Here is a 110,331-nt window from a genome sequence, read left to right on the forward strand (position 1 = left end):
AGTCGCTTCATCAGGGCGGCGGTCGCCTCGTGGGTGGCCTTGTGGTCGATACGGCCGAGGGCGCGTCGGGGCTGGCGGCCCATGAAGATGTTCTCCGCGATCGACAGGTCGGGGAAGAGGGTGGGCTCCTGATAGATCACCGCGATGCCCGCGTCGCGGGCGTCGGCGGGACCGTGGAAGACGGTGGGCTCACCGTCCAGCAGCACCCGACCGGCGTCCGGTCGGTGCACGCCGGCGAGCGTCTTGATGAGGGTCGACTTGCCCGCGCCGTTCTCACCGGCGAGAGCGTGCACCTCGCCGGGGAACAGTTCCAGGGACACGTCCCGCAGGGCGCGTACCGCGCCGAAGGACTTGGAAATGTCCTCCAGCGCCAGTACGGGGGCCGGACCCGCGTCGGACCGGTGGGTCATGTGAGCTCCTCAACGACGCGGGCGGCGAGGCCTCACGACGTCGTGAAAGGTTTCAACTAGGTTGCCGGGACGTTAGGCAGGTAGCCCAGGTCACGTCAATGGGTGCGGGTCGAAATTTTCGATAGCCGATGGTCACAACCGAGTCACGAAGGGCGGTCTTCATCCAGGGGCTTGACACGACTTCGGACGGCTCATAGCTTCGGCGTTCTGAATCGTTTCAGATCGTTTCAGGCGGAAGAGCTGTTCCGATCAGGCAGAAGTGCAGTTCGGACCCGACTCCACAAGTCGTTCGAAACCGAAGCCACACCCGAAGTCACAGGAGCCCCGAAGTGACCGAACTTGCCGCGGTGAAGACCGCCCTCAAGACCCAGGCAGTAGAGACGCCCTCGTGGGCGTACGGGAACTCGGGAACCCGCTTCAAGGTGTTCGCGCAGCCCGGAGTCCCGCGCAATCCGCGCGAGAAACTGGACGACGCCGCCCAGGTGCACGCCTTCACGGGGGCCGCGCCGACCGTCGCGCTGCACATCCCCTGGGACAAGGTCGACGATTATGGGGCGCTGGCGAAGTACGCGCAGGAGCGCGGCCTGAAGTTGGGCGCGATCAACTCCAACACCTTCCAGGACGACGACTACAGGCTCGGTTCGATCTGCCACCCGGACGCCGCCGTCCGCCGGAAGGCCCTCGATCACCTGCTCGAGTGCGTGGACATCATGGACGCGACGGGTTCGAAGGACCTGAAACTCTGGTTCGCCGACGGTACGAACTATCCCGGTCAGGACGACATCCGTGAGCGCCAGGACCGGCTGGCCGAGGGCCTGGCCCAGGTCTACGAGCGACTCGGGGACGACCAGCGGATGCTGCTGGAGTACAAGTTCTTCGAGCCCGCCTTCTACATGACGGACGTCCCGGACTGGGGCACGGCGTACGCGCACTGCCTCAAGCTCGGCCCGAAGGCGCAGGTCGTCGTCGACACCGGGCACCACGCGCCCGGCACCAACATCGAGTTCATCGTCGCGACGCTGCTGCGCGAGGGGAAGCTCGGCGCGTTCGACTTCAACTCGCGGTTCTACGCCGACGACGACCTGATGGTCGGTGCGGCCGATCCCTTCCAGCTGTTCCGGATCATGTACGAGGTGATCCGCGGCGGTGGCTTCACGCCGGACGTCGCCTTCATGCTCGACCAGTGCCACAACATCGAGGCGAAGATCCCCGCGATCATTCGTTCCGTGATGAACGTGCAGGAGGCGACGGCGAAGGCGCTGCTCGTGGACGGTGCGGCGCTGGCCGACACGCAGCGTACCGGGGATGTGCTCGCGGCCAACGCGGTGATCATGGACGCGTACAACACCGATGTGCGGCCGTTGCTGGGTGAGGTGCGCGAGGAGCTGGGGTTGGATGCGGATCCCGTCTCGGCGTACCGCCGATCCGGGTGGGGGGAGAAGATCGCGGTGGAGCGGGTGGGTGGGCAGCAGGCGGGGTGGGGGGCGTGAGGGGCTGAATCTCGTCTGCCTGGTTCGGTTTGTCGCAGGCTGCGGGCCGTATGTGGCTGGTCGCGCAGTTCCCCGCGCCCCTGAGGGGCGCGCCGCAGCACAGGTACGTCACTCTCTTCACTCTTCTTTCTCTAAGGACCAAGAACATGGCATCCCATCCCGAAGCCGCCGCTCTGTTGGCACGGTCGCACCGGCTCGGTGCTGATCCTCGTAATACCAACTACGCGGGCGGCAATGCCTCCGCGAAAGGCACCGACACCGACCCGGTGACCGGCGGTGATGTCGAGCTGATGTGGGTGAAGGGGTCGGGTGGGGATCTCGGGACGCTGACCGAGTCGGGGCTCGCCGTGCTGCGGCTGGACCGGCTGCGGGCGATGACGGAGGTCTACCCGGGAGTGGAGCGCGAGGACGAGATGGTCGCCGCGTTCGACTACTGCCTGCACGGCAAGGGCGGCGCGGCCCCGTCCATCGACACGGCGATGCACGGGCTGGTGGACGCGGCCCACGTCGACCATCTGCACCCCGACTCCGGGATCGCGCTGGCCTGCGCGGCGGACGGCGAGAAGCTGACCGCCGAGTGTTTCGGCGACAGTGTGGTGTGGGTGCCGTGGCGCCGGCCCGGCTTCCAGCTGGGTCTGGACATCGCGGCGGTCAAGGAGGCCAACCCGGGGGCGATCGGCTGCGTCCTGGGCGGGCACGGCATCACCGCGTGGGGCGACACGGCGCAGGAGTGCGAGCGGAACTCGCTGCACATCATCCGCACCGCCGAGGCGTTCCTCGTCGAGCGCGGCAAGGCGGAGCCCTTCGGGCCCGTCGTCGAGGGGTACACGGCCCTGGAGGCGTCCCGGCGCCGGGAGCGGGCCGCGGCGCTGGCGCCGTACGTCCGGGCCCTCGCCTCGCAGGACAAGCCGCAGGTCGGTCACTTCACCGACTCCGACGTCGTCCTCGACTTCCTCGCGAGCGCCGAGCACCCGCGCCTCGCCGCGCTCGGCACCTCCTGCCCCGACCACTTCCTGCGGACCAAGGTCCGGCCGCTCGTCCTCGATCTGCCGCCGACCGTGGAACTGGACGCGGCGATCGCGCGGCTGACGGAGCTGCACGGTGAGTACCGCGAGGAGTACGCGGCCTACTACCAGCGGCACGCGGACGCCGACTCCCCCGCGATGCGGGGCGCGGACCCGGCGATCGTACTGATCCCCGGTGTCGGCATGTTCTCCTTCGGCAAGGACAAGCAGACCGCGCGCGTGGCCGGCGAGTTCTACGTCAACGCGATCAACGTGATGCGGGGCGCCGAGGCGGTCTCGGCGTACGCGCCGATCGAGGAGTCGGAGAAGTTCCGCATCGAGTACTGGGCGCTGGAGGAGGCCAAGCTCCAGCGGATGCCGAGGCCGAAGCCGCTCGCCACCCGGGTGGCGCTGGTGACGGGGGCGGGCAGCGGGATCGGCAAGGCGATCGCCGAGCGGCTCGTCGCCGAGGGCGCGTGCGTGGTGATCGCCGATCTCCACGCGGAGAACGCCGCCGAGGTCGCCTCCTCGCTGGGCGGCCCCGACAAGGCCGTCGCCGTCACCGTCGACGTGACCTCCGAGGAGCAGATCGCCGAAGCCTTCAAGGCGGCGGTGCTCGCCTTCGGCGGCGTCGACCTGGTGGTGAACAACGCCGGTATCTCCATCTCCAAGCCGCTGCTCGAGACCACCGCGAAGGACTGGGACCTGCAGCACGACATCATGGCCCGTGGCTCGTTCCTCGTGTCGAGGGAGGCGGCGCGGGTGATGATCCAACAGAAGCTGGGCGGGGACATCGTCTACATCGCGTCCAAGAACTCCGTCTTCGCCGGTCCGAACAACATCGCGTACTCCGCCACCAAGGCCGACCAGGCGCATCAAGTACGGCTCCTTGCCGCCGAGTTGGGCGAGCACGGCATCCGGGTGAACGGCATCAACCCCGACGGGGTCGTGCGCGGCTCGGGCATCTTCGCGGGCGGCTGGGGCGCACAGCGCGCGGCGACCTACGGCATCGAGGAGGAGAAGCTCGGCGAGTTCTACGCCCAGCGGACCATCCTCAAGCGCGAGGTGCTGCCCGAGCACGTGGCGAACGCCGTGTTCGCCCTGACGGGTGGGGATCTGACCCACACCACCGGTCTGCACGTCCCGGTCGACGCGGGTGTCGCGGCGGCCTTCCTGCGATGAGCGAGCACGTGAAGAGCTTCGCCGCGGTCGACCTCGGCGCGTCCAGCGGGCGCGTCATGGTCGGCCGCGTCGGCCCCGAGGCGCTGGAGCTGACGGAGGCGCACCGCTTCCCGAACCGGCCGGTGCGGGTCCCCGAGGGGCTGCGGTGGGACATCCTCTCGCTGTACGCGGGGGTGCTCGACGGACTGCGGGCGGCCGGGCAGGTCGACTCCGTCGGCATCGACAGCTGGGCCGTGGACTACGGGCTGCTGGACGCCGACGGCGCGCTGCTCGGCAACCCGGTGCACTACCGCGACGCCCGCACCGAGGGGGTCGCGGAGAAGGTGTGGGCCACCGTGCCCGCCGCCGAGCTGTACGCGGTGACCGGGCTCCAGTACGCGCCCTTCAACACCCTGTACCAGCTCACGGCGGCCCGCTCGACGGTACAACTCGCCGCCGCCGAGCGGCTGTTGCTCGTTCCCGACCTGCTGGCTTACTGGCTCACGGGCGAGGCGGGCACGGAGATCACCAACGCCTCGACCACCCAGCTGATCGACCCGCGCACCCATGACTGGTCCCACGACCTCGCACACCGGCTCGGCATCGACCTCAAGCTGTTCGCGCCGCTGCGGCAGCCGGGCGACCCGGCCGGTCTGCTGCTCCCGCGGGTCCTGGAGGAGACCGGGCTGAGAGGCCCGGTCCCGGTGACGACCGTCGGCTCGCACGACACCGCGTCCGCGGTCGCCGCCGTCCCGGCGGCGGGCGAGCGGTTCGCGTACATCTGCACCGGCACCTGGTCCCTCGCGGGTCTGGAGCTGGAGCGGCCGGTCCTCACCGAGGCGAGCCGCGCGGCCAACTTCACCAATGAACTGGGCCTGGACGGCACGGTCCGCTATCTGCGGAACATCATGGGGCTGTGGCTGCTCCAGGAGTGTGTACGGGAATGGGGGCAGCCCGAACTGGGCGAGCTGCTGCGGGCCGCCGCGGAGGTGCCCGCGCTGCGGTCGGTGGTGGACGCGGGCGACACCGCCTTCCTGGCCCCCGGCCGGATGCCGGAGCGGATCGCCGACGCCTGCCGGGAGTCGGGACAGCCCGTGCCCAAGTCGCGTGCCGAGATCGCCCGTTGCATTCTCGACTCCCTCGCGCTCGCCCACCGCAGGGCGATCCGCGAGGCGGAGGCGCTCGCCGACCACCCGGTCGACGTCGTCCACATCGTCGGCGGCGGCACCCGCAACGAGCTCCTGTGCCAACTGACGGCCGACGCCTGCGGACTGCCGGTCGTGGCCGGCCCGGCGGAGGCCGCCGCGCTCGGCAACGTCCTCGTCCAGGCCCGCGCGCACGGTCTGGTCGGCGACCGTACGTCGATGCGGCGACTCCTCGACCGTACGCAGCCGTTGCGGCGGTACGAGCCCCGGGGCGACGCGGCGGCCTGGCGCGACGCGGAGGACCGGCTCACCCGTCCGTGAACGGCGACTCGCCCGTGTCCATGAACAGGGGCTCCCCTGCCGCTCGCCCTCCGCGTACCCTGCACTCATCCGATGATCGATTCCAAGGAGCTGCGATGCGTGTCGCCCTGTTCCTGACCTGTGTCAACGACACGCTCTATCCGGACACCGGCCGCGCCGTGGTGAAACTGCTGACCAGGCTGGGCGTCGAGGTCGACTTCCCGATGGCGCAGACCTGCTGCGGGCAGGCCCACTACAACACCGGTTACCGTCATGAGGCCGAGCCACTGGCCCGGCATTTCTCCGATGTCTTCGGTGAGTACGAGGCGATCGTGACGCCGTCCGGCTCGTGCGGCGCGATGGTGCGGGAGCTGTATCCGCGGATGGGTGAGCGGGCGCGGGCGGAGGGCCGCGGGGACACCCTCGCGGCCACCCTCGCCCCGGTCGTGCCGAAGACGTACGAGCTCACCGAGTTCCTGGTGGATGTGCTCGGCGTGACGGACGTCGGCGCGTACTACCCGCACACCGTCACCTACCACCCCACCTGTCACGGGCTGCGCAGTCTCGGGCTCGGCGACCGGCCGCGTCGGCTCCTCCAGGCCGTCAAGGGACTCGAACTGCGCGAGTTGCCGGGCGCGGACGAGTGCTGCGGCTTCGGCGGCACGTTCGCCGTCAAGAACCCCGATGTCTCGGCCGCGATGGGCGCCGACAAGGTGCGGGGCGCCGAGTCGACGGGTGCGGAGGTGCTGTGCGCCGCCGACAACTCCTGTCTGATGCACATCGGCGGCACGATGGCGCGGCTGGAGACGCGGATGCGGCCCGTGCACATCGCGGAGATCCTCGCCGGTACGGAAGAGGAGCCGAGCGCATGAGCGGTGGCACGTTCGTCGGTATGCCTGCGTTTCCCCAGGCGGCGCACGAGGCGGTCAACAACCCGACCCTGCGCGGCAATCTGCGCCACGCCACCCACACGATCCGCGCCAAGCGGGCGGTCGCCGTCGCGGAACTCGACGACTGGGCCGCGCTGCGCGAGGCCGGCAAGCAGATCAAGGACCACACGCTCCGTCATCTCGACCGCTACCTCGTGCAGTTGGAGGAGTCGGTCACCGCGGCCGGGGGCATCGTGCACTGGGCCGCCGACGCCGACGAGGCCAACCGGATCGTCACCGGCCTGGTGAAGATGACCGGGGAGAGCGAGGTCGTCAAGGTCAAGTCGATGGCCACGCAGGAGATCGGCCTCAACGAAGCCCTGGAAGCCGAGGGCATCCACGCCTACGAGACCGATCTCGCCGAGCTCATCGTGCAGTTGGGCAAGGACCGGCCCTCCCACATCCTCGTCCCGGCCATCCACCGCAACCGCGGCGAGATCCGCGACATCTTCGCGCGCGAGATGGGCGAGTGGGGCCGCCCGGCGCCGGAAGGCCTCACCGACACGCCCGCCGAACTGGCCGAAGCCGCCCGACTGCACCTGCGCGAGAAGTTCCTGCGCGCGAAGGTCGGCATCTCCGGCGCCAACTTCATGGTCGCCGAGACCGGCACCCTGATGGTCGTGGAGTCCGAGGGCAACGGCCGGATGTGCCTGACCCTCCCCGAGACGCTGATCTCGGTCGTCGGCATCGAGAAGATCGTGCCGACCTGGCAGGACCTGGAGGTCTTCCTCCAGACCCTCCCCCGCTCCTCGACCGCCGAGCGCATGAACCCGTACACCTCGATGTGGACGGGCACCAGGGACGGCCGCGCCGGGGAAGGGGACGGCCCCCAGACCTTCCACCTGGTCCTCATCGACAACGGCCGCACCGACACGCTCGCCGACGAGGTCGGCCGCCAAGCCCTGCGCTGCATCCGCTGCTCGGCGTGTCTCAACGTCTGCCCGGTGTACGAGCGCGCGGGCGGCCATGCCTACGGCTCGGTCTACCCCGGCCCTATCGGCGCGATCCTCAGCCCCCAACTCCGGGGCACCGCAAGCGAGATCGACGCCTCGCTCCCGTACGCCTCCTCGCTCTGCGGCGCCTGCTACGAGGTCTGCCCGGTCGCCATCGACATCCCGGAGGTCCTCGTCCACCTGCGCGAACGGATCGCCGAGGGCGGTCAGGTGACGCGGGAGGGCAACAAGGTCGTCCTCAAGCCCGCCAAGGGGCACGCCGCCGAGCGGGCGGCGATGCGGGCGGCACGCTGGGCGTTCAGCCACCCCGGCGCGCTGCGCACCGGCCAGCGGCTCGTCTCCCGGACCCGCCGCTTCCATCCACGCTCGCTGCCCGGTCCGGGCAAGGCGTGGAGCGGCACCCGGGATCTCCCGACAGTGCCCGCGGAGCCGTTCCGCGACTGGTGGCAGCGTACGCACGGAAAGGACACGGACAAGTGAGCAGCAGGGATCTGATCCTGGGGCGGGTGCGGCGCGCGCTCGCCGACGTGCCGCGGGACGACACGCCGTACGAGCAGGCCATTGAGCGGGGGTACCTGCGCGAGCACGGGGGGCGGAGCGTCGAGCAGACGGTGGATCTGCTGGCGGAGAATCTCGCCGACTACCGGGCGATCGTGCACCGTACAGACGCGGAAGAACTGCCGTACCTCATCATGCGGCTGCTCGCCGAGCGGGGACCCCAGTACGTGCTCGTTCCCCCGGGGCTCCCGCCGGAGTGGATGTCGGCAGCCGATCCGACCCGCGTGCACGACCGCGCCGTGAGCACGCCGCACGAACTCGACAAGGTCGAGAGCGTGGTCACGGGCTGCGCGCTCGCCATCGCCGAGACCGGCACCCTCGTTCTGGACGGCGGCCCGGACCAGGGACGCCGTCGCATCACGCTGGTCCCCGATCACCACATCTGTGTCGTCCGCGTCCCCGACCAGGTCGTCTCCTCCGTGCCCCAGGCCCTGGAGCGCCTGGATCCGACCCGCCCGCTGACCTGGATCTCAGGCCCGTCGGCGACCAGCGACATCGAGCTCGACCGGGTCGAGGGGGTGCACGGTCCGCGCACCCTGGAAGTGGTGCTGGTGAGCGGGGAGTGACCTGCCCGGTTAGGACCTGTCCGGCGGATCATCCCGCAGACGCGGGGCTTGGCACGCCCACCAGCGTCGATGAGGTATCCCCCGTTTCCTGCGGCCTGATCCGCCGGACAGGCCCTAGCGTGAGGGGATGATCCGGTTCGAACAGGTCACAAAGCGCTATCCGGACGGCACGACGGCCGTGGACGGCCTCTCGTTCGAGGTCGCGGAGGGCGAACTCGTCACGCTCGTCGGCCCGTCGGGCTGCGGCAAGACGACGACCATGATGATGGTGAACCGGCTGATCGAACCGACCTCGGGCCGCATCTTCGTGAACGGTCAGGACGTCGCCACGGTCGACCCGGTGCGGCTGCGGAGGCGGATCGGGTACGTCATCCAGCAGGTGGGCCTGTTCCCGCACCGGACGATCCTCGACAACACGGCGACCGTGCCGACGCTCATCGGCTGGAAGAAGGCGAAGGCGCGGACGCGCGCCGCGGAGCTGCTCGATCTGGTGGGCCTGGACCCGAAGACGTACGGCTCGCGCTATCCGGAACAGCTGTCGGGCGGCCAGCGCCAGCGGGTCGGGGTGGCCCGGGCGCTCGCCGCCGATCCACCCGTACTGCTGATGGACGAGCCCTTCGGGGCCGTCGACCCGGTGGTCCGGGAACAGTTGCAGGACGAGTTCCTGCGCATGCAGGAGGCCGTGCGCAAGACGGTGCTGCTGGTCACGCACGACATCGAGGAGGCGGTACGGCTCGGCGACCGCATCGCGGTGTACGGGCAGGGCCGCATCGAGCAGTTCGACACGCCGGGGGCCGTGCTGGGCACCCCGGCCACTCCCTATGTCGCCGAGTTCGTCGGCGCCGACCGCGGGCTGAAGCGGCTGTCGGTCACCGACATCGAGCCCGGCGACCTGGAACAGCCGCCCGTCGCCCGCCTGGACGAGCCCGCCGAGACGGCGGTCGCCCGCTTGCGCGCGCAGGGCGCGCGATGGGCGGTCGTCCTGGACGCGGAGGACGATCTGCACGGGTGGGTGGGCGTCGACGAGTTGGCGGCGGGCGGGTCCGTCGGCGACCGCGCCCACCGCATGCTGCACTCTCCGGGGGACACCCCCGGACCCCCGGCATGGGTCCCGGTGGGCGCCCCGCTGAAGCAGGCCTTCAGCGTGATGCTCCAGCACGACGCGGGCTGGGTCGCGGTACTGGACGGGACCCGCTTCCTCGGCGTGCTCACCCCGGCGAAACTGCACGAGGCGCTGCGGCGGTCGGTGGACGCGGATGCGCGGGGGGTGCGGCGGGGGCAGGTGTCGTTCGACTCGATCTCCGATGCGTGAGCGCTCCGCTGGGTTGGGCGGGGGGTGCGGGTTGTTCGGCGGTGCGGGTTCGACGTGGCTGGGCGCGCCGTTCCCCGCGCCCCTCGGAGCGCCCCTTTGGGGCGCCCCCGGCACGACTCAGGGCAGGGCGTTCTGCAGGTCGACGAGCACGGCGTGTGCCAGCTCGGCCGCTCCGGTGCCGGCGCCCGCGGCAGCCCCCGTGGCCGCGCCGGCCGCCACCGAGGCCAGTACGGCCCTGATCCGGCCCAGCAGACCGCGCAGGCGTCCCACGTCCGGCTGGGACCGGGCGGCCTCCGCCAGAGCGGCCTCGGCGTCCTGGCGCACGGCGGTCTCGTCCTCGGCCGCCAGGCCGAGCGTCTCCAGCGCCGCGAGCAACGACCGTACGGCCTCGGCGAGCCGGGCGCTCGCCCCGTCGCCGGCCGTCACGTACTGATGCTGGGTCACGTGGTGACCGCCGATCGCGATCTGGCTGCCGTGAATGGGCCCGTGGAACTGGGCACCGCCCGACCTCGTCAACGTGCGCCTCCTGAACCGGAGTTCTCTTCCGTCGCGCCAGCGAAGACAGCATCAAGGCGAGCCGCCAGGGCCGCCAGACGGGCGGTGAGCGGGGCGCCGCCGAGCTGCCCGGCCAGGCAGGCGAGGATCTGCTCGACGGCCCTGCGGACACGTTCCTCATGGATCGGGGGGCGGGCCAGCTCCACCTTGATCACCGCCGCGGCCTGCCGAATGACGTACTGCGAGTAGAGGTCGAGCCCCAGCCGATCGACTTCGACCCGCAGCGTTTCCACCACCTGTACGGGGTCGGCACGCCGCGCGGGCCGGAACTGCGCCCGGTACAACTGCTCGGGCCGTACGTCGGTCCGGTTCTGGGTCACATTCCCTTGGGAGTTGATCGCCACCTGGCTGTCGGTGATGGGGCCGAAGACATACACCAACGGAGTCGTCGGCTCGTCGGGACGCAGGCGGCTGATCTGCTCGGGACCCGGCTCACGGGCCAGGCGCAGCAACCTGTCGTAGTCGGCGTAGTCGATGAGCGGGAGCACGTCCGAGTTGTCTCGCACGCGCCGAACCTCCGGTACCCGACTGGTGGGCTGCCTCGCCGGCGGCTCAATCCCTTGTCCCTGGCTGGTCGGCTGCCTCGCCGGCGGCTCTACCTCGTGCCATCGACTGGTCGGCAGCCTCTCCGACTCGGTCTCGGTGGTGGGCCGGGACGTGGCCTTGGCCTGAGTAGATTCGCTCCGAGTCCGGAATCGCGCACTGCCCATGTGAACCCCCCGTGGCAAAGCATCCCTCTCAAGCGTAGCGAGCCAAGGGCCGGGAGGAAGGCCTCATCCGGCAACGGAACGGCGCAATCTGGCCACTTCCGCACACGTGTGTCCCTCCGATGCGAGGGCACCCGTTCCGCGGGAGGTCCACATGAACGCAAGTGCGACGGCACGGACCGGACGCATCAAGGCTCGGCGCGCGGCGAGGGGCTCGGGGGTGGAGTACGCCGCCCGGGCGGGTCTGACCGCGCGGGGCGTGATCTACCTGCTGGTCGGTGTGCTGGCGCTGCGGATCGCCTTCGGGGACGGGAAGAAGCAGGCGGACCGCAACGGTGCCGTCGCGGAGATCGCGCGGCAGCCCTTCGGCGCGGTGCTGCTGTGGGCGCTGGCTGTCGGCCTCGTCGGCATGGCGTTGTGGCGGCTGTCCGAGGCGTGCTTCGGTTCCGCCGGGCCGGACGGCCGGGCGGCGAAGAAGCGACTGCTGTCGGCCGTGCGCTTCGTGTTCTACGCGTTCGTCGCCTACTCGGTGCTGTCGTTCGCGGCGGGCTCGGGCAGTGGCGGCAAGGGTTCGAGCGACCAGCAGTCGCGGGATGTGACGGCCGAGGTGCTGGATCTGCCGGCGGGGCAGTGGATCGTCGGAGCCGCCGGAGTCGGCGTCGTCGTGGCGGGTCTGCTCATCGGCGGGCGGGCCGTGTTGCGCAAGTACCACAAGAAGCTGAGGCTCGGTCAGATGTCGGCGCGCACGCGGCGGGTGGTGGATGTGACCGGCGTGGGCGGTGGCGCGGCGCGCGGGCTGGTGTTCGCCGCGGCGGGGTGCTTCGCCGTGCGCGCGGCGATCGACTACGAACCCGACCGGGCGAAGGGGCTGGACGACACGATCCGCTCGTTCGCCCACACCCCGGCGGGACCGTGGCTGCTGGTGTGCGTCGCCGCCGGACTCGTGCTGTTCGGTCTGTTCTCCTTCGCGATGGCGCGCTGGCGCCGGGTCTGAGGGCGTCTGAGGGCGTCACTTCAGCAGACCCTTGTCCTTCAGATAGGTCCGCGCCACGTCCTCGGGCAGCCGTCGCCAGCTGTCCACCTGCCGGTTCATCGATGCCAGGTCCGCGGTGGTGAGTACGTCGTTGAGCTTGCCGAGTGCCTTGGTGACGCCCTCGCTGCCGGCCCGCGAGCGGTTGACGACGGGCACGATGTAGTCGGCGTTCTGCAGGTGTTTGTCGTCGGCGAGGAGGACGAGGCCGAACTCGTCGAGCGTCGCGTCCGTCGTCGTGGTCAGGAGCATCTGGTCCTGACCGCTCTGCACGGCCCGCTTCGCCTGGGTGGTGCCCACGCCCTTCGGGTCGACGCCGGTGATGTCGATGCCGTACGTCTTCTTCAACCCCGGTTCGCAGTAGGGACGTTGGACACACTCGTCGCCCGCCGCGAGCCGCACCGGAAGATGGGACGCGCCGAGGTCGCTGAGCGTCTTCAGGTGATGCTGCCCGGCGTATGCCGCCGTCACCGCGAAGGCGTTCTGGTCGACGGCCCTGCCGGGGTCGAGGACGGTGAGGCCGCGCGGTGTGGCGAGCGACCGGAGCGCCTTCATCGTGGTGGCGAGATCGGGTGAGCCGACGGGCGGCGCGTCCGCTCCGTGGGTCTTGGCGTTCAGCCAGTCGGCGAAGGTGGCCGCGTACTCCGGTACGACGTCGATCTGGCCGGATTCCAGAGCGGGTTCGTAGAGTTCGCGGTTGGCGACCGTCAGCATGGAGGTCTTGTATCCGGCCTGGTCGAGCAGCAGCGCGTACATCTGGGCCAGCAGGTCGCTCTCGGTGAACCCGGCCGAGCCGATGGTCAGATGCTTGCTGTCGCCGGGCGGCGCGGTGACCGCACCGCGGTTCTCCAGGGACGGCCCGGTGCCGCAGCCGGTCAGCAGGACCGGGCTCAGCAGGACCAGGCTCAGCAGGGCGCCGCCTCGCCTCATCGGATGCCCCTCGCCCAGCGCGGCGCCAACCGTTCGGCGATCTCGAAGATCCCCTCGACGACCAGGGCGAACGCGGCGACGAGGATCGCGCCGGCGACCACCTGCGGGGTGCTCGCCAGGTTGAAGCCCGCGGTGATGATCCGGCCGAGTCCGCCGCCGCCCGCGACCGCGGCGATCGTGGCGGTCGCGACGAGTTGGACCGCGGCGATCCGTACGCCGTTCATGACCATCGGGAGCGAAAGCGGCAGTTCTACGTGAAACAGCATCTGTCGGCCGGTCATCCCCATGCCTCGCGCCGAGCGCACCACGCTCCGGTCGACCTCGCGCATCCCGACGTAGGCGTTGGTGAGCAGCGGTGGTACGGCGAAGAGGACCAGCGCGACGACGGTCGGACCCTCGCCCCACTTGCCGAGCGGGGTGAGCAGCAGGAGGACCAGTACGGCGAAGGTGGGGACGGCGCGGCCGATGTTGGAGATGTTGACGGCGAGCGCGCCGCCCTTGCCGAGGTGGCCCAGGACGAGGGCGACGGGCAGCGCGACGAGGCAGCTGATGACGAGGCAGACGACGGTCAGGACGAGGTGCTGGGCGAGGCGGTGCCAGACGCCGTCGTCCCCGGACCAGTGCGCGGGGTCGCCGAGCCAGTCCCAGGCCCCGGTCAGGGCGTTCATCCGCGGGCCGCCCGGGTCCAGGGGGTGATGAGCCGCTGCACCGCGAGCAGAAGGAGGTCCGCGGCGACGGCGATGACGACGCAGAGTACGGACGCGGTGAGGACCTGCGCCTTGAAGTAGGTGTTCATGCCCGCGTAGATGAGATTGCCGAGTCCCCCGAAGCCGACGATCGCGCCGACCGTCACCAGTGAGACCGCCGAGACGGTGGCGATGCGCAGTCCGGCCATCGAGGCGGGCACCGCGAGCGGCAGTTCCACGGTGAGCAGGAGGCGGACGGGCCCGTATCCCATGCCGCGGGCGGCCTGCCGGGTCTCCTCGGGGACGGCGCGCAGGCCCGCGAGGATGTTGCGGACGAGGAGGGTCAGCGAGTAGAGGACGAGTCCGGAGACGACCAGCGTGGCCGACAGCCCGTACACGGGCAGGAGCAGCGAGAACATCGCGAGGGACGGAATGGTGTAGAGGATCGTGGTCACCGCGAGGACGGGTCCGGCCGCCCAGCCCCAGCGCCGGGCCAGGACGGCCAGCGGCACCGCGATGACGAGTCCGACGAGCACGGAGACCGCCGTGAGCTGGAGGTGCTGGACGACCGCGTCCAGGAGGATCTGGCGGCGCGTGCTCAGATACTCACCGCAGATCCACTCGTTGCGGGCGAGACAGTCGTCCGGGGGCGCGGTCACGCGTCCATTCCATCGGGGGCGGGCGGGAGTCGGCGCGTTCTGGTGACCCGTACGGGGTGTCGCTGAGGACACCCCGCGCTACGGGTTCTGCGCCCCATGTGGGTCGCGCGTCCGCTCCGTAGCGTCGTGAGCGAGGCACAGGGCGTGCCGGACGAAGAGTGATGACGACGTTCCGCCGCACCTCGCGACGTACGAACGAATCGGAACCCGCCCAGAAGGCACTACGGCTGGTCGAGGTCGGCAAGACCTACATGTGGGCGCGGTCCGCTACTGGCACCTGCCCGGCCGAGTGGCCACGATGGACTCCAAGGACGACGGTTTCCGCCGCCAGGATCCAGGCCCCGGAGGGGACGATGACGTCAGACGCCCGTTCGGGAGGCGCCGAACCGTGCGACGCGCCGCAGGAGTCGGCTTCGCCTTCCGACACGGCGAACCGGATGGTCGGGCTGCGGGAAGAGGTCGTCCAGCTGAAGGAGGCCGTCACCTCGCACGCCACGGTGGACCAGGCCATCGGCATGATGGTCGCCCTCGGCCGGGTGTCGCCCGACCAGGGCTGGGCGGTGCTCCAGGAAGTCTCACAGCACACGAACGTCAAGCTGCGCACTGTCGCGGAAATGATTCTCGCCTGGGGGCGACGGGGAGATCTGCCGCCCGATATTCGCGCGGCCCTGGAGGACACGCTCGACAAGTACGGGCCCACGCAGATCCCCGACGGTCACCCCGCCCCGTAGGCGCGGAATTTGTTTGGATCTGATCCTCCCAGGTAGTTCAGAGAGAGGTGGCCCGCTGGCCAACCGCTCCCGGGAGGGTTCGGCAGTGAGCTCGCCTCCGACCGCCCGGCCGGGGCAACCCCCCGGGCGGCCGGGTGTGCCCACCGCCCGTGGGCTATGCCGCATCGGAGAGCACCTGTTCGCGCAGAGTGGCGCAGCAGTCGCTGAGGAGGCGCGAGACGTGCATCTGTGAGATGCCGAGCTGATCGGCGATGCAGCTCTGCGTCATGCCCTGGAAGAAGCGCAGGTAGAGGATGGCCCGTTCGCGCTCGGGGAGCTCGTGCAGGGCCGGTTTCACCGACTCGCGATCGATGACCAGGTCGAATCCGGTGTCGCGCGCGCCCAGCGCGTCGTTGAGCGCGTAGCCGTCATCCCCGCCCGGCAGTTCGGCGTCCAGGGAGAGCGCGGAGAAGCTGTCCAGGGCCTCGAGACCGGTACGTACCTCGTCCTCGCTCAGGTGCGCGTACGCGGCGATCTCGGCGACGGTGGGTCGTTGGCCCTGCATCGTCTGCGACAGGTCCTTGAGGGCCGCGCGCACCCTGTTGCGCACGTCCTGGACGCGGCGCGGGACGTGCAGGGTCCACATGTGGTCGCGGAAGTGGCGCTTGATCTCGCCGGTGATGGTCGGGACGGCGTAGCTCTCGAAGGCGTTGCCGAGTTCGGGGTCGTAGCGGTCGACGGCCTTGACCAGGCCGAGTGCGGCCACCTGGTTGAGGTCCTCGACCGACTCGCCCTTGCCCCGGTAACGGCCTGCTACACGCTCCGACATGGGCAGCCAGGACCGGATGATCTCCTCGCGAAGCGCCTCCCTCTCGGGCCCGGCCGACAGGCCTGCTAGGCGGACGAAGGCCGCGGCGGTGTCGGGGGCGTCGTCATGCGGGTGTCTTTTGGTGCCGGACGTCATGCGCATAGTGCTCACAACTCCCTCAGGGGTTGCCGACGGGGCAGTCCCCATGGGAGGGCGCGCACAAAAAACCGGACGGGAGACCATCCGGCGATCTGGTGCACCAGCTCCCACGGACGTGCCTCCTGTCCGAAGCACTGATAGGACAATTCCCCCATACCGGTCACCCAAACAAGCGCGAAACAATCCCGGAGAATCATCCAAGGGGAGTGACGCCGGGCGAGGGGGCGATTCTGGAGCGTCACGCATCGTCCGCGAATCCATATCCGTACGCCGTGAATTCACCGCACGATCTCCGCCTCCGCGACGCGCGATTTCCATGCTCTCCGCAACGCCGCCGAGCAATTCACCGCGCAATGCGTCGCGCGAACGAGCGATTCGGCGCCGGATTCACGGGGCGGATCCGAGGCGGGGCGCATCGGCACAGGTGACGAGCCGACCCGCCGGAACAACGCGCGTACGAGTCGCACCCCACGGGCCCGGCACCGCGACATGGCGACCCCGGTGGCCGCTTCGAACGTCCGCCGCGTCGACGTCGACGACCCTGCGAGACGACCCTCAGGACGGACGCGCCGGAATATACGGATGGCCGGCCGAGGTCTTGCCGTCCGCGTGGCACCGGCGCCCCCGGTGACCTGCGCCTCTCGCCCCACCACGACACGGGGCACCACGGCCGTGCCGCCCCGCACGTGACCCCGGATTCACCCGGACCTCCGCCGACCGTTGACGGGGCAGCCGCACCGTGGAAATCTAATACTCATTGAGGAGAATGCAGTTCTCGCCTGCGCGACCGCAACTGTTCAGGCAACGCCTGTATCGGAGGACTGACGCGATGGCCCTTTATCCGAAGCCGGCCGAGGGCAGCTGGACCGAGCACTACCCGGACCTGGGAACGGGAGTGGTGTCCTACGAGGACTGCGTCTCACCCGAGTTCTACGAAGTCGAGCGCGAGGCGGTGTTCAAGCGGGCCTGGCTGAACGTCGGCCGGGTCGAGAACCTGCCACGCAAGGGGAGTTGCTTCACGAAGGAGATCGAGGTCGCCGACACCTCGATCATCGTCGTGCGCGATCTGCGGGGACGGGTGCGGGCGTTCCACAACATCTGCAGGCACCGGGGCAACGAGCTGATGTGGAACGACTTCCCGCGCGAGGAGCCCCGTGGGTCCTGCCGGGCGTTCACCTGCAAGTACCACGCATGGCGCTACGAGCTCACCGGCAAGCTCGCCTTCGTCCAGCAGGAGAGCGAGTTCTTCGACCTGGACAAGGACGACTACGGCCTGCTGCCGGTGCACTGCGAGGTGTGGGCGGGGTTCGTCTTCGTCCATCTGGCGAAGGAACCGGAGCAGACCCTGCCGGAGTTCCTCGGCCCGATGATCACGCCGCTGGACGGCCCGCACCGCATGGTCACCACCTCGGGCGCACCCCGTCGGCTGTGGCCCGCCGACTACCAGTACCCCATCGAGATCGCCACGCGCAGCGGCCCGTTCGGCCCCTGGGACGAGCCGGACCTGGGCACCGAGCCGGGCGGGACCAACCCGGGCAAGGTCAGGAAGTGGTCCGTGGACAACTTCCAGATCTTCCCGAACAAGGAGTTTGCGCTCCAGGACGCCGGCACGCTCGTGGGGACCCAGCGGGCGCTGGAGTCACGGGCGGCCGGCGACGACTTTCCCCTGGGCGACCAGGAGTTGCTGGTACGGCACTTCCACAGGTCGATCGCCGACTGGGTCGAGGAATACGAGCGCAAGACCGCGGGGTGTGAACCGGTGTCGGACACCCTCCTGCCCGAGGCGTTCGCGGAGCCGGAACCCTTCGCCGCGACCTGGTGCCTGGCGAGCGACATGACCGAACTTCAGGCGCTCTACGACGTCGGCTTCCCGCGCATCGAGGAAGCGCTCGCGTCCTGCGACAAGTTCCCGCTCGACGCGCTGCCCGACCAGGCGCGCCGCCTCCTCGAACTGGTGCATTCGATCACCATGGTGTCGATGTGCGTCGAAATCTGGCACCAGCCCAGGGTCGACGGCGCCAGCGCCGAGATCCACCGCGTCGCCGCACCGCTGCCCTGACCCGGCCCGGCGACCGCCCGAGCCCAGCCGACCCACCACTCACGACCACCGGGACCCACACGCCCGGTGCCGAAGGGAGCGTTGCACACGGTGAACGACTTCGAGGCGATGAACTTCTTCCGGGACGACGGGCTCGTCGCGGACCCCTACCCGTACTTCGAGGCGATGCGCGGGAAGTGTCCCGTACAGCGCGAGAGCCACCACGACGTGGTGATGGTGACGGGGTACGACGAAGCGGTTCACGTGTTCAACGACAGCGAGACGTTCTCGTCGTGCCTCTCGGTGACCGGCCCCTTCCCGGGGTTCCCGGTCCCGCTCGAGGGGGACGACGTGAGCGAACTCATCGAGCTGCACCGCGCCGAACTCCCCTTCAGCGACCAGCTTCCGACCCTCGACCCGCCGACGCACACGGACCATCGCGCGCTGCTGATGCGGCTGATCACACCGCGACGCCTCAAGGAGAACGAGGCGGCGATGTGGCAGCTGGCCGACCGCGGGCTGGACACGTTTCTCGCCCCGGGCGAGGGCGACTTCATCAGCGGGTTCGCGGGCCCGTTCACCCTGCAGGTCATCACCGACCTGCTCGGCGTGCCCGAAGAGGACCGCGAGGAGTTCGTCAGGGGGCTGGAGCACCGGCCGCAGGCGGACGGCGGTGTGGGCAGCACGGAACGGGAGATGGAGCACACGCCGCTGGAGTACCTGTACGAGCGGTTCGCGTCCTACGTCGAGGAGCGGCGCCGCGAGCCGCGCGACGACGTGCTCTCCGGTCTGGCCTCGGCGACGTTCCCGGACGGCTCGACGCCCGATGTCGCCGATGTGGCCCGGGTGGCGACCAATCTCTTCGCGGCGGGCCAGGAGACCACGGTCCGGCTGCTCAGCTCGGCCCTCAAGCTGCTCGTCGAGCGCCCCGAGCTGCAACGGCGACTGCGCGAGGAGCGCGCCCTCATCCCCAACTTCATCGAAGAGGCGCTGCGGATGGAGAGCCCGATCAAGGGCGACTTCCGGCTGTCCAGGGTGCCGACCACGGTGGGCGGTGTCGACCTACCGGCCGGCTCCACCGTGATGGTCCTGAACGGGGCCGCGAACCGCGACCCCCGCCACTTCGAGGAGCCGGACACCTTCGACCCCTCCCGCGCCAACGCCCGCCACCACATCGCGTTCGGACGGGGCATCCACACCTGCCCCGGTGCGCCGCTGGCCCGCGCCGAGGGCCGGGTGGCCATCGAGCGACTCCTCGACCGCACGGCCGACATCAGGCTCTCGGAGCGGGTGCACGGACCCGAGGGCGAGCGCAGGTACCGCTACATCCCGACGTACATCCTGCGCGGTCTGACCAACCTGAACATCGAGTTCACCCTCGCCGAAGAGCCGGCACGGTGAAGGCGAAGGTCGACGAGGACAGCTGCCGGGGACACGGCGTCTGCTGGTCGCTCTGCCCCGAGGTGTTCGACCTGACCGACGACGGCTACGCGGTGGTGCTCACACCGGACGTACCCGCCGAGTTCGAGGACACCGTCCGTACAGCGATGGGCAGTTGCCCCGAGCGCGCCATCACGCTGGACTGACGCCGGCGGCCCGCGCACACCGCGCGGGCCGCGACCGGCAAGGCTCCTTCACGCGGATCGCGACGGCATCTCGAACCCGGAGACGATCACGACGTTGCAGTCGGCCGCGGCCAGCCGCAGCGGCTTCGCCTCCGCGTACGCGTCCGACTCGTACCAGGCACGCGCCGCTTCCACGGACTCGAATGCGAGGACGACCGTGCGGTTGCCGTGCCAGCTGCCCTCCAGGACCTGGGGCCCTGTATCCACGGCCAGGACGGCGGCCCTGCCCTGCGCGATCGATCCCGCGGACGCCCGGCCGTAGGCCTCCATCCCGGCCTCGTCCTTGATGGCCTCGGTGAGGATGACATATCCCTTGGGCATTGATTCTCCTTTATACCTATAAGCAAATTTGATGACGGTAAGTCAATAATGGGAGGGAACTCACTCATGCGGGATCTCGAGCTGTCCTGCGGGCTCCCGCCGGGCCCGGACTTCGCGGACCTCGTCGTACTGGCCGAGGAGTTCGGCTACTCCAGGGTGTGGATCTACGATTCGGCGCCGCTGTGGGAGGACCCCTTCGTCCATCTCGCCCTCGCCGCACGGCGGACGACCCGCATCGGGCTCAGCACGGCCGTCCTCATCCCCGGCCAGCGGTCGGTGATGACCCTGGCCTCCGGCATCGCCACCGTCGCCCGCGTCTCCGGCGGGCGCTTCCGAGCCTGCTTCGGTACGGGGTTCACGGCCCGGCTCGCGGTGGGCAGGCGCCCGATGACGCTGGACGCCCTCGCCGACTACATGACGACCCTGCGCCGCCTGCTCGCCGGGGAGACGGCGATCGCGGACGGCAAGCCCGTGCGAATGCTGCACGCGGGCGGCCTCACCGCCTCGCGACCGATCCAGGTCCCGCTCTGGATCAGCGTGTTCGGCCCCCGGGGCACCGCGCTGGCCGAGAAGGTGGCCGACGGCGTCATCGGACCTCCGCACCCCGTGCTCCCGACCGCGACCATCATCTCCGGCACCGTGCTCGACCCCGGCGAGGACCGGGACTCGGACCGCGTCCGGGAGGCGATCGGACCGTGGCGGGTCGTCGACTGGCACAACGCGTACGCCAAGGGCGGTGCCGAGGCGGTCGACGCCCTGCCGGGGGGCCGGGCCTGGCGGGCGCCTCTCGAGGATCTCGCCCCCGAGGACGAACGCCATCTGCTGACCTTCGAGGGCCATGTCACACACCTCCCCGACCGCGACCGCGGACTCCTCGATCACATCGACCTCAAGACGACGGTCGGCGACGCGGCCAGGGTCGGCAGAAGCCTGGCGCGGCTCGCCGACCTCGGCTTCCACGAGGTCGTCTACACACCGAGCGGGCCGGATGTGGCCCGCGAGCTGCGCGCCTTCGCCACCGCCCGGCAACAGCGGTCGGCGGCGGACCGCTGAACTCACGGGCACCACAGGGCGTACGGGCCTCACGTGCACTCGTAGGGACTCACGTGCGGCCGGCTCGGGTCCGGACGGCGGCGCACACACCGCCGTCCACGAGGAGGTCGATCCCACTGAGGAATCCGGCCTCGGACGACAACAGGAAGGCGACGGCCGCGGCGACGTCCTCGGAACGCCCCTGTCGGCCGAGCGGGGTCTGCCGCAGCAACAGCTCCATCCCCGGATGGCTCGCGGATTCCTGCCGCCCCTGAGGAGTGTCGATCAGCCCGGGGGACACCGAGCAGACACGGGCACCGAGCGGGCCGAGGCGCACCGCCTCGCGCTGGACGAAGCGGTGCACCCCGCGCTTGGCCCACGCGTACGCGATGCCGGTGTCCTCGATGCCCGGCCCGACGGCCTCGTGGACGCGGTCGAGGAACCGTTCGTCGAGCGGGTCGTCCAGCACCGCGTCGACGGCCGGGTCGGGACCGGTGCCGCCGAGCAGTGGGGCCATCGACGCGAAGCACACCAGGGCCGTGCCCTCGGTCGCGAGCGGGCGGAGCGTCCGGGCCAGCAGCGCGGTCCCGACGAGGTCGACGGTGAAGATACGACGCCAGTCGGCCATGGTGGGCGAGATGCCCGCGGCGTGGGCGACGGCGCGCAGGGTGCCCAGTTCGCCGACGCGTGCGGCGAGTCCGGCCAGGCCCGCGGCATCGGTGATGTCGAGGACGAACGGTTCGACGACGGCCCCCTGCCCGGTGGCGGACAGGTCCTTGGCGGCCACGGTCACGGTCGCCTCGTCCCGGTCGACGAGGAGCAGTCTGTCCACCTGGTCGGCGAGCCGCTGCGCGCAGGCCAGACCCATCCCGCGACCGGCGCCGGTGACGATCCCGACGGTCGTCATGCGCTCATCCCCCAGAACCGTTCCAGGCTGTGCTGGGCCACCCGGCTCACCAGCTCGACGCGGTAGCCGCTGGCCGGGCTGCGCAGGAACGCGAACGGGGCGCCGTCGGCACCCTTGCGCGTCGCCTCCCGGACGAAACCGTGGCGTTCCAGTTCGGCGGCGTCCGCGGCGACGTCGTCGGACCAGTAGCCGACGTGATGCACGGCGCCGCCGGCCGCCGGCTCCCACAGGGTCCCCGGGACGCGCCGGACGATCTCGAGACGGGGTGTCGTCGTCGAGAACACGCATCCGAGCTCGACCACGGCGTCCGCGTCCGGCAACGTGACCGGAACCGGTCCGCTGATCTCGCCGCACCACTCGTACCCGAACAGGGAAGAGAACTCGGCCAGGGTCGCCTCGAAGTCCTCGACGACGATACCGAGATGGAACTGGTCCTGAGCCTTCAGCACCCGGCCGACGGCCGCCTGCCCGTACTCCGTCGCTTCCAACGTGTCTCCCTCGTCGTTGAGATCAACCACAGAAAAGAAGTTCATTCTTCGAAATGAGAACGATATTCTCACGTGCGGTCGGGGAGCGCAATGGAAGGACCGGGGGCCGTCGCGAGGCCCGGCGACGACCTTTCTTCGTACCATCGGATGCATGCCGCTTCCCAACGGATCCGGGGGTCACGGCGTGGGTGTTCAGGTTGTGTTCAGGCCCCTCGCGGGCCCTGGCAACTCCTGCACCAGAAGCCCCAAAGCAATGGCAAAGACCCCTGTGGCCAGCGCTGTTCGCCATGTCATCGTGCGGGCATGAGCACAGAGCACCTCACCCGCCGTCGTCGCGCCGCCGGCCCCGCCCATCCGGCGAGCAAGGTTCCGGAAGTCACCGTCTACTTCTGGGTGATCAAAGTGCTGACCACCGGCATGGGTGAGACCGCCTCGGATCTCCTCGCCAAGAGGCTCGGGCCGATCCCCGCCGTCGGCCTCGGCGGCCTGGCCCTCGTGGTGGCGCTCTGCGTCCAGCTCAAGGCCCGTCGCTACGTCGCCTGGATCTACTGGACGGCGATCGTGATGGTCAGCGTGTTCGGGACCATGGCCGCGGACGTCCTGCACGTCGGCCTGGGCGTCCCGTACACGATCTCCACCCCCTTCTTCATGGTCGCGCTGGCAGCCGTGTTCGCCGTCTGGTACGCCAGCGAGAAGACCCTCTCCATCCACAGCATCCACACCCGCCGCCGCGAACTCTTCTACTGGGCCACCGTGCTGGCCACCTTCGCGCTCGGTACCGCCGCCGGTGACCTCTCCGCCACGGTCGGCCTCGGCTACCTCGGCTCGGCCGTGCTGTACGCCGTCGCCATCGCCGTCCCCGCCGTCATGCACAAGTGGGGCGCCCTCAACGCGGTGGCCGCGTTCTGGACCGCGTACGTCATCACCCGCCCGCTCGGCGCCTCGGTCGCCGACTGGATGGCCCTGAGCCACGCCCGCGGCGGCCTCGCCCTCGGGCTGGGACCGGTCACCCTTTCCTGGACCGTCGCCATCATCGGCTTCGTCGGCTACCTGGCCGTGTCCCGCAACGACGTCAAGGACACCGAGCGCCTCGCATAGGGCAGCGGCCGTGCGGGGGTGACCGCCGGGGCCGCGCTCGACATGGTGGACGACCGCGGATCGACGGGCGCGCGGTCGTCCACGTGGGGTCCACCACCTGACGCCCGCGCCGCCGTCCCGCCCCGCGTCAGCAGATCCTCGGCAGCTGTTCCCCGATCGGCAGGTCGACCACCCGGGTGCCGCCCAGCCCGGTGCGGGCCACCACCATGCCCGGATGGGCGTCCACGACCTCGCCGATGATCCTGGACTCCGTGCCCAGCGGGTGCGCCCGCATGGCGTCCAGGACGGCGTCGGCGTGCTCGCGGGGCACGAACGCCACCAGCTTGCCCTCGTTGGCCACGTACATCGGGTCGAGGCCCAGCACGGCGCAGGCGTTGGCGACGGCCGGCGGGACCGGGACGTCACGCTCGCGGATGACGACGCCGGTGGCCGAGGCCGCCGCGATCTCGTTCAGGGCGGCGGCCAGCCCGCCTCGGGTGGGATCGCGCAGCACATGCAATTCCGGGGTGACGGCGAGCATGGCGTCGACCAGACCGCCGAGCGCCGCACAGTCGCTCTCGATCTCCACCCCGAACTCCAGGCCCTCACGCACGCTCATGATCGCCACGCCGTGCACGCCGATCGCACCGCTGACCATCACGACATCGCCGGGCACGACCCGCTGCGGGCGCAGGTCGACGCCCGCCGGGATGAGCCCGATACCGGCCGTGTTGATGAAGATCCCGTCGCCGTGACCGGCCTCGACCACCTTGGTGTCGCCGGTCGCGACCTCGACGCCCGCGGTCCGCGCCGCCGCGCCGAGCGCCTCGGCCACGCGGGCGACGGTCTCCATCTCGACGCCCTCCTCCAGGATGAAGCCGCAGGAGAGGTAGGCGGCCCGGGCGCCGCTCATGGCGAGGTCGTTGACGGTGCCGTTGACGGCGAGGTCACCGATGCTGCCGCCGGGGAAGAACAGTGGCCGCACCACGAAGGAGTCGGTGGAGAAGGCCATCCGGACACCGCCCAGCGACAGTGCCGCGGCGTCGCCCAGCTGGGCGAGCACGTCACCGCCGAACGCGGGCGCGAAGACGTGCTGGACGAGTTCGGCGGACAGGGCTCCGCCTCCCCCGTGGCCCATGACGATCCGCGGCTGGTCGCGCAGCGGGGCCGGGCATGTCCAGGCGGCGGGGTCGAGTACGGGCGTACGGAGTTCGGTGGTGCCGACGGTCTCAGACAACGGGGGTCGCCTCCCGGGGCGCGGGGGTGAGGTCCAGGCGCCGGTAGAGGTAGTACGCGGCGCAGGCGCCCTCGCTGGAGACCATGGTGGCGCCGAGCGGGGTGCGGGGGGTGCAGAGCGTGCCGAACGCCTCGCACTCGTGCGGCTTGAGCAGGCCCTGCAGGACCTCGCCACTGCGGCAGGCGGCCGGTTCGCGGGTCTGGATGTTGTCGACCGAGAAACGGTGCTCGGCGTCGTACTCCCGGTACTTCGGGGACAGCCGCCAGCCGCTGTCGGGGATCACCCCGATGCCGCGCCAGGCCCGGTCGGTGACCTCGAAGACATCCTCCAGCATGGCCCGTGCCGCCGGGTTCCCTTCCGGGCGGACGGCACGGGGGTAGGCGTTGTCGACGGTGTGTTCGCCGCGCTCCAGCTGCGCCACGGTCCGGCGTACGCCTTCGAGGATGTCCAGGGGTTCGAATCCGGTCACGACGATCGGGACCCGGAAGCGCTCCGCCAGTTCCGGGTACTCCCCTACCCCCATCACGCTGCACACGTGCCCGGCCGCCAGGAAGCCCTGGACGCGGCAGGTCGGTGACTGCATGATCGCCTCGATGGCGGGCGGTACGCGGACGTGGGACACCAGCAGGCTGAAGTTCGGGATGCCGAGCTTGCGGGCCTGATACACCGTCATCGCGTTGGGCGGCGCGGTCGTCTCGAAGCCGATGCCGAAGAAGACGACCTCGCGGTCGGGGTTCTGCTGGGCGATCCGCAGGGCGTCGAGCGGCGAGTACACGACCCGTACGTCGCCGCCCGCGCCCCGCACCTGGAACAGGTCCCGTCCCGTGCCGGGCACCCGGAGCATGTCGCCGAAGGAACAGAAGATCACCCCCGGCCGGGAGGCGATCTCCAGCGCCTTGTCGATGACCTCCAACGGGGTCACACACACGGGACACCCCGGCCCGTGGATCAACTCGACCTGGTCCGGCAGGAGTTGGTCGATGCCGTGGCGGATGATGGTGTGCGTCTGTCCGCCGCAGACCTCCATCAGCGCCCATGGCCTGGTCACCGTGGAGTGGATGTCGTCGAGCAGCCGACGTGCCAGGTCGGGGTCCTGGAACTCGTCGATGTACTTCACTTCCGCGCCTCCTCTCCCGCGGACGGCAGGGTCTCGCCCACCTCCGCGGCCATCTCCCAGGGGTCGCCGAACTCCTCCTGCAACAGGCCGAGGGTGGCGAACAGTTCGAGCGTCTGCTTCGCCGACTCCTCGTCGAGGCGCTGCAGGGCGAATCCGACGTGCACGATGGCGTACTCGCCGACCTGGAGGTCGGGCAGGTACTCCAGGCACACCTCCTTGACCACACCGCCGAAGTCGACGTTGGCCATCCGGGTGCCGTCCCGTTCCTCGATGTCCAGCACTCTGCCGGGTACCGCCAGGCACATGAGCCTCTCCTCGCTGTTGGTCAGTCGTTGCCTCGGGTACGGTCCTCGGCGCGCGCGGCCACCACGAGCTGCCCGAGGGCCAGACCGCCGTCGCCCGGCGGGACCAGGCGGTGGCGCAGGACCGTGAGACCGTCCGCGGCCAGGGCCGCCGCGCAGGCGGAGGACAGCAGCGAGTTGGCGAACACCCCGCCGGTCAGGGCCACCGTCTCCACCGCGTGCCGTTCGCGCGCCAGCGCACAGACGCGGTGCACGAGACCGGCGACGGCCCGATGGAAGCGCGCCGCGACGACGGCCGGTCCGGCCCCCGCGCGCAGGTCCTCGACGATCGCCGCGAGCACAGGTGCGGGATCCGCGAGCACGGGGCCCTCATCCGCACCGCCGCGTGAACTGTCGGTCAGTCCTGCCGGTCGTAGGGCGAACGCATACGCGACAGGGTCCCCGGCGGGAGCCTCCAGCGCTGCGGCCTCCAGCTCCATCGCCGCCTGGGCCTCGTAGCCGGCCGCGTGGCACACGCCCACGAGGGAGGACACCGCGTCGAAGAGGCGGCCCATGCTGGAGGTGGGGACGCAGTTCAGGTCGCGCTCCAACTGCCGCTCCAGCACGCGCCGTTCGTCGGGCGGACAGGCACTCACGCAGGCCAGCTCGTCCGACCAGTCGATCCCCGCCGCGCGCAGATGCGCGAGCGCCATCCGGTACGGCCGTCGCACCGCCGCGTCACCGCCGGGCAGCGGCACATACGCGAGGTGCCCGAACCGGGTGAAGCCGTCGTAGTCGGCGAGCAGGATCTCTCCGCCCCACACCGCCCCGTCGTCGCCGTAACCCGTGCCGTCGAAGGCGACCCCGATCACCGGCCGGCCGCCGTCCAGCCCGTGTTCGGCCATCGCGGCGGCGACATGGGCGTGGTGGTGCTGGACGCGTACGACGGGCCGGCCCGACGCGTTCCGGTCGGCCCAGCGCGCCGAACGGTATGCGGGGTGCCGGTCCGCCGCGAGCAGTTCGGGACGTACGGGGGTGATGGACTCCAGTTGGGCCACGGCGCGTTCGAAGGCGTGCTGGGTGGCGAGGTCGTCCATGTCGCCGATGTGGGCGGACAGCCAGGCCCGGCGGCCCTCGCCGAGGCAGAGCGCGTTCTTGAGGTCCCCGCCGACGGCGAGGGCCGGACGTACCGGGACCGGCAGGGTCAGCGGCAGGGGCGCGTAACCGCGGGCACGGCGCAGCGGCAACAACGCGCCGTCGCACACGCGCACCACGGAGTCGTCGCACGGCACGTGGATCGGCCGGTCGTGGGTGAGCCAGCCGTCGGCCAGCCGAGCCAGCCGCTCCAGCGCCTCCCCGTCGTCGGTGACGATCGGCTCACCGGACACGTTGCCGCTGGTCATGACGAGCAGCGGGGGCCCCTCGGGGTCGCCGGGCAGTCCGAACAGCAGGTGGTGCAGGGGGGTGTACGGCAGCATGACGCCGAGGTCGGGGCTGCCGGGCGCGACGGAGTCGGCGGGCCGTGGTGCCCCGGCCACGGGTACCTCCCTGCGGCGGCGCAGCAGCACGATGGGCCGGGTGGCGCCGTCGAGCAGGCTCCGCTCCTCGGCGCCGATCCGTACGAGGTGCCACAGGTCGTCGAGGCTCCGGGCCATGACGGCGAAGGGTTTGTCCCCTCGCGCCTTGCGGCGGCGCAGCAGGGCGACGGCTTCGGGGTTCGTCGCGTCGCAGGCCAGGTGGTAGCCGCCGAGGCCCTTGACCGCGAGGATCGCGCCGCCCGCCAGGAGCCGGCGGGCCTCGCCGACCGGGTCCGCTCCGGCGACGGGCTCCGGAGGGCCGCTCACCCCCGGTCGGGGGACGAGCAGCCGCAGTCGCGGGCCGCAGGCCGGGCAGGCGACGGGTTGCGCGTGGAAGCGGCGGTCGGCCGGATCGGCGTACTCGCGGGCGCAGTCGGAGCACATCGGGAAGCCGGCCATGGTGGTGTGGGAGCGGTCGTAGGGCAGGCCGGTGACGATGGTGAACCGGGGGCCGCAGTGGGTGCAGTTGATGAAGGGGTGGCGGTGGCGCCGGTCGGCGGGGTCGGCGAGTTCGCGCAGGCAGTCGGCGCAGGTGGCGGTGTCCGGCGGGATCAGGGTGCCCGCCGGTCCGCCCGTGCGGGAGGCGAGGATGGTGAACGCGGCGTCACCGGTGACGGGTACGTCGTCGTGGTGCACGGAGTCCACGCGGGCGAGCGGCGGTGCCTGGACGGCGATGCGGTCGCAGAAGCGGGCGACGGCCGAGCGGGCGCCCTCGACCTCCGCGATGACGCCCTCGGGGGTGTTGGTGACATGGCCGGACAGTTCGAGCCCGGTGGCGAGGGTGTAGACGTACGGGCGGAAGCCGACGCCCTGCACGACACCTCGTACGGTGACCCGTCGGCGCAGCGGTGTCCCGTCGGCGACGGCGGCCGGGGAGGGCGGACCGCTCACGAGTGGGTGTGCGCCATGGCGCCGGTGCCGTGCGGGTGCTCGTGGCCGTGATGTCGGTGGGTGTGTGAGGCGCCGTCGGGTCGGCGTGCCATGACGGGCTCGTGGAGCGGGACGCCGTCCGCGGCTGCCAGCGCCCGGTCGAGCAGGGCGCCGACGCCCCGGTTCCGGCGGGCCGAGGTCAGCAGCACGTCCACTCCGGGGTTGACCCGTTCGACGTTCGCGCGGAACGCCGCCTCGTCGAACTCGACGGCCTCGGCGATGTCGGTCTTGGTGACCACCACCAGGTGGGCGAGGCCGAAGGCGGTGGGGTACTTGAGCGGCTTGTCCTCGCCCTCGGTCACGGAGGCGAGCACCACTCTCAGGGTCTCCCCGAGGTCGTAGGAGGCCGGGCAGACGAGGTTGCCGACGTTCTCGACGAACAGCAGCCGGGTGTCGTCAGGCAGCCAGCCCTCCAGGTGGCGGCCGAGCATCGCGGCCTCCAGGTGGCACAGCCCGTCCGTGAGAACCTGCTTGACCGGGACGCCCGAACGGGCCAGCCGTTGCGCGTCGTTCTCGGTGGCGAGGTCGGCGGTGAGCGCCGCGACCGGCACGGACCGCTCGCGCGCGAGCCCCAGTTCCCCCTCCAGCAGGGCGGTCTTGCCGCTGCCGGGGCTGGAGAGCAGGTTGACGACCGTGGTGCCGCGGGCCGCAAGGCCGGCGCGCAGGGTGTGCGCGGTCTCGTCGTTCTTGGCCAGGACGGCCTGCTGCAGGTCGACCACACGGCACATGGTTCAGCGCTCCTCGGAGATCGGTTCGCGGGGGTGGGCGTGCGTCGGGCCGTCCTCCCACTGCACGCTGAGGATCTGGAGTTCCCGGCCCGCCAGTAGCTCCGTGGTGGCTCCGCCGCACCGCGGGCAGGTCAGCGCGGGCGGCATACCGACGGCCCAATCGTGCGCGCAGGGTGCGCAGCGGGCCCGTCCCGGCACGGCCTCGGTGACCAGTTCGGCGCCTTCCAACACGGTTCCGGCGCAGGCCAGTTCGAAGCAGAAGGAGAGGGCGTCGGGTACGACACCGGCCAGTTCGCCCACCTGAAGCCGCACCGAGCGCACGGCCGTGACGTCACCGGCCCGTTGCGCCGCCTCTTCCACCTGGCCGATCACCGCCATCGCGAGGGACATCTCGTGCATCGACCGGTCTCCGTCTCGGGCAGGGCGTCCGCCGCCCCTCATTAGAGGGGAGGCGTCCGAGGGCGGCGGACCGGCACGCCGTCGCCGGCCGGCCGCGTACGCCGTTCGCCGCAACGGCACGGCGCGGTGCGGTGCGGCAGAAGACGGCGGAGGGCGTACGACCGGGAGGGCGTCGGCTCACATACTGCGGATCCGCAGGTAGCGTCTGAGGTCGGGCAGGATCTGCACGAGGACGGCGGTGACAGCGGCGGCCAGCGCGCCGCCGACGAGGGTCTTGATCATGGCTTCTCTCCTCACTTCGCGGCTTCGCCGACCGTGGCCCGCGGCGCGGACTCTCCCGGTTCGTCGGCCCGCAGCAACTCTTCGATCAGCCGGACGGCCTCCGGCACGGCGGCCGACACCGGCGGGCTGAGCCCGATGCCCTCCTCGACGGAGGCGGGTTCGCATCCCACGATCAGCGTGCGGCGCGGCGACTGCCCGCCGGTGGTGGCGCAGAGGGTCTCCAGCAGCGCGAGCACCGTGTCGGGGGTCATCCGGTGGCCGTCGAGCGGGACGCCGTGCGGCTCGCCCGCGTCGGCGCTGTCGTGCTCGATGACGTACAGGGTGCCGGGGCGCTCGCCGCGCGCGGTGGCGTCCACCAGGATCAGGGTGTCGTAACCGTCGAGGACCTGGTACGCGAGGTGCACGCCTCGTACGCCGATGTCCACTGCCTCGACGTGCGGGGGCAGTCGCCGCCCGGTGAGCGCGCGCACGGTTTCCACGCCGAAGCCGTCGTCCCCGAGGAAGATGTTCCCGATCCCGGCGACGAGGACCTTGCCGCTCTCCTGGCGGGGTGGGTCCGCGGGCGGGCTCATGCCTCGCCCTCCAGCGGTTCGACCTCGTCGGGCTGGAAGTAGAGGAAGCGGCCCTGTTCGCGGCGGATGTCGGCGCCCGGATCGTCCTCGACCGTCACCGCCAGGTGCACTTGGCCGTCCACGTCGTGCAGCACGGCCTCGACCTTCGCCGTACGGCCCGCCACGAACAGGTCCTGTGCGTCGGTGCGGCGCAGCCCGGGCCGCAGCAGCACCCTGCTTCCCGCGCCCAGCGAGCGGCCGTCGACGACGACCCGGTCCTGCCCCGGGTCGAAGCCGGCGTCGCTCGCCGGGTCCCACCACGGGGTGTCGGGACGCGGCACGCCGAACTCGTCGGGGAAGCCGTCCGCGACGGGAGCGGACACCCTTCCGGTCGTCTCGCCCGCTCCGGTCACCTCGCGCAGACTGCGCACCGCCCCGTGCAGGCGCTCCAGGACCTCGGGCGGCATGGTGTCCGCCAGGTCGATCACGGCGGCCGCCCGGTCGTCGGTGCCCCGGGCCTCGCGCTTCTCCTCGTCGGTGAGCGCGGCGGTGCGCAGGGCGAGGATCTCGTCGATCTCGGTGGCGTCGTACAGGGCCCCGGGGCTTTCCGGGGCGATCGCCGGGTGGTCCTCCAGGATGATCGGCGAGGACAGCACCACGTCGCGGCGCCCGGGTTCACCGGCGAGGACCGGCCAGGTGTGCAGATTGCGGCAGGACGCGACCGCGCGCTTCGCCCACTCGGGGGGATCCGTCATCGACAGGAACGACCCCGCGTCGAGCCCCATGAGGAGGTGGGTGGCGACCAGGGAGCGCGGGAGGGCCGCGTCCCGGTCGGCCGCCGTGCCGTCCGGGGGTGTCCAGGTGCTGGTGTTCTCGACGATCGCGGTCAGCCGCAGCACGCGGTAGGGCCCGTCGAGTTCGCTCGCGGACAACCGGAGTACGCCGCTCGTCTCCTCGTAGCGGCGGACCATCCGGCCGACGACGCGACCGCTCTCGTCGAGGACGGGCTCGGTGTCCTCACCCGCGGGGCGGTCGAAGGGGACCCGCACGCCGTCGCCCAGGAGTTCGTCGACGGGCACGACCGCCTCGACGCGCTCCTCCGTACCCTCGTCCCAGGGGACCAACGTCCGGTCGCCGAGCCGGAGTTCGGGAACCGTCTGGAAGCCGCCGTCCGGGCGCGCCCGCTGGACCGTGCGGCGCCGGGCGCGCAGGAAGCGCAGCTCGACCGCGAGGGTGGCGTCCGCCTTGGGTTCCATCAGGCATTCGGTGTGCTGGAATTCGTGCTCCTCGCAGTCGGCGCCCCAGGCGGGCGGGACGAGCACGCCGAACTGCCAGCGCAGCCGGTTCTTGGCCGCGGAGGCACGGTACGGGTAGAGCACATAGCCCTCGAAGAGGACGGCGTCGGCCACCTGCCGGGCGACGGCGAGGCGGGCCTCGGTCTCCGGGGCGAACGTGGTCACGCTCACGGAGCGGTCCTTCCGGTGGAGCTGGTGATGCCGGTGAGACTGAATCTTCGGGGTGGTGCGGGAGCCGCCCCGCCGCTCTCGTCGAGCAGGGCCCGCACGGTCGCCTCCCAGGAGGGCAGGGCGCGTCGGGAGCGGAAGGCGAGCAGGGCGTCCATGGTGTCGCGGGGCAGCCGGATCCAGCCGCAGCCGGGGAAGTGCTGCTCGACCATCTCCCGCCAGGTGGCCACCGGCATCCGGAAGACCGCCTCCCGGTCCCACGGGACGGGTTCGACGCGGAAGCCGCCCGCCCCGGTGAACGCCGTGCCGGAGAACAGCATCAGCAGCGGGACCTCACCGCTGGTCAGCGCGTCGAAGTAGCGGGTCGCGGCGATGTCCATGTCGTAGGTGCAGGGCACGACGAGGTCCGTCTCGGTCTCCCCGGTGAAGGCGGGGACCATGACGGAGACCTGGGCGAACTGCACCGGTTGGAGGGTGCTGCCCCAGCGCGAGCGCTCGCCGAAGAGATCGGCGAGCCCCTCGGCCTCCGCGGTCTCGTAGCCGCGCTTGGCGGGCTCGATACGGATCTGGCAGCGCAGCGCCATGGCGTGGACCGGTTCGTCGCCGGTCGCGGTGATGCGCAGCCGGAAGACCAGGGTCGGTCCGGCGGCGAACCGGTCCGCGCGCACACCGGTGCAGGTGAAGGCGAACTCAGTCACGCCGGGCCCTCCTCGCGTACGGGGCGGGCGCGTCGTCCGACGTGTGCGAAGAAGGTGTCGAGGGCGGCGCGGGCCTCGGCGCCGCCGTCGAAGCCCTGCCACAACAGGCGCATCCGGCCGACCAGTTCGTAGCAGATGTCGACGGGCACGAGATAGCACTCGCAGCGGCCCTCGTGGCGGCGCAGCAGCAGCGCCTCGACATCGGGTTCGAGCAGTTCGGCGAGGCGGCTGTCGCCGAGGACGGCGCTCCACGTCGCCGGATCGAGTTCGCTCTCGGTGGCCCCGGCCGGGCTCGGATAGAGGGCCACCAGCCGGTCGAGCGCGGCGTTGCGGAAGAAGAAGGCGACGCCGACCGGGATCTGCAGCGCCTCCCAGGCGACCTCGTCGAGGTGGTGGTCCGGGTCGGTGAGACAGCGGTCCGGAACCGCGCGGAAACGGCCGCGTGCGGCGCCCGGCTGTTCCATCAGCAGGGCGCAGGACGTACAGGCGCAGACGATGGCCCGGTGCTCGATGTCCACCAGGTGGCGGTGGCGTGCCTCGTCCACCGCCACCGCGCACAGTCCGCACCGCTCCGGCCGCGGTTCACGTCCGGTCAGGAACCTGCGCAGCCCGAAGTCGCGCGCGGCCGGTCGGGGAGCCGGGGGCGCGCTCATGGGGCCTTCGCCGGGGCCGGTCCCGCGGTGGTGGCGGCGCGGGTTCCGGGCCCGTTGCCGATCTGGAGCAGCGTGGGTTCCCCCGTGCGGCCGGCGGCCTGTACCTCGACCGCCGTGACCTCCGGCGCGAAGCAGGCCAGCGCGCCCTCGACCGCCTGCTGGGCCGTCGTACCGCTCACCGCGCAGCCGCATCCGCCGCCTCCGGCCGCCCGCAGCCGGAGGGTGCCCGTCTCCTCGTCGAAGTCCACGACGTCCAGTTGGTGCTCGCGGACGCTGTCGAGCGCACGGGTGATGCGGGTCGTCCGGTCCTCGGGGTGCAGGTCGTGCAGGACGAGGAGGCTCGCGACCAGTTCGTCGCCGAGCAGGCCCGCCAGGGGATCACCGGGGGTTCTGCGGCCCACGGGCGTGGACAGCAGGTGGAGCATCCGGGCCAGGCCCGCACCGTAGAAGTCCATGAGGGCCTGGACGAGTTCCTCGGCCGCCGCGCGGGCGGCCGGGTCACCGGTGGTGGCGAGCCGGTCGAGTACGTCCTCGATCCGCTGCCCGGTGCGCACCGCGTCGACCGCCGGTGCCGTCCTCGTCGCGTCGATGGTCGTGCCCGCGCTCATCCGCCCAGTCCGCTCAGGCCGGTGGGCATGTGCATCTTCTGCACGGTCTTGCCGCCACCGACGTACATGTGCACGCCGCACGGCAGACAGGGGTCGAAGCTGCGGACGGCGCGCATGATGTCGATGCCCTTGAAGTTCTCCGGGGAGTTCTCCTCGAAGATCGGCGTGTTCTGCACGGCGTCCTCGTACGGGCCGGGCGTGCCGTAGGTGTCCCGGGTGCTGGCGTTCCACGGGGTCGGCGGGTACGGGTGGTAGTTGGCGATCTTGCCGTCGCGGATCACCATGTGGTGGGAGAGCACACCGCGGACCGCCTCGGTGAAGCCGACGCCGATGCTCTCGTCGGGCACCTCGAACTTCTCCCAGGTCTGGGTGCGTCCGGCGCGGACCTCCTCCAGCGCCTTCTCCGCGAAGTGCAGGGCGACGGCGGCGGTGTAGGCCTGGAAGTAGGTGCGCGCGCGGTTGCGTTCCAGCGCGTTGCTCCAGCGCGGGATCTTCCACTCGAAGGTGGTCTCGGGCTTGGTCATGGTGCGCGGCAGGTTGATGACCACGCTGTGGCCGGTCGCCTTCACATAGCCGGTGTCGACGAGGCCGGACAGGGCGGTGGACCACAGACGGGCGATGGGGCCGCCGCCGGTGTCGAGGGCGAGGTGGTCCTTGCCGTCGAACCAGCGGGGCGACATGACCCAGCTGTACTTGTCGTCGAAGTTCCGCTTCTGCGGGGCGGGGATGGTGTGCTGGTTCCACGGGTGGCGCGGGTCGACCGGGTTGCCGAGCGGGTCGTGGGTGACGAACTGCTCCTGGCCCTCCCAGTCCTCGTAGTACGAACTGCCCAGCAGGATGCGGATGCCGAGGTTGATCTTGGTGAGGTCGTTGGTGACGAGCTTGCCGTCGACGATGATGCCGGGGGTGACGAACATCCGTCGGCCCCAGTCCGTCATGTTGGCGTAGGTGAAGTCGCAGTACTCGGGGTCGTTGAGCGCGCCCCAGCAGCCGAGCAGCACCCGCCGGCGTCCCACTTCCTCGTACCCGGGCAGGGCCTCGTAGAAGAAGTCGAACAGGTCGTCGTGGAGGGGGACGACCCGCTTCATGAACTCCACGTAGCGCATCAGACGGCTGAGGTAGTCCGTGAAGAGCTGGACGGAGGCGATGGTGCCGACGCCGCCAGGGTAGAGCGTGGAGGGGTGCACATGGCGGCCCTCCATGAGGCAGAACATCTCCCGGGTGTAGCGGCTCACCTGGAGGGCCTCGCGGTAGAACTCGCCTTCGAGGGGGTTCAGGGACCGCATGATGTCGGCGATCGTGCGGTAGCCGTGCTCGGCGGCGTGCGGCGCCTCGGTGCGCTCGGCGAGTTCGAGGACGCCCGGGTTGGTCTCCTTGACCATCTTCTCGCAGTAGTCGACCCCGACCAGGTTCTCCTGGAAGATGTTGTGGTCGAACATGTACTCGGCGGACTCGCCGAGGTTGATGATCCACTCACCGAGGTGCGGGGGCTTCACGCCGTACGCCATGTTCTGCGCGTACACCGAGCAGGTGGCGTGGTTGTCCCCGCAGATCCCGCAGATGCGGCTGGTGATGAAGTGCGCGTCGCGGGGGTCCTTGCCGCGCATGAAGACGCTGTAGCCACGGAAGACGGACGAGGTGCTGTAGCACTCCGCGACCCGCTTCTGCTTGAAGTCGATCTTCGTGTGGATGCCCAGGCTGCCCACGATCCTCGTGATCGGGTCCCAGGCCATCTCCATCAGGCCGCTACCGTCGCCGGCCGCCTTCGTCTTCGGTGCCATCGTGTGTGTCGTGCCCTTCTTCGCGGGTGGTCCGGGAGGGTGTGGACGGGGTGGTGGAGCTATGTCTCAGGAGGGGCGGGGGTTCACCACGGCGGCCGGTATCCGGTGGTGATCCTGTCTCCCGTGTGGCGCCACTTCGGCTCCTTGTCCACGGTGTTGGTCGTGAGCGACCTGAGTCTGCGGATCACCGCCCCGTAGGCGCCGCTGGCCGTGACGGACAACTTCGCGCCGGGAGGTTCGTCCATGAACGGCATGAACTTGTCGGGGAACCCGGGCATGGTGCAGGCGATGCAGATGCCGCCGACGTTCGGACAGCCGCCGATGCCGTTCATCCAGCCCCGCTTGGGCACGTTGCACTTGACGACCGGTCCCCAACAGCCCAGCTTCACCAGACACTTGGGCGAGTCATAGGTCGTCGCGAACTCACCCTGCTCGTAGTAGCCCGCGCGGTCGCAGCCCTCGTGCACGGTGGCGCCGAACAGCCAGGACGGGCGCAGCTTGTCGTCGAGCGGGATCATCGGGGCCGAGCCGGCCGCCTGGTAGAGCAGGTACGTCAGCGTCTCGGCGAAGTTGTCGGGCTGGATGGGACAGCCCGGGACGCAGACGATGGGGATGCCCGCGTGCGACTTCCACTCCCAGCCGAGGTAGTCGGGCACGCCCATCGCACCGGTCGGGTTGCCCGCCATGGCATGGATGCCGCCGTACGTGGCACAGGTGCCGATGGCGACGACGGCGAGCGCCTTGGGCGCGAGCCGGTCGATCCACTCGCTGGTCGTGATCGGCTGGCCGGTCTCGGGGTTGTCGCCGAAGCCGCACCAGTAACCCTCGGGCTTGATCGACTCGTTGGGGATGGACCCCTCGACGACCAGCACGAACGGATCGATCTCGCCCCGCTCCCCCTTGAAGAACCACTCGATGAACGTGTCCGCGCCGCCGACCGGACCGCATTCGAAGTCGATGAGGGGCCAGTGAACGGCGATCTTGGGCAGACCCGGCAGAGCGCTGAGCGCGATCTGTTCGATGCTTGGCTGCATGGCCGCCGTCAGCGCGACGGAGTCGCCGTCGCAGCTCAGCCCGGCGTTGATCCAGAGGATGTGGATCGTGGGCGTCTCGTCGGCGGGCGCACCACCGGCGTTCGTCGCGCCGGCCGTACTGGGTGTCGCCGCTGTCATGGGACCGCCTCCTCGGGGAGGTGAGGGACAAAAGCCTGTATTTCGACCATCAGCTCTCTTGGTACCAGCCATCCGGCCGACGCGAGAGGTCATCCAGGGCCGTTCCAGTGAGACGCGCCCTCGTGGAGCGGTCCGCTCCCGCCGCCGTCCTCGTGGCCGTGGTCGCCGCGAGGCCGAGGTGCGGCGGGGTGGACTCCGGTCGGCGCTTGTGGACGAAGGCGCGGCGCAGTGCGTGGTAGGGGGCGTCCGGGTCGTCGAAGGTGCGACGCATCCTGCTCAGCTCCCGCTCCCGGAAGGCGGCCAGGGGTTCGCCGCACTCCTGGCGTTCGAGTTCGGCCTTCTTCGCGGCGATCCTGGACGGTGATCCCGGCAGCGCCGCCAGCCGGGCCGCGAGGCGGCCGACCTCCGCGGCGAAGTCCCCGGGGCCGCAGTCGACCACCCGGTCGACGAGCCCGAGGTCGTGGGCGCTCGCCGCGCTCATCGGCAGGGCCTCGCCCAGCAGCCGGTCGGCCGTCGCCGCACCCACGCGGCGCGGCAGGGTGTACGTCCAGTACTCCGAGCCGTACAGGCCCATGAGCCGGTAGTGCGGGTTGAGTACGGCGCCGGCGCGGCACCAGACCTCGTCGGCGGCGAGGGCGAGCATCATCCCGCCCGCCGCGGCATTGCCCGCGACGGCGGCGACCACGAGGCGGTCCGTGGTGGTCAGGACCGCCTCGACGAGGTCGTCGATGGCGTTGATGTTGGCCCAGGACTCGGCGGCGGGGTCCTCGGCGGCCTCGATGACGTTGAGGTGGATTCCGTTGGAGAAGAAGTCCCGCTGCCCGCCCAGCACCAGCACCGAGGTGGGCCGCGCACATGCCTGCCGGTAGGCGTCGAGAAGGCGTCGGCACTGCGTGGTGCTCATCGCGCCGCCGGGGAACGAGAACGAGAGGACTCCGACGCTCCCCTCCTCCCGGTACCCGATGTCCGTCCAGGTGCGCCGGCGCGGGTCCGCGCAGTCCGGTGCGGCGAGCTCCGGCAGGGACGGCAGCCGGTCGCCGAGGGCCTGTGCGGCGGGCAGTTTGTAGGTGGGCGGCTGTCCCGGAGCGCGCCTGCGCCGCAGCTCGGGGATCCACACGGCGCCGTCCGTCGTGGCTCGGCAGATCGCGCCGGCCCGGGTGGCCAGCAACTCCCCCGGGGCGCCGCGCAGGCCGCCCTCGGGGTGGCCGCCGTGCAGGTACCACTCGGCGCCGCACAGCACGTCCAGCACGCCGGGCTGCGAGTCCGCCGCGCGCAGCTTGCGCAGGACGGTCTCCGTGGAGTCGGCGTCCCAGTCGATCCACCGGACGCTCTGGTCGAGGTACGGGCGGATGCGCACCGAGGTGTATTCGGCGTGGGCCGGGCCCTGCGGGCGCGGGGTGTGGGTCCCGGAGGCGAAGCGTTCCACGGCGAGCAGGACGGCCGCGAGCGCGGCGTCGGCGATCTCGCCCCGGTACAGGTCGCTCTTGCCCACCGGCGGGACCACGCAGTCGACGGACGCCCAGACGTCCCCGGCGTCCATGTCCTCGACCGCCTGAAGGACCGTCACCCCCCATCGGTCGGCGCCCCGCTGGATCGCCCAGTCCAGCGAGGACGGCCCCCGGTCCCCGAAGGGCCCCGGGTGGACGATGAAGCACGGGTACGCGGCCCACACCTCGCGAGGGATCGCCGTCTTCAGCATCGGTGCGAGCACGAGGTCCGGCGCGTGCCGTCGGACGGCCTCCGCCAACGGGTGCCCTGGCAGCGCGAGTTCCACCGCGACCGTGTGCCCGTGGTCGCGCAGTTCGACGTGGACGCGCTGGGTGAGGCTGTTGAAGGCGCTGGCCACGAGCAGGATGTGCACGGCGAGCTCCGGCGGCGGACGGTGCGGGCGGCGACGCCCCGGTCGACTGAGATGCTCGGACACCCCGCACCGCCGGGCACCGACGACAGGCTGAGGGGTCACCCGAAAGCGGACGCCTACCCGCCACCCGGCGGCCCGGTCCCACTCCGAACGACAGGCCCTAAATGCGGTACGTCGCCTCGTCGAAGTCGGCGGGCAGGCCGCCCCCGGACAGGTCCCAGGCCCACAGTCCGACGAACGCGCCGGTGAACCCGAGGGCGCGGATCCGGTAGCCCTCCATCTCCTCGGCGTGTTCGTCGGAGAGCACGGTCGCGTCGAGTGTCGGGCCGAGGGGGCGCCAGCCGGGGCCCGTGTCGTAGCGGAAGCGCAGGGCGGATCCGTCGAGGTCGAGCCCGAGACGCAGCCGCGTGATGGCGCCGAGGGGTTTCCCGCCCGCTTCGTCGACGGTGAGCTCGCCCCGGTCGCGGGCCGCCACGCGCAGCACCGCACGCCCCTCGTCGTCCGCGGTGACGTGCAGGAAGTACCAGTTGCGGGTGTTGTAGTACGCGGTGATCCCGGCCAGTTGCTGGAAGGCCCGCGGCCGGTACTCCATCGTGGCCTCGAACACGCAGCGCGCGGCGGTCACCCGGCGTGCCACCAGGCTGGGGGCGATGAGGCTCTGCGGGGAGCGGCCGCCGCGCAGCCGCAGGTGGGAGGCGCGGTCGGTCAGCGACAGCCAGTCGGGGGCCGGGGGCCGGCGCAGTGTGGACCACTGGGGTCCCAGCACCGGCCGGTCGAAGCCGTCGGAATCCGCCGGGTCTCCCAGGTCGTCGTGGTCGTCCGGGCGTGGGTCCGTGCCGTCGACAAGCGGGGCGGGGGCCGGTATCTCCAGGGCGGGCAGGCCGCTGGGGGTGCGCGGCCATCCGTCCGGGGACCAGGTGACGGGTGCCAGCGCGGTCTCGCGGCCCAGGACGCACGGTCCGTGCCGTGTGTGCGGCCGGGCTACGAGGTAGGCGAGGTACGACAGGCCGCCGGGGGTGTCCACCAGGCTGCCGTGCCCAGCCTTCTGGAGGGGCAGGTCCGGGTGGTGGCGGGCGGTGATCAGGGGGCCCGCGGGGTCGCGTTCGTAGGGGCCGGTCACGGTGCGCGAGCGGGCGACGGTGACCTGGTGGTCGTAGCCCGTGCCGCCGTCCGCGGTCAGCAGGTAGTACCAGGGGCCGCGGCGGTAGAGGTTGGGGCCCTCGATCCAGCCGGCCCCGGGCGGCAGTACGACGGGTTCGGGCTCGCCGACCAGGCGCCGCGTGGCCCGGTCGTAGCGGGTCGCCTCCAGGCCGGCCGAGCCGCCGTGGCCCGGACGCCAGTCGTGGACCAGGTTCACCAGCCGGCTGTCGGCCCCGTCGTGGAAGAGGGAGGCGTCGAAACCGCGCGCGTGCAGCGGCACCGGGTCGGACCAGGGCCCGTCGATCGACTCCGCGGTGACCAGGTGGTTGGGGCTGTCGGTGAAGCCTCCCGCGTACGTCGACACATTGCTGTAGACGAGGTGGAACACGCCGTCGGCGTGGCTCAGGTTCGGCGCCCACACCCCGCCGGAGTCGGGACACCCGGTCAGGTCCAGCAAGCGGGTGCTGCCCAGGGCGCCGCCCAGCGGCCGCCAGTGCACGAGGTCCCTGGAATGGTGCAGCCGCACCCCCGGACACCACTCGAACGTCGAGGTCGCCAGGTAGAAATCGGCTCCCACGCGGAGGATGGACGGGTCCGGGTGCGAGCCGGCCAGGACCGGGTTCCGGACGACCTGCGCGGTCCGCTGCCGCATGCGTCTCCTTCGACGGGCGATGATCGCGAGCGGGTGATCGAAGAGGACCGTAGTGTCGAACACGTTCGCAGGCAACGGTGGTTCCTCCGCCGGCAGCCCGTACACACCGAAGGGATCGGAATCGATGAACGACGTCACGACCGAGAGCCAGGTCCGCTCGCTCAAGGAGGCCGTCGGGCGGTACGGCATCTGGAGCGGGGGCCTGCGCTCGGAGGATCCGCAGGGGCGTGGCGAGCGCGCCGAGGCCGCCGCCGAGCTGGAGCAACTCGGCTTCGGCGCGGCCTGGTTGGGCGGCAGCGGCACCGCTGAGAACGCGGCGCCGCTCCTCGCGGCGACCGAGCGGCTCGTCGTGGGGACCAGCATCCAGAGCATCTGGACACAGGACGCCTTCGCGAGCGCGGCGGGCTTCGCGGAGCTGGAGACGGCCCACTTCGGCCGCTTCGTGCTCGGCCTCGGGGTGAGCCACGCCAAGATCGCGGACCAGTACCGTCGCCCCTACGCGAGCATGGTCGCGTTTCTGGACGAGCTGGACGCGAAGGGAGTGCCCGCGGGACGCCGGATGCTCGCCGCCCTCGGCCCGAAGATGCTGGAGCTCTCACGTGACCGCGCCGCCGGGGCGCTCCCCTACCTCGTGACGCCGGAGCACACCGCGCAGGCCCGCGAGATCCTGGGCGAAGTCCCGCTGCTGGCACCGGAGTTCAAGGTCGTCCTGGAGAGGGACCCGGACCGCGCCCGCACGCTCGCCCGGGGCGTCCTCTCGTTCTATCTGTCGCTGCCGAACTACACCAACAGCTTTCTGCGTCTGGGCTTCGCCGAGTCCGACTTCGCGGACGGCGGCAGCGACCGCCTCGTGGACGCGATGTTCGCCTGGGGCGACGAGGACCGTATCCGTGCCCGTGTCGAGGCCTTCCACGCGGCGGGCGCCGACCATGTGGCGCTCCAGGTGGTGACAGGACAGACCCCCGACTCCCTCCCGCGCGAGGAGTGGCGCCGACTGGCGGGCATCCTGCTCTGACCCTCCCCCGCGCTTCCAGGTCCTCGCCGGTCCCCTCCGTGGTGGCTCACATGGTGTAACGCGCTACACCATCGATCCGGGGGGCCGGTCCCTCGTGGCGGCGGGCGGGCGACGGGATCGTTGACGGCAGAGATCGCAACGGACCAGCGCGTCCCCTGCCGAAGGAAGATCCCGTGAAGTCACTGCTCGCCGCCGTACGGTCGTTCGTCGCCAACCTGCTGCTCTGGTCGTTCTTCGTGGGCGGCCTCGCCGCGAGTTCCGCCTCCGGCGCCGTCCTCGACGGCACGCAGAAGGACGTGGCCACGTACGCCGGTATCGCCGTGTCACTGGTGGCCGGCTCGCGCATCGCGAAGAAGCCGAAGATCAAGGCGTTCCTGTCGACGCCGCCGGTCCTGTGGTTCCTGTTCCTGTTCAACGGCGCCGTGGCCACGGTCTGCTACTTCACCATGGACGGCGTGAAGGGGATCATGGCCGCCGTCGGCATGGGTCTGGTCTCACTGGGCGCCGCCGGCGGCCTCGTCGCAGGCCGCCGGAAGAAGCCGGTCCAGGCGGTCGACCAGCCCTGGTACTGACCGGCCGGCCCACCCCGCTTCCGCTGCCCCTCGCCCCGTCACGCCCGAATTCCTCTGAAGGGACCTTCCCATGGCCGCCGACCGCCGACGTGGACGCCGCGTCGCCACCCTCGCCACCACCCTGGCCGCCGTCGCCCTGACCGCCGGGCTCGCCACCGGCTGCGACGGCGTCGACAACTCACTGGACTGCCTGCGGAACGCCGACACGATCGCCGACAGCCTCAAGGCGATCAACGAGGCCGGTCTGGACGCGGCGAAGGATCCCACCCGGACCGACAAGTCCATCGAGACCATCGACAAGAACCTCGACAAGATCGGCGACAAGACGGACGACGGCAAGGTCGACAAGGCGGTCGACAAGCTCGACAAGGCCGTCGCCGACTACAACAAAGCCATCCTGAACGGCGACATGAACCCGGACTCCAGCAAGATCAATGACGCGGCCGAGGAGCTGAAGAACGTCTGCACGTCGTAACGTCAAGTACGGCGTGCGGCCCACACCGTGCGCTCGGTGCGCACCCTCAGGTCGATGCGGCGCAGGATGCTGTGCGGGCCGCCGGTGTCGAGCAACCGGTCGAGAGCGGCCAGGTCCTCGGGCGTCAGGGCGGATGCGACGCCGCCACGCATGCGGCGCAGACTGCTGAGTGCGTAGCGGCCTGCCGCGTCGGTGCGGGGCGGGCCGATGTCGACGGTGACGGTGCGCTCGCCCTCGACGGTGAAGCCGGCCTTGGTCAGCTTGGTTCCCCAGTCGGCGCCGCGGTGAGGGACCTGCTCGGCGTGATGGCGGTCGAGTGCGGCATGGCAGCGCTCCTCCAGACCGGGAGCGTCCTCCGGGGCGTCCTCGGGCAGGAACCGGGGGAAGCCGGCCAGCTCGACGACGGCGAACAGCCCTCCCGGTGCCAGCAGGTCGTGGACCTGGCGCAGGGTGCGGTCGGGGTCGGGCATGTGGTGCATGGAGGCCGACGCCCAGACCAGTTCCGGCGTGCCGAGTTCGGGCCACGCCGTCGCGTCGAGGTCGGCCCGCACGATGCGCACACGGTCGGCCACACCGGCTGCGGCCGCCTTCTCGCGCAGACGGTTCAGATGGGCGGCCGACAGGTCGACAGCCGTCAACTGCGCCTCGGGAAAGCGCTCGAGCAGAGCGAGGGTGCCGGCTCCGGTCCCACAGCCCAGATCCACGATGCGGCGGGGGCCGGTCCCGATCGGCAGCCAGGCGGTGATGGACGCGAGGTGTTCGGCGAGCACTTCCGCGTCCAGGTCGAGGATCTCCACCTGGTCGCCTGTGTCGTGCTCGTGAACATGGTGCGCGTTGTGGGGTGCTGGGTGCGGGGAGGGGTGGTTCATGCGCCCACGCTAAGCGGGCCCTCCGCGTGCGACCTGGCGGGTTGCTGAATACGCAAGACGATGGCCTGCTGGGCTGCGGAACACGCAAACGGTCACGCTGACGGGCGGTTCGCTTTCCCGACGTCCTCGCCACGCTGGTGACCGCGGCGGGCGTCTCGGTCGAAGATGCCCAGGATCTCGCACGGTCCGCCCTCGGCGCCGATGGCGTGCGGGAGCATCGTGGGGAACTCCGCCGCCTGGTTGGTCTCGATCCGCAAGCGCCGATTGCCCAGCAGCAGGCATGCGGTGCCGGAGAGGACGACGAGCCATTCGCGGCCCGGGTGGGCGCGCATGCGCGAGGGGTTGTCGGGCGGCGGGTCGGTCATGCGCTGGCGTACGACGGTCATGCCGGGTTCCGCCCTGATGGGCCAGCGCATCAGCCCGTGGGCCGCGTCGATCATCGGGTGGGAGACGACGTCGTCCGCGGCGGTCTCGACCAGTTGGTCGAGAGAGGTGTCCAGGGCGCGGGCGAGGGTGACGAGCTGGTCCAGCGCCAGGCGGCGCCGGCCGTTCTCGATGCGGCTGAGCGTGGACTGGCTGATCCGGGCGCGGGCGGCCAGCTCCTCCAGGGACCAGCCCTGGGCCACGCGCAGGGCGCGGATGCGTGTGCGCACCAGGCTGTCCAGCTCACCGTTGCCTTGCTCCATGGGCAACATCGTAGGCCTCTGCGGCAAGGTGCGGTCGGCCGCGGAACAGGATCAAAGGCGGCCGTACCGGAGCGGTCGCCCCACACGGAAGGTGTACGTGTGACCGTCACGGTCCGACAGCGTTCTGCCGCAACGGACAGGTTTGCGCTGAGCCTCCCAGGTCAGGCGTAGTGGTAGAACGCAGAGGAGAGAGGCATGTGTGCGGAGCACCGGACGAACTCCCCCGACACCACGACCGTTCCCGGCCGGCTGCGTTCACCCGGACCGCGCAGCCCGGCCGAGGTGCGCGAGGCGGTCAGGCACGCGCTCGAGGAAGACGTACGACGGTCCGGCGGGCGCGACCGCGCGGGCGATGCCCTCGCCGTCGGCGACGCCCTGCTCGTCGCCTCGGAACTCACCACCAATGCGATGCTGCACGGCGGCGGTGTCACCGAGTTCGAGGTGATGCTGGCCGACCGGGAAATACGTCTGTCGGTGAGCGACCACAGCCGGGAACTGCCCACACCGGCGGAGCACCCCGACGAGCCGGGATCCATGAGGATCGGAGGCCATGGCTGGCCGATCATCTGCCGCCTCGCCCGCGACATCACCATCGCGGAACTCCACGCCGGCGGCAAGCGGATCACGGCCGTCGTACCGCTCTCACCGCACTAGCTAGGCCCTGTCGTCACATTCCCGTCGTCCGCCCGGAGGGCGGGCCTCGCGGCGAAGGGGGTCCCTCCCTGTTCGAGCGAAGCCGAGAACTTGGGGGCGCGTGCATGGCGTCGCAGGGCAGACGGGAATGTGACGACAGGGCCTAGGGCAGGCCTAGGGCTGGGACCACCAGGGCTGGGACGACGACACCGTCGTACTCCTGTGGTCGGCCGCGGCCCGGAACGGGTTCACGCCGTGAGGGCCTGGCGGGGCGTGCCGGTCGCGGAGGGTGCGCCTCGCACGACGGGGCGCACCGGGTACGTGGTCTTCGCCGGATCCACCACCGGGTCGCCCAGCTCGATCCGGCCCGCCGCGTGCAGCGCGTCGCACTCGTCCGTGGCCAGGGCCACGTAACAACCACCGCGCCCGGAACCGGAACTGAGGGGCTGCCAGTAGCCGTACCGACGCCGCCCGTTGGCATGCACGGTGAGGCAGACGGCAACGCGCTGGACGGTGATCAGACGCAGGACCTCGGCACCGCCGGGGCCGAGCGGAGCGGGCGTACGCGGGAGGGATCGGAGCATCGTCAGCGGTCTCCGTTCAGGGCTCGCGGCACGGCACGGCGTCGGAGAGCGGGCGTCATGTGCGGGCGGCCTTTCGACGGACGGGTTCGATCGCGTACCGCCAGGAGCGGTGACGTTCTCGCTGCTCAGCATTGTTGCGGAGGGCACTGACAATGCGATCGGGGCTGCTCCGGGCACACCCCCGATCCAGGTCCTGGACCCGGTCCCGATTCCGATTCCGGTCCCGGTCCGGTTCCGGGTCCCGTTCACCGCTGGTGCGGCAGTGGCTCTATGCGAGGGGCAACGGGCGCGCGGCCGTCGCGAGCGTCCTGCTCGCCCTGGACGAAGGGGTCGTCGGCGGGGTCGTAGGGTCCCGCGTGGTCGGCGAGTGTCCCGGTGACCCGCTCCCACTCCTCGACCTCCGCCCGTGCGACGACCGCGTCCCGGCCGGCGAGCGAACCGGCGCGAGCCGCCTTGTGGGCGGTGGCCAGCGCGGACCTCGCCTCGTGGTGGCGCATCCCCGTGGCCGAGCGGCGTACCCGCGCCCAGGCGGCACGCTCTGCGTCGGAGGGCTCCGGCACCTCGTCACCCGTGTCGTCGACGGGACCGGACGCTCGGTGCTGCTCCAGGCTCACTGCTCCACCTCGTTCAGGTGCGGGGGGCTGATGTGTCCTTCGGCAGTCCCGTGTGCCCCGGTCGCGCGAACCGACACCTGCCGGCGGCGAAGAGGCGCTCACCAGGACAGGAAGGCGTGCACGTCCTTGCCGTCGGGCCGCACCACGACGCTCACCTGGTGGCAGAGCGCGTGGACGAGGTGCCAGCCGATTCCGCCCGCGCCGTGGGCCGGGTCGACGCGGCGCGGCGCGGGCGGCGTCGTGCTGCTGTCACGGAGCGTGACATGCACGCCGTCGAAGGTGGGGCGGATCCGGAGTTCGAAGGGGCCGGGAGCGTACTGGACGGTGTTGGCCGCCAGCTCCGTCACCACCAGCAGGATGTCGTCCCAGTGCTCGGCCGCTCCGGGCGGTGACGTCCGCGCGAGTGCGCACAGATAGTCGTCCGCCACGAGGCGGGCGTCGGTCACGTTGCGCAGCTGTCCGGGAAAGGTGCTGGCGAGGCCCGGCGGCTCGTCGCCCGGCGCCTTCCCGTCCCCGTTCGGGTCGCTTTCCATCGCGCCTCCCCGGCCTCGTCGGCGGGATGTCTTGCTCTTCCTCGCCCCACGCGCCTTCGCACAGGGCGTCCTCGCACCGCGCGGGCGTCTCCCGCCCTTCGCGACCCGCGTGCCTACGATCCGGTGTCCCGGGACCTGCGGGCGACCGTACGCCGCCTCAGCGCGCGTCGTTCGGTCTCGCTCGTACCGCCCCAGACGCCGATGGTCTGCCCCGTGTCGAGCGCCCAGCTCAGGCACTCCTCACGGACGGGGCAGTGTCGGCAGACGGCTTTCGCCTCCTCGATCTGCGACAGCGCGGGGCCTGTGTTGCCGATGGGGAAGAACAGATCGGGGTCGACGCTCCGGCAGGCCGCGGACTCGCGCCAGTCGTTCATGGGGGCCTCCTGTGATCGCGATGGTCTTGCGCGATCTGTTGTTCGTGGGACTTCGGTCCTCCTTCGGGTCACCCTTGATCGCACCTGCGAAACAGACGGTTTCGCGGGACGGCGCGGTTTGAACGAGGAACGACGGGGACAGCCGTGTACGGGCACGGCGCCCCCACACGCCCGTCCGGCGCGGCGGGTACGCCCGGGTGGCAAAATGGGACCGCGGATGAGCGTCGGCGGCGCTTCGACGAACAAGCAGGTGGCACATGTCGCACGAGCCCGGCGAGGTCTGGGAGCAGTTCGCCGTCGCCCTGGCGGACATGGCACGGGATCTGCTGGCCCAGGACACGGTCCAGGGCACACTGGACCGCGTCGTGGAGCATGCGTCGGTTCTGATCAACGGGTGCGACGACGCCGGTATCCTCACCGTGCGGCGGGGCGAGGTCCGTCCTCTGGCGGCGACGAGCGACGTGGTGCGACGTGCGGACCGGATCCAGCAGGATCTGCGGGAAGGCCCGTGCTTCGACGCCGTGACCGACCGTCAGCAGATCTACACCATCGAGGACCTGAGCCGGCCGCATGAGCGCTGGTCCCGCTTCGCCCCCGAGCTGAGAAGGCTGGGCATGGGGAGCGTGATGGGCTTCCTCCTCTTCACCGAGGACGACGAGCTCGGGGCCCTCAACCTGTACTCCCGCCGGCCGCGCACCTTCGACGAGGCCGCTCAGCGGGCCGGCTGGATCCTCGCCTCGCACGCGGCCGTGGCCTTCTCCGCGGCCCGTACGCATCAGCAGCTCGGTGACGCCCTGGAGACCCGTCACGAGATCGGCGAGGCCATGGGCATCCTCATGGAGCGCTACGCGCTGACCGAGGACTCGGCGTTCAAGCTGCTCAAGAAGGCGTCCCAGGACCACAACATCAAACTGCGCGACATCGCCCGCCGCATCTGCGAAACCGGCGAAAAGCCCAGCTGACCGCTCCGGGCGCAACGGGCGGCGATCCGGCACGGGCGACCCGGCAAAGGCCGTCGAAACCGCCGCCGACCTGCTGTGACTTCGGCCACCCCCTCTTGCCCCGGCAAAGAAGGCATACCTAAGTTTCGTCTCATGGCCCCACATACCCCCCCGCCTCCCGACGGCACCCCCGCGCTGGTCGACTTCTCCGTCGACCTCAGCGCACAGGAGGTGCAACGACAGGCCCAGGTCCTGGCCGCCCTCGGCCCCGACTGGGACCCGATGGAGGTCATGCGCGGCGAGGAGGCCGCGTACGACCTGCTGTACTCGGGTCTCGACGAGGAGCAGCAACGCCTGTACGACGACCTGGTCGCGGCCGGCGTGCTGCCCCCGCGCGGAGGCGGCCATGCTGCCGCTTGACCCGCAGGCGGACCGTGGGCGTCGTGCCTGGGTGAGCTGTCCGAACTGCAACGACAGTCGCGGCTGCGCACCGTGCGAACAACGGCGCGCCTGCTCCGACCACTGGCGCTATCTGCTCTCCAACACCGGCAGCCTGCTCCACCTTCAGTGCCCGTCGTGCACGCACGTGTGGGTCCACGAGAGCGGCTTCGGTGCCACCCGCTCCTTGTGGAACCGCATCACGAGCGGCCGCCCGGATCCTCGCTGATCGATCCGTCTCAGAGCGCGTGCGGGTCGGTGGGTGCCCGCGGTTCGTCAGGGATGTAGCAGGCGATGAGTGCGGCCGTGTCGTCGTTGAGACGGTTGTCGCTGTAGGCGAGCAGATCGTGGTGGAGCCGGTCGAGGAGTTCCCGGGGCGGGAGGACGCCCCAGGAGCGGACGCGCTGGACGAGCGGGTAGAAGGCGCCGTCCCGGTCGCGTGTCTCGGTGACGCCGTCGGTGTACAGCAGGAGTTGATCGCCCGGCCGAAAGGGATGTTCGTCGGTCCGGTACGGCTCTCCGACGAGCACGCCGAGATTGAGGGGCGGTGAGGACTGGTCCGTCTCCAGTTCGGTGACTTCGGCGGCGCTGATGAGCAGAGGGGGCGGGTGGCCGCAGTTGACGATCCGCACGACACGGTCGGGGCTCACGATTTCCGCGAAGACCGCGGTGACGAAGCGCTCGGCCATGTCGCTGCTGGCGTAGTCGGCGGCCCGGCGGCTCACGCTGGTCTCGACCCGTTCCGCCAGGGCGGCGAGGTCGGGTTCGTCGTGGGCGGCCTCCCGGAAGGCGCCGAGCAGGGTGGCGGCGGTCTCCACGGCGAACAGCCCCTTGCCCCGGACGTCGCCGATCACGAGGCGCAGGCCGTACGTCGTGGGCACCGCCTCGTAGAGATCGCCTCCGACGCGTGCCTCCGCGTCGGCGGAGAGGTAGAAGCTCTCCACCAGGATGTCACCGACGCGGTGCGGAACGGGCCTGAGCAGGACGCGCTGGGCGATCTCGGCCACGAAGCGCACGGTGGCCAGCGTGCGCTCCCGTCGCAGCCGGCTGACGGCCAGGATGGTTCCCAGGGTGCCGATGAGAACGGTGCAGAAGTAGGCGGCCACGTAGTGGCGGTCCCACAGGTAGCCGACGGAACGTCCCGCACAGCACGGGGTACCGGCCAGAACCCCTTCGAACGCCACGGCGAAGACGGTGACACAGACGACCATCACGGGGCCGTGGGCGAAGGCGGCCACCAACGGGAGAGCGATCAGCAGGAAGCTCACCGGCCACTCCACGGGCGTGATGGGCTCGATCAACAGGACGGCCGCGACGTAGGGGAGGGGGAGCCAGCGCATCCACATGGGGGGTGCCGGCAGTGAGCGGCCCGTGCTGTTCGGGTGCGGCCCGGCGCTCGCCGCCTCCGCGCCACGCCCCCGCCACCTCACGGTGTCCCGCGACGCTGTGCGAGGGGCGGGAGTTCGGACACCAGCGAGGCAGGGGGGTGCACCGAGGGCGGGCCCGCGAGCGGACGACACGACTGACGGCTCGTTTCATGCAGCCTGTTCACACGGAACTCCTGGCACACGGTTTCGGCAGGACCCCAGCCTGCTGCGCCTCGGCACGGCGTACCCGTCATTGCTCCACTCAGCGGCATGTCAGGCACCGGACGGTGCCTACGACACACCCGTCACCGTCTCTGCCTCGGGGGGCGCGCTTCAGAGTGCCTGGAGCTGGGTGAGCAGGCTCAGGGTGTCGGTGTTGACCCAGTACTCCGCGAACCTGCCGTCCCGCATGCGGAGTGTGTCGGTGCCGGTGAAGGTGACCACGGTCCCCGGCTGGGCCTTGGCGCCGGGGAAGCCGCCGGCGTAGGTGCCGGTGGCCGTCCAGCGCACCGATGCGTAGCGGCCGTCGACCAGCGGGGGGACCTCGATGGTGAAGCGCAGGTCGCGGAATGCCGCGCGGGTCTGGCCGATCCAGGCCACCAGGCCGTCGACGCCCCGGATGGAGCTGCCGTCACCGCCGTCGAGGAGGGCGGCGTGGACCCGGAAGCCGGGAGAGATGATCCCCGGGGCCTGGGCGACATCGCCGTTCCAGAGCCGCAGCCACGCGTCGAGCATCGCCTTCGGCTTCTGCTCGGACGCCCCACGGTCGTGAGCCGTGGCCGTCCGCTCGGCCGCGGTTGTCGGTGAGGTGTCCGCGGCGGCGGTCGTGGCGGTGAAGGCGAGGACGGCGATCGCCGCGGGGACGAGCAGCCGCGCCCGGTGACGCCTCGGGGTGGCGGCGGGGGTGGTGGGGGTGGCGGACATGGCGGTTCCTCGCGTTTCGGGTGAGGGAGGGATGGCAGGGGCAAGGTGTGCGACCGGCGGCAAGGTGCGCGATGGGACGGCTGCGGAAGTACCTGCTACGGGTTCAGCACGACCTACGGGTTCAGCACGACCTTCCCGGCGACGGTGCCGGACTCGGCCAGTCGCAGGGCGTCGGCGACGCGGGTGAGGGGCAGTTGGGCGGCGATCTGGGCGGTGACGTCACCGCGCTGGAGGGCTCCGAAGACCTGGGTGAGGTCGGCGCGCAGCTGGGCCCGGAACCGGTTCTTGGCCAGCGCCCGCCCGGCCCAGACGTTGAAGAAGTAGGCGCGGCGGCGGTTGGGCAGCGCGTTCCACAGCCATACCCGGCCGAGCAGCTTGAGCACGGGCCACTGCTTGGAGCCCTCGTCGTCCCGGGTGGAGGCGCTGCCGTACGAGACGAGCGTGCCGCCGGGCGCGAGGAGGTGCCAGGAGTCGACCGCGCTGCGGCCGCCGACGTGGTCGAAGACGGCGTCCACCCCGGCGGGGGCGAGCTCGCGGACCCGTGCGGCCACGTCCTCGGTGCGGTAGTCGACGGGGATGACGCCCCGCTCCCGCAGCGCGTCGTGGTGACGCGCGGACGCCGTGCCGATCACCTTCACGTCCGCGGCCTGGGCGAGCTGGACCAGGACCGAGCCGACACCGCCGTTGGCTCCGTGGACCAGGATGGTCTGCCCCGCGCGGACGCGTGCCTTGCGGTGCAGCATCTGCCAGGCGGTGATGCCGTTGACCACCACGGTCTCCGCCTCCGCCGCGCCGATCCCGTCGGGCACCGGCACCACGTCCGCCGCGTCGACGAGCACGTGGCTCGCCCAGCCGCCGACCTTGACCAGCGCGGCGACCCGGGTGCCGGCCAGCGCGGGCTCGACGCCCTCGCCGGTCGTGAGGATGGTGCCGACCAGGTCGTAGCCGGGCACGAACGGGAACGGCGGCTGGTCGTAGTACCGGCCGCGGCGCATCTGCTGCTCCGCGAAGGAGACCCCGGTCGCCTCCATCCGGATCACGACCTGGCCGGGGCCCGCGGCGGGCACGGCTCCGTGCCGGATCTCCAGCCCTTCCGGCTCCACCTTGCCCGGCAGTACGACCTCGACGAGTCCTTCGGCGTTCATGACGACCTCCACTGCGCTCCGCGTTGGTTACTCACTTCTGCGTTCGTTAGAAGTTATAACGCAACACGAAGGAGAGAGTCAAGAAGTTTAGTGACACCCTATAACCGCCAGGATATGGATGAGCCCGTTCCGCATCGACACCATTGACATGCACGCAACACGCTTCCAACCTGAACCCCAAAGGTCCATACCTTCTCCGGCAGTTGAGAATGGAAGGGGTTCACCCATGCGACGTGTTACGCGTCTTCGCTGGGGCCTGTCCGTCCTGTTGGCTCTCGGCACGTGCACTCTGGGGCTGTTGCCCGTCGACACGGCGACGGCACAACCGTCCAGTCCCCGCCCCCTCTCCCCCGGCCTGGTCACCGCCATGCAGCGGGACCTCGGCCTCACCGCGTCGCAGGCCCGCACCAGGGGCGAGCGTGAAACCGCCGCCGCCGAGCTCGCGCCGCGGGCCGAACGGGCGGCGGGGCGTACGTTCGGCGGTTCCTGGTACGACCCGGCGCGCGGCACCCTCGTCGTCGGAGTCACCGACACGGGCACCGCGACGGCCGATGCCGTACGAGCCACCGGCGCCACGGTCGTACGGGTCGCGCACAGCGCCCGGACGCTGGACGGGGCCAAGGCCGCCCTCGACGACACCGCCACGTCGGACGGCGCCCCCACAGCCGTCCGCAGTTGGCATGTCGACCCGCGCACCAGCAGCCTGGTGGCCGAGGTCCGAAAGGGCGCGGAACACAGCGCCGCGGTGACGGCGTTCCTGGCGCCCGCGCGCGAGGCAGGTCTGCTCACGGTCCACACCTACGCCGCCGCGCAGGCGCCGCGCACGTTCTCCGCGGGCACCGTCGGCGGCGACCCGTACTACATCAACGGCAACACCCGCTGCTCCATAGGCTTCTCCGTGGTGGGCGGCTTCGTGAGCGCCGGACACTGCGGCTCGGCCGGCAGCTCGGTGGCGGGCTGGGACGGCTCGGCGATGGGCACCTTCGCCGGATCGTCGTTCCCGGGCAACGACTACTCGTACATCCGGATCGGCAACGGCTGGTGGACCGTACCGGTGGTGCTCGGCTGGGGCACCGTCAGCGACGTACTGGTCCGCGGCTCGGCCGTGGCCCCCGTCGGCTCGTCCATCTGCCGCTCCGGCTCCACCACCCACTGGCACTGCGGCACCGTGCTCACCCAGAACGAGACCGTCAACTACAGCCAGGGATCCGTCTACGGCCTGACCGGCACCAGCGTCTGCGCCGAACCCGGCGACTCCGGCGGCTCGTTCATCACCGGCGACCAGGCCCAGGGCGTGACCTCGGGCGGCTGGGGCAACTGCACGAGCGGCGGCCAGACCTGGTTCCAGCCCGTGAACGAGATCCTCAGTACGTACGGACTCACCCTCGTCACCGCCTGACCGCCACGGGCCGCGGGCCGAGCGTTCCCCGCTCGGCCCGCGGGCCGCGGAGAAACGCTCCGGCGGTCACCGGCAGGTCACTGCTGACGGAGGTCCTTCACCCGGCGGAGCTTGCCCAGCGAGCGTTCCAGGGTCTCCGGGTCGACGATCGCCACCTCGACGGTGACCCCCACGCCGTCCTTGACGCCCTGGGCGATCGTCTTCGCGGCCGCCTCCCGCTGCTCGGCCCCGGCCCCGGGACGCGCCTCGACGCGGACGGTCATGTGGTCCATCCGGCCGCGCCGGGTCAGCTGCACCTGGAAGTGCGGGGCGACTGCGGGTGTGCGCAGCACGATCTCCTCGATCTGACTCGGGAAGACGTTCACACCGCGCAGGATGATCATGTCGTCGGAGCGGCCGGTGATCTTCTCGATGCGGCGGAAGGCGGGCCGGGCGGTGCCGGGCAGCAGCCGGGACAGGTCGCGGGTCCGGTAACGGATGATCGGCAGGGCCTCCTTGGTGAGGGAGGTGAAGACCACCTCGCCCTCCTCGCCCTCGGGCAGCACGGCTCCGGTGAACGGATCGACCACCTCGGGGTAGAAGTGGTCCTCCCACACATGCAGCCCGTCCTTGGTCTCGACGCACTCCTGCGCCACCCCAGGGCCGATCACCTCGGACAGGCCGTAGATGTCGACCGCGTGGATGTCCATGCGCTCCTCGATCTCACGGCGCATCGCCTCCGTCCACGGCTCGGCCCCGAAGATGCCCACCTGGAGGGAGGTCGTGCGCGGGTCGACGCCCTGCCTCTCGAACTCGTCGAGCAGGGTGAGCATGTAGGACGGGGTGACCATGATGATCTCGGGCTCGAAGTCCTGGATGATCTGCACCTGGCGGGCCGTCATGCCGCCGGAGGCGGGGATCACCGTACAGCCGGCGCGCTCGGCGCCGTAGTGCGCGCCCAGGCCCCCGGTGAACAGGCCGTAGCCGTAGGAGATGTGCACCTTGTGCCCGCGCCGGCCGCCGGCCGCACGGATGGAGCGGGCGATCATGTCGGCCCACATGGAGAGGTCGTTCTCGGTGTATCCGACGACCGTGGGGCGGCCCGTGGTGCCACTGGAGGCATGGATGCGCCGCACGTCCGCCATCGGGACGGCGAACATGCCGAAGGGGTACGTCTCCCGCAGATCCGCCTTGGTGGTGAAGGGGAACCGCGACAGGTCCTCAAGGGAGCGGCAGTCGTCGGGCTTGATCCCGGCCTCGTCGAACTTCCTGCGATACAGCTCCACGTTGGCGTACGCATGCCGCAACGTCGCCCGCAGCCGGTCGAGTTGGAGCTCCCTCAGCTGCTCGCGGGTGAGGCGCTCGCCCTCGTCCAGCAGATCCTGGGGAAGCGGCTCTCCCCGGCGGGCCGGGCGGGGTCCCGTGGCCGCGCCGGCCGTCGCTGCGGTGTTCATCGCGACTCCTTCGTCGTCGTGCCTCTGATACTGCGGCTGCGTCCGCGGAACTCCGCGATCACCTCGTCGCCGCGCAGCACGCTCACGTCGTAGATGCCGCTGCGGCCGAACCGGGTGCGCTCCCGTGCCGTGGCCACCAGGGCATCACCCTCGTACGCCGGGGCGACGAAGTCGATGTCGGCCCCGGCCGCGACGGTCACGGGTCCGTGGCTGTTGCAGGCGCAGGCGAAGGCGGTGTCGGCGAGCAGGAACAGATAGCCGCCGTGAGCGATCCCGTGTCCGTTCACCATCGCCGGCGTCACGGTCATCCGGAGCACGGCGGTCCCTTCACCCTGCTCGAGAAGCTCGATGCCGAGCGCCCGGGACGCCTCGTCCGCGGCGAACATCGCCTCCGTGGGCGTCGCCCCGGCCGATGTCACTCCTGTGGCCTGCGTCACCTTTTTCACCACCTTGTGTCCCGACCGAACATTCGGTTAGCGTGCGGCACGGCCTAGTAATCCAGCATCACCACTGCCTGTCAAGAGGTGGAACGCATGCCCCAGAACCTCCCCGAGCGTCCGGACTTCTTCGCCCGTCACCGCGCCCTGCTGGAGCAGGCGGTCGCCGCCACCGCGAGCCGCGGCCACTGGACCCCGTATCCGGAGTCGCCCAGCAAGTCGGTGTACGGGGAGGACGCTGCGAAGGCCGGGGAAGCGGCCTTCCATGAGCGGCTGGGCGGTCATTTCGAGCTGCCCGGCCACCCGGCGAGCGGCACGACATCCGCCACGGAGACCTCACCGTACGGCTTCCCGCTCGGTGTCACCTACCCCCGCCTCACGCCGGACGAGGCCGTGGCCGCCGCGCGGGCCGCCACCGGCCCCTGGCGTGCCGCGGGCCCCGACGCCCGGGCCGGTGTGGCGGCGGAGATCCTGGCCCGGCTGAACGCCGCGAGTTTCGAGATCGCGCACGCCGTGCAGCACACCACCGGCCAGGCCTTCGTGATGGCGTTCCAGGCGGGCGGACCGCACGCCCAGGACCGCGGTCTTGAGGCGGTGGCGTACGCCTGGGCGGAGCAGAAGCGCCATCCGGGGGCGGCCCGCTGGAGCAAGCCGCAGCGCAAGGGCGGTCCGCTGCTGATGGAGAAGAAGTTCACGCCGGTCGGCCGCGGGGTGGCGTTGTTGATCGCCTGCAACACGTTCCCGACCTGGAACGGCTACCCCGGTCTGTTCGCCAGTCTGGTCACCGGCAACCCTGTCGTCGTCAAGCCGCACCCGGGCGCCGTCCTGCCTCTGGCGATCACCGTGCGGATCGCGCGCGAGGTGCTGGCCGAGGCCGGGTTCGACCCGAACCTGGTGATCCTCGCGGCGGAGGGCGCCGAGGAACGTACGGCTGCGGCGTACGCCGTCCACCCGGACGTACGGATCATCGACTTCACCGGCTCCACCGCCTTCGGGGACTGGCTGGAGACCCACGCCCGCCAGGCCGCCGTGTACACGGAGAAGGCGGGCCTGAACACCGTCGTCCTGGATTCGACGGACGACTACCGCGGGCTGCTGGGCAACCTGGCCTTCTCGCTGTCCCTCTACAGCGGGCAGATGTGCACCACCCCGCAGAACCTCCTCGTCCCCCGCGAGGGCTTCGCCACCGACCAGGGCGTGAAGACCGCCGACGAGTTCGCCGCCGACCTCGGCGCGGCGCTCGACAAGCTGCTCGGCGACCCCGCCCGCGCGGCCGGCACACTCGGGGCGATCGTCAACGACGGGGTGCGGGAGCGACTGGAGGAGGCGGCCGGGCTCGGTCGTACGGTGCGGGCGTCGGCGCCGGTCGAGCACCCCGAGCACCCGGACGCGGTCGTCCGTACGCCGTTGGTGGCCCGGCTGGACGCGGAGGCCGACCGGGAGACCTACACGCGCGAGTGGTTCGGGCCGATCTCCTTCGTGATCGCCACCGACTCCACCGAGCACAGTCTGCGGATCTTCCGGGAGACCGTGCGCTCGCACGGCGCGCTGACCGCCGCCGTCCACTCCACCGACGAGGACGTGCTCGCCGCCACCGAGCTGGCGGCCCTCGACGCGGGAGTGCACCTGTCGGAGAACCTGACCGGCGGCGTCTTCGTCAACCAGTCCGCCGCTTTCAGCGACTTCCACGGCAGCGCCGCCAACCCGGCGGCCAGCGCCACTCTCTCCGACCCCGCCTTCGTCACCGGCCGTTTCGCCACGCTCCAGTCGCGTCGGCCCGCCACCGCCGAGGAACACACCGAGGAGTCCGCAGATGCCTGACGAGGTCTTTCTGATCGACGGTGCCCGCACCCCGCAGGGCCGGTACGGGGGCGCGCTGGCCTCCGTACGGCCGGACGACCTGGCGGCCCTGGTCGTCGGCGAGGCGGTGCGGCGCAGTGGGATCCCCGGCGAGGCCGTGGACGAGGTGGTCCTCGGCGCGGCCAACCAGGCCGGTGAGGACAACCGGGACGTGGCCCGCATGGCCGTGCTGCTCGCCGGCCTCCCGCACACCGTGCCCGGTTACACCGTCAACCGGCTGTGCGCGTCCGGGCTGACGGCGGTCGCGAACGCCGCCCAGGCGATCCGGTCCGGGGAGGCCGACCTCGTCGTCGCCGGCGGTGTGGAGTCGATGACCCGCGCGCCCTGGGTGATGGCCAAGCCCGGCACCCCGTGGGCCAAGCCGGGCGAGGTGCACGACACCTCGCTGGGCTGGCGCTTCACCAACCCGCGTTTCACGGCCACCGACCGCGCCGTACCGGCCGGCGCGGGTCCGCAGACGGCCAAGGTGACCCTGTCGATGGGAGAGACCGCCGAAGAGGTCGCCGCGCTCGACGGCATCACCCGCGCCGACTCCGACGCCTTCGCGCTGCGCAGCCACCAGCGGGCGGTGGCCGCGCAGGAGGCCGGCCGCTTCGACCGCGAGATCGTGCCGGTGCGGGTGAAGGACGGCGAGGTCACACGCGACGAGGGTCCGCGCCCCGGCACGACCCTGGAGAAGCTCGGCACCCTGCGGACCATCTTCCGGCCGGACGGCATCGTCACGGCCGGCTCCTCCTCGCCGCTGTCCGACGGCGCCGCCGCGCTGGTGGTGGCGAGCGCGGCGGCCGTCGAACGGTACGGGCTCACCCCGCGCGCCCGGATCATCACCGCCGCCTCGGCCGGCGTACAGCCCAACCTGATGGGGCTCGGCCCCGTCCCCGCCACCGAGAAGGCCCTTGCCCGGGTCGGCCTGGAGAGCGGGGACCTGGACGCGGTCGAGCTGAACGAGGCCTTCGCCGCGCAGGCACTCGCGGTGATGCGGCGGTTGAAGCTCGACGAGGAAAAGGTCAACGCCGACGGCGGTGCGATCGCGCTCGGCCATCCCCTCGGCTGCTCCGGCGCCCGCATCCTGCTCACGCTGATCGGCCGGCTGGAGCGCGAGGACGCCCGCCGGGGCCTGGCCACCCTGTGCGTGGGTGTCGGCCAGGGCGTCGCGATGCTCGTGGAGCGCGTATGAGCGCCGCGGACGAGTCCCCCGCTGATCGAGGCGCGCCTATGAGCGGCATGTACGAGACGTTGCTGGTCGAGGAGCGCGACGACCGGGTCGTCGTCACCCTGCACCGCCCCGAGGCCCGCAACGCCATCAGCGGGCTGATGATCCGCGAACTGCACGCCGTGTGCGACCTGCTGGAACGTGACCCGAAGTTCCTGCTGTTGACCGGGCACGGCGGTGTCTTCGCGGGCGGCGCCGACATCGCGGAGCTGCTGCGACGCGGGCGCGACGAGGCCCTTCAGGGCATCAACAGCCGCCTGTTCGAGCGGGTGCGCAGACTACCCATGCCGACCCTCGCCGCCGTCGACGGCTGGGCGCTGGGCGGCGGCGCCGAACTCTCGTACGCCTGCGATCTGCGCGTCGCGGGACCGGACGCGGTGTTCGGCAACCCCGAGCCGGGGCTCGGCATCCTCGCCGCGGCCGGGGCCTGTTGGCGGCTGCCCGAGCTGGTCGGCGAGTCGGTGGCCAAGCAGGTGCTGCTCGCCGGACGGAACCTGGACGCGCGGGCGGCGCTGGCGGCCGGCCTGGTCATCGATGTCGTACCGGCCGACCGGCTCCTCGACGAGGCGCACGCGCTGCTGGACCGGATGGCCCGCTCCTCGGCCGCGGCCTTGCGCCTGACCAAGCTCGTGGTCGACTCGCCGGGCGCCCATCCGGTCGCCGACGACCTGGCGCAGGCCGTGCTGTTCGAGGGACAGGACAAGCGGGAGCGGATGACTCGCTTCCTGGAGAAGAGGAGCAGCGTATGAACACCGCCGTCACCGGCACCGCGTCCGCGCCCTCCGTCGTGGGTGTGATCGGCGGCGGCCGGATGGGCGCCGGTATCGCCCAGTCGTTCGCGGCCGCGGGCTCGTCCGTGACCGTCGTGGAGAGCGGCGAGCACGCCGCGGCCGCCGCGCTGGACCGGATCGCCACCGGGCTGACGCGGGCCGCCGAGCGCGGCAGGCTCGACGCGCCCGCCGAGGACGTGCTCGGCCGGGTCACCGTCGTCGGCTCGGTCGACGAGCTGCCGCGGACGTCCGATCTCGTCGTCGAGGCCGTCCCCGAGGACGCCTCGCTCAAGGCCCGGCTGCTCGCCGCCGCCGAGCGGGCTTTGAGTCCGACGACCGTCCTGGCCAGCAACACCAGCTCCCTGTCGGTCACCGACCTCGCGTCGGCGCTCTCCCGCCCCGGGCGCTTCCTCGGCATGCACTTCTTCAATCCGGTACCGGCCTCCGAGCTGATCGAGATCGTCGTCGCCCCGGAGACCGAGGACGCGACCGTACGACTGGCGCTGGCCTGGACGCACGCCCTCGGCAAGAAGGACGTCGTCGTCAAGGACTCCCCCGGGTTCGCCAGCAGCCGCCTCGGCGTGGCGCTGGGCCTCGAGGCGATCCGCATGGTCGAGGAGGGGGTCGCAGGGCCGGAGGCCATCGACGACGCCATGAGTCTCGGCTACAAGCACCCCATGGGCCCGCTGCGCCTGACCGACCTGGTCGGGCTGGACGTACGCCTCGCCATCGCCGAGCACCTGCACGCCACGCTCGGGGAGCGCTTCGCACCGCCGCGACTGCTGCGTGACAAGGTCGCGCGCGGCGAGCTGGGGCGGAAGACGGGACAGGGTTTCTACCCTTGGCCCTGAGCGGCCCCGGCCGCGCCTCGGCCCCGGGCCCTGCCCGGCCGGACGAAGGTCATGCCCGTCCGCACGAAGGTCATGCCCGGCCGGACGAAAGTCTTGCCCGTCCGGAAGAAAACCGTCACACTGAAACCGAACGAATGGTCGGTAGGGAAGCTGGTATCGATGACCACGACACACTCCGCCGCCACCGGCGCCGACGGCGTCGGGCCGGCGGCCGAAGAGCGGCTCCAGGAGCACTTCGACGCGACCGTCGCGCGTGACCAGCGGGTCGAGCCGCGCGACTGGATGCCCGACGGCTACCGCAAGACGCTGATCCGGCAGATCGCGCAGCACGCGCACTCGGAGATCATCGGCATGCAGCCGGAGGGCGAGTGGATCACCCGCGCGCCGTCGCTGCGCCGCAAGGCCATCCTGTTCGCGAAGGTCCAGGACGAGGCCGGGCACGGGCTGTATCTGTACTCGGCGGCCGAGACCCTGGGCGCGGACCGCGCCGACCTCACCGAGCGGCTCATCGAGGGCCGTCAGAAGTACTCGTCGATCTTCAACTACCCCACCCTGAGCTTCGCGGACGTCGGCGTGATCGGCTGGTTCGTCGACGGCGCCGCGATCTGCAACCAGGTGCCGCTGTGCAGGAGTTCCTACGGTCCGTACGCGCGCGCCATGGTGCGGGTCTGCAAGGAGGAGTCGTTCCACCAGCGCCAGGGGTACGAGCTGCTGCTGACCATGATGCGCGGCACCGACGCCCAGCGGGCGATGGTGCAGGACGCGGTGGACCGCTGGTGGTGGCCGTCGCTGATGATGTTCGGGCCGCCCGACGACAACTCCCCCAACTCGGCCCAGTCCATGGCCTGGAAGATCAAGCGGCACAGCAACGACGAACTGCGCCGGCGCTTCGTGGACATGACCGTCCCGCAGGCCGAGAAGCTGGGCGTCGTCCTGCCCGACCCCGAGCTGCGCTGGAACGAGGAGCGCGGACACCACGACTTCGGCACCCCGGACTGGGACGAGCTGATGCGGGTCATCAAGGGCGACGGACCGTGCAACGCCGAGCGGATCTCCCGGCGGCGGACGGCCCACGAGGAGGGCGCCTGGGTCCGCGAGGCGGCCACCGCCCACGCGGCCAAGCAGAGCGAGCGAGCCCGGAAGGAAGCGGCGGCATGAACGACATCGACGGCAAGAAGGACGGCTGGCCGCTGTACGAGGTGTTCGTACGGGGCAAGCGCGGACTGAACCACGTACACGTCGGCTCGCTGCACGCCGCCGACGACGCGATGGCCCTGACCCACGCCCGTGACCTGTACACGCGTCGCAACGAGGGCGTGAGCATCTGGGTGGTGCGCTCGGAGCACATCGCCGCCTCCACCCGCGACGAGAAGGACCCGTTCTTCGCGCCGAGCGCCGACAAGGTCTACCGCCATCCGACCTTCTACGACATCCCCGACGACGTCCCGCACATCTGAGGAGCAGGGCATGAGTGACGACCACGTCTACCTGACCCTCGCCGAGGGACACGAGGACGACACCCGCTGGGCGTACGGCACCGGCTTCGAGGACCCCCTGCACGGGGTCGACACCACCGTGCCGGACGGGCTGGACGCCGCAGAACTGGCGGCCTCCTGCGTCGTGCTCGCCGACGACGCACTCGTGTCCGCCCAGCGACTGGCCGAGTGGACCACCCGTGCCCCCGAGCTGGAGGAGGAGGTGGCGCTCGCCAACATCGGCCTCGACCTGCTCGGCCAGGCCCGCCTGCTCTACGCGCGCGCCGGCCAGGTGGACGGCACGGGACGCGACGAGGACGCCTACGCCTACTTCCGCGACGCCGACGACTTCCGCAACGTACGCCTGGCCGAACTCCCCAACGGGGACTTCGCGTTCTCCGTCGTGCGGCTCCTGGCACTGTCCAGCTGGCGGCTCGCACACTTCGAGCGGCTCGCCGCGCACCCCGACCCGGTGCTCTCCGCCATCGCCGCGAAGGGCGTCAAGGAACTGGCCTACCACCGCCAGTACGCGGCCGAGTGGGCCGTGCGACTCGGCGACGGTACGGCGGAGTCCCACCGCAGGATGCGTACGGCGCTGGAGCGGGTCGCCCCGTACCTGGGCGAGTTGTTCACGGCCTACGACGTACGGGACGAGGTCGTCGCCGTGCTGCGTCAGGTGACCGAGGCGGGCGGACTGCCCATGCCCGTGTACCGGCCGTTGCCCGGCTGCGGACGCGCGGGCGAGCACACCGAGCATCTGGCGCCGCTGCTGGCCGAGTTGCAGAGCGTGGCCCGCGCCCACCCGGAGGCGACATGGTGAGCGTACTGACCGATGTGCGACGGGCCCGGCACATCGCCGAACAGGTGCCCGACCCCGAGCTGCCCATGCTCACCCTCGCCGACCTGGGCGTGCTGCGCGAGGTGTCGCTCGCCCCCGACGGCACGGTCGTCGCGAGCCTCACGCCGACCTACTCGGGCTGCCCGGCGATGGCGGAGATGCGCGCCGACGTGGCCGCGCGGCTTGCCGCCGCGGGATACGAGCGCGTCGAGATCCGTACCGCCCTCGACCCGCCGTGGACCAGCGACTGGATCACCCCGGCGGGCCGCCGCAAGCTCACCGAACACGGGATCGCCCCGCCCGGCGCCGTGCCTCGGCGCCCGGCCGGTCCGGTGCCGCTCGTGCTCACCACCACCCGGCGGGCCGCCGTGCCCTGCCCGCGCTGCGGCTCGGCGGACACGGAGGAGACCTCCCGCTTCGCCGCCACGTCCTGCAAGGCGCTCTGGCGCTGCCGCGCCTGCCTGGAACCGTTCGAGTACGTCAAGGAGATCTGATGGACGACCTGATGGAGTCGGCCGCCCCCGCCCCGGCGGTACGCTCGCGTGCCCGCCGTCGGCCGGCCTTCCACTCCCTGCGGGTCGCCGCCGTGCAGCCCCTGTGCGAGGACGCGGCCGCGGTCAGCTTCGACATCCCGGCGGAGCTGGCCGAGGAGTTCACCTTCGCCCCCGGGCAGTCGCTCACCCTGCGGCGCGAGATCGACGGCCGTGACGAGCGCCGCTCGTACTCCATCTGCTCGCCGGCCGGATCGGTGCCGCGCATCGGGGTGCGGGTGGTGCCCGGCGGTCTGTTCTCCGCCTGGCTGGTGCGGGAGGTGCGCCCCGGCGACATGGTCGAGGTCATGGCCCCGACCGGCGCCTTCACGCCCGACCTCGCCACCCCCGGCCATCATGTGCTGATCGCCGCGGGCTCCGGCATCACCCCCATGCTGTCCATCGCCGAGTCGGTGCTGGCCGCGGACTCCCGCTCGACGGTCACCCTCTTCTACGGCAACCGGCGCACCGACACCGTGATGTTCGCCGACGAGCTGGCCGACCTGAAGGACCTCTACCCGGCCCGGTTCCAGCTCGCCCACGTCCTCTCCCGCGAGCCCCGCGAGGCCGAGGTGCTCTCCGGCCGACTGGACGCCGAGCGGCTGTCGGCGCTCGTCGGCTCGCTGGTCGACGTGGCGGGCACGGACCACTGGTGGCTGTGCGGCCCGCACGGCATGGTCCGCGACGCCCAGCGGGTGCTGGCCGGGCTCGACGTGCCGGCCGACCGGGTCCACCAGGAGCTGTTCTACGCCGACGACGAGCCCGTGCGAGAGGTGCACCACCAGGACACGGCCGCCGTGGGCCCGGTCAGCGAGGTCACCATCACGCTCGACGGCCGCTCCACGACCGCCGCCCTGTCCCGCGGTCGGAGCATCCTCGACGGCGCCCAGAAGACCCGCCCCGACCTGCCTTTCGCCTGCAAGGGCGGCGTGTGCGGCACCTGCCGTGCCCTGGTCACCGACGGCAAGGCCGACATGCGCCGCAACTTCGCCCTCGAACCCGCCGAGGTCGACGCGGGGTATGTCCTGACCTGCCAGTCGTTCCCGGTCACGGAGACGCTCGCCGTCGACTACGACAGCTGACGCGGTCGTCCATCACCATCGCGATCTCCATCGTCGGGAATGGTTGTGGCAGCTCGGCGTGACATCCGTCACGCCGAGTTCGCGTATCAACGTGGTGCGGTAGTACATGGCGCCTGGGCGATATAGCCAGACTTGCCACCCGCAATCCGACATACGTGCGCATGTTCCTCTGGCATATGCCAACCGTGGTCGCGTCACGCCGCCCGCCGGGCACATGAAGCCTCCTGACGGATCGTCAGGCCATGCCGCGCTCCGGTCAGCCGGGTCTGCACACCGATACGCCCGATTCAAGGACTTTCGGGGTCTACGAGGCCGGGTAGTAGTCGCGCTCGTTGCCGCTTACTCACGCAGGTTTTAACAATGGCGGCCCCAAACGGCGTCACCACAGCTCAGGCACAGTCTTCGTGCGGAGCCGGCCCACCGGTGGCGCCCCCGCGACGACCGAGCGAGGCCCGCATGAGCAAGCACCGCAGGAAGACGCGCCACCGGCAGATCACCATCGCTGCCGTCGTGCTGAGCGCGCTGGCAGTACCGACCGCCGCCATGGCGTGTATGAACGACCAGAGCGCCCCGGACGCCAGGTCCTCCGGTCAGCGGCAGAGCTGGAAGAACTGGCAGAACGCGTCCCTGCAGGAACGCGCGTCTCTGAGGGAGCGGTGGAAGGGTGGCGGGTGGACCGCGCATCCCCAGAAGCCGACTGCGCAGGCCACCACCGCCCCCTCCGCGCCGGCCGCGCCCTCCGCGCCTGAAGCGCCGGTCGCGACGGCGCCCGCCGCGCCCGAGGCACCCGCCTCCACGACTCCCGCCGCACCGGAGGCGCCCGCTTCGGCGGCACCCGCCGCGCCCGAGGCCCCTGCCTCGTCGGCACCCGCCACACCCGAGGCACCCGCCTCGTCGGCACCCGCCGCGCCCGAGGCCACCGCCAGCGCGTCCCCGAGCACGACGGCCCCGGCATCCGCCGCAGTGACTCGTGTCGTGGCCCTGGTCAACAGTGAGCGCGGCAAGGTCGGCTGCTCCCCGCTGACCCTGAACGCGAAGCTCTCGAAGGCCGCCCAGGATCACAGCGCGGACATGGCGAGCCACCAGAACATGTCACACACGGGCTCCGACGGTTCGGATCCCGGTCAACGCATCACGACCGCCGGCTACACCTGGAGTGCGTACGGCGAGAACGTCGCGTTCGGATACTCCACCCCCGAGGCGGTCATGGCGGGCTGGATGTCGAGTCCCGGCCACAAGCGCAACATCCTGGACTGCGACTTCAAGGAGATCGGCGTGGGTCTCGCACAGCCCGGCAGCTACTGGACGCAGGACTTCGCCGCCGCCCGTTGACCTACGCCTCGCGGCGGCCTTCGTCAGCCTCCTCCGTTGCGCCCGCACGGTGTGAAGAAGCCGAGCGCGACACCCGGGTCCGCCGGTTCGCCGACCCGCTCGGCGAACCGGATCCGGCCGCCCCGGGACGGGACGGAGCCGGGGCAGCCGTCGCGACCGGTCTCGGCCACCGGTTCGGGACCGGCCGAGTATGGAACGCCCGGGTAAGGAAGGGCCGGGTCGGAAACTGCCGGGTCGTGCACCGCCGGGTCGGAGACTGCCAGGTCGGCAACTGCCGGGTCGTGCACCGCCGAGCCCTGGACCGCCGGGTCCCCAACCGCCAGACCGGCAACCGCCAGGCCGCGAACCTCCGGATCGGCAACCGCCAGACCGGAAACCGCCGGGCCGTGCACCGCCGAGCCCTGGACCGCCGGGTCCCCAACCGCCAGACCGGCAACCGCCAGGCCGCGAACCTCCGGATCGGCAACCGCCAGACCGGAAACCGCCGGGTCGTGCACCTCCGGATCGGCAACCGCCAGGCCGGAAACTGCCGGGTCCTGGACCGCCGGATCGGCAATCGCCGGATCCGCAACCGCCGGCTTGTGGAGCAGCAGCAGCGCCGCGTCGTCGTGCAGTCGGCCGCCCACATGCGCCAGCAGTTCATCGTGCAGCGCGGTGAGCGTGCGCGCCGGCTCGTCGCACAGGTGGCGCGCCAGCCCCTCGGCCAGCGGGTAGAACTCACGGCGATGGTTGCGGGCCTCGGTGACCCCGTCGGTGTAGAGCAGCAGCTGATCCCCGTCGGCGAAGGGCAGCACCTGGAGACTGGGAGTCTCGCCCGTGAGAGCGCTCAGCCCGAGCGGCGGAGCGGGGTGGGTGGGATCCACCGGCACGACACCCCCGGACGCACGCACCAGCAGCGGCGGCGCGTGTCCGCAGTTCACCACCTCCAGATGCCCTGCCTGCGGGTATCCGGCCACAACGGCGGTGACGAAGTCGTCGGTACCGAGGTTGCGCGCCAGGCTCCGCTCGATCCTGGCGACGACGGCGAGGAGGTCGGGCTCGTCGTAGGCGGCCTCCTGGAAGACACCCAGGACGAGTGCGGCGGTGCTCACGGCCGGCAGCCCCTTGCCGCGCACATCCCCGACGATCAGCCTGACGCCGTACGGAGTGGGCACCAGCGCGTAGAGATCCCCGCCGATACGGGCCTCCGCCGCCGCCGCGCTGTAGCGGACCGCCACCTGAAACGGCCCGACCGTCGCCGGTACCGGCCTCAGCAGCGCGTGCTGGGCGGCCTCCGCGACCGAGCGGACGGCCGCGAGCACCCGCTCACGACGCCCCCGCAGCGCGCCGGACAGGCCACTCGCGAGAGTGACGGCCGCCAGCGCGGACAGCACGGCGACCAGTTCGCGGCCCGGCACACCGTCCCGCATGCCGAGCGCGGCACCCAGCACCGCGGCGAGGAGACCGACGCAGAAGACCCCGCGCGGCCCGCTGGTCGTGGCGGCCAGCGCGGGCCCGGCCACGAGCAGGGAAAGCCAGATCATGCCGGCTCCGCCGAGGAGGTCGACGAGCACGACGACGAGAACGATCAGCACGGACAGCACGGGTGTACCGGCGGCCAGGTGCGCGGCGGCACGTGTCCGGGCCGATGACCCGGGACCGGCCACGCGGTTCCTGAACAGCCTTATCGGCCAGGGGGCGCCGCCATGGTCTCGGGCCTGACTCATGTTTCGTCCGCAGTCCTCACCGTGCGCCACCCGCACTACCGAAATGTCCGTTTCATCCAGGAAACGGGTTCGGGCCGGACGCGACAAGGACAGGGATTTCAAATAGTGAGCGAGAGGCTCCTGGTCACGCGGTTCGCGGTCGGCGTCAACCGCTCCAGAACCTCCTCGAACCGGGAGAGCCGGTTCACCGGCAGCGAGACGCCGAGCGAGCCGAGTGTCTCCCCGCTGTACACCGGCACCGCGACACACACCGTCCCCAGCGCGTACTCCTCCAGGTCCGTGACGGCCGGAGCCATCGGCGAGGAGTCCAGCCGCCGCAACAGTTCCCACGGACTCGTGATCGTCCGCGGCGTGAGATCCGCCAGGGGATGCCGCGAGAGGTAGTCCTCGCGCGACTCGTCGTCCAGCTCCCGCAGCACACACTTGCCCAGCGCGGTCGCGTGCCCCGCGTCCTCCATCCCCACCCACAGATCCACCCGCGGCGCCCGGGGACTGTCGACGATCTCCGCGACCCGGATCTCACCGTCCTCATAGAAGGTGAGATAGGCGGCAGCCGCGATCTCGTCCCGCAACGCCGCCAGCGTGGGGCGCACCCGCCCCAGCAACGCCTGCCCGCGCCCCGAACTGTGCAGCGACTGCACCTTGTCCCCCAGCACGAACCCGCCGTCGTCCAGCTTCCGCACATAGCCGTCGTGCACCATCGTCCGCAGCAGGTGGTACGCCGTGGCCAGGGGCAGCCCCGTCTCCCGTGCGAGATGCTTCGCCGGCACACCGTTCTCGTGCGCGCCCACCGCCTCCAGCAGACGAAACGCCCGCTGCACGGACGTGATCAGCGTGGGGCCGTCACGAACACCCATACGACCAGAGTGCGCCGGTCAGGCCGCACGAGCAAGGCGGCACCGCCCCACCCGACTCCGCGCGCGGATCCGGCGTACGGCCGATGCCCTGGCTTGAGGGCGGAACGGCGCCGCGGGAGGCTGGAGACGACGCCCTCGATGGGCGCCCGGTTTCCTCCGGGCGCTCCTCAGGGCTCCGCCGAGGCGAGACGAGGGTAAGAACCCATGGATAGCGAGCATGTCGCATCCGGAGGCAAGGTGCCGACGCCCGTACCGGAGGACTCCGCGGTCGTCGTCGACGCCCGGGGGTCGGTCATGGTCTGGAGTGCCGGAGCCACGCAGCTGCTCGGCTACGAACCCGAAGAGATCGTCGGCCGCCACGCCACCGACCTGCTCGCCGCCGACCTGCCCGCCTCCGCGCGGCGCCACATCGCCGAGGGGCGTCAGTGGGCCACCGAGGTGGCCCTTCGGCACCGGGAGGGGGGTCGTGTCGTGGTGCGGCTGCGGGGAGCGCCGCTGGTGGACGCGGCGCGCCGCAGGCTCTGGCTGGTGACCGGCGCGGCGCTGACGAACCCCGCCGGACCGTCCGACCCGAATGCGGCCGCGATGTGGGGCCGCACGCTGGCGCAGCTCCCGCTGCCGGTGGCGGTCTACGACCTCGATGCGCGGCTCGTGGCCGCCAACGAGGTCATGACGCGGGTGATGGGCAGGACCGAGGAGGAGATGCGGGGCCTGACGCTGTGGGAGATCGAGCCGAGCTGGCCCTTCGACGAGTACGACCGCCTCCAGCGGGAGGTACTGCGCACCGGTGAGATGATCTTCCATGAGCAGCACGGCCAGGCTCCCGGCGAGACGCGGGAGCATGCGTGGTCGATGTTCCTGTCGCCGTTGAAGGACGAGAACGGCACGGTGCGCGGGCTGTCGGCGGCCGTGTTCGACACCACCGAGCAGTACTGGGCCCGACAGCGTCTGGCCGTGCTCAACGACGCGAGCCTTCGCATCGGCAGCACCCTGGATGTGACCCGAACGGCCGAAGAGCTGGCCGAGGTGGCTGTGACCGGCTTCGCGGACTTCGTCACCGTGGACCTGCTGGAGTCCGTGGCGCAGGGCGAGGAGCCCCGGTCGGTGCCGCCCGGCGAGTCGGTCACGGTCCGCCGCGCCGCGCAGCGATCGGTACTGAAGGGATGTCCGGAGTCGGTGGTCGCCTCGGGCGGCACGAGCCTCTACCCGGCGGATTCGCTGCCGGTGCTGGCGCTGGTCAGCGGCCGGGGCACCCGGCACCGGTCGGACGATCCGGCGCTGCGGGCGTGGGTCGAATCATCCCCGGCCCGGGCCGCGACCGTGGGCAAGTACATGATCCACTCGGTGATGATGGTCCCACTGCGGGCCCGGGGGGTGACCCTGGGCATGGTGCACTTCCTGCGGCACCGGACGCCGGAGTCCTTCGGCGAGGACGACCTGCTGCTCGCGGAGGAGATCGTCGCCAGAGCGGCGGTGAGCGTGGACAACGCTCGCCGCTACACCCATGAACGCCGCACGGCGCTGGCGCTCCAACGCAGTCTGCTGCCCGAGCGGCCACCGGCTCTCACGGCGGTGGAGGTCGCCTACCGCTACCTCCCGGCCGGTTCCGGAGCCGACATCGGAGGGGACTGGCTCGACGTGATCCAGCTGTCCGGCGCGCGGGTCGCCCTGGTCGTGGGCGATGTGGTGGGCCACGGCATTCAGGCCTCGGCCACGATGGGGCGCCTGCGGACCGCCGTACGAACTCTCGCGGACGTCGATCTCGCCCCCGACGAGTTGCTCACCCAGCTCGACGACCTCGTCATCAGGCTCGACCGGGAAGAGGGTCCGGAGGCGCGCGGACGGGCGGAGGAGACGTCGGGCGAGGTCGGGGCCACCTGTCTGTACGCCGTCTACGACCCGGCGTCCCGCCGCTGCACCATGGCCCGCGCCGGGCACCCGCCACCCGCCCTGGTCACCGCGGACGGCACCGTGCGGTTCCTGGACCTGCCCGCCGGGCCGCCGCTCGGCCTCGGCGGTCTGCCGTACGAGTCCACCGAGGTGGAGCTCGGCGAGGGAAGCCTGCTCGCTCTCTACACCGACGGCCTGGTCGAGGCCGCCGACCGGGACATCGGCGTCGGGCTCGAACTCCTGCGCCGGGCGCTCAGCAGTCCGGCCGACACGCTGGAGGAGACCTGTGACCAGGTGCTGAGCACCGCATTGACCAGCCGTCCCGCCGACGACATCGTCCTGCTCCTGGCCCGTACCTCCGCGCTCGACGCCCGGCAGATCCGGACCTGGCACCTGCCGCTGGATCCCGCGGCCGTCGCCGGGGCCCGCAAGGTGGCGGGCGAACAGGTGGCCGCGTGGGGGCTGGACGAAACGGCGTTCGCCACCGAACTGATCGTCAGCGAACTGGTCACCAACGCCATCCGCTACGGCGAGGCGCCGATCCGGCTACGCCTCATCCGCGCCTCCACGCTCATCTGCGAGGTCTCCGACGGCAGCAGCACCGCCCCCCATCTGCGCAGAGCCCGCGTCTTCGACGAGGGCGGGCGCGGGCTGCTGCTGGTCGCCCAGGTCGCCGAGCGCTGGGGCAGTCGCCAGACCCCCACCGGCAAGACCATCTGGGCCGAACAGCCACTGCCCGCCTGACACCAGCACGCCCCCGCGCCGCCACCGGCGCCGACCGTGACGGTGCTGGCGGGCTCACGGCACCGGTCGTCCCTCGGGCGGACGCCGCCGGGCGGAGTTCACAAGGCGGTCGGCGAGCGCGACGACGAGATCGCGGAGCTCGTCAGGTCGCTCGATCACGAAGGGCAGATCGAGCGACGCGAGCACCGGAGGCAACCAGTCGAGCCGTTCCACACGCAACCGGACACGCGACCAGAGCTCCGCATCACCGTCCGCGCGTCCCCAAGCCCGCGGCTCCTCGACGATCGCGACGCTGGCCGGAAGCCGGACACGGATCTGCTCGACCGTCCCCCGGATCGACAGGATCACTTCGTGCCGGTACGGAGCCTCGGCGAACCCCGACACCACGCGCCGCGCCGGATCGAGTCCCGCGGGCGGCTCGAAGGAGCCCGGCAGGGACCTCGCGTCCGCGATGCGGTCGAGCCGGAACGTGCGGTCCGCACCGCTCTCGGGCTCCGCACCGGTGACGTACCACCGGCCCGAGTGGACGACGAGCCCGTACGGGTGCACCGTGCGGGCGCTGTGCCTGCCGTCTCCGGCGGTGTACCGGATCGAGAGGGGCCGGCGATGGCGGATCGCGTCGGCGATCGGAAGCAGGACCGCGCTCTCCGCTGCGGCTGTCTCGTCGGGCGGAGCGGTGAAGGTGAGGGAATCGAGCACGGCGTCGAGCCTTCGGGCGAGGTGCTTGGGCAGGACCCGCCGGATCTTGGCCGTGGCCGTCTCATGGGCGGTGCCCGTGGTCGTCGGCAGCCCGGCTCGGCGGCCGGCGATCAGGCCGAGCAGCACGGCCAGCGCTTCGTCGTCGCCGAGCATGAGCGGAGGCATGCGATGGCCGGGGGCGAGCCGGTACCCGCCGTAGCGCCCGCGCACCGATACGACGGGCACATCGAGGTCGACCAGGTGGTCCACATACCGGCGCACGGTGCGTTCGTCGACGTCGAGCCGCTCGGCGAGTTCGGCGGCGGTCCTGATGCCGCCCGACTGCAGGAGCTCCAGCAGGGTGAGCACGCGAGCTGTGGGCCTGGGCATGCTCAGAAGTATCCCCGCAATACCGGGCGGAATGTGTCCGCTATCTCTCCTAGCCTCCGTGAGTACGCATCCCACCGAACTCACCGGGAGATCATCGTGAACCTCGTCTCGATCCGCGTCATCACGGGCGATGTCGCACGCCTCGTCGACTTCTACGAGCGCGCGACCGGCACCCGGGCGAGCTGGTCCCACCAGGACTTCGCCGAGCTCAGGACGGCGTCAGCCACTCTCGCGATCGCCGGCGTCCGCACCGTGCCGCTGTTCGCGCCCGACGCCGCCCGTCCGTCCGACAACCGTTCCGTGATCATCGAGTTCCTCGTCGACGACGTGGACGGCGTGTACGAGAACCTGACCGGCTTCGTGGAGGACTTCGTCAACAAGCCCACCACCATGCCTTGGGGCAACCGTTCGCTGCTGTTCCGCGACCCCGACGGCAACCTCGTCAACTTCTTCACCCCGGTCAGCCCTGACGCCGTCAAGAAGTTCGCTTCCTGACGACGCCGAGGCGGAGCTGTCGGACTGGGCTACGCCGCGAAGGTGACCCCTCGCGCCGTGGTCATGAGCGGCGTGCGCGGCGGGACGCGTACACCGCCCCGGCACCGAGGGCGACCACCAGGGCCGCGCCGCCCGCGAGGGTGCCGACCGGCGCGCTCGCACCCGTCTCCGCCAGCGGCGGCCCGCTGTCGCTGGGCGACGGCTCGGGGGTGGCGGGCGGCGTCGACACCAGCGGGGGCACGTCCGGCGTCGTGGGAGGCGTGGTGGAGGGCTTGGGGCTGGTCGGCGGCGGGGTCGTCTCCTCGGCGGGAGGCTGTCCGCCCGCGGGAGTCGTGGGCGTGACCGGGGTGGCGGGAGTGGTCGGGGTCGACGGCGTCGGGGTGGGCGAGTCCGACGGGCCGGGGGTGCACGGCTGTTCGCCCCCGTTCCACGCCGCTATGAGGTGGTAGGGGGTGACGACGTTGTCGGGCTCGTAGGGCACGGGGCCGTGTCCCTCCCCCGTCTTCCCGTCGTAGGTGATGTCGTCGCCGTACAGGTCGATCTGGCCGTAGCAGTCCGGCGACTTCACGGTGAGCTTCTGCCAGGTCCGCTTCGCGTCGTCCGTACCGGCGACGTCGTCGGCGGTGAGGTAGACCGTGGCCTTGTCGACCAGGCTCTGGTGTCCGGAGACGTACCAGTTCGGCCCCTCGGTGGTGTATTCGGCGAGGGACACGGGGTACTTGCAGCCCTCCCCGACCGTCTGACGAGCAGCCAACCGGACCTGGACGCTCCCGGGAACGGTGTCCCACTGATGGAACCCGCCCTGCGACGTCCAGTCGGCGCCCACGACGTTTCCGTCGGCGCCGACGATGCGGTACTGGACCGTGGCGGACTCGCACGCCCCGGCGGTCGTGGCACTGGCCGCCCCCGCGCCGAGCAAGGGCACGGCGGAGGTGGCGAATGCGGTTACGGCGAGCACAGCCAGAGTTCTGGAGTGTTGCGAACGCGACAAGATGAGCCTCTGTGGAATCGAAAGTGTGGGAGGTGATGGCGCGCGAGTGACCGACGCGGACGGCAGAACTGGATGACCCGACGCAGGAACCGGCGGCAGGCATGCCGCCCGAGCCACTCGTGTCGCTTCGCTCGCTTCAGACGCGGCGAAGCGAGCTGGATTCTTGCAACTTCCCACAACTCCCGTCAATCCTTCACGGGTTGAACACTTTCCCCACGGAACACACCCCGGCAATAGGGGCCTTACGACACGAGAAGGCCCCCGGATGGTTCCGGGGGCCCTCACTCGTGTGGCAGGTCGGGTCAGCTGGGGACGGCGACCCGTCCGCTCGCGGCTGCCGTCACCGGCTTGGGGTTCAGCAAGCGCTCGGCCAACTCGCCGAAGACCAGGCCGAATCCGCCCCACAGGACGGTCTGGATGGCCAGTGCGGAGAGACGGAACCGCCACAGCAGGGTGGCCGGGAAGTCCTTCGGCACCTCGTTGATGACCGGCAGGAACGCGTACGCCAGACCGATCACGACGGCGAAGGCGGCCACCGCGCCAACGGTGGCGTACCAGGTGCCGATCCTGGGTGCCAGCCGCTTGCCCAGGATGGTCGCGGCGATCGCGAGGAGCACGCTGAGCACCATCATCAGGAAGTACAGGGTGGTCCGCTTGCCGATGGTGTCGGGGTTGCCGACCGACGGCGGGTTGGCCGGGTACTTCAGGAACGGCACGACGTACACGGCCAGCAGCGCGCAGCCGGACAGCAGCAGTGCGGTCGCCCGCGGGCTGAAGCGGCCGACGCGGCCGAGCGCGAAGGAGAACGCCAGCGCGGCGATACCGCCGAAGGCGACGCCGTAGACCAGAACACCGGTGGCGAGTCCGGCGGTGGACTGCAGAGAGCGGGAGACGATCTCCATCTCGTGCTCGTGGGAGTGGGCTTCCTCGAAGCTGATCGCGCTGTCGACGTTCGGCTCACCGAGGAAGTAGGCGGCAACCAGGGCGAGCAGGCCGGCACCGAGGCCGGCCAACATGCCCCGCACGAGCAGATTTCTTACCGTTGCGGAGTTCATGGGAGTGCTGGGGTTCCCCTCGGTCAGTGGCAGGGGAAGCCGAGAAGGTGGCGGGCGTCGTGTACCCACTCGTGGACGTCCGAGCCGGAGACGACGGAGGTGGCGCCCTGTTCGGCACCGACGAAGTACAGCAGGACGAGCATCAGAATGCCGAAGAAGACCGCCCACGGAGCTATCGCCTTGAGCGGCAGCTTGGCGGGAACGACGGGGGTGGTGGTTGTCGGCTGGGCGACGGTCTGCGCCATGGCAGGGCCTCCTCGGGAGTTCGCGTCCCATCTCGGTGGTGCACTGGACGACGGCTACGGGTCTGACTCACAAGGGGTCCAGCGGGCTGGAGCCTCTCGTTCACAGTGGCGCGACCGTGCCGGTTTCCCACCGGCTTCCGTCTTGCCGTCATCGATATCGCACCGACCGTACCGCGTGTCGGGTGTGGGGCCAAGACCGCGCCACCTGGCGTGATCTTCCTCTCGCACCAGGTGGGCGGTCCCCTGTGAACAGCGGGTCAGCGGTGGCGGAACCCGGCTGAGTCCGGGGCCCCGGCCTCGCTCTCAGACCGAGGGGGACCGGTCCGCGTCCTGGGACTCGGGCGTGTCCGTCGTTCGACCGAGCTTCTGTGCCTCCTCCAGCGTGCGAGCCCCGCGGAGGGGGGAGAACGTGAGCCAGAAGGAGACGACGAGGTAGGAGACGCCGACGGCCCACAGGGCCGTGCCGGGTGACAGGGCGTCAGCCAGCGCACCGCCGACGAGGGCTCCCAGGGGCAGCGTCCCCAGGGCGACAAGGCGGTAGCTCGCGGTCACCGCGCCGATCTGGTGCTCCGGCGGAATGGCCTGCCGCAGGCTGACGGCGAACACGTTGAACAGTGCGACGCCGAAGCCGTTCACCATCATGGCGACCGACGCGAACACGGCGACGTACCCGCCGACCTGGCTGACGGCGGGTACGAGGAGCAGACCCACCGCGGCCAGCACCGCACCCAGGGCCAGCACACCGCCGACGGCCCACCGTCGGGTGAGCCGGGTGGCGCAGAGCGAACCGATCAGTGCCCCCACACTGCCGATTCCGGTGATCACGCCCACGGTGGTGCCGCTCATGTCGAGGTCACGGACGGCGAACACGAGGAAGACGGTCAGGAAGGCCTTCTCGTGCAGGTTCGACAGGCCGGCCTGAACGCACAGGTCCCGGATCGGGCGCAGGGACCACGTGTAGCGGAGCCCGGAGCCGATCGCCTTCAGCGCCGACTCACGTGGCTGTTCGGGGGCCTTGACGCCCCGCAGCAGCAGTCCGCTCACGGCGGCACCGGCGGAGCATGCGGCGGCCACCGTCAGGGTCGGCGACACCCCCAACTGGCCGACGAGGAAGCCGGCCGCGGCCGGACCGGCGAGGGTGCTGACCGAATACGTCGCCTGGTGCAGGCCGTTGGCCGCGGCGATGGAGTTCAGCGGCAGGAGCCTGGGCAGCGTGGACTGGTAGGCGACTTCGTAGAAGACGGTGGCGACACCGATCACGGCGGCGACGACGACAAGTTGGCCGAAGTTCAGCCCGTCGGCCGCCTGGAACGCGGCGAGCACCGCAAGCGCCGCGCCCTGGGCGACACTCGCGGTGACGAGGGTGCGGCGCGGCGGATACCGGTCGACCATGACACCGGCGATCAGCGAGAGCACCACGACGGGGACGAACTGCACCGCCGAGACGAGTCCCACGCCCGTGCCGTCCGCATGGAGGTAGGTGACCGCGATCAAGGGTAGGAGAAAACTGGTCAGCTGTCCGCCGAAATGCGCCGAGGTTTCTCCGAGCCAGATGTTGCGGAAGTCTTTGTTGTCCGCGATCAGGATTCGAATATCCTTGTCGAATATGGCCACCGCAACCCCCGGTCAAGTCTTCATGAAAAAAATCACGGCAACGCTAGCATGGCGCACCATGGTCCGCTAGCGTGCGGATGGATGTCGCTGTCGCACCCCATTCACGGTAACAGGAGTCGCGGAATGTACGACCATTCAGGACTTACCGCCGAGGAAGTCGAACTGCTCCCGTCCGAGAAAGATGTCCGGCTTTATTCGGAGCGTGGCTGGTATTTGTCGGAGAAGCTGCTCACCGACGCCGAAGTGGACGCCCTGACCGACGCGAGCGAGCGCTACTACGCTGGTCAGCGCGATCGGGAGCTTCCGAAACAGCCGGACCGGCTGGCCGACTGGACCCCCGCCGACGGAGACGTCCAACGCAACAACGACTACATCCACTACCAAGACGAAACGATGAGGAAAATCCTGAGGAAACCCATTATCGGGGCGGTGGCCGCCCGCTTGGCACAGACGCCTGGAATACGCGTCTTCCAGGCCACGCTGATCTACAAGCCGCCCATCGCCGAGGAGAAGTCGAACATTGTCTCCTGGCACTTCGACAAGTATTTCTGGCCCACCTGCTCGTCGGACGAAATGCTCACCGCCTTCATTCCGTTCCACGACTGCACCGAGGAGTCGGGCACGATCACCATGGTGAACGGAAGCCACCGCTGGCGGCATCGGCACGGCGCCGCCCGGCCGGTCGGCGATCCTCAGGATGTGGGGCGCGACTATCTCCTGAACGGTGACGCGGAGCAAAACGGCGCCGTGGTCGAGAAGGTCCCGGTGCACATTCCCAAAGGACACATGACCTTCCACCACTGCCTCCTCTACCACGGCAGCGGCGCCAACCGCAGTCCCCGGCCGCGCCGGGCCATCTCGTTCCATCTCCAGGACGGGACGAACACCTACCGCGACCACACCCTGTCCGACGGCCGGCAGGAGCCCTACAAACACGATTTCCTGGTCCGCAGGACTGCCTCCGGTCAACCGGACTACTCCGACCCGGAGTTCTGCCCGGTGCTGTGGCCCGTCCGCGAGCCCGGCGGCCCGGAGGCCTCCCTCACAGGGGAGTGACGCGGGTCAGGTCCCACTCCTCCTCGCTCATGCCGGCGCCCGCCTCCTCACGGACCGCGTCGGCGAGAGCCTGGTCCGCCACCGTGTCCCGTCGCAGTCCGGCGGGCGCGGTGGCCGGCAGGGGAACGACGGCCGCCCACAGGGGGTGCAGCGAGGCCCCCCGGTGAACCTTCGCCTTCAGGGCGGAGGGCCCGAGGTGGAGCGTGGTCATCGCGTTGCGTTCCATGTGGTGGAGCGGTTCGTAGTACACGGCGTTGAAGTACTCGTAGGCGTTGCGCGTCCGCTCGTAGTCGAAGCCGGCCACCCGGGCGTAGAAGGTGTCCCGCCAGGCGAAGCACAGGCTGGCTCCGACCAGTTCCCCCTTCTCGTCGACGCAGCGGAACACGGTGCTCAGGTCGTCCAGGCAGTTCGCCTGGACCGTGAGGAACGTGTGGATCTCCGCGAGGTCGAGGGAGGCGTTGTACCGGTCCATGGTCTGGCCGACCAGTGGCGCGAACTCGTCGACGCACGCGGACAGCGGGGCCGTCTCCACGTGCAGCCCGGAGTCCGTGAAGCGCCGGATCTCGTACTCGCGCTTGCGGACGTTGCGGCCGAGCAGTTGGCGGTAGGACTCGAAGGTGGCGCCGTCGTTGTGCACCACGGCCTCGGCGGCTCGCAGCTGCGCCCGCACCCCGAACCGGCCCGATAGCAGCCGCAGGCTGTCGGTGGTGAGGAAGTCGAAGAGCAACGCGTCGCAGCCGAGCGCCGCGGCTCTCTCGGCGGCACCGGCGACCAGGGCGTCGAGCGCCTCCCCTGCCGTTCCGGGATCCTTCGGCAGCAGAAACTCGTTGTGGTAGCCGGTACGGGTACCAAGTCTGAGCACGGCGTGGCCCTCGGACACGTCCGGCAGGGGCGGTGCGTTCTCCGACGGGAAGTCGTAGTACGGCGTCCCGGCGAGGAGTTGGCCGTCGGCCTCGACCGTGAGGTAACCCGGGGTGGCGAACTCGGGCCGCTCCTGACCCCGCAGCCAGGCATGGCTCTGGTAGAAGCAACTGCCCGGCGCGAGCGCGTCCCAGGCCTCCCGGTCGATGTCGTCGATCGTCTCGAAGTGCCTCACATCAGGCATGTGCCTTCCTCCCCTTGCTCACAGCAGCCAGTCGTCGGTGTTCAGCCCACCCACCACGTACTGGCCGTACTCGGCGCCGAACGCCTCCGCCTCGGCCCGGTTGCGTTCGCGGACCTTCGTTTCGTCCGCCGCCAACGGCCGGTCCACTCCCACGAACACGCTGTACAGGGGATGCGGCTGGGCGCCGCGCGCCAGCTTCGCCTGGAAGGTGCCCAGACCGAGGTGGATCGCCCGCACGGTACGACCGGCGCCCGACTCGATGGGGTGGTAGAAGACCAGGTTGAAATAGTCGGCCATGTTGGGCACCGAGTAGTCGAAACCAGCCACGCGCGCGTAGAGCGTGTCGCCGTGCCGGTAGCGCAGCGCGAAACCGATGGGCTGCCCGGCGTCCTCGTCCAGGAGGAGCGTGCTGCGATCGCCGAGGTGGCGGCCCTGGCGGTCGTACACCGCTGCCGCGCGCTCCTCGCCGTACGCGTGTCCGTGCTTGCGCATCAGCGCGCTGTTGAGCGGGGCGATCTCCTTGACGACTTCGGGGAGGGAGACCTCTCGGATGGTCCGCCCGCTGCGGCCGAAGTCCCTTCTCTCCCGCCGGGCCCGGGGCCGTCGGCCGGAGGGCAGCCAGGCGAAGTAGTCGTCCAGGTTCTGCCACAGACCGACGGGCAGGACCGTCTCCACGTCGTGGTAGAGGACCACCGCCCCGTCCTCGGCATGGGCCTCGGCGACCTCCAGCGCCTCCGCCCGGGGCAGGTAGTAGTACCCGAGCACGTCCGCTTCGGTGCTTCGGGCGAAGTCGAGGGTCCGCGCGGTGAGCGCCCGCACCGCCTGCGCGCGCTCCTGTGCCGTCGCTCCCTCGCGGCCCGGCAGTTGGCCGCGGAACTCCGACCAGCCCGCGCCGAACACCATGGGCCGGGCGGCGAGTTGGGCGTGCCGCTCGTCGTCGATCAGACCGGCGAGCAGGTCGGCGGGGGTGTAGAGCAGGTGCGGCGGACGGGTGAACGCGTATGCCTCGGCTCCCGCGACCGGCGTTCCCTGCGCGTCACACGCCAGCAGATAGCGGGCGGCGGCTCCGGGCGGCAACTCCTCCGCCCGTACACCGGCGAAGCCGCTGCTGGAGTAGATCGTTCCGCCGATCACCAGAGCATCCCATTCCGCCGCCGGCAGCTGGTCAACGGAGTCGTACGAGGAGACGTGCATGGGGGAAACTCCAGAAAAGGTGGATCGGATGAGTGTAGGGGGAAACGGTGCCGGGGTTCATTTCAGCAGAGAGCGCACATCGCTGTCGCGCGTGTGCAGGAGCAGGATGCCGGTGTCGCTGAGCTCGTCGAACAGCCTCTGGTTGGCGAGCCGTTGGGAGTTGCGGACCTGCACGGCGTACCAGAGGATGGACCGGGGGCCGACGACGGTCCAGAACGTTTCCCGGACGCCGCCCCAGAGTTCCTCACGGCGTATCCAGCGCCGTACGGTACGGCGCAGCAGGCGCGGCCAGGTGACACGCAGCGGCGGATCCGTCCACACCACGCAGTCGGCTCGGTGGGCGAAGGCCTCGACGCTCGCGGCGAACTGACCGTCGACGACCCAGGTGTCGGCCGTCAGTTCCCCTTCGACACCGGCGAGGAAGACCTCCGTGGGCACCGGTGTCCAGGCCGGTCCCCAGAAGAGGGCGTCGAGCGTGACGGGCGGGATGCCACGTCGTTCGGCGAGGGCGCGGGCGAGGGTCGACTTGCCGCAGCCGGGACCACCCACGATCCACACCCGGCGGGCCTCCGCAAGGGTCTTCACACGTGGCACAGACACATTCCCTCCAACCAGGCGGCCACGCCGTCGTCGTCATTGCACGCGGTGAGGGCGTCGGCGGCCTCGCGTACGTCCGCGCTCGCGTTCGCGACGGCCACGCCGAGGCCCGCGGCGGCGAGCAGCCCCGTGTCGTTGGGCGCGTCACCGAAGGCGACGACCCGCTCCCAGCCGATGCCGAGGCCGGCGAGGACCGAGGCCACCGCGGACACCTTGTCCGCCTCCGGGGCCGACACCTCCAGCAGTCCCGGCCCCGAGGAGGTCCACCGCACCGCCCCCCGCACCCCGAGTGCCGCAGGCGGAGCGGCGGAATCGAAGTGCACCATCAGGCACAGCACCGGCGAGCCGTCCGGCACGTCACCGACGCGCAGGGCCGTCCCGGCACCGCTCGCCAGGATGTCGGGCCAGCCGGGGCCGATCAGTCGGTCGTGCTCCCGGTCCACGGCCCAGGGGCGCTGCCCCAGCGTCGCGATCTCGGCGCGGACGGTGGCGGGTGTCATCGCCCGGATCCGTCGTACGCCCCCGCCGTCCAGATCGCTGACGACGGCGCCGTTCGACGACACCAGGAAGGCGCCCAGACCGGACGCGGCGGACAGCAGCCGGCGGGCGGACCAGGCCGGGCGGGCCGTCGCGAAGACGACGCGGGTCCCCTGTGCGGCGACCGCGCGCAGCGCCGCCACCGCGCGCTCGCTCACGCTGCCGTCGGACAGCAGCAGTGTGCCGTCGAGGTCGGTGACCACGACAGCCGGGCGGCTGTCCCCCCGGATGCGGGGACAGCCGCTGAGATGCGTTCCGGTCACGAAGGTCACTTCTCCCGAGCGGGCTCACGGGGCGGCGGCATGCGGTGGGCGATGGCGGCCGCGTACCGGTGGTAGTGCCACTGCTCGTAGCCGAGGTGGCTCTCGCCGCGGATGCCCAGGTCGGCGTTCTCGAACAGCTCCCAGCCGGGCCGGGTGACGATCCGCTCCATCTCCGTGGCGGTCGGGTAGTAGCCGCAACTCCGCTCGTCGTCGTTGAGCCCGATCAGGTACTCGCCGAAGAAGAGTCCGCCCGGAGCGACCATGTCCATCGCGTGGTGGACGAGGGCTTCCATCGTGTGGGCCCGGTTGGGCGGCATCGACCACAGGCCGCTGCCCAGTACCAGTTGGAAGTCGCCTTCGGCAGGCAGGGTCATGTAGTCCTGCTCCACCACGGTGCACCGGTCCTCCAGGCCCTCGGCGGCGAGCCGTTGGCGCAGGCCCACGATGTCGTGGTGGCCGTCGACGAGGTCCAGTTCACCGCCGTTGAGGAAGAGGTCGTCGCTCTCCACGCCGACGACCTGCCAGCCCGCGCGCAGCAGGGGCAGGGCGAACTTGCCGTCGGAGACGCCCAGGACGCAGGCGCGCGGCTGGACGCGCCGGGCGTATTCGCCGAGCGGGATGTAGCGGGCCAGGGCGGGGAAGTAGGAGTAGTAGTCGCCCCAGTAACTCTTGCGATCGACGTCAAACACGCGCCCTCCCAAGGCTGTTGTCGGTGATGGTGGTCATCTGGCCGCCTCGGTCAGTGGCTCGGCCGCGCTGTTGCGGACGGTGCCCCAGCGCTCGGCCGCGGACTTGTGGATGTACCAGATGTCGTCCTCGGTGAGCAGTTGGGAGACGACCTCCGGATAGGCCTCCTCGAAGTACGTGTACGGGGGCCTGTTGTCCTTGCGCGAGTGATAGTCCAGTCGGTCCTGGCCGTGTGCGGCGGTGATCGCCGTACCCGGATGGTAGGTGAGGATGTTGGGGCTGGCCATGACGAGCAGTTCGTCGTCGATCAGTCGGCCGATCTGCTCGATCGTCTCCTCGATGGTCTCCCGGCTCTCGCCGTCCAGACCGAAGAGGACCGAACTGCCGACCCGGATGCCGTGGCCCCGGATGATCGCGAGTGCCTCGCGCACCTTGCCCACCCAGGCCTCGGGGTTGCGGCGCAGCAGGTTCTTGCCCACGTGGGCCATCACGCTCTCGGCCATGCTCTCGATGCCGATGTAGATGTAGGTGCAGCCGCTGCGGCGCATCAGTTCGAGCGCGGCGTGCACCTCGTCGGCCTTGGCACGGTTGAGCACCACGTCGACGGTGAGCTGTCCGCCCCACTCCAGGCGGGTGCCGCCGGGCAGGTCCGTGCCCTGGCGCAGCAGGTCCTGGCAGAACTCGCTGATCGCCTTCCAGTTCCCGCCCCAGAACACCGGGTCGTCGAAGAACACGGCTTCCGCGCCCCAGTCCATGAGCCGGCGGACGCGCCGTGCCACGTGCTCGGTCTCGCTCACCGCGAAGCGGGTGGGCCGCTGGGAGACCTGGATGCTCTCCGAGCAGAAGGTGCATTTGAACGGGCAGGAGTCCAGCGTCATCATGTGCGCCGTACGGCTGCCGAGGGGGTGGCTGCCCGCCTCGGTGAAGACGCCGAAGCGCGCGCGGATGGAGAACGCCTCGTACGGCGAGGGGAGTTCGGCCGAGCCGAGTCGCTCGCCCCGCACCGGCACCACCACGGCCTCACCGGGGCATAAGCCCACGATCGTGCCCGAACCGCGGAGTGTTTCCTCGGCGTCGGCGACCAGCGCAAGGGCGTCGAGCACCGCCGCGTTGTCGCTCGGACCGAAGCCGGGCGTGACCGTCAGGGACAGGGCGCGCAGCAGCAGGTCGAGCAGGGGTGCGCCGTCACCGGCGACCACGAAGTCGACGACCTGAGCCGCGCGGCCGTCGCGCACGACCTCCACTGTGCTGCTCCAGGAGAAGTCCGCCGAGCCGTCGGCATCGCGGTACTTCATCGTTTCGTCGGCGTGCCGGCCGCCGAGGACGACGACGCAGTGGGGTGCGTGGACCTTGGCCAGCTCGGCCATCTCCAGGGCGTACCGGTGGGCCGCCGACACCGCGCTGAGCAGGAGGACCTTGGGCTGGAGCGCGCGGAGCTCGGCGATGAACCGCTCTTGGGCCACCTCGTCCCAGATGCGGGGGTCGAAGACGTGGCCGTCGGTGGTCCGGCTGTCGGCGATCAGCGTGGTCCGTGGCCCGTTCGCCGTGCGGCGGTAGTCGTCGTCCGGGCAGTGCCCCCAGTCGGGGCAGACGTCGTCGAGGGACGGCTCCTCGGGCAGCCCCGCACTCAGGCGGGCCACCGAGCGCTGGATGGTGAGGGTCAGTGCCGAGTACAGGCACATCGGATCGCCCGGATAGGCGACCTCCCCGCCCCTGCTGGTCGCCACCGGGACCAGGGCCGCCATGACCGGATAGGTGAACCGGGCCTCGCCCGGGTGCGCCGTGAACAACCGGCGCCGCCGGACGACGAGTTCCGTCACTTTCCCGTCTGATGTCGCCGCGTCCGGACGGTGCGGCTTCAGCGGGGTACGAATCGTTGTCCTCACGTGTGATTCCCCGGCGCGATCAGATCGCGGCGATGAGGTTCGCGACGCCACCGTTCGACGCCGGGCTGGTCACGAGCGACGTCGTGTCGCCCAGCTTGCGGTAGGCGTGGGTGGCCAGGCAGGCCCGGGCCACGTCGGCGAACTCGGTGTTCGCCTTGTGCGTGGCGATCTCGTCCACGGTGGAGACGTCGCCCGACTGTGCCGCGAGCCGAAGCCGCCGCTCGAAGTCGATGAGTTCGCGCGCGGTCTCCCGGCCGCCGTCCGGGGTGCCCGGGAACGCGGGCAGCGCCACGGCCTCCACCGGCGCTTCGGTGACCTTCCGGGCCAGCTCCACCTCGTTCTCGTAGAAGTGGAAGGTGCCCGACTGGTGTATGTACGGGCCGCTCGGGACGTTCAGCAGCGAAGCCGCGTACTGCTGCATCCCCATGAAGAGGAAGGCGTCGTACGGCAGGACCGTCAGCGCCTGCTGGGCTCGCATGACGGTGATCCAGGTGAGCGCGCCGTCCCGGAGGAAGAGGTGGACGCCCACGGCGCACGGGTACTCCCGCGACTGGCGGAAATTGTCCTCGGGCTGCAACACCAGGGCGAACGCACGCCGGTGGGCGGGGTCGCGCTCGATACGGCCGACCACTTCCTCCAGCTGGTTGCCCCTGGAGGTCAGCAGCCGATGGCCGAAAGCACCACTCAGCGTGTGCTGGTCGTCCGAGTACTCATGGGCGCCGCGGCGGTAGTACGCCGGGGTGTCGACGTCGTTGCGGCCGTCCAGGGACCAGGCGAGCAGACCGAAGCAGTAGGAGAGATTGACCGGAAGGTGCGGGGTGACCGCGAGACAGGAGGTCGGGTCGGCGATACGGCTCTGGTAGGCCAGGAGCTCGCGATACGGACGGTCGTTCTGGCCGAATCCCGAGGCTTTGGAGAGCGGATCGCGCACCGAGTCCACGTCATTGCCGTCCGCGAGTACGTCGCGCAGCCCGGCCGTGTAGGAATCCGCAAACGACTGGTAGATGGCCATGACATCTTCCCCGTTTCCACTGATAGACGAAAAACTCGCCACCTGCCTTCAAACCGGACAAAGCGACATCCGCGGCGAGCTCGGTTTCAATCGAGTAGAGCGTTGGAGATCTTCGTTTGTCAATGACGTTTTCAATTCCCTGACGAAGGGAAATACGTCCCCGTCGGGCGGACGCGAGTCGGTGTTGACACCGACGACTCGGCCTCTGCATGATGACCGGCGGCCAATGGGGCCTGCCCACACACGGGGGTGGCAGATCAAGTGACAGGCCGGATTTTGTTAAACCCATGGCGCCTCTCTCCACGCTGGCGTATCGGGATAGGCGCGTTAATCGTCGCCATCACTTACGGAGGGCTGATTTCAGCCAAACCCGATTCCGTGCACGGCGGCGTGGGCGGCCCGGCCGCCCTGCTCGCCCTGTGCGGTTACACCCTCGGGGCGATGCTGATCGTCTCCGGCGCGGTGGCAGGGTTGCCGACGACGACCGTGGCCCTGCTGCCGGTGGCGATCACCATCAACATCGTGATGGGAAAGATCGTCTACTTCAGCGGCCTGCCGCTCCAACTCGACTCGATCGGCACCGTGCTCGTCGGCGTCCTGGCCGGACCGGCCGCGGGCGCCGCCACCGGGGCTCTGGCCAGCATCGTCGTCGGGATGACCATCACTCCCGGAGCTCTGCCCTACGCGGTGACCGCCGCCCTGATCGGCTTCATCGCGGGAACCCTGGCGCGGGCCGGCTGGTTCCGGCGCCTGCCGACCGCCCTGCTCGCGGGAGGTGTGATCGGCGTGGCCGCCGGCATCGTCTCGGCCCCCATCACCGCCTTCGTCTTCGGCAACGCCGGCGGCTCGGTGGGGCAGTCGGCCGTCATCGCGACGTTCCAGGCCTACGGAAACAGCATGCTGAAGGCCGCCAGCCTGCAAGGGCTGGTCGCGGACCCCCTGGACAAAGCGCTGACCGTCGCACTGGCCCTGACCCTGCTGGCAGGCCTGCCCTCCGGCTATGTGCACCGTTTCCCCTTTGTGCAGCAGCATCGGGTACTGGCGGTTCACCGCCTCATGCCGAGAAGGACGTGACCCGCATGGACATATCCCCGCACGCGACCGACGACTCCCCCGTGCACCGGCTGAATCCGCTCACCAAGCTGACCTTCGCGGTCACTGTCACCGTATCCGCATTCGCCCTCACCATGACCTGGTGGCCGCTGCTGCTCTTCTGTGCCACGGTACTTCCCATGGTGATAATTTCAGGAACCCTTCGTAAATTCGTCCCCATGCTCCTTGCCCTGTGGGTGCCCGTCGCGCTCACGGTTTACCTGATTCAGGGCTTCTTTTATCCGGACACTCACCGGGTGGTGGCTGAAATCGGCCCCCTCGAATTGAAATATGAGGGCCTGGTCTTTGCCACGCAGACCGCACTGCGTCTCCTGGCGCTCATGGGGGGATTCTTCCTGCTTCTTCTCACCACGCAACCCGGCGCGCTGATGAGCGCGATGACACAGCGCGGCATGTCTCCGAAGACCGTCTACGTCGTCTCGGCCGCCCTGCAGATCGCGCCCGCCCTCACCACCCGGGCCCAGGGCATCATGCACGCCCAGCAGGCGCGCGGCCTGCCGGTCACGGGGCTGCGCGGCCGGGTCCGGGCCCTGGTTCCGATGGCCGGGCCGCTGATCCTCGGTGCCCTCACGGAAGTGGGGGACCGTGCGGTGGCCATGGAGACCCGGGGTTTCGGCACCACCCGCCGCCCCACGTATCTGACCGAGGTGCCGGACACCGCGGCACAGCGGGGCGCCCGGACCGTCATGGGACTGTGCGCGCTCACCGCCGTCGTCACCAACGTACTCGGAGTGCTCCGGTGATCGAATTCAGGGACTTCTCCCTCACCTATCCGACCGGCTCACGACCCGCCCTCCAGGGCATCGATCTCACGGTGCCGCGTGGCCAGTTCTGCGCCGTGGCCGGTGCCGACGGCGCGGGCAAGACCACCCTCGCGGGAGTCATCAGCGGCGTCGTCCCGCAGATGACCGGTGGCGAGACCACGGGATCGGCACGGGTGGGTGGGCGGCTGTTGGCGCAGACGCAGCCGTCCGAACTCGTCGGCGAAGTCGGCCTGGTCATGCAGAATCCGTTCAACCAGCTGTCGGGAGCACGGTTCTCGCTGCGCGAGGAGCTCGCCTTCGGTATGGAGAACCTCGGCGTCGAACAGGCCGAGATGATCCGACGCGTCGATCGGGTCATGGCCGACCTGAGACTCACCGCCCTGGCCGACCTCTCCCCGTACGAAATCTCCGGTGGGCAGCAGCAGCTTCTGGCCATCGGATCGGCGTTGGTGATGAGGCCGGCCGTCTTGGTGCTCGACGAACCGACCTCACAGCTCGACGCGGTGGCGACCGGCATGGTGTTCGAGGCGCTGGAGACCCTGCGGGCGCAGGGCGTCACCGTCATCCTGTTCGAGCACCGGCTGGAACGGCCGGCCCGGTGCGCGGACCGCGTCCTGATCCTGAACGAGGGGCGGATCACCGCAGACGGGCCGCCGACCGAAGTCCTCACCGACCCCCGGCTCACGGAGTGGGGAGTGGCCCCGCTGCGCTACACCACGGCCGCACGCCGCGCCGCCGGGCGCGGCCTGTGGGAGTCGGACCGCCCACTGCCCGTGACCCTGGAGGCGGCAGCGGAAGGATTCACCGCTTCGCTGAAGAGCACGAGAACCGCCGGAGGCATGTGATGGTGCTGCGCGTCGACTCCCTCTCCCATCGCTATCCGAACGGAACGACCGCGCTCGCGGACGTCTCGCTGACCGTCAGGGCCGGCGAACGTGTGGCGGTCGTGGGTCCCAACGGGGCGGGCAAGAGCACGCTGGCCCGGCATCTGATCGGCATCGCCCGCCCCACGTCGGGGACGGTCACGGTGGACGGTCGCGATGCCGCCGGGCTCGAGATCGCCGAGCTGGCCCGCAGCGTGGGCTTCGTGTTCCAGAACCCGGACGACCAGCTGCACGCCGCCACGGTGGCCAAGGAAGTCGGCTTCGGCCCCCGCAACCTCGGCTTCCCGGCCGACCGCCGGACCGCCCTCACGCAGTGGGCACTGCAGGTCACCGGTCTGACCGGGGAGGCGAACAGCCATCCCCGTCATCTGTCGTTCGGCGAGCGCAAACGGGTCGCCTTCGCCTCGGTCCTCGCGATGGACACCCCGATCATCGTCCTGGACGAACCCACCACCGGCCAGGACCACCGCTCCCTCGTCCTGCTCGAGGAACTCATCGAGGAGCTGCACGAGCGGGGAAAGACGATCATCGCCATCACCCATGACACGGACTTCTGCGCGGAGAACTTCGACCGGGTCGTCGTCCTGGCCGAAGGCCGCGTGCGGTGGGACGGTCCCGTGGAGCGCTGGCTGGAGGGAGACAGGAGTCCGTCCATGTCCGCCTTCGAACAGCCCCAGATGGCCCGACTCGGCCGACGACTCGGCTGGCCGGCCCCCGTCGCCACGGTCGACAGCTTCCTGGACCGGCTGACCGACCACGCCGCGGCTCGGTGAAGAGGAACGCGGCGAGCCCCGTCGGGCGCCGTCCGCGACCTTCTCCACACGCGCGGCCTCGCCGACGAACTCGACTGCGCCTCGGCGGCCGCGCCTCGGAGCCGGTGAGCGCGGAGGTGGCCGCGCGGGACGTGTCGTCCACCTGCCCCATCACCCACCGACACGTCCAATGTCTTTGCCAGCACCACTGAGTTGCCGGTGGGTGGAAAGCCCTCGCGCGCGCCGGGAGCCGAGTCCGCGACCGACCGTGCGGCTCAGATCGCCGCCGCCGCCGCGCGTCCTGCCTGGCGTCCGGAGAACAGACAGCCGCCGAGGAAGGTGCCTTCCAGGGAGCGGTATCCGTGCACCCCTCCGCCGCCGAATCCCGCGACCTCACCAGCCGCGTACAGACCGGGAACCGGGGCGCCGGAGGCGTCCAGAACGCGGCCGGAGAGATCGGTCTGCAGGCCGCCCAGGGTCTTGCGGGTGAGGATGTTGAGCCGCACCGCGATCAACGGTCCCGCACTGGGGTCCAGGATCTTGTGGATCGCGGCGGTGCGGCTGAGCGAATCCCCCGTGTAGGCCAGCGCGTTGCGGATGCCCATCACCTGGACGTCCTTCGTGTACGGGTTGTCGATCTCCCGGTCCCGCGCCTCGATCTGCCGCTGGAGATCGGCCAGTTGGATCAGGCCGTCGCCGGTCAGCTTGTTCATCCCGGTGACGAGTTCGGAGAGGCTGGAGGCGACGACGAAGTCGACACCGTTCTTCTTGAACTTCTCGATCGGCTCCGGCGTCTGCCAGATGCGCGAGAGAAGCTTCAGGATGTCCTTGTTGGTGAGGTCCGGGTTCTGCTCGGAACCGGAGAGCGCGAACTCCTTCGCGATGATCTTCTGCGTGGTGACGAACCAGGAGTAGTCGTAGCCGCTGTCGGTGATCGACTTGAGGGTGTGCAGCGTGTTGTAGCCGGGCATGTCGGGGGCGGAGAAACGCTTGCCGATCGCGTCGAACCACATCGACGACGGTCCCGGGAGGATACGGATGCCGTGGTTGGCCCAGATCGGGTCGTAGTTCCTGAGGCCCTCCGTGTAGTGCCACATCCGGTCGGGGTTGACGATACGGGCGCCCGCCGCCTCGGTGATCCCCAGCATCCGCCCGTCCACATACGCCGGCACACCGGTGACCATGAACTTGGGCGGGGTGCCGAGCCGGGCCGGCCAGTTCTGCCGTACCAGATCGTGGTTGGCGCCTATCCCGCCCGAGGTGACGATCACGACCGGAGCGCGGAGCTCGAAGTCGCCCACCACCGTGCGGGAACTGGCCTTGCCGCGCGCCGCCGTACTGGGCTCGAGGACCGCGCCGCGCACGCCCGTCACGACACCGCCGGTGCGCACGATCTCGTCGACGCGGTGCCGGAACTTGAAGGTCACCTTCCCGCTCGCGACCGCGGCCCGCACCTGCTTCTCGAACGGCTCGACCACGGCCGGACCGGTACCCCAGGTGACATGGAAGCGGGGCACCGAGTTGCCGTGTCCGTCCGCGAGACCGCCGCCGCGCTCGGCCCAGCCCACGATCGGGAACCAGCGGATCCCCAGTCCGTAGAGCCAGGACCGCTTCTCCCCCTCGGCGAAGTCCACATACGCCTCGGCCCACTTGTGGGCCCAGTAGTCCTGACCGCCCGGGTCGTCGACACCGCGGTCGAAGCCTGCCGTGCCCAGCCAGTCCTGCCACGCCAGTTCGCGGGAGTCCTTGATTCCCATCAGCCGCTGTTCGTCGGAGTCGATCAGGAACAGACCGCCGAAGGACCAGAACGCCTGGCCGCCCAGGTTGGACTCGGGTTCCTGGTCCAGGAGCAGTACCTTGCGCCCCGCGGCGGCCAGTTCGGCCGTCGCGACCAGACCGGCGAGGCCACCGCCGACGACGATCGCGTCGGCGTCCGCCGACCCGGCCGCGAACGCCGGTAACGCCTGCGCGGCGAGGGCGGCGCCGGCGACCACACCGCCGGCCACCGTCAGGGCTCTTCGTCTGCTGATCACCGTGGGGGACGCCGAGTTCTCCATGAGGTGCCTTCCGGAAGAGGTACGGGAGGTGCGGGAGGTGCGCCAGACACACGAGGGTGTGCCGCGACACTTCTGTTGTTACCGCCGGTAGCACCCAGGGAAACCAGGCCGCGCGAGCGAAGTCGCGACCGACCCCCGAACAGGCCGCCGTGGGCCTACCCCCGGCCCGACTTCGGCCCCATCGGATCGACAGGGGCCGGTCAGCCACGGCAGCCTCTACCCGGCCATCAGCCGCCTGACCGGAGCGGGCCCGCTGAAGCGGCGCACCGAGCCCGGCGCAGCCGACCACGAGATCACCGACTTCACCCGCTTCTTCACCGTCCTGGCGTTCCTGGAGGAACCGGCGGGCTTCTTCTACGACGGCGACCGGCCCCTGCACGCGGAGGAGGCCCCCGACCCCTACCGGCGAGGCATGCTGCTCATCGCCCGCTCCACCAGCCGCGCCGAGCGGGCCTGGCTCCGCGAGGTTCTCGGCGAGGACACGCCCGAGGCCGGCGCCGCGCGCACCGGGAACACTCCCCCTACGCTCGAAGAACCCGCGAGCTGAGAGACGACGGAGGTCCCACGTGCTTGCGTCCTGGTACGACGAACAAGGCCCGGCCGCGGCCGTGCTGGGGGTCGGCGAACTGCCCGACCCCGAGCCCGGCCCCGGTGAGGTTCGCGTCCGTGTCACCGTGTCGGGGGTGAATCCCGGAGACACGAAGAAGCGGCGCGGATGGCTCGGCTCGTCGATGCCGTATCCGCGGGTGATCCCGCACAGCGATGCCGCCGGGGTGGTCGACGCCGTGGGGGACGGTGTCGACACACGCCGGGTCGGACAGCGGGTCTGGGTCTACGGCGCCCAGTCGTACCGGCCCTTCGGTACCGCCGCCCAGTACACCGTCGTACCCGAGGACCTGGCCGTTCGGCTGCCCGACCACCTCGGCGACGAACTCGGCGCGAGCCTGGGCATTCCCGGGATCACCGCGCACCGGACCGTGTTCAGCGACGGGCCGGTGGACGGGAGGACCGTGCTGGTGCACGGAGTGCTCGGCGGGGTCGGCTCGCTGGCCGCTCAGCTCGCCCGCTGGGGCGGAGCCACCGTGCTCGCCACCGTCCGCCGCGGCGACGACCTGGACCGCGTCGACCCGGCCGTCGTGTCCCACGCCGTCGCCCTCGACTCCGCCGACCCGGCGGCGGCAATCCGCACGTACACACCCCAGGGCGTGGACCGCATCATCGAAGTGGCACTCTCCGGCAATGCCGACCTGGACACCGCCGTCGCCGCGACGGACGCGGTCATCGCCGCCTACGCCACCCGGGCCGACCGGACCGAAATCCCCTTCTGGCCACTGCTGTTCAAGAACGTCACCCTGCGGCTGCTCGGCAGCGACGACTTCCCCGCCGAGGCCCGGCGCCAGGCCGCCCGCGACCTCACCGCCGCGGCCGCCATGGGCGCCCTCACCATCGACGTCGGCGACCGCTACCCGCTGGAGGACATCGCCAAGGCCCACGACCGCGTCGACGCCGGCGGCCGGGGCAGGGTGCTGGTGACCATCCCCCACTGACCGTCCCCGACCGACCGGGCCACCGTCGCGGGACGGCCGGCGGAACAGCCGACGGGACGGCCGATCATCAGGCCGTCTTCACCACCTTCATCGTGAAGTGTGAGGTGACGTTCTTGATCCGCGGGATGGTCATCACGTGCCCGCTGAGGAAGGCCTCGTAGGCGGACAGGTCCGCGACCGCCACGCGCACGAAGTAGTCCGGGCTGCCGAACAGCCTCCTCAGCTCGATGACCTCCTCGGCCTGCGCCATGGTCTGCTCGAAGCGCTCGACCGTCTCCGCGTCCTGGGCTTCGAGACTGAGGTCGATGAGCACCTCGAAGGAGCGGCCTACGGCAACGGGGTCGACGACGGCCCGGTAACCGCGGATGACACCGTCGGCCTCCAGCCGCTGCACGCGCCGCAGACAGGGCCCTGTCGTGAGCCCCACCCGCTGCGCCAGCTCGACGTTGGTCAGCCGCCCGTCCCGCTCCAGCTCGGCAATAATTGCCAGATCGATCGCATCCACGTCAGAAGATTGCACTCCAGGCCGCCGAGCGCGCAATCTTCGCAACCACATGGCGCGCGTTTTCCGGGACGATAAACACATGCACCACGACGTTCCGTCCCGCACGGCCACACCGGAAGCCGCCCCGGTCGCGGCCCGGGCTCCCGCCGAGCGGCGCCGGCAGATCACCCTGGGAGTCCGCGACTCCTTCTCCGCAGGCCTCGGGATCTTCCCCCTGGGTATCGCTCTCGGCCTGCTGATCATGCAGGCCGGTCTGCCCTGGTGGCTCGCCCCCGCCCTGTCCCTGGCCGCGTTCGCCGGCTCCCTGGAGCTGCTGCTGGTCGGCATGATGGCCACCGTCACCCCGCCGGCCGCGGTCGCGCTGACCGTCCTCGTGGTCAACTTCCGGCACGTCTTCTACGCCTTCTCCTTCCCCCTCCACCTGGTCAAGCACCCCGTCGCGAAGGCCTACGCCGTCTACGCCATGATCGACGAGGCCTACGCCGTCAACGCCTCCCTGCCCGAGGCGGAACGCTCGGCGCCCCGGCTGCTGGCGATGCAGATCGCCTGCGAGACCTACTGGGTCGGCGGCGGTCTGGTCGGGGTCGCTCTCGGCGCCGCGCTGCCCGCGCCGATCAAGGGCCTGGAGTTCGCCCTGTGCGCCCTGTTCACCGTGCTCACCCTGGACGCGTTCCGCTCCCGCAGCGAACTCCCCTCCGTCCTGCTCGCCGGTGCCGGCGCCGCGCTCGCGCTCGTACTGACCCCGGGCCTCGCCCTGTTCACCGCGCTGCTGATGTTCGTCGGCCTGCTCCTGGTGCGCCACACGCTCACCACGCGCAGACCCGCCCAGGAGACCACCGATGCCTAGCACCTCGTATCTCGTCACCGTCCTGGCGATCGTCTTCGCTCTCACCTTCGCCCTGCGCGCCCTGCCGTTCGCGGTCCTGCGCACCCTGCGCGGCTCGGCGCTGGTGCGGCAACTGTCCATGTGGATGCCGGTCGGCATCCTCGCGATCCTCGCCGTGACGGCCCTGCACGGCACGATCACACGCGACCCGCACGGAACGGGGTACGCACTGCTCGCGGTCGCCGTCACCATCGGTGTCCACCTGGCCTTCGGCCGCCGCACGATTCTGAGCGTGGGTATCGGCACCGCCGTCTACGTCGTCCTGCTCAATACTCTGTGATCACCGCTGTGATCAGCAGTTTGAACAGCCCCGCGAACCTCCCGAGGAGAAACGTCCGTTGAACACCGGCACCCCGGTCCCCGACAGCTACTACGAGCGCATCGACGAGCACCGCTACAAGCCGACCGCCCACGTGGGCGGAGCCTGGGACCCCGACGAACAGCACTTCAGCCCGCTCGGCGGCCTCGTCGTCCATGCCATCGACCGTCATCTGGCCGAGCGACCGGACACCGGCCTGGTCCTGGCCCGGATCAGCTACGACATCCTGGGCCGTCTCGCCCTCGACGAGTGCGAGATCCGGGTGGAGACCATCCGCCCGGGCCGCACCATCGAGTTGCTCGAAGCCGTCGTGCTCATCGCCGACCGGCCCGTGGTCCGTGCCCGTGCCTGGCTCCTCGCCACCGTCGACACCTCCGCCGTCGCCGGGGGCCCCGACGACCGGCTCACTCCTCCCCAGGCGCTCACCCCGTGGCCGATGGCCTCGGTGTGGCCGGGCGGATACATCGCCTCCCTGGACGTCCGCCCGCTCGCACCACCCCAGGCGGGCCGTACGACCGCCTGGATCTCCACCCGCCATGCCCTGGTCGCCGACGAGCCCAGCAGCACGCTCGCGTCCTACCTCGCCCTCGTCGACACCGCCAACGGCATCGCCGTACGGCAGCCGCCCACCGTCTGGATGTACCCCAACGTCGACCTGACGGTCCACCTCCACCGCCGGCCCGAAGGCCCCTGGACCGGCCTGGACACCACGGTCACGTTCGGCCCCACCGGCCAGGGCCTCACCAGCACCGTCCTGCACGACCTCAACGGCCCGGTCGGACACGCGCAACAGATCCTCACCGTCCGTCCCGTACCCGGCCGGTGAGCACGGACGACGCCTGCGGGGCGGTCACTTGTCGATCTGGAGTACCGCCATCATCCCCGCGTCCTCATGGTTGAGGACGTGGCAGTGCAGGACCGTCTTGCCCGGATAGTCGAGGAACCGGATACGGACGACCATGTTTCCGCGTGGAGGGACGTCGACGGTGTCCCGCAAGCCGTAGTTGACCTGCGGCTCGCCGTTGATGCTCATCACCTGGAAGTCGTTGGTGTGGATGTGGAACGAGTGGACCTCGTCGCTGTCGTTCTTGATCGTCCACTCTTGGACGGTGTTGAGCTCGGCCCGGAAGTCGATGCGGTTGTGGTCGAACTGCTTGTGGTTGATGTAGAAGAGCGTGCCCGCCTTGTTCTCCGTGAAGATGACCGTCTTGCGTGCCGCGACGGCCTCCTTCGCGAGGTCGTCCACCGGGGCGAAAGCTGTGGGCAAGGCTGCTGGTCGCATCGGTTCGCCCGCGGACTGGACCGTGGCCAGTGTCGCCTCGGGGAACTGGTTTCCGGCCTTGCCGGAGTTGTACGGCAGGGTCCGCAGTTCCGACACGCCGGCCTTCGGGCCCTGTACGAGCACGTCATAACGGGCACCGGCCGGGATGACCATGGAGTCGACGGAGTAGACCCTGTTCACCGGGTAGCCGTCCTGGGCGACGATGTGGAACTTGGTGCCCGGCAGCGACACCTTGTAGAAGATGTTGGCCCCGATGTTCGCGAGGCGCCACAGCTGGGTCTCGCCGGGCCTGATCCGGATCCGTGGGTTGAGCTGCCCGTTGACGGTGCGTGTCGTGGGTGCACCGATCTTGAGTTTCGAGGTCTTGATCCGGTCGCCCACGAGTTGGAAGTCCTTGAGTGCGACGGCGTGTTCTGTGATCCCACGGAGCGGCGCGGGCAGATACGTGTCGAGGCCGTCGACCACGATCAGGCCGGACATGCCGCCGGCCGTCTGAGGGGCGGAGAGCGTGTGCGGGTGCGGGTGATACCAGTACGTGCCCGGCTCCAGGCTCTTGGGGAAGGTGTACTCGTAGGTGAACGTCTTCCCTGGCTCGACCTTGAGGAAGATGTTGTCCGAATGGCCGACGGGTGAGACGTGCATGCCATGGACGTGCAGATTCGTCTGATGGTCGAGCTTGTTCTCGAAGGAGATCTCCATCCGGTCCCCCGGCCGCAGACGCAGCGTGGGCGGCATGTACATCCCGTTGTACGTCAGGGCCCACAGCTCGCGGCCTGCGAGGCGCACCTTCTTGCGTTCGACGACGATCCTGGTCCTGAGCAGTCCGTTCCTGCTCACGATCTGCGCGGGGTCGCGCAGATCGTGCGTTGCCCGCGCGGTGAGGGCCGGCGACGGGGACACGGTCTGCAGGGGAACCGTCGACAGCTCCGGGTGGCCGAGTGCGCTCATCTCGGTATGCGTGGTACACCCCGCAGCCAGTGCGAGTGCGGCAAGTGCGGATCCGCTGACGGTCCGGGTGCGACGGGCATGTGCGGACAAGCTGAACTCCCATGCACTGCACATAGGGAAAACGGGCGGCCGTGAGCTGCCATCGTGCATCGGTACATCAGGCGAAATCGGTCACGACCCGGAGGAACGGGGCGGGCATCACCTTGATGAGCGAGCCCGTTCCCCAACTTCGGCTCAGGGCCGCATGGTCAGACGGTCAGTTCCGTCTGGGCCGGGGCCGCGGCCATGGAGGCGTGGCGGATGTACCACTCGGTGGCGAACAGCCGCTCTCGTGCCTCCGGCGAGAGACCGGCGATCACCCCCGGCAGAGCTCCCCGGTCGACCTCGGAGCGGTGCGCCAGTACGGCGGCGATCTTCCGCTCCATCCAGGGGCCGACATCGACAGTCGCGGTGACCTGTTCGTCCGGAACGCTGTACACCGTCTTGCGCGCACCGATCACGTCTCTCAGCGCCGGCACGGCCGAGTGCGGGTGCGTGGCCAGGTAGAGGGCACGCGGCTGCCAGGGGGCACCGGCATCGGGGTAGAGCTGCCCAAGCCCTGCCGCTTGGGCGGCGAGCACGGTCACCCGATGGGTGTGGACGTGGTCCGGGTGACCGGGCAGCCCGCCGTAGGCGTCATGGGTGACCATGATGTCCGGACGGAATGCGCGGATGTGCGTCACCAACCGCCGCACCGCCTCGTCGAGCGGCGCATCGCAGAACCGCACACGGCCCGGGGCCGACTGCGGTACACGCGCATCGGCGTAGCCGAGCATCCGCGGTGTGCCGGCGCCGAGGATCCGCAGCGCCTCGGCCAACTCCGCGGCCCGCGGGGTGTCCGCGGCCCAGGTCGCCGTGATCACCGCGGTGCGCGCACCCGCAGCCGCGTGACGGGCGAGCACTCCGCCGGCCGACAGTGACTCGTCGTCCGGGTGCGCGAAAACCGCGAGCAGGCTCGGCACGGGCACGGACAGACCACCTTCCGGGATCGAGCCTTTCGGTGTCAGTCGCCGACCGGCAGGGACGGAGCACCCGGTGGCATGTTGAACGGCGTGACCACCTGGATGGCCGAGGGCAGCGACGGTCCGTCGTCGGGCAGTGCCTTGTGGGCGCGCATGATGATCTGGCAGGCGCGGCGCATGTCCTGGCGCAGGTCATGGTGGAGGACCGCGGACAGGCGACGCTCGCGCAGCAGACGGGTGTTGTCGTGGTCGAGGTCGTGGGCGATGAACGCCTCGCATTCCCGCCCGAGCGCGTCGAAGGCGTCGAGAGTGGCGAGGTTTCCCCCGCCCGCGGAGTAGACGGCGATGATGTCCTCGTCCCGCTTCAGTGCCTCCAGGACGAGATCGTGCTGGGTGGCGTCCAGGCCGTCGCTGTCGGTGACCTCCACCAGGGATCGTCTGGGGTCGGCGAGGCGCATCGCGCTGCGGAAGCCCATCTCGCGTTCCTCCTCGCCCCGGAAGGAGCCCCGGCTGATGGTGGTGAGCACGTTGCCGGGCCGCTTGCCCAGCCACTGTCCGAGCAGGTAGGCGGCGGTGGCCCCGGCCGCCCGGTTGTCGATGCCGACGTACGCCAGGCGTGCGCTGTGGGGCAGGTCGGTCACCAGGGTGACGACGGGGATGCCGGCCGCGACCAGCCGACCGACCGCGGCCGCGATCTCCGGCTCGTCGGGGGCCTTGAGGATCACGCCCTGCGTACCACGCTTCGCGATCTTGTCCAGGGTGGCGATCAGTTCGGCGGGAGGGCAGGTCTCGCGGAAGTGGAAACGCGAGCGTACGAGAGCGGGATGCAGGGAGGGCAGTTCGGCTTCGAGTGCGTCCCGTACCGCGGTGGAGAACCGCTCCGGAGTCTGCATCACGATGTCGATCATGAAGGTGCGGCCACCGAGCCGGACCTGGCTCTGCTGACGGTCCAGGTCCTTGATGGCTTCGTGCACCTCCCTGACGGTGCTCTCCGTCACGTTGCCCCGCTCGTTGAGGACGCGGTCGACCGTGGCCGTACTCAGTCCGGCCTGCCGGGCGATTTCCCTGATCGGGTAGCGGTGTCGCATGACTGATCCCAAGAGCCGATGATGCACTTTTGATGTACCGACAAGCATTGAATGATGGGTTGAGGTTCTCAAGACTGGCAGAAATGCACGGACTGCGAAAGGACCCGGATGTCTCCCACAGCCGCAGGAGCGCGGACTTGGCTGACCGAGGCGGACTGCGATCTCGACGTGTTCCGCTCGCTCGTGGAGCAGCGCACCGACCCCGCCGACCACCCCTCGGCCGAGCGCATCGAACAGAACGTCCCGCTGTATGACAGCGATCGGCTCCGCTCTCTGGCGATCTCCCCTGAGGGCCGCCGGAGCGTGCAGGACGAGTTGGTCCGGGCTCTGTCGGACGGGCCGGGCATCGTGGTCCTCACGGGCGCCTTCCCGGACGCGGCCGTGGTGGACGCGGCGTCCGAGGCCTTCCGCGCGCTGATCGAGGAGGAGCGCGCGAGCGGCACGGCCCGCGGCGACCACTTCGCCAAGCCCGGCGCGAACGACCGCGTCTGGAACGCCCTGGACAAGGTGGCCGTACGGGCGCCCGAGGTGTTCGCCGACTACTACGCCAACGACATCCTGGAGCTGATCGCCGAGGCCTGGCTCGGCCCCGCCTACCAGGTCACCTCACAGGTCAACGTGGTCAACCCGGGCGGAGCGGCGCAGAACGTCCACCGCGACTACCACCTCGGCTTCCTCTCCCAGGAGCGCGCCGCGACCTACCCGGCGCACGTCCACCGGCTCTCGCCGGTGCTGACCCTGCAGGGCGCGGTGGCCCACTGCGACATGCCCGTCGAGTCCGGCCCGACCCTCTACCTGCCGCACTCGCAGAAATTCGAACCCGGCTATCTCGCCTGGCGACTCCCGCGGTTCGTCGAGTACTTCGACGCCCATCACGTCCAACTCCCCCTGGAGAAGGGCGACGCGGTCTTCTTCAACCCCGCGCTCTTCCACGCCGCCGGGCACAACCGTTCGGCCGACATCAGGCGCATGGCCAATCTGTTGCAGATCTCCTCCGCCTTCGGCCGCGCCATGGAGTCGGTGGACCGCGAGGCGATGGCGAACGCGCTGTTCCCGGTGCTGCTGCGCCGTAAGTCCGAGGGCGTCTCGGAGGACTGGCTGCGCCGCGTGATCGCGGCCACCGCCGAGGGCTACCCCTTCCCCACCAACCTCGACCTCGACCCGCCGGTGGACGGTCTCGCCCCGCCCTCCCAGGCGGACACCCTCCGGCAGGCCGTCGCCGAGGACTGGGACCCCGAGCGGCTGCGCCAGGAACTGCAGGCGGCCGCCAAGCGCCGCCAGAGCTGAGAGCGACGTGGCACTCATGGGACTCCTCGAGGACAAGGTCGTCCTCGGGAACGGCGGCAGCCCGGGCGTCGGCGCGGGCATCGTGCGGGGGCGCCGCGAACGCCGCCCCCGCCCGCGGGCGGAAGGAGCACGAACCTCATGCGCAGAGGAACCATGGGGCTGGGCCGCATCGGCGCCGTCCCTGCGGAGAACTCGGCCCTGCGTGAACACCGGCCCGTACGACTCGACGAGGTGCGCAAGTGATGACGGACGAACCCCTGCGGATCGGAGTCCTGGGCGCGGCCCGGATCGCCGAGCTGTCGATCGTGGGACCGGCCCGGACGACCGGCCACCGCCTGGTCGCGGTGGCCGCCCGCGACCGCGACCGTGCCGAGGCCTTCGCCGGCGCGCACGGCGTGGAGCGGGTGGCGGACTCCTACGCCGAGCTCGTCGCCGACCCGGAGATCGAGGTCGTCTACAACCCGTTGGCCAACAGTCTGCACGGGCCGTGGAACCTGGCCGCACTCCAGGCCGGCAAGCACGTCCTCACCGAGAAGCCGTCCGCGAGCAACACGGCGGAGGCGGTCCAGGTCCACGAGGCCGTCGCCAAGGCGGGCACGGTGTTCATGGAAGGGTTCCACTACCTGTTCCACCCGGTCACCCGGCGCCTGCACGAGCTGCTGGACAGCGAGGGGTTGGGCGACCTCCGGCACGTAGAGACCATGGTCGCCATGCCCGCACCGCCTGACGACGACGTAAGGTGGCAACTTCCGTTGGCGGGCGGCGCGTTGATGGACCTCGGGTGCTACAGCCTGCACGCCCAGCGCATGCTCGCGCCGTGGGCGGGTGGGGCGCCCCGGTTGGTCGCCGCGCGCGGCGGTGAGAAGGCTCGGGCGGCGGGAGTCGACGAGTGGCTGGACGTCGATCTGGAGTTCCCGGGCGGCGCCACGGGCAGCGCCCGCTGCCACATGGCCCACCACACATGGCAGATGAGCTGCCGCGTCCTGGGCTCGCGCGGCGAAGCCACGGCGGTGAACTTCGTACAGCCTCATCTGGACGACCGGGTCGTCGTCCGTACGGCCGCCGGTGAGCACACCGAGGAACTCGGCCGCCGGTCCTCGTACACCTACCAACTCGAGGCCTTCGCCGCCCACCTGCGGCGCGGGACGCCGCTGACGCTCGACGCCGACGACGCGCTGGCCACGATGCGGCTCATCGACGACGCCTACCGGGCGGCCGGGTTCCCGGTACGGCCGCGTACGGTCCTACCGGCCGCGGCATGACGATGAGCGAACGGGAGAGGGCGGTACCGGTCCGGTACCGCCCTCTCCCGTTCCGTGTGCGGCCTACCGGTAGAAGGCAGGCCGCTCGATCAGCTCGACCTCCACACGCCGCCCCTCCCGCTGAGAGAGCACGCCCGCCTCGCACACGGCCGCGGCCGCGTAGCCGTCCCAGACACTGGGGCCGGTGATCTCGCCGCGTCGGGTCGCGTCCCCCCAGCCCTGGACCTCACGGTCGTACGCGTCCTCGAAGCGCTCGACGTAGTCCGGTGTGATGCGTCCGCCCCAGCGGCCGTCGGTGCTCAGCCGCGGCCCGTGCTCGTCACCGATGCGTACGGTGCCCCGCTCGCAGACCGCTTCGGCCTGCACCTGGTAGCCATAGCCGCAGTGACCGAAGATCTCGACGTCGACCAGCGCGCCCAACTCGGTTTCGAGGAGGACGAATTGGGGGGTCGTTCATGCCAGCAGGAGCGTGCGACGTCGGGGCCGGCTTGTGCACGGTGACCGCTGTGATCTCCTGGTCGAGGAGCCAGCGGGTCACGTCCATCTCGTGCACCACCGAGTCGTTGATGAGCATCTCGTTGGTGAACCACGGCGGCATGGACAGTTTCCGGTGCCGATGGTGCAGCATCAGTGCCCTGCCCAGCTCCCCGCCGTCGAGGAGCCGTTTCAGCTTCATGTATTCGGTGTCGTACCGCCGCATGAAGCCGACTTGGATACGCCGGTGCCCGAGCCGCTGCTCCGCCGCCAGGACGCGCAGGGCGGAAGCCGCGTCGGGGGTGAGCGGCTTCTCGCACAGCACCGGCAGGTCACGGCCTAGGGCCTCGAGCAGGGCCGCCTCGTGGGCGGGTCCCGGGGAAGCGATGAGGACGGCGTCCACGTCCTGCGCCGCCATGGCCGCCGCCGGTTCGGTGTACGCCGTGCAGCCCTCGATGGCGTCCGCGAGCGTCTTCGCCCGTTCCGCCTCGATGTCGACGATGGCGGTCACACGTGCCCCGCTGACGACGTCGTGGAGTCTGCGCACATGATCCGCGCCCATCTTGCCGGTGCCGACGACGGCAACACCCAGTGCTCGCTGAGGTGGCATGTTCGTGATGTCTCCGTTGCTGGTGAGGGTCGAGGGTGATCTCGCCGCGCTCCGCGGACAGTTCCATGGCGCCCGGGCGCAGCACGCCGAGGACGCCGAGGGCGACGGTCGGCTCGTCCAGTCGTCATCTCGGAGCCGAGGAAGAAGTGGCGCCACACCGGCATTCGCCCTCGGTGTGCTGGCTTCGGGCCGAGCGAACAGCCGGATGGTCGGCGGCCGTTCGCCCGTCTTTACCGGGTTCCCTTGGCGGCGAACTGGGCGACCTTGTCGACGTTGGACTTGTCGACGAAGGCCGGCCCGGTCAGCACGGGAGCCTCGCCGCCTCCGCTGTAGTTGCCGTTCGTCCTGTAGAGCCACAGGGAGTCGATCGACAGGTACCCCTGGAGATAGGGCTGCTGGTCGACGGCCCACTGGATCTTGCCGGACTTGATGGCGCCGACCGCGTCCTTGTTGAGGTCGAACGTGGCGAGCTTGGTCTTGGTGCCGGCATCGGCGATGGACTGAATGGCGGTCATGGCGAACGGAGCCCCGAGCGTCGTCACATAGTCGATGGAGCTGTCCTGCTTGAGCTTGGCGATGATGGTGGACTTCACCGACGGCATGTCGGTGCCGTTGACGTAGAGGATGTCGGTCTTGCCCTCGAACGTCTTCTTCACGCCCGCACAGCGGGCCTCCAGGGCCACCTGCCCCTGTTCCATGATCACGCAGACGGTGTGCTTGGCCCCGGCCTCGTTGAGCCTGCGGCCGAACGCCTCTCCGGCGATGCTCTCGTCCTGGCCGAAGTACTCGAGCAGACCCTGCTCCTTCCAGTCCTGCACGCCGGTGTTGAAGCCGACGACGGGGATACCGGCCTGCTCGGCCTTGGCGACCACGGCCTTCATGGCGTCCGGCTTGGCGAGAGTGACAGCGATGCCGTCGACCTTCTGGTCGATGGCGTTCTGGACCAGGTTGGACTGGTTGGGGCCGTTGGCGTCGCTGGCGTAGACCAGCTTGACGCTGTCCTTGGCCGCGGCGGCCTCGGCACCCTTGCGAATCGTGTCCCAGAAGGTGTCACCAGGGGCCGCGTGCGTGATCATCGCGACCGTCATGCGGGGAGTGCCGGCCTTGCCTGCCGAGACAGCGTTCCCGCTCTCTTCGGCCTGCTTGCCTCCGGAGCTGCTGGAGCATCCGGCCGCAAGCAGTGCGGCGGTGGCTGCCGCTGCGACGACGGGGACGATTCTGCGGGAGCGGGGGTGGGAGAAACGGTCCATCTTTTCCGGCACCTCACTGTGCTACAGGGGAAGGGGAGAAACGGCTGACCGAGCGAAGACTGCCGATCAAAGGCCGTTAATACCGCTGTTGCTCATGACGAGATGGAACCCTCAGGTCAACGCTCGTGATGACATCATTTATCCATCAGGAAATGCTGTCTCAACAATTACTCGACGCCGATTTTCCGTGCTCTCTACACCGAAATGCGCGTGGCCTTTACTTCACCAGCGTCGCGGCACTCCGGTACGCCGCCGCGGCCGCCTCCCGCACCGGCAGCGCACGATGCGTGTCCGAGAGGATCTCCACGCCCCAGGGGCCGTTCCAGCCGGCCGCACGGAGCGCGGTGATGATGCCCGGGAGGTCGAAGGAGCCCTCTCCGCACAGCCGACGGCGATGGACGGTGTCCTCGAAGAGAGTGCCGACCATCCGGCTGTCGGCGTCGTTGAGCTCCACTCCCACGATCCGCGACCCGGGTACGTCCGCCAGGTCGGCGGGTGGGGTGTGAGCGCGCTCGGTGTGCCAGACGTCGATGATGAGCCCGCCCGCCGGGTGGCCGGCGGCCTCCACGAGCCGGAGTCCGTCGTGCACGGTCTTGAGGTTGGACCAGGGCAGGAACTCGATCCCGAGCCGGGCGCCCACACCATCGGCCTGCGCCGCCAGCGTGGCGAACTCCTTGGCCCACACGTCGAGGTCCCAGGGCTCGTCCGCCACATCGGGGCCGATCTTGAGGGTACGTGCGCCGAGCGCCTCGACGGCCCTCAGAAGTCCGCCGCGGACCGCATCCGACGCGGTCCGCCGGGGTCCGTCGGCCCACCAGTCGGTCAGCAGCTCCAACTCGACGTGGCTGATTCCGTTGTCCTCGAAGAGAGACCGGACACCGGCGAGCCCGTACTCGCGCTCGGCCTCCACCAGGTCCGCGTACAGCAGCCCGAAGCCCGTGAATCCGGCGTCGCGCGCCGCTTCCACGCGTTCCCGCAGGTCCAGTGGACTGCGCTGGTCCTCCTCGTCGGGAGCGGCGTCACCCGCGGTGGTCCAACACGTGGCCAGAAATTCGTCAGCGGTCATTTATGTTTCCTGGATTCCTCATGTTCGGAAAAACGCGGCACCCAATAGCCTCGGCATTCTTGGGTGCCCCGCGCATGCCGGTCAATCCCTCAGAAGACATCAAAAACACATCAGATCGATATACGGCTACGCGACAGCGCGCAGCACCGTGCGCAGATGCTCGGCGCTGGCCCACACATCCTCGACCGGCCCCTTTTCCTTGGGCTCCTCGGTCAGGATGGTGTCCTGTTCCAGGACGTACCACCCGTCGTAGCCGCGCGCGCTGAGGTGGGTGACGATGGCCTGGACGTCCACGTCCCCCGCACCCAGTGGGCGATACATGCCCTTGCGCACGGCCTCGGTGTAACCGAGCTGTCCGGACCGGACCTTGGCTGCGAGGGAGGCGTCCACATCCTTCATGTGGGTGTGGGCGATGCGCTCGGGCGCCTGGCGGGTGAGCTCTGCGGGGTCGGTGCCGCCGATGAGCAGGTGCCCGGTGTCGAGGCAGAGCGAGACCGCCGAGTGTTCCAGGACGCGTCGGACCTCGTCGCCGTTCTCGATCATCGTGCCGACGTGCGGGTGCAGGACGGCACGTACGCCGCGTTCGGCGGCCAGCGAGGCGAGCCGGTCGAGGTTGGACAGCAGCAGCTTCCAGCCGTCGGCGTCGAGTTCGGGGCGGGAGTCGTAGCCGTCCTGGCCGGTGACGGCCGACAGGACGAGGACCTCCGCCTTCGCAGCGGCGTAGCTCTCCAGGAGCTGTTCCACCTCGGGCAGCGGGTCGTGTCCCGGCACGTGCAGCAGCAGCGGGGTGAAGCCGCCGACCGCGTGGAGGTCATGGTGGGCGAGAACCCGGGCCATGGCGTCCGGCTCGCCGGGCAGGAAGCCTTCGGGGCCGATCTCGGTGGCGGCCAGGCCGACTTCGCGCATCTCGTTCAGCACCCGTTCGGGCGTCAACTGGTAGCCCCAGCCGGGGACTTCGCACACACCCCAGGAGATGGGCGCGCCGGCGATCCTGTTCAAGGGCGAGTTCGTGGATGAGTTCGTGGGTGAGGTGGTCATGGCGTTGCCTTTCGGTGGTTCCAGTCGGGGTTGGCGACCGCGGCCGGCGAGCGGCCCGCGAGGACGTCCGCGACACCGCGGGCGGCGTCGGCGAAGGTGAGCGGGCCATCGCGCGGGCCGGTGCGGACGGGGCGCGCGTCCTGACCGGCGGCGAGCGAGACGGACCGTGGTGACCCCGTCCGTCTTGGGCGCCCGCGGCCAGTTCGAGATCGGCGTCGGGCAGGACGACGAAGGGGCAGGAGGCTCCCCGGTCGAGGGAGAGCTTCTTCACCCCGGCGACGCGTGCGAGGTGTTCGCCCGTCGCGGTGGCGCCGGTGAAGGAGATCTTCCGCACGCGGGGGTCGGTCACGAGGGCGTCGCCCGGCACCGCGCCGGAGCCGACCAGCGCCGAGAGCACGCCTTCGGGAAGCCCGGCGTCCACGAAGCACTCGGCGAGCTCCAGCGCGGTCAGCGGTATGGAGGTGGCCGGCTCGAGGACGACCGCGTCGCCCGCCGCGAGTGCGGGCGCCAGTTTGTGCAGCACGAGCAGCGGGGGGTGGTTGAACGGCGTGCTGGCCACCACGACACCGCACGGCCGGCGCAGCGTGAAGGCCACCTCATCCTGGCCGGTGCCGCGGTTGACATCCAACGGCAGGGTCTCGCCATAGAGTTGGGCGCCTCGAAGGCCGCGACTCCGCGCTGATGGTCCGCGCGATCTTGGCGGCTCGCCGATCGGCGAACTCCGCCGCACGCAGCAGGATCGTCATCCGCTCCTGAGCGGGTGTACGCCGTCATACCGCGGCACCCCGCTCCGCCGCCGCGAGGGCCACCTCGACGTCCTCGGGGCCGCCACCCCGACGGTACCGACCGTCGAGCCGTCGAAGGGCGAGGTCACGCCCCGGGTCCGTCCCGACCCTGCCGACGCCTGCCATCGGCTTCCGATGAGTAGTTCCACAGGCGCCATCGCCTTCTCCCTCCAGAAACCGTCAAGGCTGGTCAGCCAACGGCCAGGCCGTCGCATGGCCGCAACGCTAGGTGGAGCGCGGGGCATTTCTGAAGGGGCAGAATCCATCATTACCACATCATTGGACGCATCTTGTTTCCATCACCGGCGCCGCCCAGCTTCAGCGGTACCGTCGGGAGCGCGGGCAGGGGGCCCTTGCGGCCCTCTTCGATGTCCCGCCGGGAACGGCCGGCCCGAGTTGTGCCAACGCACCGCCGACCGACTCGCGTGATCGGTCGCGGAAGACTGAGGGTTCGCGTGGTCCGCCGAACTGCTCGCCCACTCCAAATACTTGACGATTACGTGTACACGACGAAGAATGAGCGCGCTCCGCGCTTGACAACGTTGTCTAGGCTTCGAGGAGGCATTCCCGCCCATGGGATGGACTCAACGGCTACGCGATGCGGGGATGGTGGTGGCGACCACCATCCTCCTCGGCGGCTCCCTCGCGGTTCCGGCGGCTCGGGCGGCCCTCCCGCCGAGCGCCCCGCTCACCGATCTGGTCAACCCGTTCATCGGAACGGAGAACGAAGGCAACACCTACCCCGGCGCAGCGGTGCCCTTCGGCATGGTGCAGTTCTCGCCGGACACCGGCCACAACACCGGCTACGACTACTCCCAGAATCACATCCGCGGCTTCTCCCTCGTCCACCTCTCGGGCGTCGGCTGCGGCCTGGGCGGCGACCTGCCCGTGCTGCCGACCACGGGTGACGTCACCGAGACGGACTACGCCAAGTACGAGGCGGAGTTCAGCCACGACAGCGAGCGGGCGAGCCCCGGCTCGTACCGGGTCGGCCTGAAGACCGGCATCGAGGCCGAGCTGACCGCGACCGCCAGGACCGGGGTGCAGCGCTACACCTTCCCGGCCACGGACAAGGCCAACGTCCTGCTCAACGCGGGGCAGTCGCTGCACAGGACGATCTCCACCAAGGTCGAGATCCTCGACAACCGCACGGTGCGCACCGCCATCACCGGCAGCGGCTTCTGCCAGGACACCAAGCCGTACACCGTCTACACGGTCACCCGCTTCGACCGTCCGTTCACCACTTCGGGCACCTGGAACGGCGATACCGTCACCGAGGGTTCCAAGGAATCCGTGAGCGCGGGACGCAACGGCGCCTTCGTCCGCTTCGACACGACCAAGGACCGGACGGTGGAGGCGACCACCGCGCTCTCGTACGTGGACGCCCGCGGCGCCGCCCTCAACCTCCGCTCCGAGGGCGGCCGTTCGTTCGACGCCGTCCGGAGCCAGGCGCACCGCGCGTGGGAGGACCGGCTCGACGACGTACGCGCCCAGGGCGGCGGTGACACCCTGCGCCGCACGTTCTACTCGTCGCTCTACCGGTCCTTCCTCGCGCCCAACATCGGCAGCGACGCCGACGGTCGCTACACCGGCTGGGACCAGCGGGTCCACCGCGCACAGGGCTTCACCTACTACCAGAACTGGTCACTGTGGGACACCTACCGCACCCAGTCGCAGCTCCTCTCCCTGCTCGCGCCGCGTGAGGCCAGGGACATGGCGATCTCCGTCATCAAGATCGACGAAGACAGCGGCTGGCTGCCCAAGTGGGGCTACGGCACGGTCGAGACGAACATCATGACCGGCGACCCGGTCACCCCGTTCCTGACCAACGCCTACCAGCAGGGCCTGCTCAAGGGGGCCGACAGATACGCCGAACGGGCCTACCGCGCCCTGAAGAAGAATGCCGACGGGGTACCGCCCGCCGATTCGCCCGCGGTGGGCCGCGAAGCCAACAAGGAGTACATCGCGAACGGCTTCGCGCCGTACGTCAAGGACCGCCCGCACGCGAAGCCGGGCGACTCGGACTACGACCACGGAGCCTCCGCGACCCTGGAGTACGCCCTGTCGGACGCCATGCTCGGCGCGATGGCACGGGATCTGGGCCACGACGCGGACGCCGCACGCTATGCCGCGCGTTCCCAGAACTACCGGAAGATCTACGATGGTTCGACCGGCTTCTTCCGCGCGCGGGATGCCTCCGGCACCTTTACCGGACCGGCGGACCCGGCCCTGAGTGAGGGTTTTCACGAGGGCACGTCCTGGCAGTACCAGTGGCTCGTGCCGCAGGACCTGCCGGGCATGGTCGACCTGATCGGCGGCAAGCAGGCGGCCAACGACCGGCTCGACTCGTTCTTCGCGTACGAGCAGCTTCTGAAGGACCCGGCGAAGACCGCTCGAGAGGTGTGGGTCAACGGCCCGTACGACTACTACAACGCGGACAAGTACAACCCGCAGAACGAGCCCGACCTGATCGCCCCGTACACGTATCTGTCGACCGGTCAGCCGTGGAAGACGACCGATGTGGTGCACGCCGCGCTGACCTTGTTCACGGACGCGCCGACCGGCATGACCGGCAACGACGACCTCGGCACGATGTCCGCCTGGAACGTGCTCTCGTCCATCGGGATCTTCCCGGTGCAGCCCGGCTACGACACCTGGGGCCTGTCGACACCCGTCTTCGAGCGGGTCGATCTGACGCTCGACCGGCGCTACTACCCGCGCGGCGCCCTGACCATAGCGGCCACGGGCACCTCCGACCGTGACCGGTACATCCAGTCGGCGAGGGTCGACGGTTCCTCCTACGGCCGTACGTATCTGACGACCGAGTCGCTCCGAGGCCTGCGGTCGCTCTCCTTCACCGTCGGCGCCGAACCGTCCGGCTGGGGGACGTCCGCCGACGCCGCCCCGCCCGCCCTGGGGCCTACGCGGTGAGGGGGTCATCGTGCAGTGCGTCGACGCCCAAGCCTTGCAATCCACGACCACTGATCATCGCGACAACGGACGAGGCGCCGTTCACCGACCAGGTCTCCGGGCCGACCTGACGCGGGCACGCAGACCGCGGCCACCAGCAGGGCGACGGTGATCATCGGGGCGGCGTTGGACGGTACCGAGGATCTCCGGCCGTTCCCCGATGAGAGGCGTCACCAAGCTCGGTCGATCTGTCCAGCACGACCCTGCAGTACCTCTCCGGCCTGTTGACGGCTCGGCGTCGAGAGCGGAACACGCGCCGGCGCCGACTGACAGCGGGCCGGGAGGCCCTGCTGGTGCTGCCTCACCCGCGGTGCGGGCATACCTACGCCCGGCTCACGGCCGGGTTCGGCGTTGGGATCGCCACCGTCTACCGCTACGTCGCCGAGGGCGGCCGACCGTCCTGGCCGGAGCGGTCCACGACCTCAAGGCCGCTCGCGCCCACGGCGTCATCGAGCCCTCGACCATCACCAGGAACGTCCCTGACTAGGCAGGCGCCGGACGACACCGCCCTTGTGCGGAGGTGCCGGGCTGCGGGCTCGCCCGTAGTTCGCGCGCCGGCCTGGAGGGAATGCCTGCATACAAGCGTTCGAACTGTTTCACTGGACGTCCGGGTGGGGGAGGCACAGGTCATGAGAACACGGTGGGGTCGGCGCCGGCTCGATCGCCACCTCAGGGAGCACTGGGAGCAAGCGACAGGCTACAAAGACTGGGGCGACGACCGTATCGGCACGGCACTGGAGAGCCTGGGACTCAGTCATCAGGATTCCCTCGATGCCCGGCGTCTGGCGGCTGTCCCCCCGGGCGTCGAACTGGCCGTGACCGAGGTCAAAGAGGCCTGGGGCGATGCGGACACCGGACCATCCGGCTACATCCACGACGCCCTGGGCCTGCTTGAGGACTTCCATCGCGTGGATCTCGTGCGCATCACCGAGGCCGACGACGGCAGTCGGTGGCTGACCGTCCCAGAGGCCCTGCACGTGCGCTTGAGGTCGCGCTGGTCGGCGGACGAAGCGGCCGACTGGCACGCACGGCTCATGGACAACGCCCTCGCACTGCTGAAACCCGGTGACCCCTGGTCGGCTCTGCCCACCTGCGCCGGGTACTGGTGGCGGCATCTGGTGTGGCACATGCAGCACTGCGACCCGGCTCAGGCCGCCGGACTCGTGGCGTCTCCAGGCTGGCAGATCGCCAAGATCCAGCGGTTCGGTGCGCAGGGCCTGCTGGCCGATCTGACGCTGGTCGACTCCCCGGAGTCCAGGGCCACCGCTTCAGTGATCAACGAGGTCATGGGCGGGGAGGACCGTGGCTCCCGGCTGGATCCGGGGAAGCAGAGGCCCAAGCAGGTGCGCGGGATGCTCTCGCGCCCCTGCTATCCAATCCGGACACGGTCCGTGCCGCCGATGAGATCTACCGCACCTGGCTCGCCTCGGTGAGCCGGAGGACGTGCCCTACCTCAAGGTGAAGTCCTACCGCCCGTTGATGCCGGGCAGGTAGACGCCGTAGAAATCCAGCATCCTGAGGGTCCGTGCCCGCGTCCGCTCCTTCATGTACGGCCAGGAGTCCTCGATCAGGGTCCCGGCGTTCAGGAGTTGTTCGAGTACCTCGAAGTAAACAGCGCCTCCCACGTGTGCCGAGGAATGGTCCACAATCGGCTCCACGAAGTCCCAGCATCTCTGGAGGAGTTCCGTGTCGGGGGCGGGACTCTGCAACTGGGACATCAGCACCGCTTCCGTGAAGCACTCGGACAGTAGTCCGTACAGGCCCACGATTGCGTCCTCAGTCAGTACTGCCTGTTCCGCCGGCAGACCGTACTTCTCGGCAATGAACTGCGCCGATTCAGGCACCGTGCGCAGCAGGAGAGCGGGGACGTCGTGGACGGGGATTTCACTCATGTCTTTGCCGGTTCGGTGTCTGGTGGTCATGACGTGCGGTACAGGCATGGGGCCTGCCACGCGCGGTGCGCAACAGGCCCCCATGGTCAGCTGGGCGAACGGTCAGGCACAGTTGCCGCTCGACGGGTCACAGATCGATGATCCTCCACCCTGGTCGCCCACGAAGTCGTGGGCCCCGACCGGGTCAACGATGTCCTTGAACATCTCCCAGGCGCCGCCGCCCACGCCGTACTCACTGACGTAGGAAGGAGCCTGGGCCACCTGCAGGAGGCCGCCGGCGACGCCGAGGGTGCGGGAGAAGCCGCGCAGGCGGGTGGGCTGACCGACGGGCGCGGGCCCCTTGAATTTCGTGGGCGGCGTGAAGTCCTGACCCGTGAGGTCCTTGACGCCGGGCGTCTTCATCACGGCGTCGAAGTTCGTCTTGATGGCGGACTTCATGTTCGCGTCGCCGTCCATCGTCTTCTTGATG

Annotated in this window: 108 protein-coding genes, 4 pseudogenes and 1 riboswitch (2 of these 113 only partly in view); of the genes and pseudogenes, 49 read left to right on the top strand and 63 right to left on the bottom strand. The window is 70.5% G+C overall.

Annotation, left to right across the window (positions count from 1 at the left end; translation table 11 throughout):
- Window positions 1–410 carry the 5' portion of a sugar ABC transporter ATP-binding protein gene (locus ACZ7M3_RS10810; RefSeq protein ID WP_472062381.1) on the bottom strand. It extends 1,108 nt beyond the left edge of the window, so 410 of the gene's 1,518 nt are visible here — the first part of the coding sequence; its start codon is at window positions 408–410; its stop codon lies off the left edge, out of view.
- Between the two features lie 329 nt (window positions 411–739).
- On the opposite strand from ACZ7M3_RS10810, the gene rhaI reads away from it, so the two are divergent.
- From rhaI to ACZ7M3_RS10845, 7 genes are all read left to right on the top strand, one after another.
- On the top strand, window positions 740–1,900 hold the full coding sequence (gene rhaI, locus ACZ7M3_RS10815) for an L-rhamnose isomerase (RefSeq protein WP_472062383.1): 1,161 nt from the start codon (window positions 740–742) through the stop codon (window positions 1,898–1,900).
- Window positions 1,901–2,046: 146 nt separating this feature from the next.
- Complete coding sequence (locus ACZ7M3_RS10820; protein ID WP_472062385.1) at window positions 2,047–4,086, top strand: bifunctional aldolase/short-chain dehydrogenase; 2,040 nt, start codon at window positions 2,047–2,049, stop codon at window positions 4,084–4,086.
- The gene (locus ACZ7M3_RS10825) at window positions 4,083–5,531 is read left to right on the top strand and encodes a rhamnulokinase (RefSeq protein WP_472062387.1); all 1,449 of its coding nucleotides are present in this window, start codon (window positions 4,083–4,085) and stop codon (window positions 5,529–5,531) included. The genes ACZ7M3_RS10820 and ACZ7M3_RS10825 overlap by 4 nt, the downstream gene beginning before the upstream one ends.
- A gap of 95 nt (window positions 5,532–5,626) precedes the next feature.
- On the top strand, window positions 5,627–6,382 hold the full coding sequence (locus ACZ7M3_RS10830) for a (Fe-S)-binding protein (protein WP_472062389.1): 756 nt from the start codon (window positions 5,627–5,629) through the stop codon (window positions 6,380–6,382).
- Window positions 6,379–7,872 carry a LutB/LldF family L-lactate oxidation iron-sulfur protein gene (locus ACZ7M3_RS10835; protein WP_472062390.1) on the top strand — a complete coding sequence of 498 codons (1,494 nt, stop codon included), beginning with the start codon at window positions 6,379–6,381 and terminating at the stop codon, window positions 7,870–7,872. The genes ACZ7M3_RS10830 and ACZ7M3_RS10835 overlap by 4 nt, the downstream gene beginning before the upstream one ends.
- A complete protein-coding gene (locus ACZ7M3_RS10840) occupies window positions 7,869–8,516 on the top strand; it encodes a LutC/YkgG family protein (RefSeq protein WP_328511240.1) in 648 nt (215 codons plus the stop codon). The genes ACZ7M3_RS10835 and ACZ7M3_RS10840 overlap by 4 nt, the downstream gene beginning before the upstream one ends.
- A gap of 127 nt (window positions 8,517–8,643) precedes the next feature.
- Window positions 8,644–9,828, top strand: a complete 1,185-nt coding sequence (locus tag ACZ7M3_RS10845) for an ABC transporter ATP-binding protein (protein WP_097223755.1) — start codon at window positions 8,644–8,646, stop codon at window positions 9,826–9,828.
- A 117-nt stretch (window positions 9,829–9,945) separates the two neighbouring features.
- On the opposite strand, the gene ACZ7M3_RS10850 is transcribed toward ACZ7M3_RS10845, so the two are convergent.
- Entirely contained in the window at window positions 9,946–10,344 is a 399-nt protein-coding gene (locus tag ACZ7M3_RS10850; protein WP_472062393.1) for a hypothetical protein, read from the bottom strand.
- Complete coding sequence (locus ACZ7M3_RS10855; RefSeq protein WP_472062395.1) at window positions 10,341–10,889, bottom strand: hypothetical protein; 549 nt, start codon at window positions 10,887–10,889, stop codon at window positions 10,341–10,343. Before ACZ7M3_RS10855 ends, ACZ7M3_RS10850 begins: the two co-directional genes overlap by 4 nt.
- Before the next feature lie 355 nt (window positions 10,890–11,244).
- Here ACZ7M3_RS10855 and ACZ7M3_RS10860 point away from each other — a divergent pair, with 355 nt between their 5' ends.
- Window positions 11,245–12,084 (top strand): DUF1206 domain-containing protein, encoded by an 840-nt coding sequence (locus tag ACZ7M3_RS10860; protein WP_472062397.1) that lies wholly within the window; start codon window positions 11,245–11,247, stop codon window positions 12,082–12,084.
- A gap of 15 nt (window positions 12,085–12,099) precedes the next feature.
- Here the strand turns inward: ACZ7M3_RS10860 and ACZ7M3_RS10865 are convergent, their stop codons facing one another.
- From ACZ7M3_RS10865 to ACZ7M3_RS10875, 3 genes are read right to left on the bottom strand one after another with little or no spacing between them, the layout of a single operon-like run.
- Entirely contained in the window at window positions 12,100–13,050 is a 951-nt protein-coding gene (locus ACZ7M3_RS10865; protein ID WP_351295840.1) for an ABC transporter substrate-binding protein, read from the bottom strand.
- Window positions 13,047–13,718: an ABC transporter permease gene (locus ACZ7M3_RS10870; RefSeq protein ID WP_472062399.1), complete on the bottom strand. Its 672-nt coding sequence runs from the start codon at window positions 13,716–13,718 to the stop codon at window positions 13,047–13,049. Before ACZ7M3_RS10870 ends, ACZ7M3_RS10865 begins: the two co-directional genes overlap by 4 nt.
- Window positions 13,715–14,395: an ABC transporter permease gene (locus ACZ7M3_RS10875; protein WP_095851008.1), complete on the bottom strand. Its 681-nt coding sequence runs from the start codon at window positions 14,393–14,395 to the stop codon at window positions 13,715–13,717. Before ACZ7M3_RS10875 ends, ACZ7M3_RS10870 begins: the two co-directional genes overlap by 4 nt.
- Before the next feature lie 437 nt (window positions 14,396–14,832).
- Between ACZ7M3_RS10875 and ACZ7M3_RS10880 the strand changes: the two genes are divergently transcribed.
- Window positions 14,833–15,126 (top strand): ANTAR domain-containing protein, encoded by a 294-nt coding sequence (locus tag ACZ7M3_RS10880; RefSeq protein ID WP_472063102.1) that lies wholly within the window; start codon window positions 14,833–14,835, stop codon window positions 15,124–15,126.
- Between the two features lie 154 nt (window positions 15,127–15,280).
- On the opposite strand, the gene ACZ7M3_RS10885 is transcribed toward ACZ7M3_RS10880, so the two are convergent.
- Window positions 15,281–16,075: a SigB/SigF/SigG family RNA polymerase sigma factor gene (locus ACZ7M3_RS10885; RefSeq protein ID WP_472062401.1), complete on the bottom strand. Its 795-nt coding sequence runs from the start codon at window positions 16,073–16,075 to the stop codon at window positions 15,281–15,283.
- Between the two features lie 826 nt (window positions 16,076–16,901).
- Here ACZ7M3_RS10885 and ACZ7M3_RS10890 point away from each other — a divergent pair.
- The 3 genes from ACZ7M3_RS10890 to ACZ7M3_RS10900 all read left to right on the top strand — a co-directional run bounded on the left by ACZ7M3_RS10890 (window position 16,902) and on the right by ACZ7M3_RS10900 (window position 19,696).
- Entirely contained in the window at window positions 16,902–18,131 is a 1,230-nt protein-coding gene (locus ACZ7M3_RS10890) for an aromatic ring-hydroxylating oxygenase subunit alpha (protein WP_472062403.1), read from the top strand.
- Between the two features lie 90 nt (window positions 18,132–18,221).
- Window positions 18,222–19,511: a cytochrome P450 gene (locus ACZ7M3_RS10895; RefSeq protein ID WP_472062405.1), complete on the top strand. Its 1,290-nt coding sequence runs from the start codon at window positions 18,222–18,224 to the stop codon at window positions 19,509–19,511.
- Window positions 19,508–19,696: a ferredoxin gene (locus ACZ7M3_RS10900; protein ID WP_351295821.1), complete on the top strand. Its 189-nt coding sequence runs from the start codon at window positions 19,508–19,510 to the stop codon at window positions 19,694–19,696. The genes ACZ7M3_RS10895 and ACZ7M3_RS10900 overlap by 4 nt, the downstream gene beginning before the upstream one ends.
- 48 nt (window positions 19,697–19,744) lie before the next feature.
- Here the strand turns inward: ACZ7M3_RS10900 and ACZ7M3_RS10905 are convergent, their stop codons facing one another.
- Window positions 19,745–20,056 carry a DUF1330 domain-containing protein gene (locus ACZ7M3_RS10905; RefSeq protein ID WP_472062407.1) on the bottom strand — a complete coding sequence of 104 codons (312 nt, stop codon included), beginning with the start codon at window positions 20,054–20,056 and terminating at the stop codon, window positions 19,745–19,747.
- A gap of 66 nt (window positions 20,057–20,122) precedes the next feature.
- Between ACZ7M3_RS10905 and ACZ7M3_RS10910 the strand changes: the two genes are divergently transcribed.
- Window positions 20,123–21,109 (top strand): LLM class flavin-dependent oxidoreductase, encoded by a 987-nt coding sequence (locus ACZ7M3_RS10910; protein WP_472062409.1) that lies wholly within the window; start codon window positions 20,123–20,125, stop codon window positions 21,107–21,109.
- Window positions 21,110–21,158: 49 nt separating this feature from the next.
- Here ACZ7M3_RS10910 and ACZ7M3_RS10915 read toward each other — a convergent pair whose 3' ends face one another.
- Together ACZ7M3_RS10915 and ACZ7M3_RS10920 are read right to left on the bottom strand one after the other, a co-directional pair.
- Entirely contained in the window at window positions 21,159–21,995 is an 837-nt protein-coding gene (locus ACZ7M3_RS10915) for an SDR family oxidoreductase (protein WP_472062411.1), read from the bottom strand.
- Window positions 21,992–22,528 carry a VOC family protein gene (locus tag ACZ7M3_RS10920; RefSeq protein WP_472062413.1) on the bottom strand — a complete coding sequence of 179 codons (537 nt, stop codon included), beginning with the start codon at window positions 22,526–22,528 and terminating at the stop codon, window positions 21,992–21,994. The genes ACZ7M3_RS10915 and ACZ7M3_RS10920 overlap by 4 nt, the downstream gene beginning before the upstream one ends.
- A 258-nt stretch (window positions 22,529–22,786) precedes the next feature.
- On the opposite strand from ACZ7M3_RS10920, the gene ACZ7M3_RS10925 reads away from it, so the two are divergent.
- On the top strand, window positions 22,787–23,581 hold the full coding sequence (locus ACZ7M3_RS10925) for a COG4705 family protein (protein WP_472062415.1): 795 nt from the start codon (window positions 22,787–22,789) through the stop codon (window positions 23,579–23,581).
- Between the two features lie 127 nt (window positions 23,582–23,708).
- Here the strand turns inward: ACZ7M3_RS10925 and hypE are convergent, their stop codons facing one another.
- The 16 genes from hypE to ACZ7M3_RS11005 all read right to left on the bottom strand — a co-directional run bounded on the left by hypE (window position 23,709) and on the right by ACZ7M3_RS11005 (window position 40,690).
- Complete coding sequence (gene hypE / locus ACZ7M3_RS10930; protein ID WP_472063104.1) at window positions 23,709–24,698, bottom strand: hydrogenase expression/formation protein HypE; 990 nt, start codon at window positions 24,696–24,698, stop codon at window positions 23,709–23,711.
- 91 nt (window positions 24,699–24,789) lie between these two features.
- Window positions 24,790–25,914 carry a hydrogenase formation protein HypD gene (gene hypD / locus ACZ7M3_RS10935; protein WP_472062417.1) on the bottom strand — a complete coding sequence of 375 codons (1,125 nt, stop codon included), beginning with the start codon at window positions 25,912–25,914 and terminating at the stop codon, window positions 24,790–24,792.
- Window positions 25,911–26,219 carry a HypC/HybG/HupF family hydrogenase formation chaperone gene (locus tag ACZ7M3_RS10940; RefSeq protein ID WP_095857564.1) on the bottom strand — a complete coding sequence of 103 codons (309 nt, stop codon included), beginning with the start codon at window positions 26,217–26,219 and terminating at the stop codon, window positions 25,911–25,913. Before ACZ7M3_RS10940 ends, hypD begins: the two co-directional genes overlap by 4 nt.
- Window positions 26,220–26,239: 20 nt before the next feature.
- Entirely contained in the window at window positions 26,240–28,663 is a 2,424-nt protein-coding gene (gene hypF / locus ACZ7M3_RS10945; protein WP_472062419.1) for a carbamoyltransferase HypF, read from the bottom strand.
- Entirely contained in the window at window positions 28,660–29,430 is a 771-nt protein-coding gene (gene hypB / locus ACZ7M3_RS10950; RefSeq protein WP_388517825.1) for a hydrogenase nickel incorporation protein HypB, read from the bottom strand. Before hypB ends, hypF begins: the two co-directional genes overlap by 4 nt.
- A 3-nt stretch (window positions 29,431–29,433) precedes the next feature.
- Window positions 29,434–29,829, bottom strand: a complete 396-nt coding sequence (hypA, locus tag ACZ7M3_RS10955) for a hydrogenase maturation nickel metallochaperone HypA (protein WP_472062421.1) — start codon at window positions 29,827–29,829, stop codon at window positions 29,434–29,436.
- Window positions 29,830–30,006: 177 nt separating this feature from the next.
- Window positions 30,007–30,111 carry a DUF6893 family small protein gene (locus ACZ7M3_RS10960; RefSeq protein ID WP_388393894.1) on the bottom strand — a complete coding sequence of 35 codons (105 nt, stop codon included), beginning with the start codon at window positions 30,109–30,111 and terminating at the stop codon, window positions 30,007–30,009.
- A gap of 11 nt (window positions 30,112–30,122) precedes the next feature.
- On the bottom strand, window positions 30,123–30,683 hold the full coding sequence (locus ACZ7M3_RS10965) for a hydrogenase maturation protease (protein WP_472062423.1): 561 nt from the start codon (window positions 30,681–30,683) through the stop codon (window positions 30,123–30,125).
- Window positions 30,680–32,128 carry a hypothetical protein gene (locus tag ACZ7M3_RS10970; RefSeq protein ID WP_472062425.1) on the bottom strand — a complete coding sequence of 483 codons (1,449 nt, stop codon included), beginning with the start codon at window positions 32,126–32,128 and terminating at the stop codon, window positions 30,680–30,682. The genes ACZ7M3_RS10965 and ACZ7M3_RS10970 overlap by 4 nt, the downstream gene beginning before the upstream one ends.
- A complete protein-coding gene (locus ACZ7M3_RS10975) occupies window positions 32,125–32,823 on the bottom strand; it encodes a DUF6084 family protein (protein ID WP_472062427.1) in 699 nt (232 codons plus the stop codon). The genes ACZ7M3_RS10970 and ACZ7M3_RS10975 overlap by 4 nt, the downstream gene beginning before the upstream one ends.
- On the bottom strand, window positions 32,820–33,476 hold the full coding sequence (locus tag ACZ7M3_RS10980; protein ID WP_472062428.1) for a DUF5947 family protein: 657 nt from the start codon (window positions 33,474–33,476) through the stop codon (window positions 32,820–32,822). Before ACZ7M3_RS10980 ends, ACZ7M3_RS10975 begins: the two co-directional genes overlap by 4 nt.
- Window positions 33,473–34,084, bottom strand: coding sequence for a hypothetical protein (locus ACZ7M3_RS10985; protein ID WP_472062430.1), 612 nt, complete (start codon window positions 34,082–34,084; stop codon window positions 33,473–33,475). Before ACZ7M3_RS10985 ends, ACZ7M3_RS10980 begins: the two co-directional genes overlap by 4 nt.
- Window positions 34,081–35,865 (bottom strand): nickel-dependent hydrogenase large subunit, encoded by a 1,785-nt coding sequence (locus ACZ7M3_RS10990; protein ID WP_054232508.1) that lies wholly within the window; start codon window positions 35,863–35,865, stop codon window positions 34,081–34,083. Before ACZ7M3_RS10990 ends, ACZ7M3_RS10985 begins: the two co-directional genes overlap by 4 nt.
- 83 nt (window positions 35,866–35,948) lie before the next feature.
- Complete coding sequence (locus ACZ7M3_RS10995; protein ID WP_388517845.1) at window positions 35,949–37,037, bottom strand: NADH-quinone oxidoreductase subunit B family protein; 1,089 nt, start codon at window positions 37,035–37,037, stop codon at window positions 35,949–35,951.
- Between the two features lie 49 nt (window positions 37,038–37,086).
- Complete coding sequence (locus ACZ7M3_RS11000) at window positions 37,087–38,898, bottom strand: enoyl-CoA hydratase-related protein (protein WP_472062432.1); 1,812 nt, start codon at window positions 38,896–38,898, stop codon at window positions 37,087–37,089.
- A gap of 160 nt (window positions 38,899–39,058) precedes the next feature.
- On the bottom strand, window positions 39,059–40,690 hold the full coding sequence (locus ACZ7M3_RS11005) for a glycoside hydrolase family 43 protein (RefSeq protein ID WP_472062434.1): 1,632 nt from the start codon (window positions 40,688–40,690) through the stop codon (window positions 39,059–39,061).
- Between the two features lie 124 nt (window positions 40,691–40,814).
- Here ACZ7M3_RS11005 and ACZ7M3_RS11010 point away from each other — a divergent pair, with 124 nt between their 5' ends.
- The 3 genes from ACZ7M3_RS11010 (at window position 40,815) to ACZ7M3_RS11020 (ending at window position 42,752) form a co-directional block, all read left to right on the top strand.
- Window positions 40,815–41,705, top strand: a complete 891-nt coding sequence (locus ACZ7M3_RS11010; RefSeq protein ID WP_472062436.1) for an LLM class F420-dependent oxidoreductase — start codon at window positions 40,815–40,817, stop codon at window positions 41,703–41,705.
- Between the two features lie 173 nt (window positions 41,706–41,878).
- Window positions 41,879–42,277 carry a hypothetical protein gene (locus tag ACZ7M3_RS11015; RefSeq protein WP_351526884.1) on the top strand — a complete coding sequence of 133 codons (399 nt, stop codon included), beginning with the start codon at window positions 41,879–41,881 and terminating at the stop codon, window positions 42,275–42,277.
- A gap of 70 nt (window positions 42,278–42,347) precedes the next feature.
- Window positions 42,348–42,752 carry a hypothetical protein gene (locus tag ACZ7M3_RS11020; protein WP_472062438.1) on the top strand — a complete coding sequence of 135 codons (405 nt, stop codon included), beginning with the start codon at window positions 42,348–42,350 and terminating at the stop codon, window positions 42,750–42,752.
- Window positions 42,753–42,754: 2 nt separating this feature from the next.
- Here ACZ7M3_RS11020 and ACZ7M3_RS11025 read toward each other — a convergent pair whose 3' ends face one another.
- Together ACZ7M3_RS11025 and ACZ7M3_RS11030 are read right to left on the bottom strand one after the other, a co-directional pair.
- Entirely contained in the window at window positions 42,755–43,621 is an 867-nt protein-coding gene (locus ACZ7M3_RS11025; RefSeq protein ID WP_472062440.1) for a class I SAM-dependent methyltransferase, read from the bottom strand.
- Between the two features lie 92 nt (window positions 43,622–43,713).
- Window positions 43,714–44,307, bottom strand: coding sequence for a helix-turn-helix domain-containing protein (locus ACZ7M3_RS11030; RefSeq protein WP_472062442.1), 594 nt, complete (start codon window positions 44,305–44,307; stop codon window positions 43,714–43,716).
- 195 nt (window positions 44,308–44,502) lie between these two features.
- Between ACZ7M3_RS11030 and ACZ7M3_RS11035 the strand changes: the two genes are divergently transcribed.
- Entirely contained in the window at window positions 44,503–44,961 is a 459-nt protein-coding gene (locus ACZ7M3_RS11035) for an ATP-binding protein (protein WP_472062444.1), read from the top strand.
- Window positions 44,962–45,188: 227 nt separating this feature from the next.
- Here the strand turns inward: ACZ7M3_RS11035 and ACZ7M3_RS11040 are convergent, their stop codons facing one another.
- The 4 genes from ACZ7M3_RS11040 to ACZ7M3_RS11055 form a co-directional block, all read right to left on the bottom strand.
- Window positions 45,189–45,524, bottom strand: coding sequence for a hypothetical protein (locus tag ACZ7M3_RS11040; protein WP_472062446.1), 336 nt, complete (start codon window positions 45,522–45,524; stop codon window positions 45,189–45,191).
- 245 nt (window positions 45,525–45,769) lie between these two features.
- Complete coding sequence (locus ACZ7M3_RS11045) at window positions 45,770–46,138, bottom strand: hypothetical protein (RefSeq protein WP_472062448.1); 369 nt, start codon at window positions 46,136–46,138, stop codon at window positions 45,770–45,772.
- A 98-nt stretch (window positions 46,139–46,236) separates the two neighbouring features.
- On the bottom strand, window positions 46,237–46,671 hold the full coding sequence (locus tag ACZ7M3_RS11050) for an ATP-binding protein (RefSeq protein ID WP_472062450.1): 435 nt from the start codon (window positions 46,669–46,671) through the stop codon (window positions 46,237–46,239).
- A gap of 113 nt (window positions 46,672–46,784) precedes the next feature.
- A complete protein-coding gene (locus ACZ7M3_RS11055; RefSeq protein ID WP_351295742.1) occupies window positions 46,785–47,045 on the bottom strand; it encodes a WhiB family transcriptional regulator in 261 nt (86 codons plus the stop codon).
- 257 nt (window positions 47,046–47,302) lie between these two features.
- Between ACZ7M3_RS11055 and ACZ7M3_RS11060 the strand changes: the two genes are divergently transcribed.
- The 3 genes from ACZ7M3_RS11060 (at window position 47,303) to ACZ7M3_RS11070 (ending at window position 48,653) form a co-directional block, all read left to right on the top strand.
- The gene (locus tag ACZ7M3_RS11060) at window positions 47,303–48,007 is read left to right on the top strand and encodes a GAF and ANTAR domain-containing protein (protein WP_355301620.1); all 705 of its coding nucleotides are present in this window, start codon (window positions 47,303–47,305) and stop codon (window positions 48,005–48,007) included.
- Window positions 48,008–48,139: 132 nt separating this feature from the next.
- Window positions 48,140–48,406: a DUF6400 family protein gene (locus ACZ7M3_RS11065; protein ID WP_351295736.1), complete on the top strand. Its 267-nt coding sequence runs from the start codon at window positions 48,140–48,142 to the stop codon at window positions 48,404–48,406.
- The gene (locus tag ACZ7M3_RS11070; protein WP_351295733.1) at window positions 48,393–48,653 is read left to right on the top strand and encodes a hypothetical protein; all 261 of its coding nucleotides are present in this window, start codon (window positions 48,393–48,395) and stop codon (window positions 48,651–48,653) included. Before ACZ7M3_RS11065 ends, ACZ7M3_RS11070 begins: the two co-directional genes overlap by 14 nt.
- A 10-nt stretch (window positions 48,654–48,663) precedes the next feature.
- Here the strand turns inward: ACZ7M3_RS11070 and ACZ7M3_RS11075 are convergent, their stop codons facing one another.
- From ACZ7M3_RS11075 to ACZ7M3_RS11085, 3 genes are all read right to left on the bottom strand, one after another.
- Window positions 48,664–49,764 carry a PP2C family protein-serine/threonine phosphatase gene (locus ACZ7M3_RS11075; RefSeq protein ID WP_472062453.1) on the bottom strand — a complete coding sequence of 367 codons (1,101 nt, stop codon included), beginning with the start codon at window positions 49,762–49,764 and terminating at the stop codon, window positions 48,664–48,666.
- Window positions 49,765–50,124: 360 nt separating this feature from the next.
- Complete coding sequence (locus tag ACZ7M3_RS11080; RefSeq protein ID WP_472062455.1) at window positions 50,125–50,715, bottom strand: ester cyclase; 591 nt, start codon at window positions 50,713–50,715, stop codon at window positions 50,125–50,127.
- Window positions 50,716–50,828: 113 nt separating this feature from the next.
- Entirely contained in the window at window positions 50,829–51,860 is a 1,032-nt protein-coding gene (locus tag ACZ7M3_RS11085) for a medium chain dehydrogenase/reductase family protein (RefSeq protein ID WP_472062457.1), read from the bottom strand.
- 226 nt (window positions 51,861–52,086) lie between these two features.
- Between ACZ7M3_RS11085 and ACZ7M3_RS11090 the strand changes: the two genes are divergently transcribed.
- A complete protein-coding gene (locus tag ACZ7M3_RS11090; protein ID WP_472062459.1) occupies window positions 52,087–53,259 on the top strand; it encodes a S1 family peptidase in 1,173 nt (390 codons plus the stop codon).
- A gap of 77 nt (window positions 53,260–53,336) precedes the next feature.
- Here the strand turns inward: ACZ7M3_RS11090 and paaK are convergent, their stop codons facing one another.
- Together paaK and paaI are read right to left on the bottom strand one after the other, a co-directional pair.
- Window positions 53,337–54,692 carry a phenylacetate--CoA ligase PaaK gene (gene paaK, locus ACZ7M3_RS11095; RefSeq protein ID WP_472062461.1) on the bottom strand — a complete coding sequence of 452 codons (1,356 nt, stop codon included), beginning with the start codon at window positions 54,690–54,692 and terminating at the stop codon, window positions 53,337–53,339.
- A complete protein-coding gene (paaI, locus tag ACZ7M3_RS11100; RefSeq protein ID WP_121414055.1) occupies window positions 54,689–55,078 on the bottom strand; it encodes a hydroxyphenylacetyl-CoA thioesterase PaaI in 390 nt (129 codons plus the stop codon). The genes paaK and paaI overlap by 4 nt, the downstream gene beginning before the upstream one ends.
- Before the next feature lie 147 nt (window positions 55,079–55,225).
- Between paaI and paaN the strand changes: the two genes are divergently transcribed.
- The 10 genes from paaN (at window position 55,226) to ACZ7M3_RS11150 (ending at window position 65,080) form a co-directional block, all read left to right on the top strand.
- Window positions 55,226–56,950: a phenylacetic acid degradation protein PaaN gene (gene paaN, locus ACZ7M3_RS11105; RefSeq protein ID WP_472062463.1), complete on the top strand. Its 1,725-nt coding sequence runs from the start codon at window positions 55,226–55,228 to the stop codon at window positions 56,948–56,950.
- Window positions 56,943–58,166 (top strand): thiolase family protein, encoded by a 1,224-nt coding sequence (locus ACZ7M3_RS11110; RefSeq protein ID WP_355301609.1) that lies wholly within the window; start codon window positions 56,943–56,945, stop codon window positions 58,164–58,166. The genes paaN and ACZ7M3_RS11110 overlap by 8 nt, the downstream gene beginning before the upstream one ends.
- Window positions 58,163–58,951 (top strand): enoyl-CoA hydratase/isomerase family protein, encoded by a 789-nt coding sequence (locus ACZ7M3_RS11115; RefSeq protein WP_472062465.1) that lies wholly within the window; start codon window positions 58,163–58,165, stop codon window positions 58,949–58,951. Before ACZ7M3_RS11110 ends, ACZ7M3_RS11115 begins: the two co-directional genes overlap by 4 nt.
- Window positions 58,948–59,823: a 3-hydroxyacyl-CoA dehydrogenase family protein gene (locus tag ACZ7M3_RS11120; RefSeq protein WP_472062467.1), complete on the top strand. Its 876-nt coding sequence runs from the start codon at window positions 58,948–58,950 to the stop codon at window positions 59,821–59,823. Before ACZ7M3_RS11115 ends, ACZ7M3_RS11120 begins: the two co-directional genes overlap by 4 nt.
- A 159-nt stretch (window positions 59,824–59,982) precedes the next feature.
- Window positions 59,983–60,981, top strand: a complete 999-nt coding sequence (gene paaA / locus ACZ7M3_RS11125; RefSeq protein WP_472062469.1) for a 1,2-phenylacetyl-CoA epoxidase subunit PaaA — start codon at window positions 59,983–59,985, stop codon at window positions 60,979–60,981.
- Window positions 60,978–61,280: a 1,2-phenylacetyl-CoA epoxidase subunit PaaB gene (gene paaB, locus ACZ7M3_RS11130; RefSeq protein WP_067360480.1), complete on the top strand. Its 303-nt coding sequence runs from the start codon at window positions 60,978–60,980 to the stop codon at window positions 61,278–61,280. Before paaA ends, paaB begins: the two co-directional genes overlap by 4 nt.
- A gap of 10 nt (window positions 61,281–61,290) precedes the next feature.
- A complete protein-coding gene (gene paaC, locus ACZ7M3_RS11135) occupies window positions 61,291–62,118 on the top strand; it encodes a 1,2-phenylacetyl-CoA epoxidase subunit PaaC (RefSeq protein ID WP_351295698.1) in 828 nt (275 codons plus the stop codon).
- The gene (paaD, locus tag ACZ7M3_RS11140) at window positions 62,112–62,630 is read left to right on the top strand and encodes a 1,2-phenylacetyl-CoA epoxidase subunit PaaD (RefSeq protein ID WP_472062471.1); all 519 of its coding nucleotides are present in this window, start codon (window positions 62,112–62,114) and stop codon (window positions 62,628–62,630) included. Before paaC ends, paaD begins: the two co-directional genes overlap by 7 nt.
- Entirely contained in the window at window positions 62,630–63,748 is a 1,119-nt protein-coding gene (gene paaE, locus ACZ7M3_RS11145) for a 1,2-phenylacetyl-CoA epoxidase subunit PaaE (protein WP_472062473.1), read from the top strand. Before paaD ends, paaE begins: the two co-directional genes overlap by 1 nt.
- Before the next feature lie 456 nt (window positions 63,749–64,204).
- Entirely contained in the window at window positions 64,205–65,080 is an 876-nt protein-coding gene (locus tag ACZ7M3_RS11150) for a CAP domain-containing protein (protein ID WP_472062475.1), read from the top strand.
- A gap of 548 nt (window positions 65,081–65,628) precedes the next feature.
- Here the strand turns inward: ACZ7M3_RS11150 and ACZ7M3_RS11155 are convergent.
- A pseudogene (locus tag ACZ7M3_RS11155) lies at window positions 65,629–66,786 on the bottom strand (PP2C family protein-serine/threonine phosphatase); the annotation flags it as partial.
- Window positions 66,787–66,884: 98 nt separating this feature from the next.
- The gene (locus tag ACZ7M3_RS11160) at window positions 66,885–67,643 is read right to left on the bottom strand and encodes an IclR family transcriptional regulator (protein ID WP_472062477.1); all 759 of its coding nucleotides are present in this window, start codon (window positions 67,641–67,643) and stop codon (window positions 66,885–66,887) included.
- Between the two features lie 204 nt (window positions 67,644–67,847).
- Here ACZ7M3_RS11160 and ACZ7M3_RS11165 point away from each other — a divergent pair, with 204 nt between their 5' ends.
- The gene (locus tag ACZ7M3_RS11165) at window positions 67,848–70,277 is read left to right on the top strand and encodes a SpoIIE family protein phosphatase (RefSeq protein WP_472062479.1); all 2,430 of its coding nucleotides are present in this window, start codon (window positions 67,848–67,850) and stop codon (window positions 70,275–70,277) included.
- A 54-nt stretch (window positions 70,278–70,331) separates the two neighbouring features.
- Here the strand turns inward: ACZ7M3_RS11165 and ACZ7M3_RS11170 are convergent, their stop codons facing one another.
- Window positions 70,332–71,345, bottom strand: a complete 1,014-nt coding sequence (locus tag ACZ7M3_RS11170) for a helix-turn-helix transcriptional regulator (protein WP_472062481.1) — start codon at window positions 71,343–71,345, stop codon at window positions 70,332–70,334.
- Window positions 71,346–71,441: 96 nt separating this feature from the next.
- On the opposite strand from ACZ7M3_RS11170, the gene ACZ7M3_RS11175 reads away from it, so the two are divergent.
- Window positions 71,442–71,840 carry a VOC family protein gene (locus ACZ7M3_RS11175; RefSeq protein ID WP_351295679.1) on the top strand — a complete coding sequence of 133 codons (399 nt, stop codon included), beginning with the start codon at window positions 71,442–71,444 and terminating at the stop codon, window positions 71,838–71,840.
- A gap of 61 nt (window positions 71,841–71,901) precedes the next feature.
- Here ACZ7M3_RS11175 and ACZ7M3_RS11180 read toward each other — a convergent pair whose 3' ends face one another.
- The 4 genes from ACZ7M3_RS11180 to ACZ7M3_RS11195 form a co-directional block, all read right to left on the bottom strand.
- Window positions 71,902–72,798 carry a hypothetical protein gene (locus ACZ7M3_RS11180; RefSeq protein WP_472062483.1) on the bottom strand — a complete coding sequence of 299 codons (897 nt, stop codon included), beginning with the start codon at window positions 72,796–72,798 and terminating at the stop codon, window positions 71,902–71,904.
- Between the two features lie 335 nt (window positions 72,799–73,133).
- Window positions 73,134–73,886, bottom strand: coding sequence for a CbtA family protein (locus ACZ7M3_RS11185; protein WP_075027966.1), 753 nt, complete (start codon window positions 73,884–73,886; stop codon window positions 73,134–73,136).
- Between the two features lie 23 nt (window positions 73,887–73,909).
- Entirely contained in the window at window positions 73,910–74,131 is a 222-nt protein-coding gene (locus ACZ7M3_RS11190; protein ID WP_054232543.1) for a CbtB domain-containing protein, read from the bottom strand.
- A gap of 35 nt (window positions 74,132–74,166) precedes the next feature.
- Window positions 74,167–74,314: riboswitch (cobalamin riboswitch) on the bottom strand.
- Window positions 74,315–74,434: 120 nt separating this feature from the next.
- Entirely contained in the window at window positions 74,435–75,745 is a 1,311-nt protein-coding gene (locus ACZ7M3_RS11195) for an MFS transporter (protein WP_472062485.1), read from the bottom strand.
- A gap of 81 nt (window positions 75,746–75,826) precedes the next feature.
- Here ACZ7M3_RS11195 and ACZ7M3_RS11200 point away from each other — a divergent pair, with 81 nt between their 5' ends.
- Entirely contained in the window at window positions 75,827–76,801 is a 975-nt protein-coding gene (locus tag ACZ7M3_RS11200) for a phytanoyl-CoA dioxygenase family protein (protein ID WP_472062487.1), read from the top strand.
- On the opposite strand, the gene ACZ7M3_RS11205 is transcribed toward ACZ7M3_RS11200, so the two are convergent.
- From ACZ7M3_RS11205 to ACZ7M3_RS11235, 7 genes are read right to left on the bottom strand one after another with little or no spacing between them, the layout of a single operon-like run.
- A complete protein-coding gene (locus ACZ7M3_RS11205; RefSeq protein ID WP_472062488.1) occupies window positions 76,788–77,906 on the bottom strand; it encodes a GNAT family N-acetyltransferase in 1,119 nt (372 codons plus the stop codon). The two genes, ACZ7M3_RS11200 and ACZ7M3_RS11205, sit on opposite strands and share 14 nt — an antisense overlap.
- A gap of 18 nt (window positions 77,907–77,924) precedes the next feature.
- On the bottom strand, window positions 77,925–79,100 hold the full coding sequence (locus tag ACZ7M3_RS11210; protein ID WP_472062489.1) for a GNAT family N-acetyltransferase: 1,176 nt from the start codon (window positions 79,098–79,100) through the stop codon (window positions 77,925–77,927).
- 57 nt (window positions 79,101–79,157) lie between these two features.
- On the bottom strand, window positions 79,158–79,694 hold the full coding sequence (locus ACZ7M3_RS11215) for a P-loop NTPase family protein (protein WP_472062490.1): 537 nt from the start codon (window positions 79,692–79,694) through the stop codon (window positions 79,158–79,160).
- Window positions 79,682–80,497 carry an HAD family hydrolase gene (locus ACZ7M3_RS11220; protein ID WP_472062492.1) on the bottom strand — a complete coding sequence of 272 codons (816 nt, stop codon included), beginning with the start codon at window positions 80,495–80,497 and terminating at the stop codon, window positions 79,682–79,684. The genes ACZ7M3_RS11215 and ACZ7M3_RS11220 overlap by 13 nt, the downstream gene beginning before the upstream one ends.
- 5 nt (window positions 80,498–80,502) lie before the next feature.
- Entirely contained in the window at window positions 80,503–81,186 is a 684-nt protein-coding gene (locus tag ACZ7M3_RS11225) for an SAM-dependent methyltransferase (protein ID WP_472062494.1), read from the bottom strand.
- A 33-nt stretch (window positions 81,187–81,219) separates the two neighbouring features.
- Entirely contained in the window at window positions 81,220–83,070 is a 1,851-nt protein-coding gene (locus ACZ7M3_RS11230) for a B12-binding domain-containing radical SAM protein (protein WP_472062496.1), read from the bottom strand.
- Between the two features lie 19 nt (window positions 83,071–83,089).
- The gene (locus tag ACZ7M3_RS11235) at window positions 83,090–84,082 is read right to left on the bottom strand and encodes a thymidylate synthase (RefSeq protein WP_450423589.1); all 993 of its coding nucleotides are present in this window, start codon (window positions 84,080–84,082) and stop codon (window positions 83,090–83,092) included.
- Window positions 84,083–84,343: 261 nt separating this feature from the next.
- On the opposite strand from ACZ7M3_RS11235, the gene ACZ7M3_RS11240 reads away from it, so the two are divergent.
- The 4 genes from ACZ7M3_RS11240 to ACZ7M3_RS11255 are packed head-to-tail and all read left to right on the top strand — an operon-like array spanning window position 84,344 to window position 87,616.
- Complete coding sequence (locus ACZ7M3_RS11240; RefSeq protein WP_472062498.1) at window positions 84,344–85,156, top strand: hypothetical protein; 813 nt, start codon at window positions 84,344–84,346, stop codon at window positions 85,154–85,156.
- A gap of 5 nt (window positions 85,157–85,161) precedes the next feature.
- Window positions 85,162–85,938, top strand: coding sequence for an energy-coupling factor transporter transmembrane component T family protein (locus ACZ7M3_RS11245; protein WP_355614497.1), 777 nt, complete (start codon window positions 85,162–85,164; stop codon window positions 85,936–85,938).
- Complete coding sequence (locus tag ACZ7M3_RS11250) at window positions 85,935–86,804, top strand: energy-coupling factor ABC transporter ATP-binding protein (protein WP_472062500.1); 870 nt, start codon at window positions 85,935–85,937, stop codon at window positions 86,802–86,804. The genes ACZ7M3_RS11245 and ACZ7M3_RS11250 overlap by 4 nt, the downstream gene beginning before the upstream one ends.
- The gene (locus ACZ7M3_RS11255) at window positions 86,804–87,616 is read left to right on the top strand and encodes an energy-coupling factor ABC transporter ATP-binding protein (RefSeq protein WP_472062502.1); all 813 of its coding nucleotides are present in this window, start codon (window positions 86,804–86,806) and stop codon (window positions 87,614–87,616) included. The genes ACZ7M3_RS11250 and ACZ7M3_RS11255 overlap by 1 nt, the downstream gene beginning before the upstream one ends.
- 254 nt (window positions 87,617–87,870) lie before the next feature.
- On the opposite strand, the gene ACZ7M3_RS11260 is transcribed toward ACZ7M3_RS11255, so the two are convergent.
- On the bottom strand, window positions 87,871–89,652 hold the full coding sequence (locus ACZ7M3_RS11260) for an FAD-binding dehydrogenase (protein ID WP_472062504.1): 1,782 nt from the start codon (window positions 89,650–89,652) through the stop codon (window positions 87,871–87,873).
- Between the two features lie 412 nt (window positions 89,653–90,064).
- Between ACZ7M3_RS11260 and ACZ7M3_RS11265 the strand changes: the two genes are divergently transcribed.
- Both ACZ7M3_RS11265 and ACZ7M3_RS11270 read left to right on the top strand, forming a co-directional pair.
- A complete protein-coding gene (locus ACZ7M3_RS11265; protein ID WP_472062506.1) occupies window positions 90,065–90,199 on the top strand; it encodes a hypothetical protein in 135 nt (44 codons plus the stop codon).
- A 19-nt stretch (window positions 90,200–90,218) separates the two neighbouring features.
- Complete coding sequence (locus ACZ7M3_RS11270; protein WP_472062508.1) at window positions 90,219–91,199, top strand: NADPH:quinone reductase; 981 nt, start codon at window positions 90,219–90,221, stop codon at window positions 91,197–91,199.
- 67 nt (window positions 91,200–91,266) lie between these two features.
- On the opposite strand, the gene ACZ7M3_RS11275 is transcribed toward ACZ7M3_RS11270, so the two are convergent.
- Complete coding sequence (locus ACZ7M3_RS11275; protein ID WP_472062510.1) at window positions 91,267–91,704, bottom strand: Lrp/AsnC family transcriptional regulator; 438 nt, start codon at window positions 91,702–91,704, stop codon at window positions 91,267–91,269.
- 79 nt (window positions 91,705–91,783) lie between these two features.
- On the opposite strand from ACZ7M3_RS11275, the gene ACZ7M3_RS11280 reads away from it, so the two are divergent.
- The 3 genes from ACZ7M3_RS11280 to ACZ7M3_RS11290 are packed head-to-tail and all read left to right on the top strand — an operon-like array spanning window position 91,784 to window position 93,735.
- A complete protein-coding gene (locus ACZ7M3_RS11280; RefSeq protein WP_472062512.1) occupies window positions 91,784–92,551 on the top strand; it encodes an AzlC family ABC transporter permease in 768 nt (255 codons plus the stop codon).
- Window positions 92,544–92,870, top strand: a complete 327-nt coding sequence (locus tag ACZ7M3_RS11285; protein ID WP_472062514.1) for a branched-chain amino acid transporter permease — start codon at window positions 92,544–92,546, stop codon at window positions 92,868–92,870. Before ACZ7M3_RS11280 ends, ACZ7M3_RS11285 begins: the two co-directional genes overlap by 8 nt.
- Before the next feature lie 58 nt (window positions 92,871–92,928).
- Window positions 92,929–93,735, top strand: a complete 807-nt coding sequence (locus ACZ7M3_RS11290) for a thioesterase family protein (RefSeq protein WP_472062516.1) — start codon at window positions 92,929–92,931, stop codon at window positions 93,733–93,735.
- Window positions 93,736–93,759: 24 nt separating this feature from the next.
- On the opposite strand, the gene ACZ7M3_RS11295 is transcribed toward ACZ7M3_RS11290, so the two are convergent.
- The 3 genes from ACZ7M3_RS11295 to ACZ7M3_RS11305 form a co-directional block, all read right to left on the bottom strand.
- Window positions 93,760–95,139 (bottom strand): multicopper oxidase family protein, encoded by a 1,380-nt coding sequence (locus tag ACZ7M3_RS11295; RefSeq protein ID WP_472062518.1) that lies wholly within the window; start codon window positions 95,137–95,139, stop codon window positions 93,760–93,762.
- A 248-nt stretch (window positions 95,140–95,387) separates the two neighbouring features.
- Window positions 95,388–96,146 (bottom strand): PIG-L family deacetylase, encoded by a 759-nt coding sequence (locus ACZ7M3_RS11300; RefSeq protein ID WP_472062520.1) that lies wholly within the window; start codon window positions 96,144–96,146, stop codon window positions 95,388–95,390.
- 35 nt (window positions 96,147–96,181) lie between these two features.
- A complete protein-coding gene (locus ACZ7M3_RS11305; protein WP_472062522.1) occupies window positions 96,182–97,228 on the bottom strand; it encodes a LacI family DNA-binding transcriptional regulator in 1,047 nt (348 codons plus the stop codon).
- A 108-nt stretch (window positions 97,229–97,336) separates the two neighbouring features.
- Between ACZ7M3_RS11305 and ACZ7M3_RS11310 the strand changes: the two genes are divergently transcribed.
- Window positions 97,337–98,515, top strand: coding sequence for a phytanoyl-CoA dioxygenase family protein (locus ACZ7M3_RS11310; protein ID WP_472062524.1), 1,179 nt, complete (start codon window positions 97,337–97,339; stop codon window positions 98,513–98,515).
- A gap of 242 nt (window positions 98,516–98,757) precedes the next feature.
- A complete protein-coding gene (locus tag ACZ7M3_RS11315) occupies window positions 98,758–99,777 on the top strand; it encodes a Gfo/Idh/MocA family protein (protein ID WP_472062526.1) in 1,020 nt (339 codons plus the stop codon).
- A gap of 63 nt (window positions 99,778–99,840) precedes the next feature.
- Here the strand turns inward: ACZ7M3_RS11315 and ACZ7M3_RS11320 are convergent.
- The 5 genes and pseudogenes from ACZ7M3_RS11320 to ACZ7M3_RS11340 all read right to left on the bottom strand — a co-directional run.
- Window positions 99,841–100,861 (bottom strand): annotated as a pseudogene (locus ACZ7M3_RS11320) (Gfo/Idh/MocA family protein).
- 230 nt (window positions 100,862–101,091) lie between these two features.
- Entirely contained in the window at window positions 101,092–102,111 is a 1,020-nt protein-coding gene (locus tag ACZ7M3_RS11325; RefSeq protein WP_472062528.1) for a sugar ABC transporter substrate-binding protein, read from the bottom strand.
- A 217-nt stretch (window positions 102,112–102,328) separates the two neighbouring features.
- Window positions 102,329–103,177: a sugar phosphate isomerase/epimerase family protein gene (locus ACZ7M3_RS11330; RefSeq protein WP_472062530.1), complete on the bottom strand. Its 849-nt coding sequence runs from the start codon at window positions 103,175–103,177 to the stop codon at window positions 102,329–102,331.
- Between the two features lie 126 nt (window positions 103,178–103,303).
- The gene (locus tag ACZ7M3_RS11335; protein ID WP_472062532.1) at window positions 103,304–104,176 is read right to left on the bottom strand and encodes a sugar phosphate isomerase/epimerase family protein; all 873 of its coding nucleotides are present in this window, start codon (window positions 104,174–104,176) and stop codon (window positions 103,304–103,306) included.
- Between the two features lie 292 nt (window positions 104,177–104,468).
- Window positions 104,469–104,945: pseudogene (locus ACZ7M3_RS11340) on the bottom strand (aldehyde dehydrogenase family protein); the annotation flags it as partial.
- A 628-nt stretch (window positions 104,946–105,573) separates the two neighbouring features.
- Here ACZ7M3_RS11340 and ACZ7M3_RS11345 point away from each other — a divergent pair.
- From ACZ7M3_RS11345 to ACZ7M3_RS11355, 3 genes and pseudogenes are all read left to right on the top strand, one after another.
- Window positions 105,574–107,931: a GH92 family glycosyl hydrolase gene (locus ACZ7M3_RS11345; protein WP_472062534.1), complete on the top strand. Its 2,358-nt coding sequence runs from the start codon at window positions 105,574–105,576 to the stop codon at window positions 107,929–107,931.
- Between the two features lie 227 nt (window positions 107,932–108,158).
- A pseudogene (locus ACZ7M3_RS11350) lies at window positions 108,159–108,356 on the top strand (helix-turn-helix domain-containing protein); the annotation flags it as partial.
- 243 nt (window positions 108,357–108,599) lie between these two features.
- Complete coding sequence (locus ACZ7M3_RS11355; protein ID WP_472062536.1) at window positions 108,600–109,403, top strand: hypothetical protein; 804 nt, start codon at window positions 108,600–108,602, stop codon at window positions 109,401–109,403.
- Window positions 109,404–109,436: 33 nt separating this feature from the next.
- Here the strand turns inward: ACZ7M3_RS11355 and ACZ7M3_RS11360 are convergent, their stop codons facing one another.
- Together ACZ7M3_RS11360 and ACZ7M3_RS11365 are read right to left on the bottom strand one after the other, a co-directional pair.
- Window positions 109,437–109,862, bottom strand: coding sequence for a hypothetical protein (locus ACZ7M3_RS11360; RefSeq protein WP_472062538.1), 426 nt, complete (start codon window positions 109,860–109,862; stop codon window positions 109,437–109,439).
- 102 nt (window positions 109,863–109,964) lie between these two features.
- A protein-coding gene (locus ACZ7M3_RS11365) for a hypothetical protein (RefSeq protein ID WP_472062540.1) crosses the window boundary here: on the bottom strand, window positions 109,965–110,331 show its 3' portion. It continues 227 nt past the right edge of the window; only the last 367 of its 594 coding nucleotides appear in the window; its start codon lies beyond the right edge, outside the window; its stop codon occupies window positions 109,965–109,967.

Source organism: Streptomyces sp. NPDC111656 (assembly GCF_055656965.1).

Bases quoted from the DNA above. Each gene is read 5' to 3' on its own strand.
- ACZ7M3_RS11210 (WP_472062489.1), bottom strand. From the start codon at position 79,100: ATGCACGTCTCCTCGTACGACTCCGTTGACCAGCTGCCGGCGGCGGAA.
- ACZ7M3_RS10890 (WP_472062403.1), top strand. From the start codon at position 16,902: ATGGCCCTTTATCCGAAGCCGGCCGAGGGCAGCTGGACCGAGCACTAC.
- ACZ7M3_RS11010 (WP_472062436.1), top strand. From the start codon at position 40,815: ATGAACGACGTCACGACCGAGAGCCAGGTCCGCTCGCTCAAGGAGGCC.
- ACZ7M3_RS11025 (WP_472062440.1), bottom strand. From the start codon at position 43,621: ATGAACCACCCCTCCCCGCACCCAGCACCCCACAACGCGCACCATGTT.
- ACZ7M3_RS11305 (WP_472062522.1), bottom strand. From the start codon at position 97,228: ATGCGACACCGCTACCCGATCAGGGAAATCGCCCGGCAGGCCGGACTG.
- ACZ7M3_RS11030 (WP_472062442.1), bottom strand. From the start codon at position 44,307: ATGGAGCAAGGCAACGGTGAGCTGGACAGCCTGGTGCGCACACGCATC.
- ACZ7M3_RS11060 (WP_355301620.1), top strand. From the start codon at position 47,303: ATGTCGCACGAGCCCGGCGAGGTCTGGGAGCAGTTCGCCGTCGCCCTG.
- ACZ7M3_RS10860 (WP_472062397.1), top strand. From the start codon at position 11,245: ATGAACGCAAGTGCGACGGCACGGACCGGACGCATCAAGGCTCGGCGC.
- hypE (WP_472063104.1), bottom strand. From the start codon at position 24,698: ATGGGCCACGGGGGAGGCGGAGCCCTGTCCGCCGAACTCGTCCAGCAC.
- ACZ7M3_RS11055 (WP_351295742.1), bottom strand. From the start codon at position 47,045: ATGAACGACTGGCGCGAGTCCGCGGCCTGCCGGAGCGTCGACCCCGAT.
- ACZ7M3_RS11265 (WP_472062506.1), top strand. From the start codon at position 90,065: ATGCTGCTCATCGCCCGCTCCACCAGCCGCGCCGAGCGGGCCTGGCTC.
- hypB (WP_388517825.1), bottom strand. From the start codon at position 29,430: ATGTGCCGTGTGGTCGACCTGCAGCAGGCCGTCCTGGCCAAGAACGAC.
- ACZ7M3_RS11345 (WP_472062534.1), top strand. From the start codon at position 105,574: ATGGGATGGACTCAACGGCTACGCGATGCGGGGATGGTGGTGGCGACC.
- ACZ7M3_RS11090 (WP_472062459.1), top strand. From the start codon at position 52,087: ATGCGACGTGTTACGCGTCTTCGCTGGGGCCTGTCCGTCCTGTTGGCT.
- ACZ7M3_RS11295 (WP_472062518.1), bottom strand. From the start codon at position 95,139: ATGAGCGCACTCGGCCACCCGGAGCTGTCGACGGTTCCCCTGCAGACC.
- ACZ7M3_RS11040 (WP_472062446.1), bottom strand. From the start codon at position 45,524: ATGCTCCGATCCCTCCCGCGTACGCCCGCTCCGCTCGGCCCCGGCGGT.
- ACZ7M3_RS11035 (WP_472062444.1), top strand. From the start codon at position 44,503: ATGTGTGCGGAGCACCGGACGAACTCCCCCGACACCACGACCGTTCCC.
- ACZ7M3_RS10835 (WP_472062390.1), top strand. From the start codon at position 6,379: ATGAGCGGTGGCACGTTCGTCGGTATGCCTGCGTTTCCCCAGGCGGCG.
- ACZ7M3_RS11235 (WP_450423589.1), bottom strand. From the start codon at position 84,082: ATGGCCATCTACCAGTCGTTTGCGGATTCCTACACGGCCGGGCTGCGC.
- paaE (WP_472062473.1), top strand. From the start codon at position 62,630: ATGGACGACCTGATGGAGTCGGCCGCCCCCGCCCCGGCGGTACGCTCG.
- ACZ7M3_RS11200 (WP_472062487.1), top strand. From the start codon at position 75,827: ATGTCGCTGTCGCACCCCATTCACGGTAACAGGAGTCGCGGAATGTAC.
- ACZ7M3_RS10865 (WP_351295840.1), bottom strand. From the start codon at position 13,050: ATGAGGCGAGGCGGCGCCCTGCTGAGCCTGGTCCTGCTGAGCCCGGTC.
- ACZ7M3_RS11070 (WP_351295733.1), top strand. From the start codon at position 48,393: ATGCTGCCGCTTGACCCGCAGGCGGACCGTGGGCGTCGTGCCTGGGTG.
- ACZ7M3_RS11020 (WP_472062438.1), top strand. From the start codon at position 42,348: ATGGCCGCCGACCGCCGACGTGGACGCCGCGTCGCCACCCTCGCCACC.
- ACZ7M3_RS11110 (WP_355301609.1), top strand. From the start codon at position 56,943: ATGCCTGACGAGGTCTTTCTGATCGACGGTGCCCGCACCCCGCAGGGC.
- ACZ7M3_RS11355 (WP_472062536.1), top strand. From the start codon at position 108,600: ATGAGAACACGGTGGGGTCGGCGCCGGCTCGATCGCCACCTCAGGGAG.
- ACZ7M3_RS10995 (WP_388517845.1), bottom strand. From the start codon at position 37,037: ATGACAGCGGCGACACCCAGTACGGCCGGCGCGACGAACGCCGGTGGT.
- hypA (WP_472062421.1), bottom strand. From the start codon at position 29,829: ATGCACGAGATGTCCCTCGCGATGGCGGTGATCGGCCAGGTGGAAGAG.
- ACZ7M3_RS11185 (WP_075027966.1), bottom strand. From the start codon at position 73,886: ATGAACTCCGCAACGGTAAGAAATCTGCTCGTGCGGGGCATGTTGGCC.
- ACZ7M3_RS11315 (WP_472062526.1), top strand. From the start codon at position 98,758: ATGACGGACGAACCCCTGCGGATCGGAGTCCTGGGCGCGGCCCGGATC.
- ACZ7M3_RS10980 (WP_472062428.1), bottom strand. From the start codon at position 33,476: ATGAGCGCGCCCCCGGCTCCCCGACCGGCCGCGCGCGACTTCGGGCTG.
- ACZ7M3_RS11330 (WP_472062530.1), bottom strand. From the start codon at position 103,177: ATGACCGCTGACGAATTTCTGGCCACGTGTTGGACCACCGCGGGTGAC.
- ACZ7M3_RS11310 (WP_472062524.1), top strand. From the start codon at position 97,337: ATGTCTCCCACAGCCGCAGGAGCGCGGACTTGGCTGACCGAGGCGGAC.
- ACZ7M3_RS11325 (WP_472062528.1), bottom strand. From the start codon at position 102,111: ATGGACCGTTTCTCCCACCCCCGCTCCCGCAGAATCGTCCCCGTCGTC.
- paaK (WP_472062461.1), bottom strand. From the start codon at position 54,692: ATGAACACCGCAGCGACGGCCGGCGCGGCCACGGGACCCCGCCCGGCC.
- ACZ7M3_RS10845 (WP_097223755.1), top strand. From the start codon at position 8,644: ATGATCCGGTTCGAACAGGTCACAAAGCGCTATCCGGACGGCACGACG.
- paaN (WP_472062463.1), top strand. From the start codon at position 55,226: ATGCCCCAGAACCTCCCCGAGCGTCCGGACTTCTTCGCCCGTCACCGC.
- ACZ7M3_RS10965 (WP_472062423.1), bottom strand. From the start codon at position 30,683: ATGAGCCCGCCCGCGGACCCACCCCGCCAGGAGAGCGGCAAGGTCCTC.
- ACZ7M3_RS11280 (WP_472062512.1), top strand. From the start codon at position 91,784: ATGCACCACGACGTTCCGTCCCGCACGGCCACACCGGAAGCCGCCCCG.
- ACZ7M3_RS10985 (WP_472062430.1), bottom strand. From the start codon at position 34,084: ATGAGCGCGGGCACGACCATCGACGCGACGAGGACGGCACCGGCGGTC.
- ACZ7M3_RS11005 (WP_472062434.1), bottom strand. From the start codon at position 40,690: ATGCGGCAGCGGACCGCGCAGGTCGTCCGGAACCCGGTCCTGGCCGGC.
- ACZ7M3_RS11160 (WP_472062477.1), bottom strand. From the start codon at position 67,643: ATGGGTGTTCGTGACGGCCCCACGCTGATCACGTCCGTGCAGCGGGCG.
- paaI (WP_121414055.1), bottom strand. From the start codon at position 55,078: ATGTTCGCCGCGGACGAGGCGTCCCGGGCGCTCGGCATCGAGCTTCTC.
- ACZ7M3_RS10920 (WP_472062413.1), bottom strand. From the start codon at position 22,528: ATGAACTTCTTTTCTGTGGTTGATCTCAACGACGAGGGAGACACGTTG.
- paaA (WP_472062469.1), top strand. From the start codon at position 59,983: ATGACCACGACACACTCCGCCGCCACCGGCGCCGACGGCGTCGGGCCG.
- ACZ7M3_RS11085 (WP_472062457.1), bottom strand. From the start codon at position 51,860: ATGAACGCCGAAGGACTCGTCGAGGTCGTACTGCCGGGCAAGGTGGAG.
- ACZ7M3_RS10830 (WP_472062389.1), top strand. From the start codon at position 5,627: ATGCGTGTCGCCCTGTTCCTGACCTGTGTCAACGACACGCTCTATCCG.
- ACZ7M3_RS11075 (WP_472062453.1), bottom strand. From the start codon at position 49,764: ATGCGCTGGCTCCCCCTCCCCTACGTCGCGGCCGTCCTGTTGATCGAG.
- ACZ7M3_RS10880 (WP_472063102.1), top strand. From the start codon at position 14,833: ATGGTCGGGCTGCGGGAAGAGGTCGTCCAGCTGAAGGAGGCCGTCACC.
- ACZ7M3_RS10925 (WP_472062415.1), top strand. From the start codon at position 22,787: ATGAGCACAGAGCACCTCACCCGCCGTCGTCGCGCCGCCGGCCCCGCC.
- ACZ7M3_RS11120 (WP_472062467.1), top strand. From the start codon at position 58,948: ATGAACACCGCCGTCACCGGCACCGCGTCCGCGCCCTCCGTCGTGGGT.
- ACZ7M3_RS11050 (WP_472062450.1), bottom strand. From the start codon at position 46,671: ATGGAAAGCGACCCGAACGGGGACGGGAAGGCGCCGGGCGACGAGCCG.
- paaC (WP_351295698.1), top strand. From the start codon at position 61,291: ATGAGTGACGACCACGTCTACCTGACCCTCGCCGAGGGACACGAGGAC.
- ACZ7M3_RS10870 (WP_472062399.1), bottom strand. From the start codon at position 13,718: ATGAACGCCCTGACCGGGGCCTGGGACTGGCTCGGCGACCCCGCGCAC.
- ACZ7M3_RS11150 (WP_472062475.1), top strand. From the start codon at position 64,205: ATGAGCAAGCACCGCAGGAAGACGCGCCACCGGCAGATCACCATCGCT.
- ACZ7M3_RS10825 (WP_472062387.1), top strand. From the start codon at position 4,083: ATGAGCGAGCACGTGAAGAGCTTCGCCGCGGTCGACCTCGGCGCGTCC.
- ACZ7M3_RS10885 (WP_472062401.1), bottom strand. From the start codon at position 16,075: ATGCGCATGACGTCCGGCACCAAAAGACACCCGCATGACGACGCCCCC.
- ACZ7M3_RS11165 (WP_472062479.1), top strand. From the start codon at position 67,848: ATGGATAGCGAGCATGTCGCATCCGGAGGCAAGGTGCCGACGCCCGTA.
- ACZ7M3_RS10990 (WP_054232508.1), bottom strand. From the start codon at position 35,865: ATGGCACCGAAGACGAAGGCGGCCGGCGACGGTAGCGGCCTGATGGAG.
- paaD (WP_472062471.1), top strand. From the start codon at position 62,112: ATGGTGAGCGTACTGACCGATGTGCGACGGGCCCGGCACATCGCCGAA.
- ACZ7M3_RS10820 (WP_472062385.1), top strand. From the start codon at position 2,047: ATGGCATCCCATCCCGAAGCCGCCGCTCTGTTGGCACGGTCGCACCGG.
- ACZ7M3_RS10960 (WP_388393894.1), bottom strand. From the start codon at position 30,111: ATGATCAAGACCCTCGTCGGCGGCGCGCTGGCCGCCGCTGTCACCGCC.
- paaB (WP_067360480.1), top strand. From the start codon at position 60,978: ATGAACGACATCGACGGCAAGAAGGACGGCTGGCCGCTGTACGAGGTG.
- ACZ7M3_RS11255 (WP_472062502.1), top strand. From the start codon at position 86,804: ATGGTGCTGCGCGTCGACTCCCTCTCCCATCGCTATCCGAACGGAACG.
- ACZ7M3_RS11065 (WP_351295736.1), top strand. From the start codon at position 48,140: ATGGCCCCACATACCCCCCCGCCTCCCGACGGCACCCCCGCGCTGGTC.
- ACZ7M3_RS11360 (WP_472062538.1), bottom strand. From the start codon at position 109,862: ATGAGTGAAATCCCCGTCCACGACGTCCCCGCTCTCCTGCTGCGCACG.
- ACZ7M3_RS11170 (WP_472062481.1), bottom strand. From the start codon at position 71,345: ATGCCCAGGCCCACAGCTCGCGTGCTCACCCTGCTGGAGCTCCTGCAG.
- ACZ7M3_RS10940 (WP_095857564.1), bottom strand. From the start codon at position 26,219: ATGTGCCTGGCGGTACCCGGCAGAGTGCTGGACATCGAGGAACGGGAC.
- ACZ7M3_RS10910 (WP_472062409.1), top strand. From the start codon at position 20,123: ATGCGGGATCTCGAGCTGTCCTGCGGGCTCCCGCCGGGCCCGGACTTC.
- ACZ7M3_RS11245 (WP_355614497.1), top strand. From the start codon at position 85,162: ATGGACATATCCCCGCACGCGACCGACGACTCCCCCGTGCACCGGCTG.
- ACZ7M3_RS11285 (WP_472062514.1), top strand. From the start codon at position 92,544: ATGCCTAGCACCTCGTATCTCGTCACCGTCCTGGCGATCGTCTTCGCT.
- ACZ7M3_RS11115 (WP_472062465.1), top strand. From the start codon at position 58,163: ATGAGCGCCGCGGACGAGTCCCCCGCTGATCGAGGCGCGCCTATGAGC.
- ACZ7M3_RS10905 (WP_472062407.1), bottom strand. From the start codon at position 20,056: ATGCCCAAGGGATATGTCATCCTCACCGAGGCCATCAAGGACGAGGCC.
- ACZ7M3_RS11205 (WP_472062488.1), bottom strand. From the start codon at position 77,906: ATGCCTGATGTGAGGCACTTCGAGACGATCGACGACATCGACCGGGAG.
- ACZ7M3_RS10915 (WP_472062411.1), bottom strand. From the start codon at position 21,995: ATGACGACCGTCGGGATCGTCACCGGCGCCGGTCGCGGGATGGGTCTG.
- ACZ7M3_RS11190 (WP_054232543.1), bottom strand. From the start codon at position 74,131: ATGGCGCAGACCGTCGCCCAGCCGACAACCACCACCCCCGTCGTTCCC.
- ACZ7M3_RS11260 (WP_472062504.1), bottom strand. From the start codon at position 89,652: ATGGAGAACTCGGCGTCCCCCACGGTGATCAGCAGACGAAGAGCCCTG.
- ACZ7M3_RS11080 (WP_472062455.1), bottom strand. From the start codon at position 50,715: ATGTCCGCCACCCCCACCACCCCCGCCGCCACCCCGAGGCGTCACCGG.